This window comes from Pseudomonas sp. 8O (genome assembly GCF_902506495.1).
GTDB classification, from domain to species: Bacteria; Pseudomonadota; Gammaproteobacteria; order Pseudomonadales; family Pseudomonadaceae; genus Aquipseudomonas; species Aquipseudomonas chaetocerotis.
Genome location: NZ_LR733265.1, coordinates 863595 through 976508, shown reverse-complemented (window position 1 = coordinate 976508; position 112914 = coordinate 863595). Strand labels below are relative to the sequence as shown.

General features: G+C 60.8%; 106 protein-coding genes, 5 tRNA genes and 3 rRNA genes (3 of these 114 only partly in view). 79 read left to right on the top strand and 35 right to left on the bottom strand.

Going from position 1 to position 112914, the window contains the following annotated elements:
* From GV002_RS18000 to GV002_RS17985, 4 genes are all read left to right on the top strand, one after another.
* A protein-coding gene (locus tag GV002_RS18000; RefSeq protein WP_160019663.1) for an ABC transporter ATP-binding protein crosses the window boundary here: on the top strand, positions 1-103 show its end. The gene continues 821 nt to the left of window position 1, outside the view; 103 of the gene's 924 nt are visible here — the last part of the coding sequence; the start codon falls outside the window, past its left edge; it ends in the stop codon at positions 101-103.
* Positions 100-831 carry an ABC transporter permease subunit gene (locus GV002_RS17995; RefSeq protein ID WP_160019662.1) on the top strand — a complete coding sequence of 244 codons (732 nt, stop codon included), beginning with the start codon at positions 100-102 and terminating at the stop codon, positions 829-831. Before GV002_RS18000 ends, GV002_RS17995 begins: the two co-directional genes overlap by 4 nt.
* 12 nt (positions 832-843) lie before the next feature.
* Positions 844-2670, top strand: a complete 1827-nt coding sequence (locus tag GV002_RS17990; RefSeq protein ID WP_160019661.1) for a GldG family protein — start codon at positions 844-846, stop codon at positions 2668-2670.
* A gap of 575 nt (positions 2671-3245) precedes the next feature.
* Entirely contained in the window at positions 3246-3455 is a 210-nt protein-coding gene (locus tag GV002_RS17985) for a cold-shock protein (protein WP_004423973.1), read from the top strand.
* Between the two features lie 213 nt (positions 3456-3668).
* On the opposite strand, the gene GV002_RS17980 is transcribed toward GV002_RS17985, so the two are convergent.
* The 3 genes from GV002_RS17980 to dapE all read right to left on the bottom strand — a co-directional run bounded on the left by GV002_RS17980 (position 3669) and on the right by dapE (position 6149).
* A complete protein-coding gene (locus tag GV002_RS17980) occupies positions 3669-4040 on the bottom strand; it encodes a hypothetical protein (RefSeq protein WP_160019660.1) in 372 nt (123 codons plus the stop codon).
* A 26-nt stretch (positions 4041-4066) separates the two neighbouring features.
* Complete coding sequence (locus GV002_RS17975; protein ID WP_160019659.1) at positions 4067-4870, bottom strand: putative RNA methyltransferase; 804 nt, start codon at positions 4868-4870, stop codon at positions 4067-4069.
* Between the two features lie 136 nt (positions 4871-5006).
* Positions 5007-6149, bottom strand: a complete 1143-nt coding sequence (dapE, locus tag GV002_RS17970) for a succinyl-diaminopimelate desuccinylase (RefSeq protein ID WP_160019658.1) — start codon at positions 6147-6149, stop codon at positions 5007-5009.
* A 312-nt stretch (positions 6150-6461) separates the two neighbouring features.
* Between dapE and tcdA the strand changes: the two genes are divergently transcribed.
* The 3 genes from tcdA to GV002_RS17955 all read left to right on the top strand — a co-directional run bounded on the left by tcdA (position 6462) and on the right by GV002_RS17955 (position 8708).
* Positions 6462-7271, top strand: coding sequence for a tRNA cyclic N6-threonylcarbamoyladenosine(37) synthase TcdA (gene tcdA, locus GV002_RS17965; RefSeq protein WP_160019657.1), 810 nt, complete (start codon positions 6462-6464; stop codon positions 7269-7271).
* Positions 7272-7417: 146 nt separating this feature from the next.
* On the top strand, positions 7418-8212 hold the full coding sequence (locus tag GV002_RS17960; RefSeq protein WP_160019656.1) for a substrate-binding periplasmic protein: 795 nt from the start codon (positions 7418-7420) through the stop codon (positions 8210-8212).
* A 34-nt stretch (positions 8213-8246) separates the two neighbouring features.
* Positions 8247-8708 carry a DUF1456 family protein gene (locus GV002_RS17955; RefSeq protein ID WP_160019655.1) on the top strand — a complete coding sequence of 154 codons (462 nt, stop codon included), beginning with the start codon at positions 8247-8249 and terminating at the stop codon, positions 8706-8708.
* 131 nt (positions 8709-8839) lie between these two features.
* On the opposite strand, the gene GV002_RS17950 is transcribed toward GV002_RS17955, so the two are convergent.
* From GV002_RS17950 to map, 8 genes are all read right to left on the bottom strand, one after another.
* Positions 8840-9370 (bottom strand): hypothetical protein, encoded by a 531-nt coding sequence (locus tag GV002_RS17950; RefSeq protein WP_160019654.1) that lies wholly within the window; start codon positions 9368-9370, stop codon positions 8840-8842.
* A 68-nt stretch (positions 9371-9438) separates the two neighbouring features.
* Entirely contained in the window at positions 9439-9849 is a 411-nt protein-coding gene (locus GV002_RS17945) for a SufE family protein (protein ID WP_160019653.1), read from the bottom strand.
* A gap of 103 nt (positions 9850-9952) precedes the next feature.
* Positions 9953-11158, bottom strand: coding sequence for an aminotransferase class V-fold PLP-dependent enzyme (locus GV002_RS17940; RefSeq protein WP_160019652.1), 1206 nt, complete (start codon positions 11156-11158; stop codon positions 9953-9955).
* A gap of 79 nt (positions 11159-11237) precedes the next feature.
* A complete protein-coding gene (dapD, locus tag GV002_RS17935) occupies positions 11238-12272 on the bottom strand; it encodes a 2,3,4,5-tetrahydropyridine-2,6-dicarboxylate N-succinyltransferase (RefSeq protein WP_160019651.1) in 1035 nt (344 codons plus the stop codon).
* A 38-nt stretch (positions 12273-12310) separates the two neighbouring features.
* On the bottom strand, positions 12311-12658 hold the full coding sequence (locus GV002_RS17930; RefSeq protein WP_160019650.1) for an ArsC family reductase: 348 nt from the start codon (positions 12656-12658) through the stop codon (positions 12311-12313).
* A gap of 289 nt (positions 12659-12947) precedes the next feature.
* Positions 12948-14144, bottom strand: coding sequence for a succinyldiaminopimelate transaminase (dapC, locus tag GV002_RS17925; protein ID WP_160019649.1), 1197 nt, complete (start codon positions 14142-14144; stop codon positions 12948-12950).
* Between the two features lie 37 nt (positions 14145-14181).
* Complete coding sequence (locus tag GV002_RS17920; protein WP_160019648.1) at positions 14182-16881, bottom strand: [protein-PII] uridylyltransferase; 2700 nt, start codon at positions 16879-16881, stop codon at positions 14182-14184.
* Positions 16882-16966: 85 nt separating this feature from the next.
* Positions 16967-17749 (bottom strand): type I methionyl aminopeptidase, encoded by a 783-nt coding sequence (gene map, locus GV002_RS17915; protein ID WP_045735080.1) that lies wholly within the window; start codon positions 17747-17749, stop codon positions 16967-16969.
* 281 nt (positions 17750-18030) lie between these two features.
* Here map and rpsB point away from each other — a divergent pair, with 281 nt between their 5' ends.
* From rpsB to ispD, 23 genes are all read left to right on the top strand, one after another.
* Positions 18031-18774, top strand: a complete 744-nt coding sequence (gene rpsB / locus GV002_RS17910; RefSeq protein ID WP_017674791.1) for a 30S ribosomal protein S2 — start codon at positions 18031-18033, stop codon at positions 18772-18774.
* Between the two features lie 129 nt (positions 18775-18903).
* Entirely contained in the window at positions 18904-19767 is an 864-nt protein-coding gene (gene tsf, locus GV002_RS17905; RefSeq protein ID WP_160019647.1) for a translation elongation factor Ts, read from the top strand.
* A gap of 188 nt (positions 19768-19955) precedes the next feature.
* The gene (pyrH, locus tag GV002_RS17900; RefSeq protein WP_004424012.1) at positions 19956-20699 is read left to right on the top strand and encodes a UMP kinase; all 744 of its coding nucleotides are present in this window, start codon (positions 19956-19958) and stop codon (positions 20697-20699) included.
* Positions 20696-21253, top strand: a complete 558-nt coding sequence (gene frr, locus GV002_RS17895) for a ribosome recycling factor (RefSeq protein WP_160019646.1) — start codon at positions 20696-20698, stop codon at positions 21251-21253. Before pyrH ends, frr begins: the two co-directional genes overlap by 4 nt.
* Before the next feature lie 17 nt (positions 21254-21270).
* Positions 21271-22017, top strand: coding sequence for a polyprenyl diphosphate synthase (gene uppS, locus GV002_RS17890; protein WP_160019645.1), 747 nt, complete (start codon positions 21271-21273; stop codon positions 22015-22017).
* Positions 22017-22832, top strand: a complete 816-nt coding sequence (locus tag GV002_RS17885; RefSeq protein WP_160019644.1) for a phosphatidate cytidylyltransferase — start codon at positions 22017-22019, stop codon at positions 22830-22832. The genes uppS and GV002_RS17885 overlap by 1 nt, the downstream gene beginning before the upstream one ends.
* Positions 22829-24013, top strand: a complete 1185-nt coding sequence (gene ispC / locus GV002_RS17880; RefSeq protein ID WP_160019643.1) for a 1-deoxy-D-xylulose-5-phosphate reductoisomerase — start codon at positions 22829-22831, stop codon at positions 24011-24013. Before GV002_RS17885 ends, ispC begins: the two co-directional genes overlap by 4 nt.
* A 57-nt stretch (positions 24014-24070) precedes the next feature.
* Positions 24071-25423: a sigma E protease regulator RseP gene (gene rseP, locus GV002_RS17875; protein ID WP_160019642.1), complete on the top strand. Its 1353-nt coding sequence runs from the start codon at positions 24071-24073 to the stop codon at positions 25421-25423.
* Positions 25424-25508: 85 nt separating this feature from the next.
* Complete coding sequence (gene bamA, locus GV002_RS17870; protein ID WP_160019641.1) at positions 25509-27869, top strand: outer membrane protein assembly factor BamA; 2361 nt, start codon at positions 25509-25511, stop codon at positions 27867-27869.
* 44 nt (positions 27870-27913) lie between these two features.
* Complete coding sequence (locus GV002_RS17865; protein ID WP_160019640.1) at positions 27914-28417, top strand: OmpH family outer membrane protein; 504 nt, start codon at positions 27914-27916, stop codon at positions 28415-28417.
* Positions 28414-29475, top strand: a complete 1062-nt coding sequence (lpxD, locus tag GV002_RS17860) for a UDP-3-O-(3-hydroxymyristoyl)glucosamine N-acyltransferase (RefSeq protein WP_160019639.1) — start codon at positions 28414-28416, stop codon at positions 29473-29475. The genes GV002_RS17865 and lpxD overlap by 4 nt, the downstream gene beginning before the upstream one ends.
* A gap of 47 nt (positions 29476-29522) precedes the next feature.
* The gene (gene fabZ / locus GV002_RS17855; protein WP_003244215.1) at positions 29523-29963 is read left to right on the top strand and encodes a 3-hydroxyacyl-ACP dehydratase FabZ; all 441 of its coding nucleotides are present in this window, start codon (positions 29523-29525) and stop codon (positions 29961-29963) included.
* Complete coding sequence (lpxA, locus tag GV002_RS17850) at positions 29960-30736, top strand: acyl-ACP--UDP-N-acetylglucosamine O-acyltransferase (protein WP_160019638.1); 777 nt, start codon at positions 29960-29962, stop codon at positions 30734-30736. Before fabZ ends, lpxA begins: the two co-directional genes overlap by 4 nt.
* Before the next feature lie 5 nt (positions 30737-30741).
* Positions 30742-31875 (top strand): lipid-A-disaccharide synthase, encoded by a 1134-nt coding sequence (lpxB, locus tag GV002_RS17845; protein ID WP_160019637.1) that lies wholly within the window; start codon positions 30742-30744, stop codon positions 31873-31875.
* Entirely contained in the window at positions 31875-32474 is a 600-nt protein-coding gene (gene rnhB / locus GV002_RS17840) for a ribonuclease HII (protein WP_160019636.1), read from the top strand. The genes lpxB and rnhB overlap by 1 nt, the downstream gene beginning before the upstream one ends.
* 167 nt (positions 32475-32641) lie before the next feature.
* The gene (gene dnaE / locus GV002_RS17835) at positions 32642-36172 is read left to right on the top strand and encodes a DNA polymerase III subunit alpha (RefSeq protein ID WP_160019635.1); all 3531 of its coding nucleotides are present in this window, start codon (positions 32642-32644) and stop codon (positions 36170-36172) included.
* A 293-nt stretch (positions 36173-36465) separates the two neighbouring features.
* Positions 36466-37416 carry an acetyl-CoA carboxylase carboxyltransferase subunit alpha gene (locus GV002_RS17830; RefSeq protein ID WP_160019634.1) on the top strand — a complete coding sequence of 317 codons (951 nt, stop codon included), beginning with the start codon at positions 36466-36468 and terminating at the stop codon, positions 37414-37416.
* Positions 37417-37588: 172 nt separating this feature from the next.
* Positions 37589-38911: a tRNA lysidine(34) synthetase TilS gene (gene tilS / locus GV002_RS17825; protein ID WP_160019633.1), complete on the top strand. Its 1323-nt coding sequence runs from the start codon at positions 37589-37591 to the stop codon at positions 38909-38911.
* A 151-nt stretch (positions 38912-39062) separates the two neighbouring features.
* The gene (locus tag GV002_RS17820) at positions 39063-40694 is read left to right on the top strand and encodes a CTP synthase (protein WP_160019632.1); all 1632 of its coding nucleotides are present in this window, start codon (positions 39063-39065) and stop codon (positions 40692-40694) included.
* Positions 40695-40697: 3 nt separating this feature from the next.
* Positions 40698-41543: a 3-deoxy-8-phosphooctulonate synthase gene (gene kdsA, locus GV002_RS17815; RefSeq protein WP_017674773.1), complete on the top strand. Its 846-nt coding sequence runs from the start codon at positions 40698-40700 to the stop codon at positions 41541-41543.
* Between the two features lie 150 nt (positions 41544-41693).
* The gene (eno, locus tag GV002_RS17810; RefSeq protein WP_160019631.1) at positions 41694-42983 is read left to right on the top strand and encodes a phosphopyruvate hydratase; all 1290 of its coding nucleotides are present in this window, start codon (positions 41694-41696) and stop codon (positions 42981-42983) included.
* Positions 42984-43254: 271 nt separating this feature from the next.
* Positions 43255-43533, top strand: a complete 279-nt coding sequence (locus GV002_RS17805) for a septum formation initiator family protein (protein ID WP_074918152.1) — start codon at positions 43255-43257, stop codon at positions 43531-43533.
* Positions 43530-44228, top strand: a complete 699-nt coding sequence (gene ispD / locus GV002_RS17800) for a 2-C-methyl-D-erythritol 4-phosphate cytidylyltransferase (protein WP_160019630.1) — start codon at positions 43530-43532, stop codon at positions 44226-44228. Before GV002_RS17805 ends, ispD begins: the two co-directional genes overlap by 4 nt.
* Before the next feature lie 15 nt (positions 44229-44243).
* On the opposite strand, the gene GV002_RS17795 is transcribed toward ispD, so the two are convergent.
* Together GV002_RS17795 and GV002_RS17790 are read right to left on the bottom strand one after the other, a co-directional pair.
* Positions 44244-44567: an HPF/RaiA family ribosome-associated protein gene (locus tag GV002_RS17795; protein ID WP_160019629.1), complete on the bottom strand. Its 324-nt coding sequence runs from the start codon at positions 44565-44567 to the stop codon at positions 44244-44246.
* A 143-nt stretch (positions 44568-44710) separates the two neighbouring features.
* A complete protein-coding gene (locus GV002_RS17790) occupies positions 44711-45607 on the bottom strand; it encodes a LysR substrate-binding domain-containing protein (RefSeq protein ID WP_160019628.1) in 897 nt (298 codons plus the stop codon).
* 186 nt (positions 45608-45793) lie between these two features.
* Here GV002_RS17790 and GV002_RS17785 point away from each other — a divergent pair, with 186 nt between their 5' ends.
* The 9 genes from GV002_RS17785 to rpoS all read left to right on the top strand — a co-directional run bounded on the left by GV002_RS17785 (position 45794) and on the right by rpoS (position 53949).
* Positions 45794-46906 (top strand): S-(hydroxymethyl)glutathione dehydrogenase/class III alcohol dehydrogenase, encoded by a 1113-nt coding sequence (locus GV002_RS17785; RefSeq protein WP_160019627.1) that lies wholly within the window; start codon positions 45794-45796, stop codon positions 46904-46906.
* An 80-nt stretch (positions 46907-46986) separates the two neighbouring features.
* Positions 46987-47829, top strand: a complete 843-nt coding sequence (fghA, locus tag GV002_RS17780; protein WP_160019626.1) for an S-formylglutathione hydrolase — start codon at positions 46987-46989, stop codon at positions 47827-47829.
* A 177-nt stretch (positions 47830-48006) separates the two neighbouring features.
* Complete coding sequence (gene ispF / locus GV002_RS17775) at positions 48007-48480, top strand: 2-C-methyl-D-erythritol 2,4-cyclodiphosphate synthase (RefSeq protein WP_160019625.1); 474 nt, start codon at positions 48007-48009, stop codon at positions 48478-48480.
* Complete coding sequence (gene truD, locus GV002_RS17770) at positions 48480-49538, top strand: tRNA pseudouridine(13) synthase TruD (RefSeq protein WP_160020198.1); 1059 nt, start codon at positions 48480-48482, stop codon at positions 49536-49538. The genes ispF and truD overlap by 1 nt, the downstream gene beginning before the upstream one ends.
* The gene (gene surE, locus GV002_RS17765) at positions 49526-50275 is read left to right on the top strand and encodes a 5'/3'-nucleotidase SurE (RefSeq protein ID WP_160019624.1); all 750 of its coding nucleotides are present in this window, start codon (positions 49526-49528) and stop codon (positions 50273-50275) included. The genes truD and surE overlap by 13 nt, the downstream gene beginning before the upstream one ends.
* A gap of 38 nt (positions 50276-50313) precedes the next feature.
* Positions 50314-50949, top strand: a complete 636-nt coding sequence (locus tag GV002_RS17760; RefSeq protein WP_178094763.1) for a protein-L-isoaspartate(D-aspartate) O-methyltransferase — start codon at positions 50314-50316, stop codon at positions 50947-50949.
* Positions 50950-50974: 25 nt separating this feature from the next.
* Entirely contained in the window at positions 50975-51913 is a 939-nt protein-coding gene (locus GV002_RS17755; RefSeq protein WP_160019622.1) for a DUF368 domain-containing protein, read from the top strand.
* Between the two features lie 48 nt (positions 51914-51961).
* Positions 51962-52840, top strand: a complete 879-nt coding sequence (locus GV002_RS17750; protein ID WP_178094723.1) for a peptidoglycan DD-metalloendopeptidase family protein — start codon at positions 51962-51964, stop codon at positions 52838-52840.
* 101 nt (positions 52841-52941) lie between these two features.
* Positions 52942-53949: an RNA polymerase sigma factor RpoS gene (rpoS, locus tag GV002_RS17745; RefSeq protein ID WP_004424060.1), complete on the top strand. Its 1008-nt coding sequence runs from the start codon at positions 52942-52944 to the stop codon at positions 53947-53949.
* Between the two features lie 457 nt (positions 53950-54406).
* Here rpoS and fdxA read toward each other — a convergent pair whose 3' ends face one another.
* The 3 genes from fdxA to GV002_RS24475 all read right to left on the bottom strand — a co-directional run bounded on the left by fdxA (position 54407) and on the right by GV002_RS24475 (position 58833).
* Positions 54407-54730 (bottom strand): ferredoxin FdxA, encoded by a 324-nt coding sequence (fdxA, locus tag GV002_RS17740; protein ID WP_017678218.1) that lies wholly within the window; start codon positions 54728-54730, stop codon positions 54407-54409.
* A 139-nt stretch (positions 54731-54869) separates the two neighbouring features.
* Positions 54870-57437 (bottom strand): DNA mismatch repair protein MutS, encoded by a 2568-nt coding sequence (gene mutS / locus GV002_RS17735; RefSeq protein WP_160019621.1) that lies wholly within the window; start codon positions 57435-57437, stop codon positions 54870-54872.
* A gap of 91 nt (positions 57438-57528) precedes the next feature.
* Positions 57529-58833 (bottom strand): methyl-accepting chemotaxis protein, encoded by a 1305-nt coding sequence (locus GV002_RS24475; RefSeq protein ID WP_160019620.1) that lies wholly within the window; start codon positions 58831-58833, stop codon positions 57529-57531.
* Positions 58834-58943: 110 nt separating this feature from the next.
* Between GV002_RS24475 and GV002_RS17725 the strand changes: the two genes are divergently transcribed.
* The 3 genes from GV002_RS17725 to recX all read left to right on the top strand — a co-directional run bounded on the left by GV002_RS17725 (position 58944) and on the right by recX (position 61048).
* Positions 58944-59444, top strand: a complete 501-nt coding sequence (locus GV002_RS17725; RefSeq protein WP_160019619.1) for a CinA family protein — start codon at positions 58944-58946, stop codon at positions 59442-59444.
* An 87-nt stretch (positions 59445-59531) separates the two neighbouring features.
* Positions 59532-60575: a recombinase RecA gene (recA, locus tag GV002_RS17720; RefSeq protein ID WP_160019618.1), complete on the top strand. Its 1044-nt coding sequence runs from the start codon at positions 59532-59534 to the stop codon at positions 60573-60575.
* Between the two features lie 11 nt (positions 60576-60586).
* Complete coding sequence (gene recX, locus GV002_RS17715; protein ID WP_003462014.1) at positions 60587-61048, top strand: recombination regulator RecX; 462 nt, start codon at positions 60587-60589, stop codon at positions 61046-61048.
* A gap of 13 nt (positions 61049-61061) precedes the next feature.
* Here the strand turns inward: recX and GV002_RS17710 are convergent, their stop codons facing one another.
* Complete coding sequence (locus GV002_RS17710) at positions 61062-61943, bottom strand: DUF6685 family protein (RefSeq protein ID WP_160019617.1); 882 nt, start codon at positions 61941-61943, stop codon at positions 61062-61064.
* Between the two features lie 144 nt (positions 61944-62087).
* On the opposite strand from GV002_RS17710, the gene GV002_RS17705 reads away from it, so the two are divergent.
* Together GV002_RS17705 and GV002_RS17700 are read left to right on the top strand one after the other, a co-directional pair.
* Positions 62088-62309, top strand: a complete 222-nt coding sequence (locus GV002_RS17705) for a DUF2835 domain-containing protein (protein ID WP_072425434.1) — start codon at positions 62088-62090, stop codon at positions 62307-62309.
* An 86-nt stretch (positions 62310-62395) separates the two neighbouring features.
* Positions 62396-63418 carry a quinone-dependent dihydroorotate dehydrogenase gene (locus GV002_RS17700; protein WP_160019616.1) on the top strand — a complete coding sequence of 341 codons (1023 nt, stop codon included), beginning with the start codon at positions 62396-62398 and terminating at the stop codon, positions 63416-63418.
* A 93-nt stretch (positions 63419-63511) separates the two neighbouring features.
* On the opposite strand, the gene rmf is transcribed toward GV002_RS17700, so the two are convergent.
* Positions 63512-63727, bottom strand: a complete 216-nt coding sequence (rmf, locus tag GV002_RS17695) for a ribosome modulation factor (protein WP_003244273.1) — start codon at positions 63725-63727, stop codon at positions 63512-63514.
* A gap of 416 nt (positions 63728-64143) precedes the next feature.
* Here rmf and rlmKL point away from each other — a divergent pair, with 416 nt between their 5' ends.
* On the top strand, positions 64144-66324 hold the full coding sequence (gene rlmKL, locus GV002_RS17690; RefSeq protein WP_160019615.1) for a bifunctional 23S rRNA (guanine(2069)-N(7))-methyltransferase RlmK/23S rRNA (guanine(2445)-N(2))-methyltransferase RlmL: 2181 nt from the start codon (positions 64144-64146) through the stop codon (positions 66322-66324).
* Between the two features lie 71 nt (positions 66325-66395).
* Here the strand turns inward: rlmKL and dacB are convergent, their stop codons facing one another.
* Positions 66396-67832, bottom strand: a complete 1437-nt coding sequence (gene dacB, locus GV002_RS17685) for a D-alanyl-D-alanine carboxypeptidase/D-alanyl-D-alanine-endopeptidase (RefSeq protein ID WP_160019614.1) — start codon at positions 67830-67832, stop codon at positions 66396-66398.
* A 248-nt stretch (positions 67833-68080) separates the two neighbouring features.
* Between dacB and GV002_RS17680 the strand changes: the two genes are divergently transcribed.
* Entirely contained in the window at positions 68081-68422 is a 342-nt protein-coding gene (locus tag GV002_RS17680; protein ID WP_160019613.1) for a YggL family protein, read from the top strand.
* 103 nt (positions 68423-68525) lie between these two features.
* Here GV002_RS17680 and GV002_RS17675 read toward each other — a convergent pair whose 3' ends face one another.
* From GV002_RS17675 to GV002_RS17665, 3 genes are all read right to left on the bottom strand, one after another.
* The gene (locus GV002_RS17675) at positions 68526-71477 is read right to left on the bottom strand and encodes an HD domain-containing phosphohydrolase (RefSeq protein WP_160019612.1); all 2952 of its coding nucleotides are present in this window, start codon (positions 71475-71477) and stop codon (positions 68526-68528) included.
* A 70-nt stretch (positions 71478-71547) separates the two neighbouring features.
* Complete coding sequence (locus tag GV002_RS17670; protein ID WP_160019611.1) at positions 71548-72612, bottom strand: FUSC family protein; 1065 nt, start codon at positions 72610-72612, stop codon at positions 71548-71550.
* Between the two features lie 12 nt (positions 72613-72624).
* Positions 72625-73956, bottom strand: coding sequence for a deoxyguanosinetriphosphate triphosphohydrolase (locus GV002_RS17665; protein WP_160019610.1), 1332 nt, complete (start codon positions 73954-73956; stop codon positions 72625-72627).
* A 622-nt stretch (positions 73957-74578) separates the two neighbouring features.
* Here GV002_RS17665 and GV002_RS17660 point away from each other — a divergent pair.
* Positions 74579-76384, top strand: a complete 1806-nt coding sequence (locus GV002_RS17660; protein WP_160019609.1) for a multicopper oxidase domain-containing protein — start codon at positions 74579-74581, stop codon at positions 76382-76384.
* Positions 76385-76402: 18 nt separating this feature from the next.
* Complete coding sequence (locus tag GV002_RS17655) at positions 76403-77065, top strand: SCO family protein (protein ID WP_160019608.1); 663 nt, start codon at positions 76403-76405, stop codon at positions 77063-77065.
* Here GV002_RS17655 and GV002_RS17650 read toward each other — a convergent pair.
* The 5 genes from GV002_RS17650 to GV002_RS17630 form a co-directional block, all read right to left on the bottom strand.
* Positions 77051-77953, bottom strand: a complete 903-nt coding sequence (locus GV002_RS17650) for a c-type cytochrome domain-containing protein (protein ID WP_160019607.1) — start codon at positions 77951-77953, stop codon at positions 77051-77053. The genes GV002_RS17655 and GV002_RS17650 overlap by 15 nt on opposite strands.
* Positions 77954-78093: 140 nt before the next feature.
* On the bottom strand, positions 78094-79257 hold the full coding sequence (locus GV002_RS17645; RefSeq protein ID WP_160019606.1) for an EAL domain-containing protein: 1164 nt from the start codon (positions 79255-79257) through the stop codon (positions 78094-78096).
* Between the two features lie 101 nt (positions 79258-79358).
* On the bottom strand, positions 79359-79658 hold the full coding sequence (locus GV002_RS17640; RefSeq protein WP_160019605.1) for a hypothetical protein: 300 nt from the start codon (positions 79656-79658) through the stop codon (positions 79359-79361).
* A complete protein-coding gene (locus tag GV002_RS17635) occupies positions 79655-80014 on the bottom strand; it encodes a phage holin family protein (protein WP_160019604.1) in 360 nt (119 codons plus the stop codon). Before GV002_RS17635 ends, GV002_RS17640 begins: the two co-directional genes overlap by 4 nt.
* Before the next feature lie 8 nt (positions 80015-80022).
* Entirely contained in the window at positions 80023-80340 is a 318-nt protein-coding gene (locus tag GV002_RS17630) for a DUF883 family protein (protein WP_074918103.1), read from the bottom strand.
* A 372-nt stretch (positions 80341-80712) separates the two neighbouring features.
* Between GV002_RS17630 and GV002_RS17625 the strand changes: the two genes are divergently transcribed.
* The 6 genes from GV002_RS17625 to rrf all read left to right on the top strand — a co-directional run bounded on the left by GV002_RS17625 (position 80713) and on the right by rrf (position 87881).
* The gene (locus GV002_RS17625; protein ID WP_160019603.1) at positions 80713-81921 is read left to right on the top strand and encodes an ammonium transporter; all 1209 of its coding nucleotides are present in this window, start codon (positions 80713-80715) and stop codon (positions 81919-81921) included.
* Positions 81922-82665: 744 nt separating this feature from the next.
* Positions 82666-84202 (top strand): 16S ribosomal RNA (locus tag GV002_RS17620).
* 85 nt (positions 84203-84287) lie between these two features.
* A tRNA-Ile gene (locus GV002_RS17615) sits at positions 84288-84364 on the top strand.
* Positions 84365-84386: 22 nt separating this feature from the next.
* Positions 84387-84462 (top strand) — tRNA-Ala (locus GV002_RS17610).
* Positions 84463-84723: 261 nt separating this feature from the next.
* Positions 84724-87616 (top strand): 23S ribosomal RNA (locus tag GV002_RS17605).
* Between the two features lie 149 nt (positions 87617-87765).
* A 5S ribosomal RNA gene (gene rrf, locus GV002_RS17600) occupies positions 87766-87881 on the top strand.
* The 16S, 23S and 5S rRNA genes sit together here with 2 tRNA genes alongside, the layout of an rRNA operon.
* Before the next feature lie 42 nt (positions 87882-87923).
* Here rrf and GV002_RS17595 read toward each other — a convergent pair.
* The 3 genes from GV002_RS17595 to hemA all read right to left on the bottom strand — a co-directional run.
* Positions 87924-88807: zinc-dependent alcohol dehydrogenase family protein (locus GV002_RS17595; RefSeq protein WP_160020196.1), on the bottom strand; the 884-nt coding region annotated here is incomplete at its 3' end.
* Positions 88808-89071: 264 nt separating this feature from the next.
* Complete coding sequence (gene prfA / locus GV002_RS17590; RefSeq protein WP_160019602.1) at positions 89072-90154, bottom strand: peptide chain release factor 1; 1083 nt, start codon at positions 90152-90154, stop codon at positions 89072-89074.
* Positions 90151-91431, bottom strand: coding sequence for a glutamyl-tRNA reductase (gene hemA, locus GV002_RS17585; protein WP_160019601.1), 1281 nt, complete (start codon positions 91429-91431; stop codon positions 90151-90153). The genes prfA and hemA overlap by 4 nt, the downstream gene beginning before the upstream one ends.
* Positions 91432-91640: 209 nt before the next feature.
* Here hemA and GV002_RS17580 point away from each other — a divergent pair, with 209 nt between their 5' ends.
* The 11 genes from GV002_RS17580 (at position 91641) to GV002_RS17530 (ending at position 101163) form a co-directional block, all read left to right on the top strand.
* Entirely contained in the window at positions 91641-93368 is a 1728-nt protein-coding gene (locus GV002_RS17580; RefSeq protein WP_160019600.1) for a tetratricopeptide repeat protein, read from the top strand.
* Complete coding sequence (gene lolB, locus GV002_RS17575; RefSeq protein ID WP_160019599.1) at positions 93365-93982, top strand: lipoprotein insertase outer membrane protein LolB; 618 nt, start codon at positions 93365-93367, stop codon at positions 93980-93982. The genes GV002_RS17580 and lolB overlap by 4 nt, the downstream gene beginning before the upstream one ends.
* A 232-nt stretch (positions 93983-94214) precedes the next feature.
* Positions 94215-95057 carry a 4-(cytidine 5'-diphospho)-2-C-methyl-D-erythritol kinase gene (gene ispE, locus GV002_RS17570; protein ID WP_160020195.1) on the top strand — a complete coding sequence of 281 codons (843 nt, stop codon included), beginning with the start codon at positions 94215-94217 and terminating at the stop codon, positions 95055-95057.
* Positions 95058-95083: 26 nt separating this feature from the next.
* Positions 95084-95158, top strand: a tRNA-Gln gene (locus tag GV002_RS17565).
* Between the two features lie 56 nt (positions 95159-95214).
* Positions 95215-95289 (top strand) — tRNA-Gln (locus GV002_RS17560).
* A 46-nt stretch (positions 95290-95335) separates the two neighbouring features.
* Complete coding sequence (locus GV002_RS17555; RefSeq protein ID WP_003244667.1) at positions 95336-96277, top strand: ribose-phosphate pyrophosphokinase; 942 nt, start codon at positions 95336-95338, stop codon at positions 96275-96277.
* Positions 96278-96384: 107 nt separating this feature from the next.
* On the top strand, positions 96385-96996 hold the full coding sequence (locus tag GV002_RS17550) for a 50S ribosomal protein L25/general stress protein Ctc (RefSeq protein ID WP_160019598.1): 612 nt from the start codon (positions 96385-96387) through the stop codon (positions 96994-96996).
* Between the two features lie 63 nt (positions 96997-97059).
* Positions 97060-97650, top strand: a complete 591-nt coding sequence (gene pth, locus GV002_RS17545; protein ID WP_160019597.1) for an aminoacyl-tRNA hydrolase — start codon at positions 97060-97062, stop codon at positions 97648-97650.
* A gap of 25 nt (positions 97651-97675) precedes the next feature.
* Positions 97676-98776, top strand: a complete 1101-nt coding sequence (gene ychF / locus GV002_RS17540; protein ID WP_055983750.1) for a redox-regulated ATPase YchF — start codon at positions 97676-97678, stop codon at positions 98774-98776.
* Between the two features lie 514 nt (positions 98777-99290).
* Entirely contained in the window at positions 99291-100463 is a 1173-nt protein-coding gene (locus GV002_RS17535) for a reverse transcriptase family protein (protein WP_160019596.1), read from the top strand.
* Entirely contained in the window at positions 100453-101163 is a 711-nt protein-coding gene (locus GV002_RS17530; RefSeq protein ID WP_150608279.1) for a retron Ec48 family effector membrane protein, read from the top strand. The genes GV002_RS17535 and GV002_RS17530 overlap by 11 nt, the downstream gene beginning before the upstream one ends.
* 9 nt (positions 101164-101172) lie before the next feature.
* On the opposite strand, the gene GV002_RS17525 is transcribed toward GV002_RS17530, so the two are convergent.
* Positions 101173-101730: a hypothetical protein gene (locus GV002_RS17525; RefSeq protein ID WP_160019595.1), complete on the bottom strand. Its 558-nt coding sequence runs from the start codon at positions 101728-101730 to the stop codon at positions 101173-101175.
* Between the two features lie 58 nt (positions 101731-101788).
* Positions 101789-101962 carry a hypothetical protein gene (locus tag GV002_RS24470; protein ID WP_306109748.1) on the bottom strand — a complete coding sequence of 58 codons (174 nt, stop codon included), beginning with the start codon at positions 101960-101962 and terminating at the stop codon, positions 101789-101791.
* Positions 101963-102180: 218 nt separating this feature from the next.
* Between GV002_RS24470 and GV002_RS17515 the strand changes: the two genes are divergently transcribed.
* The 13 genes from GV002_RS17515 to GV002_RS17460 all read left to right on the top strand — a co-directional run bounded on the left by GV002_RS17515 (position 102181) and on the right by GV002_RS17460 (position 111646).
* Positions 102181-102453 (top strand): helix-turn-helix domain-containing protein, encoded by a 273-nt coding sequence (locus GV002_RS17515; protein WP_150608273.1) that lies wholly within the window; start codon positions 102181-102183, stop codon positions 102451-102453.
* Positions 102454-102467: 14 nt separating this feature from the next.
* Positions 102468-102839 carry a lysogeny maintenance protein PflM gene (locus GV002_RS17510; protein WP_160019594.1) on the top strand — a complete coding sequence of 124 codons (372 nt, stop codon included), beginning with the start codon at positions 102468-102470 and terminating at the stop codon, positions 102837-102839.
* 4 nt (positions 102840-102843) lie between these two features.
* Complete coding sequence (locus tag GV002_RS17505) at positions 102844-103116, top strand: hypothetical protein (RefSeq protein ID WP_160019593.1); 273 nt, start codon at positions 102844-102846, stop codon at positions 103114-103116.
* Between the two features lie 173 nt (positions 103117-103289).
* Positions 103290-103661 carry a hypothetical protein gene (locus GV002_RS17500; protein ID WP_160019592.1) on the top strand — a complete coding sequence of 124 codons (372 nt, stop codon included), beginning with the start codon at positions 103290-103292 and terminating at the stop codon, positions 103659-103661.
* Between the two features lie 341 nt (positions 103662-104002).
* On the top strand, positions 104003-104128 hold the full coding sequence (locus GV002_RS24370) for a hypothetical protein (protein WP_256667125.1): 126 nt from the start codon (positions 104003-104005) through the stop codon (positions 104126-104128).
* An 11-nt stretch (positions 104129-104139) separates the two neighbouring features.
* Positions 104140-104442 (top strand): hypothetical protein, encoded by a 303-nt coding sequence (locus GV002_RS17495; RefSeq protein WP_160019591.1) that lies wholly within the window; start codon positions 104140-104142, stop codon positions 104440-104442.
* A 52-nt stretch (positions 104443-104494) separates the two neighbouring features.
* Entirely contained in the window at positions 104495-106024 is a 1530-nt protein-coding gene (locus GV002_RS17490; protein WP_160019590.1) for a hypothetical protein, read from the top strand.
* A 2-nt stretch (positions 106025-106026) separates the two neighbouring features.
* Positions 106027-106398, top strand: a complete 372-nt coding sequence (locus GV002_RS17485; protein ID WP_160019589.1) for a hypothetical protein — start codon at positions 106027-106029, stop codon at positions 106396-106398.
* 9 nt (positions 106399-106407) lie between these two features.
* The gene (locus GV002_RS17480; protein WP_160019588.1) at positions 106408-107505 is read left to right on the top strand and encodes a zonular occludens toxin domain-containing protein; all 1098 of its coding nucleotides are present in this window, start codon (positions 106408-106410) and stop codon (positions 107503-107505) included.
* Between the two features lie 6 nt (positions 107506-107511).
* On the top strand, positions 107512-108861 hold the full coding sequence (locus tag GV002_RS17475) for a secretin N-terminal domain-containing protein (protein WP_256667124.1): 1350 nt from the start codon (positions 107512-107514) through the stop codon (positions 108859-108861).
* A 73-nt stretch (positions 108862-108934) separates the two neighbouring features.
* Positions 108935-110218, top strand: a complete 1284-nt coding sequence (locus GV002_RS17470; protein WP_160019587.1) for a hypothetical protein — start codon at positions 108935-108937, stop codon at positions 110216-110218.
* Positions 110215-111207, top strand: a complete 993-nt coding sequence (locus GV002_RS17465; RefSeq protein WP_160019586.1) for a tyrosine-type recombinase/integrase — start codon at positions 110215-110217, stop codon at positions 111205-111207. The genes GV002_RS17470 and GV002_RS17465 overlap by 4 nt, the downstream gene beginning before the upstream one ends.
* The gene (locus GV002_RS17460) at positions 111197-111646 is read left to right on the top strand and encodes a hypothetical protein (protein WP_160019585.1); all 450 of its coding nucleotides are present in this window, start codon (positions 111197-111199) and stop codon (positions 111644-111646) included. The genes GV002_RS17465 and GV002_RS17460 overlap by 11 nt, the downstream gene beginning before the upstream one ends.
* A gap of 75 nt (positions 111647-111721) precedes the next feature.
* Here GV002_RS17460 and GV002_RS17455 read toward each other — a convergent pair.
* Together GV002_RS17455 and GV002_RS17450 are read right to left on the bottom strand one after the other, a co-directional pair.
* A tRNA-Met gene (locus GV002_RS17455) sits at positions 111722-111798 on the bottom strand.
* Positions 111799-111934: 136 nt separating this feature from the next.
* The gene (locus GV002_RS17450) at positions 111935-112471 is read right to left on the bottom strand and encodes a CbrC family protein (RefSeq protein WP_160019584.1); all 537 of its coding nucleotides are present in this window, start codon (positions 112469-112471) and stop codon (positions 111935-111937) included.
* Between the two features lie 217 nt (positions 112472-112688).
* Between GV002_RS17450 and GV002_RS17445 the strand changes: the two genes are divergently transcribed.
* Positions 112689-112914 carry the 5' portion of a hypothetical protein gene (locus GV002_RS17445; RefSeq protein WP_160020193.1) on the top strand. It continues 2 nt past the right edge of the window, so 226 of the gene's 228 nt are visible here — the first part of the coding sequence; the start codon lies at positions 112689-112691; its stop codon straddles the right edge of the window (only 1 of its three bases is visible, at position 112914).
* On the bottom strand, positions 112913-112914 hold a 2-nt sliver of the coding sequence (locus tag GV002_RS17440) for an excalibur calcium-binding domain-containing protein (protein ID WP_160019583.1). It continues 355 nt past the right edge of the window; a 2-nt sliver of its 357-nt coding sequence is all that appears in the window; the start codon falls outside the window, past its right edge — the gene reads right to left on this strand; only part of the stop codon is in view: it crosses the right edge, with 2 bases visible at positions 112913-112914. The genes GV002_RS17445 and GV002_RS17440 overlap by 4 nt on opposite strands.

Below are 112914 nucleotides of genomic sequence, written 5' to 3'. Positions count from 1 at the left end.
TGCGCTGATTGCCGAGCGCGGTTGGAAGGTGCGCGAACTCAATGTGGAACGCGGTCGGCTCGATGAAGTGTTCCGCACGCTGACCCGGGGAGAGCAGCCATGACCCAGTTGCCCGTGATCTTCAAGCGCGAGCTGGCGAGCTATTTCGCCACGCCGCTGGCTTATGTGTTCATCGTCATCTTCCTAGTGCTGTCCGGGGTGTTCACTTTCTATCTGGGCGGTTTCTTCGAGGGCGGCCAGGCCAATCTTTCCGCCTTTTTCAACTTCCACCCCTGGCTCTATCTGTTCCTGGTGCCGGCCATTGCCATGCGCCTGTGGGCGGAGGAGCGCAAGTCCGGCTCCATCGAGCTGCTGATGACCCTGCCGATCACCCGCTTCGAGGCGGTAACCGGCAAGTTCCTGGCGGCCTGGGTGTTCGCCGGCATCGCGTTGCTGCTGACTTTTCCGATGATAATCACGGTCAACTACCTGGGTGAGCCGGACAACGGCGCCATCGTCACCGGCTACATCGGCAGCTGGCTGCTGGCCGGCGCCTATCTGGCCATCGGCTCGTGCATGTCGGCACTGAGCAAGAATCAGGTGATCGCCTTCATTCTCGCGGTCAGTGCCTGCTTCCTGTTCATCGTCAGCGGCTTTCCGATGGTGCTCGACGCCTTCGCCTGGGCGCCGCAGTGGCTGGTGGACGCCATCGCCTCGCTGAGCTTCCTGGTGCGCTTCGATGCCATCAGCAAGGGCGTGATCGATCTGCGCGACCTGCTGTATTTCCTCTCGCTGATCGCCGGCTGGCTGACTGCCACTGCCGTGGTCATCGACCTGAAGAAAGCCGACTGAAGGAATGCGCCCATGAAAAAGCTGATCTATTCCGGCGCCGGGTTGCTGCTGATCGCGGTGGCCTTTTTCGCCTTCAACCTGCTGGCCGGCCTGGGTCTGGGCGGTGCACGCCTGGACCTGACCGAGCAGAAGCTCTACACCATCTCAGGCGGCACCCAGCAGATCCTTGGTGAGCTGGACGAGCCGATCGACCTGTACTTCTTCTACTCGGACAAGGTGGCCAAGGACCTGCCGGCGCTGCGCACCTATGCCCAGCGCGTGGAGGAGATGCTCAAGGCCTACCAGGCCCAGGCGAATGGCAAGATCCGCCTGCACATCATCGACCCCGAGCCGTTCTCCGAGGACGAGGACAAGGCGGCCGAATTCGGCCTGCAGGGCATCCCCCTGCAGCAGGGCGGCGACTCGATCTACTTCGGCCTGGCCGGCAGCAACGGCCAGGACGACACCCAGGTGATCCCGTTCTTCGCCCTGGATCAGGAGGAGCACCTGGAATACGAGCTGAGCCGCCTGGTGCAGACCCTGGCCAAGTCGGAGCTGCCGGTGGTTGGCGTGCTCTCCGGGCTGCCGATGACCGGCGGTTTCGACATGATGGCGCGGCAGCCGACGCCACCGTGGATGGTGCTGGAGCAGGTGCGCCAGTTGTTCCAGATCGAGCAGCTCAAGAGTGACGTCGACCTGATCCCCGAGAATGTCTCGGTGCTGTGGCTGGTGCATCCGAAGAACCTGCCCGAGCAGACCCTGTATGCCATCGATCAGTTCGTGCTGCGCGGCGGCAAGTTGATGGTGTTCGTCGATCCTTACGCCGAGGCCGATACGGGTGATATGCCGGGCGAAATGGCACCGGACAGGGCCTCGAACATCGAGCCGCTGTTCAAGGCCTGGGGCTTGCGCATGGTGCCGGACAAGGTGCTCGGTGACGGTTCCTATGCCATGTCGGTCAACCGTGGTCAGGGTCAGCGTCCGGTTCGTCACGCTGCCTGGCTGAGCTTGCCGCGCAAGGCGCTGGATCAGACCGATATCGTCACGGCCGGGCTGGAGAGCGTCACTGTCGCCACCGCTGGCATCCTCGAGCCGCTGGAAGGGGCGAAGACGCGCTTTACCCCTCTGATGCAGAGCTCCGAGTACGCCATGCCCTTTGACGCGCAACGCTTCGCCATGCTCAGCAACCCCGAGGAGCTGATCCGTGAGCTGGAGCCGACCGGCGAGCGCTACGCTATCGCCGCCCGCATCGACGGCCCGGCGCAGAGCGCCTTCCCCGATGGCATCGAGGGGCGCAAGGACGGGCTCAAGCAGGCCGACAACATCAACGTCATCGCGGTGGCCGATACCGACATATTGAGCGACCGCATGTGGGTGCAGGTGCAGGACTTCTTCGGTCAGCGCATGCCGCAACCCTGGGCTGACAACGGCAGCTTCACCATCAACGCGCTGGACAACCTGAGCGGCTCCGAGGCGCTGATCAGCGTGCGTTCGCGTGGTCGCTTCAGCCGTCCGTTCGTGGTGGTCGAGGAGTTGCAGCGTGCCGCAGAACAGCGTTTCCGTGACAAGGAGCAGGCACTGCAGGCACGCCTGGCCGAGACCGAGCAGCAACTGGCGGCGCTGCAGCAAAGCGACGATCCAAACCTGGAGCTGACGCCGGAGCAGCAGGGCGCGTTGCAGCGCTTCATCCAGCAGAAGCTGGAGATTCGCAAGGAGCTGCGCGACGTGCGTTATCAGCTCAATGCCGATATCGAGGCGCTGGGCCGGGCGCTGAAGATCATCAACATCGCCCTGGTGCCCGCGCTGCTGACCCTTGGCGTGTTGGCGCTGTGGCTGTGGCGGCGCCGCCGCCGCGCTTGATGTTCACCTGTGAGAGTAGGGTGGATCACGCTTCACCGATCCACCGTTGTGGTGGATGTAAAGAGCGACATCCACCCTGCGGAGTCGTGCGTAGTCCGTAGGGTGCGCCATGCGCACCACCCTGGAAGCATCGGTGCGCACGGCGCACCCTACGTGGCTTCATCCTAGCAAGGTGCGCAGGGTGGCTCGCGCTTCATCTATCCACCGCTGTGGTGGATGCAAAGAGCGACATCCACCCTTGGGCATTCTCAACCGTGCGCGCAGTGAGCGGGCATATCGACTGGCGCCTGATCAGGTGCAGTGGCTGGCGAAGAAGTTGCGCGATCTGTTAGCCAAAAGCTCATAAAACAAGCTGTAACCCGCATATCTTCTGGGTTCGTGGCGGTTTTGAAAAAGTGCTTTTCAGTCACAATCCATGCTTTATACTCGGCCTTCGGCTGCAGCAAGAACGCGAATCGCTTGACCTGCTCCATGCTCGATTGCCGGGGGTGGCGAACGCTGAGAAGAACGTTTTTACCGAGCCGTCAAAGCGCCTTCGGGACAATAAAAACATAGCGAGTTTGGAGAAGTTGGTAATGGCAGATCGTGAGACGGGAACCGTCAAATGGTTCAATGATTCCAAGGGTTACGGGTTCATTCAGCGCGAAAGCGGCCCGGACGTATTCGTTCACTACCGCGCCATTCGCGGCGACGGCCACCGCACCCTGGTCGAAGGCCAGAAGGTCGAGTTCGGTGTGACCCAGGGCCAGAAGGGCCTGCAGGCGGAAGACGTCTCTGCGGTCTGAGCTCCAACTCGAAATACAACAAGGCCCGTCGATGACGGGCCTTGTTGTTTGTGGGCGCTGTACTTTTCAGGGCGGGGATGGCGCGGTGCGCACGGCGCACCCTACGACGATCTCGGTTTCGCCGTCGCGGTTCTGTAGTCAGATGCGGGGAAATGCCTCGGTCAGGCCCCGGATTGCATCCGGGCTACAGGCTGTCGATTCAAGGCGCCACTTTTATTCAGTACGCCAGACGATCTCGGTTTCACCATCGGCATCGACCTTGATCCAGCGGTCGGCTTCTTCATCGCTTTCATCTTCCACCCAGGTGCCGGGTGCGCAACGCACCTGCACGCCGAGTGCGGCATGGGCAGCACGGGCGCAGGCGAGGTCGTCGGCCCAGGGGGTGGCATCGCTTTCCAGGTACAGGCTGTGCCATTTGCCCACGGCTTTCGGCAGCCAGGTTACCGGCACGTCGCCGGCCTGGCACTTGAAGGTCTGGCCCTTTTGCTGCCAGTCGCTGCACGGGCCAAGGGCTTCACCCAGCCATTGCGCCACGGCATCGCGTTCGGCGTCTTTCAGGTAGATCTCGATATCGGGTTGGCGCATGGCTTCTGATCCTGAGGGCTGGTGCTCTAAGTTTTGATGATCCAATCGTAGCGGATGGCAACGGTAACTTCGAAGGACGCGGCGATCACCGCTTCACGGCGTTCGGCGCTGGCACGCCAGCCGTGTGGCGTCATGGCCAGCAGGTCGGCGCGAGCCTGGGCATCGCTCAGGTGCAGCGTAAACTCGAGGGTTTCGCTATGGGCCAGGTGCATGCCGGGCGGAATCAGCGCCAGGTGCTTCTCGTCGTCATAGTCACGCACTTCGTCGTAGAGCTTCTGCCGCAGTTCCATCAGGTGCACGCGGGTTGGGCCCATGCGCAGCAAGCCGCCGCCGGGTGCGAGCAGACGTTTGGCTTCGCTCCAGTCCAGCGGGCTGAAAACGCTGGCCAGCAGCTCGCAACTGGCATCGGCCAACGGTACGCGAGCCATGCTCGCCACCAGCCAGCTGAGGTGTGGAGTACGTTTGCACGCGCGCTTGACCGCCTCACGGGAGATGTCGAGGGCGTAGCCGTCGGCAGCGGGCAGGGCGCGGGCGATCTGTTCGGTGTAGTAACCCTCGCCGCAGCCGATATCCAGCCAGCGCGCCGGCTTGTACTCGGCTGCCAGTGCGGCCAGGCGTGCGGCCAGTGGCGCGTAGTGGCCACCGTCGAGAAAGCGCCGGCGGGCCTCGACCATGGCGGCGTTGTCGCCGGGGTCGCGGCTGTTCTTGTGCTGTACCGGCAGCAGGTTGTAGTAGCCCTGGCGCGCGCGGTCGAAGCTGTGCCGATTGCTGCAGATCAGGCCGCTGTCACTCGGCTCCAGCGACGTCTGGCAGATGGGGCAGATCAGCATGGGCGTGCAAGTCGCGTGGCGACTTCCTCCTTGAGTACCGCTCCCTCCGGGAGAAGGTGGCGCGCAGCGCCGGATGAGGGCAATGGGCGGATCAAGCTGGCTGAGGTGGCGCCTGGCATCGGACGTGACCCACCCATCATGCCAGCAACTTCACCATGGTCTGGTAGTAAACCTCGGTCAGCAGGTCCAGATCGCTGGCCAGCACGCGCTCGTTGATCTGATGGATGGTGGCGTTGACCGGGCCGAGTTCGACCACCTGGGTACCCAGGGTGGCGATGAAGCGGCCATCGGAGGTGCCGCCGCTGGTGGACGGCTTGGTGTCGCGACCGGTGATGCTCTTGATGCTGGCGGCCACGGCGTCCAGCAATTCGCCCGGCTGGGTGAGGAAGGGCAGGCCGGACAGCGCCCACTCCAGGTGGTAGTCCAGGCCGTGCTTGTCGAGGATGTTGGTGACGCGCTGCTGCAGTTCCTCGACGGTGGATTCGGTGGAGAAACGGAAGTTGAATACCGCCTTCAGCTCGCCGGGGATGACGTTGGTGGCACCAGTGCCGGCGTTGAGGTTGGACACCTGGAAGCTGGTCGGCGGGAAGTAGTCGTTGCCATGATCCCAGTGCTCGGCGGCCAGCTCGGCCAGCGCCGGAGCGGCCAGGTGGATCGGATTCTTCGCCAGGTGCGGGTAGGCGACATGGCCTTGCTTGCCGTACACGGTCAGGGTGCAGCCGAGCGAGCCGCGACGACCGTTCTTCACTACGTCACCGAGCAGGGTGGTGCTCGACGGCTCGCCAACGATGCACCAGTCCAGGCGCTCGTTGCGCTCGCGCAGGCGTTCGACCACCGCCTTGGTGCCGTGCTGGGCCGGGCCTTCTTCGTCGCTGGTGATGAGGAAGGTGATGGCGCCCTTGTGGTTCGGGTGGTCGGCGACGAAGCGCTCCACCGCGATGATCATGCTCGCCAGGCTGCCCTTCATGTCGGCCGCGCCACGGCCGCAGAGCATGCCGTCTTCATCGACACGCACGTCGAACGGTTGGTACTGCCAGGCATCCAGCGGGCCGGTGGGCACCACGTCGGTGTGGCCGGCGAAGCACAGTACCGGGCCGTCACCACCGCGCTTGGCCCAGAAATTCTCCACCTCTTCGATGCGCATGGGCTCCACCTCGAAGCCGCAGGCGGCCAGGCGGCGCATCATCAGCTCCTGGCAACCTTCGTCGACCGGGGTCACGGACGGGCGGCGGATCAGGTCGAAGGCGAGTTCCAGGGTCGGGGTGAGTGTGGCGGTCATTGCGGCTCCGGTGCGGCGGCTAGCGTGAAGGCCGGCCATATTACCGTGAAAGTCGCGCAGCGACGCCATCCTTGATGCCCTTCTCCCAGCGGGAGAAGGTGGCGCGAAGCGCCGGATGAGGGAGGGCCGTCGGGGGCCGGCGCGGCAAGCGCGTCAAAGCAAACGTCGTTACCGATCAGGTCATAAGGCGCGTCGCGCGGCGTATTCGCGATCAATGCAGCCGGCTATGACGGACCGACGGCTGACCTGTGCGGCGGGCTTGGGTGGGCAGGGTGCTATCCCTATAATGCCCGGCTTGGTTCGGAGGGTGTAATGGGTACTGACGATCAGCGATTCGGCGGCATAGCCCGGCTTTACGGCCAGGAGGGCTATCAACGACTGGCAGCGGCGCATGTGGCGGTAGTCGGCATTGGCGGCGTGGGCTCATGGGCGGCCGAGGCGCTGGCGCGTTCGGGGGTCGGCGAGATTTCCCTGTTCGACCTGGACGACGTCTGCATCACCAACACCAATCGCCAGGTGCACGCCATCGAAGGCGCGGTGGGCAAGGCCAAGGTCGACGAGATGGCGGCGCGCATCCGCGCCATCAATCCGGCCTGCGTGGTGCACGCGGTGGCGGATTTCGTCACCCGCGAAACCATGGCCGAGTACATCACCGAGCAGCTCGACGGGGTGATCGACTGCATCGACAGCGTGCCCGCCAAGGCGGCGCTGATCGCCTGGTGCAAGCGGCGCAAGATTCAGATCGTCACCACCGGCGGCGCGGGTGGGCAGGTCGACCCGACGCAGATTCAGGTCACCGACCTGAACAAGACCTTCAACGACCCGCTGGCGGCCAAGGTGCGCAGCATGTTGCGCCGCGACTATGGCTTTTCGCGTACGCCGGGGCGCACCTACAGCGTGCCCTGCGTGTTTTCCACCGAGCAATTGCGCTATCCCAAGCCGGACGGCACGGTTTGTCAGGCCAAGGGTTTCGTGGGTGAGGGTGTGAAGCTGGACTGCGCTGGCGGTTTCGGCGCGGTGATGATGGTCACCGCCAGCTTCGGCATGGCCGCTGCGGCCAAGCTGGTAGACAAACTGGTAGCCGGCGCCCGTCGTCCGGCAGAGCGCCAATCGACAACTTGAGAAACGCCCGGGCGCGGCGTTTGACTATGCTGGGCGAAGGGAGAGGTTGCAGTAGCCGACAGGGAGACGTCGAACATGACCCGTATCAGAGGTGATTTGTGTCGTACCTGTTTTGTAGCGTCGCACTGAGAAGACGCTGGGCACGGATGCTCGCCTCCCTGATGCTGCCTGTTTTGCTGGTAGCCCTGGAGCCCGTTCAGGCCGAGGCGCGAAAGCTGCGTATCGGTACCGGCGACTGGGCGCCTTATGTCGATCAGGAGCGCAGTGATGGTGGCGCTCTGGCGCGACTGATCAGCGCAGTGTTCGCTGAAGAGGGTTACCAGGTCGAGTTCATCTTCCATCCCTGGGACCGCAACGTACTGATGCTGCAGCAGGGCCAGTTGCACGCGATCATGCCCTATAGCTGCAGCCCCAGTCGGCTCAATTACGGCATTTGTAGCGACCCGCTGGTGCGTGGGGAGATCGTCCTGTTCTATCGTCGCGATCAGGCGTTCGACTGGACCTCGGTCGAGGACTTGCTGAAGTATCACATCGGCACGACCCTGGGTTACTCCTATGGCCCGGCGTTCGACGAGGCGTTGCAGGCCGGCCGCTTGAGCGTCGAGCAGAATGGCAAGGAGGACACCAGCTTTCGTCTTCTCGAATTGGGCCGTATCGACCTGCATCCTCAGGACCGTGCTGTCGGCTATGCAATGTTGAGTCGTTTGTTTCCGGAAGATGGCGGTAATATCGTGCATCATCCGCGTCAGTTGAATGTCGAGCCGCTGCGTTTGCTATTTCGCAAGGGCGATCCTGAGAGCGCCAAGCTGCTGCGCGTGTTCAATGCCAGGCTGCGTGACTTTGCCCGGCGTGGTGACCTGCAGCGTCTACAGCAGGCGCTTAATTCAGGTAACGCCGATGACTGGAAACCCAGTCCCTTGGCCCAGGCCGGGCGGGACTGAACCGCACCTACCTCCTCCTCCAAGAGTTTTCTGCATGCTCAATAACGATGTACTGCGCAGCCTGCGCTACCTGCTGGATGTCAGCGATGGCAAGCTGGAAGAGCTTTGCCGGTTGGCGGACTATCCCGTCGAGCCGGGTCTGATCCCGGCCTGTCTGCTGCATGAGGACGAGCCCGGTTATCGTTCCTGCAGCGATGTGCTGCTGGCTCACGTGCTCGAAGGTCTGGTGTTCCACAAACGTGGCAAGGACGATAGTCGGCCGCGCCTGGCGGTGGAAAAACGCCTGAGTAACAACCTGATCCTGAAGAAGCTGCGCGTGGCCTTCGAGCTGCGTGACGACGATATCCAGGTGATTCTGCAATTGGCTGACCTGCCGATGACCAAGACCGAGCTCAGCGCTCTGTTTCGCGCGCCGGGTCACAAGCATTTTCGCGAGTGCGGCGACCAGATCCTGCGCAATTTTCTGCGCGGGCTGACGCTACGCGAGCGGGGCTGACCCCCGCTGCACATTGCCTGGGGATGTTCTGAAAAAGCAGTGTTCGTCACTCCCGCGAATGCGGGATACCAGGAAATCCGCAGGTCCTGGATTCCCGCCAGCGCGGGGATGACGGCTTTTTCAGAGATTCCCTAGATGATTTCGGAGGTTGGCCGCTGCCGGCGGCGCGGGACCAGCAATATGCCCAGGGCCACTCCCAGAAAACTGGTCAGCAGATCCCCTGCGATGGCGCCTGCGCTTTCCCAACCAGTCTCAGGCAATAGGCAGTCGTAGCTGACGCTGGTGAGCGCAGCGGATTGCACGGGTTGCTGATCCAGCGGTTGTCCCAGGTTGTACTGGGGTATGGCAGCCCACTCGTCATGGATACGCTGCGTTTCTTCTGGGCTGCATAGATTGCTGTAAAAACTGATGCTGCCAAGAGCTATCAAGCCGAACGCGACCAAGCTGCTGCTGACGAGGCGCCGATTCGGAGCGATCAGCGCCAGGCAAATCCCGGCAAGCAGACCGGACAAGAGCAGGATCAAGATGAAGGGATGCATCGGCAGCACCTCGTAGAGGGCATCCGGCAGAAATGCCAGTATTCCTCCAAGCAACTGTGGGCCGAAGTAAACCAAGGCGATGCTGAGCAGGGCGGCTAGCCCTACGCGGATAAAGACAGGCATGACTCGCTCCATGAGTTCGGGGGGAGGCGAGCATACATCATCGACGCCGGGCGAGACGGAACCTGCTTCTAGCTTTCTTGCGCCAGCTCGCGCATACGCTGCAGCACCGCATTGAGACCATTGCTGCGTGACGGCGAGAGCTGCCGTTGCAGGCCCAACTGGTTGAACCAGTCGACCAGGTCGAGCGCTGCCAGTTTGTCACCGCTAAGCCCATCGACCCGGGCCAGCAGTACGGCAAGCAAGCCGCGCAGTAGACGAGCTTCGCTGCCAGCACGGAAATGCCAGATGCCATCCTGGTTTTCTGCCACCAGCCAGACCAGGCTCTCGCAGCCATGCACGCGGTGCTCATCGACGCGTTCGGCATCACTCAATGGCTCCAGACGCTCGCCCCATTGCATCAGCAGGCGCGCGCGCTGCTCCCAGCCTGAGCAGGCGCTGAAGGCGCCGAGCGCTTGTTGGGCGGCAGGCGGCAGGTTCATCGAGAAGCTCTCCAGATGCCCGTAGGAGCGGCTTCAGCCGCGATGCTCCGGTTGCCAATATTCGCGGCTGAAGCCGTTCCTACGACGAACCATTGGCCGCGCTTCATCGCAGCAGCTCCAGGGCGTTATCCAGGGCGCTGAAGAATCGCTGCAGATCCTCGCCGTCGTTGTACAGGCCGAGCGAGACGCGAATCGCACCACTCAGGCCGAGGCCTTTCATCAGTGGCATGGCGCAGTGATGCCCGGCGCGCACGGCGATACCCTGTTCGGTCAGCAAGTGGGCCAGGTCGGCGTTGTGCACGGTCTCGACGCAGAAACTGGCCAGGGCCAACTGCGGCACGCCCAGCAGGCGAACACCGTCACGCGCTTGCAGGCCGGCCAGCAGTTCGGCATGCAGAGCCGCTTCATGCTGACTCACGGCCAGGTGATCCTGGCTGCCCAACCAATCCAGTGCAGCGCCCAGGGCGATGACCGCAGAAACCGCTGGTGTGCCGGCCTCGAAACCCAGTGGCGCAGGGCGAAAGCGCGCCTCGTGGTAGTCGGCATCGAGCACCATCTCGCCACCGAATTGCCAGTGCTGCAATTTGCCCAACGCTTCGCGGCGCCCATAAAGCAGCCCGACGCCATCTGGGCCGTAGAGCTTGTGCGACGAACACACGTAGAAGTCGCAGCCCAGCGCCTGCATGTCATGACGACCATGCACCGCGCCCTGGGCGCCGTCGACCACGCTGAGTGCGCCTTGCGTGCGGGCCAGGCTCAGCAGCTCGCTCAGCGGTTGCCAGCACCCGAGTACGTTGGACAGCTGCGAAACCGCCAGCAAGCGGGTGCGCGGGCCGATCAGGCGAGCCGCTTGCTGCAGATCGATGCTGCCGGTGCTATCCAGCGGCAATACCAGCAACTCGAGATTGCGCCGCCTGGCCAGTTGCTGCCAGGGCAGCAGATTGGCGTGGTGCTCCAGCGCGCTGACGACGATTTGCTCGCCAGGCTGCAGCAGATGCTCCAGGCCATAGGCAAGCAGGTTCAGTGATTCGGTACTGCCACGGGTAAAGATGATCTCCTCGGCGCTGGCCGCGTTCAGCCACTGCGCGGTCTTGCTGCGTGTCGCCTCGAATGCGCGGGTGGCACGTTCGCCCGGCAGGTGCTGGGCACGGTGCACATTGGCCACGCCGCTGCTCAGATAGGCGAGCAGAGCGTCCAGCACCGCCTGCGGTTTCTGCGCAGTGGCGGCGCTGTCCAGATAGGTCTGGCCTTCGGCTTCGAGGGCGAGAATGCCGGGGAAGTCGGCACGCCAGGGGGAGATCAGTGACATGAGGAGCCTATCCCGTAGGGTGCGCCATGCGCACCGGATCGCATGGCTGAGCGGTGCGCACGGCGCACCCTACGTGGGATCAGTTGTGGGCGTGCAGGGCTTCGTTCAGCTCAATAGCCGACTTGTGGGTCTTGCACTCCACGGCGCCGGTCAGCGAGTTGCGACGGAACAGCAGATCCGGCTGACCCGCCAGGTCGCGCGCCTTGACCACCTTGACCAGGGCGTTGCCTTCGTCGAGCAGGTTCACCTTGGTGCCGGCGGTGATGTAGAGGCCGGCTTCGACGGTGTTGCGGTCGCCCAGCGGGATGCCGATACCGGCGTTGGCACCGATCAGGCAGCCTTCGCCGACGCTGATGATGATGTTGCCGCCGCCGGACAGAGTGCCCATGGTCGAGCAGCCGCCGCCCAGGTCCGAACCCTTGCCGACGAATACGCCAGCGGAAACGCGGCCTTCGATCATGCCCGGGCCTTCGGTGCCGCCGTTGAAGTTGACGAAACCTTCGTGCATCACGGTGGTGCCTTCACCGATATAGGCACCCAGGCGCACGCGGGCGCTGTCGGCGATACGCACGCCGGCCGGCACCACGTAGTCGGTCATTTTCGGGAACTTGTCCACCGAGAACACTTCCAGCAGCTCGCCCTTCAGGCGGGCTTCCAGCTGGCGCTCGGCCAGCTCAGCGAGGTCGACGGCGCCCTGGCTGGTCCAGGCGACGTTGGGCAGCAGCGGGAAGATGCCGGCCAGGCTCAGACCGTGCGGCTTGACCAGGCGATGCGACAGCAGGTGCAGCTTGAGGTAGGCCTCCGGGGTGCTGGTCAGCGCGGCATCTTCAGCCAGGAAGGTGGCGACCAGCGGGTTGTGGCTTTCGGCCAGGCGGGTCAGCAGCGCCGCTTGAGCAGCGTCCACGCCTTTCAGCGCTTCGGCCAGGTCAGCGGCCTGTGTGCTGGTGAAGGCGATGGCCTGGTTGCCGCCCTGGTAGCCGAGCTTCTCGGCGGCCTTGGCCACCAGCTCGCTGGCCGGGTTGAGCAGCGGCTGGGCGTAGAAGACTTCCAGCCAGTTGCCCTGGCGGTTCTGGGTGCCAACACCAAAGGCGATGCTGTAAAGGGAGGTGCTCATTAGATGGGGTTCCTTGCAACGAAATCGGGTGAGAGTGATCAGGCCAGCGCGGCTTGGTAGTTATCCGGCTTGAAGCCGACCAGGGTCTTGTCGCCCAGATCGAGTACCGGGCGCTTGATCATCGAGGGTTGGGCCAGCATCAGTTCGATGGCCTTGGCCTGGTCGAGATCGGCTTTTTGCGCGTCTTCCAGCTTGCGGAAGGTGGTACCGGCACGGTTCAGGACGGTCTGCCAGCCATGCTCGTTGCACCACTCTTCCAGGTTTGCACGGTCGATTCCGACGCTCTTGTAGTCGTGAAAGGCATAGTCGACCTGGTGTTCATCGAGCCAGGTTCTGGCCTTTTTCATGGTGTCGCAGGCCTTGATGCCATACAGGACGTAACTCATTGATCTTCCTCTGATGAGTGGCGTGCCGGAAGGTCCGGAAAATACGGCGGGCCATTATGCCACGTCGCGTCCTGACGTGGCGGCGGCAGTCGCTGCGATGTGTTACAGGGCCGGCACTCGCCAGCTAGCGGCGATAACAGATACGCGTAGCCCGGATGCAATCCGGGGATAGCCGGCATACGGCTTCCCGGATTGCATCCGGGCTACGGGGTCGAAAGCTCGCGGCTAAAGCCTCTCCTGCAAGCCAAGTAGCTGTGGGAGGGGCTTTAGCCGCGACAGTTGAAGTGGCTCAGGCGTTGCGAATGAAGCGGGCGATGCGCTCGGCGGCCTCGATGCACTCGGCCAGTGGCGCCACCAGCGCCATGCGCACGCGGCCGGCGCCCGGGTTGACGCCGTTCACTTCACGCGACAGGTACGAGCCAGGCACCACAGTGACGTGCTCGGTGGCGAACAGGTCGCGGGTGAACAAGGTGTCGTCACCCGGTGTGCGTGCCCACAGGTAGAAGCCGCCATCGGGGCGCTGCACGTCCATCACCGGGGCCAGGATGTCCAGCACGGCAGCGAACTTCTCGCGGTACAGGTCGCGGTTGCTGCGTACATGCGCTTCGTCATTCCAGGCGGCAACGCTGGCCAACTGGGTTTGTACCGGCATGGCGCAGCCGTGGTAGGTGCGGTACAGCAGAAAGTGCTTGAGGATGCTGGCGTCGCCGGCGACGAAGCCCGAGCGCAGACCCGGCAGGTTGGAGCGCTTGGACAGGCTATGGAACACCACGCAACGGGCGAAATCGCTACGGCCCAGTTCGGCGCAGGCGCTGAGCAGGCCGGGCGGTGGTGCGTCCTCATCGAAATACAGTTCGCTGTAGCACTCGTCGGCGGCGATGACGAAGTCATGCTCGTCGGCCAGGGCGATCAGCTTCTTCAGCGTCTGCACCGGGATCAGTGCGCCGGTGGGGTTGCCTGGCGAGCAGAGGAACAGAATCTGACAGCGCTTCCAGATCTCGGCCGGCACGGCATCGAAGTCCGGATTGAAGCCATGGGCTTCCAGACACGGCAGGTAGTGCGGCTCGGCGCCGGCGAGGAACGCTGCGCCTTCGTAGATCTGATAGAAGGGGTTGGGGCTGACCACCAGGCCCTTGGCGTTGCGGTCGACCACCGCCTGGGTGAAGGCGAACAGGGCTTCGCGCGTGCCATTGACCGGCAGCACATGGCGCGCGGCATCCAGCCAGCCAGTCGGCACGCCAAAGCGGCGTTCGCACCAGTTGGCGATGCTCTGGCGCAGCTCCGGCAAGCCCAGGGTGGTCGGGTAGACGGCGAGCTTGTCGAGATTGGCGGTCAGCGCCTGGCCGACGAACTCGGGCGAGCGATGCTTGGGTTCACCGATGGACAGGGCAATCGGGCGCTTGTCGGCGGCCGGCTGCACGCTGCCGAGCAGTTCGCGCAGTTTCTCGAAAGGGTAGGGCTGGAGCTGGTCGAGGGCTGGATTCATCGTTATCTCGCGTACTTCGGAAAACGGGGCGGCGCAATCATATGTTGATCTGCAGGGTTTGCGGCTGAGCGCTGGGCTCGGACAGGCGGCGGACGATGGTTTCCTGCAGGCGCGCGCAGAGTTCGGGGTCGGACAGTGGCTGGTTGTTGGCGTCGGTGACGAAGAATACGTCCTCGACGCGCTCGCCGAGGGTGGCGATCTTGGCGTTCTGCAGCGACAGGTCGTATTCGAGGAAGATTCGCCCGATCCGCGCCAGCAGGCCGGGCCGATCCGGTGCGGTCAGTTCGAGGATGGTCACCGGGCGCTGCGCGTCGTTGTGGATGGTCACCTGCGGCGCGAAGGCGAAGTGCTTGAGCTGGCGCGGTACACGGCGCTGGATGATGGTCGGGTAGTCGTCCGGGTTCTTCAGCGCTTCGATCAGGCCTTCGCGAATCTGCTGGATGCGTGCCGGGTTGTTGCCGATCGAGCCGCCGTCGGCATCCAGTACCACGTAGGTATCGAGGGTGAACTGGCTGGTGGAGGTGATGATCCGCGCGTCGTGAATGTTCAGGTTGAGCTGGCTCATCGCGGCCACGGTCACGGCGAAGAAGTCGTGCTGGTCCGGTGCGTAGATGAAGATCTGCGTGCCGCCCTCGAACTCGCGCTGGGTGGTTTCCTTCATCAGCACCAGCGGGCCGCCATCGTTGGGGTGCTGAAGAATGGCATCGGTATGCCAGGCCACGTCGGTGGCGGTGTGGCGAAGGAAGTAGTCGTCGCCGAGCTGGCTCCACAGTTGTTCGGCATCGTCCGGGTCGGTGCCGCCACGTACCAGGGTGTCCAGGGCCGCGCTCTGGGTCTGGCGAATCTGCTCTTCACGATCCAGCGGGTTTTCCAGGCCACGGCGCAGGGCGCGCTTGGTCTCGGTGTAGAGCTGGCGCAGCAGGCTGGCGCGCCAGGAGTTCCAAAGGCTGGGGTTGGTGGCGTTGATGTCGGCCACAGTCAGCACGTAGAGGTAGTCCAGGTGGGTCTGGTCGCCAACGAACTGGGCGAAATCGTGAATCACCTGTGGGTCGGAAAGGTCCTTGCGCTGGGCGGTGGTGGACATCACCAGGTGGTGTTGCACCAGCCAGACGATCAGTGCGCTGTCCCAGGCTGGCAGGTGATGACGGCGGGCGAAGGCTTCGGCGTCCACCGCGCCCAGTTCCGAGTGATCACCACCGCGGCCCTTGCCGATGTCGTGATACAGGCCGGCGAGGTAGATCAGCTCCGATTTGGGCAGTCTTTCGATCAGCTTGCTGGCCAGCGGGAATTTCTCCGCCAGCTCCGGCCAGCGGAACTTGCGCAGGTGCTTGATCAGGTTGAGCGTGTGCGCGTCGACCGTGTAGATGTGGAACAGGTCGTGCTGCATTTGCCCGACGATATGGCCGAACTCCGGCAGGTAACGGCCGAGAATGCCGTAGCGGTTCATCCGGCGCAGGTTGCGGTGAATGCCTTCCTTGCACTTGAACAGTTCGATGAACAGGCTGGTGTTGCGGATGTCCTTGCGGAACTCGTCATCGATCAGGTGGCGGCTGTCGCGCAACAGGCGGATGCTGTCGGCGCGTACACCTTTGATTTCCGGGTGCTGCGCCATCAGCACGAAAATCTCGATGATGGCGAAGGGCGTGCGCTTGAATACGTTCGGGTGGGTGACTTCGATGTAGCCGTCGCGCACCTGGAAACGGCTGTTCAGCGGCGTGGCCTGGCCGCTTTCGCCGGCGCGCAGGATGACTTCCTCGAAGTGCTGGTTGATCAGGTCCGACAGCTCGGAAATCCCCATCACCACGCGGTAGTACTTCTGCATGAAGTGTTCGATGCTGCGTTTGCCTTCGCCGTCCTGATAGCCGAACAGGGCGGCGATCTTCACCTGGTAATCGAACAGCAGGCGGTCCTCGGCGCGCCCGGCCAGCATGTGCAGGGCGTAGCGCACTTTCCACAGAAACTCCTGGCTGGAGGAGAGCAGGGCGTATTCGCTTTCCAGCAGGAAGCCGTGGCTGACCAGGGCCTGCAGATTGAGCGTGCCGAACTGTCGGCGCGCCACCCAGAGCACGGTCTGGATATCGCGCAGGCCGCCAGGTGAGCCCTTGACGTTGGGTTCGAGGTTGTACTCGGTGTCGTTGTACTTGCCGTGTCGCGCCTTGCGTTCCTCGCGCTTGGCCAGATAGAAGTGCTTGCTCGGCCACATGGCGTCGGTGCTGGTCACCTGCTGCATGCGCTGGCGCAGGTGCTCCGGGCCGGCGATGGTGCGGCTTTCCATCAGGTTGGTGATCACCGTCAGGTCGGCGCGCGCCTCTTCGGCGCATTCGTCGACCGAGCGCACGCTCTGGCCGACTTCCAGGCCTATGTCCCAGAGCAGGGTGAGAAAGCCTTCGATGGGCTCGCGAAAGATTTCGTGATCACTGCTGTCGAGCAGGATCAGCAGGTCGATATCGGAATAGGGATGCAGCTCACCGCGGCCGTAGCCGCCAACGGCGAGCAGGGCGATGTCGGCATCTTCACTCCAGGTGAAGCGTTTCCAGGCTTCCTGCAGGATCTGATCGACGAACCAGGCGCGGTCTTCGACCAGGCGGCGAATGTCGCGACCGGCTCGAAAGCGCGCATCCAGCACGTCATGCGCGCCGCGGATGGCCTTCTTGAATGCAGCGATGGGGCTGGATTTCAGGGCCAGCTCGGCCTGGAACTGACCACGGTCAAACAGTTCGGGGTCCATCTGCGGCATGCAGTTGCCTTCCTTATATAAGGTGGGGTGCGCTGTGCGCACCACAAGCTTCAATGGTGCGCACGGCGCACCCTACGGATCGCGGTCAGGCCGAGGTGCGCGGCAGGGTGTCATCGCTGCGCAGGGTCAGGATCTCATAGCCGTCAGCGGTGACCAGCACGGTGTGCTCCCATTGCGCCGACAGCTTGCGGTCCTTGGTGATGGCGGTCCAGCCGTCGCCGAGCAGGCGGGTTTCCGGGCGACCCTGGTTGATCATCGGCTCGATGGTGAAGGTCATGCCTTCCTTGAGCTCCATACCGGTGCCGGCCTTGCCGTAGTGCAACACCTGCGGCTCTTCATGGAATACCGCGCCGATGCCATGGCCGCAGTATTCGCGGACCACGGAGAAACCGTTCTTTTCCGCGTGCTTCTGGATGACTTCGCCGATATCGCCCAGGCGGGTGCCGGGTTTGACCAGCTCGATGCCTTTATACATGCATTCCTGGGTGACCTTGGCCAGGCGCTCGGCCCACTCGGCAACCTTGCCGACCATGAACATCTTGCTGGTATCGCCGTGGTAGCCGTCCTTGATCACGGTGACGTCGATGTTCAGCACGTCGCCGTCTTTCAGCGGCTTGTCATTGGGGATGCCGTGGCACACCACATGGTTGATCGAGGTGCAGATCGACTTGGGGAAGCCCTTGTAATTGAGCGGTGCGGGAATGGCCTGCTGCACGTTGACGATATAGTCGTGGCAGATGCGGTCGATTTCCTCGGTGGTGACGCCTGGCTTGACGTGTTCACCGATCATCTCCAGCACTTCGGCGGCCAGACGGCCGGCCACGCGCATTTTCTCGATTTCTTCGGCGGATTTGATGGTGACGGTCATATGAAGCTCTCGGGCACGAACGGAAAGGGCGATATATTAGCAGCTTCACCGTGCCAGCCCCAAAGGCGCTGCAACCGCTGCGAGGCGTTACTGCGTTGTTTGCCAGCTTTTGTAGCTTGAGCCGGCTTTGTGTGGTATAAAACGCGCCGCTTTACGGGCACTAAGCCCGAAAGCTCAAACCCACACACGTATCGACACGGTTTCCTGGGTGCCTTTCGACAAGTTCGAGGGTTGGAAGCTGGGATACGTGGAGGCCTAACCCGACTTATCAAGGAACTACCATGTCCCAAGTCAACATGCGCGATATGCTGAAGGCCGGTGTGCACTTCGGCCACCAGACCCGTTACTGGAACCCGAAAATGGGCAAGTACATTTTCGGCGCGCGTAACAAGATTCACATCATCAACCTCGAAAAAACCCTGCCGATGTTCAACGAAGCCCAGGCTTTCGTTGAGAAGCTGGCTGCTGGCAAGAACAAGATCCTGTTCGTCGGCACCAAGCGTTCCGCTGGCAAGATCGTTCGCGAAGAAGCTGCTCGTTGCGGCTCGCCGTTCGTCGATCACCGCTGGTTGGGCGGCATGCTGACCAACTACAAGACCATCCGCGCCTCGATCAAGCGTCTGCGTGAGCTGGAAGTTCAGTCCCAGGACGGTACTTTCGCCAAGCTGACCAAGAAAGAAGCCCTGATGCGTACCCGTGATCTGGAAAAACTGGATCGCAGCCTGGGTGGTATCAAGGACATGGGCGGTCTGCCGGACGCTCTGTTCGTGATCGACGTTGACCACGAGCGCATTGCTATCACCGAAGCCAACAAGCTGGGCATCCCGGTTATCGGCATCGTCGATACCAACAGCAGCCCGGAAGGCGTTGACTACATCATCCCGGGTAACGACGACGCCATCCGCGCCATCCAGCTGTACATGGGTGCCATGGCCGACGCCGTGATCCGTGGTCGCAGCAATGCTGGCGGCGGCACTGAAGAGTTCGTCGAAGAAGCCGCGGCTGCCGAGAGCGCCGAAGGCTAAGCGGTAACGCAAAGCATCTAGCGTTACGCGCTGTGCAAGAAGGGGGCTAAGCCCCCTTTTTGCCACTCACAGATTTGATCGCCCGCCATGCGGGTGAATGGTTGAAGACCTACCGAGAGGATTTTCAAGATGGCAGAGATTACTGCAGCCCTGGTTAAAGAACTGCGCGAGCGTACTGGCGAAGGCATGATGGATTGCAAAAAGGCCTTGACCAAGGCTGGCGGCGACATCGAAAAAGCCATCGATGACATGCGCGCCTCCGGCGCCATCAAGGCCGCCAAAAAGGCTGGCAACGTTGCAGCTGAAGGCGCTATTGCCGTCAAGGCCGACGGTCAGGCCGCGGTCCTTATCGAAGTCAACTCGCAGACCGACTTCCTGGCTCTGCAGGACGACTTCAAGAACTTCGTCACCAGCAGTGTGGACAAGGCATTCGCCGACAAGCTGACCGACGTCGCTCCGCTGATCGAGGCTCAGGAAGCCGAGCGTACCGCTCTGGTTGCCAAAGTAGGCGAAAACGTCAACATCCGTCGCCTTGTGCGCGTTGAGGGTGACGTTGTCGGTTCCTACCTGCACGGCAACAAGATTGGTGTTGCCGTTGTCCTGAAAGGCGGCGACGTCGAGCTGGCCAAAGACATCGCGATGCACGTTGCTGCAAGCAACCCGGAGTTCCTGTTGCCCAGCGACGTTTCGGCTGAAGCAATCGAGCGCGAGAAGGCTGTCTTCCTGCAATTGAACGAAGAGAAGCTCAAGGGCAAGCCTGCCGATATCGCCGAGAAGATGGTTGCCGGCCGTATCTCCAAGTTCCTGGCAGAAGCCAGCCTGGTTGAGCAGGCGTTCGTCAAGAACCCTGAGATCAAGGTCGGTGAGCTGGCCAAGAAAGCCGGCGCAGAAATCGTTTCCTTCACTTACTTCAAAGTAGGCGAAGGCATCGAGAAGCCGGTCGACAACTTTGCTGAAGAAGTTGCTGCCCAGCTGGCCGCCAGCAAGCAGTAATCGGTTTTTCGGCATGTGCCCCAAAGAGGCTGCCCGTTTACGCGGGCGGCCTCTTTGCCGAATAAGGGGTGACGAATAAAGTATCGGTCGTTTCAACGAACGGCCGTTGGCGCTGTCGAAGTGCCGGATAACTGCAGCCCTCAGAGGCGCTGCTGACGAATTTCATATCGCCGCAGGAGAGACTTGCAATGGCTCAGCAGACAACTGGTCGCCAACCTCGCTACAAACGCATTCTGCTCAAACTTAGCGGCGAAGCCCTGATGGGCTCGGAAGATTTCGGCATCGATCCCAAGGTGCTCGATCGCATGGCGCTGGAAGTCGGCCAACTGGTCGGTATCGGCGTGCAGGTTGGCCTGGTGATCGGTGGTGGCAACCTGTTCCGTGGCGCGGCGCTGTCCGCTGCCGGCATGGATCGCGTCACCGGCGACCACATGGGCATGCTGGCCACCGTGATGAACGCGCTGGCCATGCGTGATGCGCTGGAGCGCTCAAACATCCCGGCCATCGTCATGTCGGCGATCTCCATGGTCGGCGTGACCGATCACTATGACCGCCGCAAGGCCATGCGCCACCTGAAGACCGGTGAGGTGGTGATTTTCGCTGCTGGCACCGGCAACCCCTTCTTTACCACCGATTCGGCTGCCTGCCTGCGCGCCATCGAAATCGATGCGGACGTGGTACTGAAGGCGACCAAGGTCGATGGCGTGTACACTGCCGACCCGTTCAAGGACCCGCATGCCGAGAAGTTCGAGCGCCTGACCTATGACGAGGTGCTCGATCGCAAGCTGGGCGTGATGGATCTGACCGCCATCTGCCTGTGCCGCGATCACAACATGCCGCTGCGGGTTTTCAACATGAACAAGCCCGGCGCACTGCTTAACGTTGTAGTGGGTGGCGCCGAAGGAACTCTGATCGAGGAGGATGCACAATGATCAACGACATCAAGAAAGACGCTCAGGAACGCATGAGCAAGTCCCTGGAATCGCTGGGTCGTAACCTGGCCTCCATTCGAACCGGTCGTGCCCATCCGAGCATTCTCGACAGCATCAAGGTGCCGGCCTGGGGTAGCGACATGCCGCTCAATCAGGTGGCAGCGATCACCGTTGAGGATGCGCGCACCCTGAAGATCGTTGCGCATGACAAGACCCTCGGTGCAGCCATCGAGAAGGCCATCATGACCTCCGATCTGGGTCTGAATCCGAGCAGCGCCGGTACCACCATTCGCGTGCCGATGCCTGCGCTGACCGAGGAAACCCGAAAGGGCTATACCAAGCAGGCGCGTGGCGTCGCCGAAGATGCCAAGGTCGCTGTGCGCAACGTGCGTCGTGATGCCCTGGCCGAACTGAAGAAACTGTCCAAAGCCAAGGAAATCAGCGAGGACGAAGAGCGTCGCGCCGCTGACGAGCTGCAGAAGATCACCGACAAGTTCATCGGTGATGTCGACAAGGCGCTCGAGGTCAAAGAAGCGGACCTGATGGCCGTTTGACGGCTGGGCGCCCATACATGGACAAGAACAAGCAGGGGGCGGTGCCGCGGCATGTCGCCATCATCATGGATGGCAACAATCGTTGGGCGAAGAAGCGCCTGTTGCCGGGTGTGGCTGGGCACAAGGCCGGGGTCGATGCGGTTCGCGCAGTGATCGAGGTGTGTGCCGAGTCGGGCGTCGAGGTACTGACCCTGTTCGCCTTCTCCAGCGAGAACTGGCAGCGTCCGGCCGACGAGGTCGGTGCGCTGATGGAGTTGTTCCTGGGGGCGCTGCGTCGTGAGGCCAAGCGCCTGCTGGATAACGACATCAGCCTGCGCATCATTGGTGATCGCTCGCGTTTTCATCCCGAGTTGCAGGCTGCCATGCGCGAAGCCGAGCTGCTGACGGCTGGCAATCGTCGTTTCACCCTGCAGATCGCGGCCAACTACGGCGGTCAGTGGGATATCGCCCAGGCCGCTCAGCGCCTGGCGCGTGAAGTGCAGGCAGGTCATTTGCAGCCCGAGGACATCACCCCGCAGTTGCTCCAGGGCTGTCTGGCTACCGGTGACCTGCCTCTGCCCGACCTGTGCATCCGTACGGGCGGCGAGCGCCGCATCAGTAACTTCCTTCTGTGGCAGTTGGCTTACAGCGAGCTGTACTTCTCCGACCTTTATTGGCCGGACTTCAAGCACGAAGCCATGCGCAAGGCGCTGGCCGATTTCGCTACCCGCCAGCGTCGCTTCGGCAAGACCAGCGAGCAGGTGGAAGCTGAGGCGCGCTCTTAATGTTGAAACAACGAATCATCACGGCGCTGGTGCTGTTGCCCATCGCCCTGGGCGGTTTTTTTCTGCTTGACGGCGGTGCCTTCGCCCTGTTCATCGGTGCGGTGGTCACGCTGGGGGCCTGGGAATGGGCGCGCCTGGCGGGGTTCGAGGCGCAGCCCAAACGCGTAGCCTATGCCGCAGTGGTGGCCGTGTTGCTCGGTGCACTTTACCTGGTTCCGGTGTTCGCGCCAGTGCTGTTGGCGGTGGCTGTGCTGTGGTGGTTGGCAGCGACCTTCCTGGTGCTGACCTACCCCGATAGCAGTCGTTACTGGGGTGGTGTGCCGGGGCGTTTGCTGATCGGCTTGCTGATCCTGCTGCCGGCCTGGCAGGGGCTGGTCCTGCTCAAGCAGTGGCCGCAGGCTAATGCGCTGATCATCGCGGTGATGGTGCTGGTCTGGGGGGCGGACATCGGCGCCTATTTCTCCGGCAAGACCTTCGGCAAGCGCAAGCTGGCGCCCAAGGTCAGCCCGGGCAAGAGCTGGGAAGGGCTCTATGGTGGTCTGGCTGCCAGTCTGCTGATCACGCTTGTGGTCGGTCTGCAGCAGGGCTGGTCTGCTGGTGGGCTGCTGCTGGCTCTGGCAGGTGCTGCTGTGGTGGTGCTGATTTCCGTGGTTGGCGATCTGACCGAGAGCATGTTCAAGCGTCAGTCCGGGATCAAGGACAGCAGCAATCTGCTGCCGGGGCATGGTGGAGTGCTGGATCGTATCGACAGTCTGACGGCGGCCATTCCGCTGTTCGCTGCATTGCTCTGGCTGGCAGGCTGGGGTTCGCTGTGAGCGCAGTGCAGCAGGTCACCGTGCTGGGGGCGACCGGGTCCATCGGCCTCAGCACGCTGGATGTGATTGCGCGCCATCCCGGGCGCTACAGCGTTTTCGCGCTGACGGGCTTTTCGCGCCTGGCAGAGCTGCAGGTGCTGTGCGTGCAGCATCGGCCGCGTTACGCGGTGGTGCCTGATGACATTTCAGCGCTCGAGTTGCAGAACAATCTGCGTGCTGCCGGGCTGGCGACCGAGGTACTGGTCGGCGAAGCAGGGCTGTGCGCGGTATCTGCCGATGCCGCCGTCGATTGCGTGATGGCAGCCATCGTTGGCGCTGCAGGCCTCAAGCCAACGCTGGCGGCGGTGCAGGCCGGCAAGAAAGTGCTGCTGGCGAACAAGGAAGCGCTGGTGATGTCCGGCGCCTTGTTCATGCAGGCGGTCAAGCAGAGTGGGGCGGTGCTGTTGCCTATCGACAGTGAACACAACGCCATTTTCCAGTGCCTGCCCGGTGACTATTCGCGAGGGCTTCCGGCTGTCGGTGTGCGTCGCGTACTGCTGACGGCTTCTGGTGGACCTTTTCGTGAAACGCCGTTGGCCGATCTGGAGTGCGTCACTCCAGAGCAGGCCTGTGCGCATCCGAACTGGTCGATGGGGCGCAAGATATCGGTCGATTCGGCCAGCATGATGAACAAGGGGCTCGAGTCGATCGAGGCCTGCTGGTTGTTCGATGCCCGCCCCGAGCAGATCGAAGTGGTCATCCATCGGCAGAGCGTGATTCACTCGCTCGTCGATTATATCGACGGGTCGGTGCTGGCCCAGTTGGGTAATCCGGATATGCGCACGCCCATCGCTCATGCGTTGGCCTGGCCGGAGCGCATCGACTCGGGCGTGTCGCCTCTGGATCTGTTTGCCGTCGGCCGTCTGGATTTCGAGCGCCCCGATGAGCAGCGCTTCCCCTGTCTGCGCCTGGCGCGGGAGGCGGCGCAGGCCGGTGGCAGTGCGCCGGCGATGCTCAACGCCGTCAATGAGGTTGCGGTCGAGGCTTTCCTGCAGCGGCGCATCCGTTTCGTGGATATCGCGCGTATGATTGAGTCCGTGTTGAACGCCCAGCCTGTGCAGGCTGTCGAAGCGCTCGATGCGGTATTCGAGGCCGATGCCCGTGCGCGTGAACTGGCTGGGCAGTGGCTAGCTGGTCGTTGATGACGCCCGTATCGGCCTGGCCGGAACTTGAGCGGCTCGTAGAGCTGGAGAAGTGAAATGAGTGGGTTGTACATGCTGCTTGGCACCCTGATCGCACTGGGTGTCCTGGTGACCTTTCACGAGTACGGACACTTCTGGGTGGCTCGGCGCTGTGGCGTCAAGGTACTGCGCTTCTCCGTTGGCTTCGGCACACCGCTGTTGCGCTGGCATGACCGCCAGGGCACCGAATTCGTGGTGGCGGCCATTCCTCTGGGCGGTTACGTCAAGATGCTCGACGAGCGCGAGGGCGATGTACCGCCCGAGCTCGTCGAGCAGTCCTTCAATCGCAAGAGCGTGCGTCAGCGCATCGCTATCGTGGCTGCAGGTCCTCTGGCCAATTTCCTGCTGGCGTTGTTGTTCTTCTGGTTCGTCGCCATGCTCGGCAGTCAGCAGGTGCGGCCGGTTATCGGTGGTGTGCAGCCGGACAGCCTGGCGCAAGTGGCCGGGCTGCGTGCAGGGCAGGAGATCGTTGCGGTCAACGGCGAGGCCACCAGCGGCTGGGCGGCGGTCAATCTGCAACTGGTAAGTCGTCTGGGTGAGAGCGGTACGCTCGATCTGCGTGTGTTGGAGCCGGGCTCTACCGTCGAGACGTCCAAGCAGGTGCAGTTGGACAACTGGCTGCGCGGTGCCGACGAGCCGGACCCGATTGGCTCGCTGGGCATTCGTCCCTGGCGTCCGGTGCTGGAGCCGGTGCTGGCAGAGGTCGATTCCAAGGGGCCTGCCCATGCCGCGGGTCTGCAAGCCGGAGATCGACTGCTGGCGCTCGATGGTGAGCCGCTTGCCGATTGGCAGGACCTGGTCGACCGTGTGCGGGCATTGCCGGGCGAAGCGGTCACGTTGCGCTTCGAGCGCGCCGGGCAAACGCAGGACGTGCAGCTGACGCTGGCTTCGCGCGGAGAAGGGGAAGCCCGCAGTGGCTACCTGGGCGCGGGTGTGCAGGGCGTCGAATGGCCGCCGGAGATGCTGCGTGAGGTGCGCTTCGGTCCGCTCGAGGGGGTTGTCGAAGGCATGCGGCAAACCTGGTCCATGAGCCTGCTGACCCTCGATTCGCTGAAGAAAATGCTGTTCGGAGAGCTCTCGGTAAAAAACTTGAGTGGGCCGATAACCATTGCTAAAGTGGCGGGCGCTTCAGCTGAGTCAGGGCTGGGGGATTTCCTGAAATTCCTTGCATATCTGAGTATTAGCTTGGGGGTTCTCAATCTGCTGCCCATTCCCGTACTGGATGGTGGGCATCTGCTGTTTTATCTGGTCGAGTGGGTGCGTGGTCGCCCCTTGTCTGAGCGGGTTCAGGGTTGGGGGATGCAGATCGGCATCAGTCTGGTCATCGGGGTCATGTTGCTTGCCCTGGTCAACGACCTCAGCCGCCTGTGAGCATTGCTGAATACGTTCTTGAGATTTAAAAGAAGTGTCGCTTGAGCGGCAGTTTTTATCGTCAGTTGGAATAAGAAAGGACTTCATGAAACGTCTGCTGCTACCTGCGGTACTGTCCGCATTGATGATCGCCGAAGTTCACGCCGAGTCCTTCACCATCTCCGATATACGCGTCAACGGCCTGCAGCGGGTATCCGCCGGCAGCGTATTCGGCGCACTGCCCCTGAATGTGGGCGAACAGGTCGATGATCGCCAGTTGGTCGATGCCACTCGCTCCCTGTTCCGTACCGGCTTCTTCCAGGATATCCAGCTCGGTCGCGATGGCGACGTGCTGGTGGTTACCGTGGTCGAGCGTCCTTCCATCTCCGGTATCGAGATCGAGGGCAACAAGGCCATCACCACCGAAGACCTGCTCAAGGGCCTGAACCAGTCCGGTCTGGCCGAGGGCGAGATCTTCCAGCGTGCCACCCTCGAGGGCGTACGCAACGAGCTGCAGCGCCAGTATGTCGCTCAGGGCCGCTATTCGGCCGAGATCGAAGCCGAAGTGATTCCGCAGCCGCGTAACCGCGTGGCGCTGAAGATCACCATCAACGAAGGCACCGTTGCTGCCATCTCCCACATCAACGTGGTCGGCAACACCGTGTTTTCCGATGAAGATCTGGTCGACCTGTTCGAGCTGAAGACCACCAACTGGTTGTCGTTCTTCAAGAACGACGACAAGTATGCCCGCGAGAAACTGTCCGGTGACCTCGAGCGTCTGCGCTCCTACTACCTGGACCGCGGCTACATCAACATGGATATCAGCTCCACCCAGGTATCCATCACTCCGGACAAGAAGCACGTCTATGTCACTGTCAACGTCGAGGAGGGCGAGAAGTACAGCGTCCGTGACGTGAAACTGTCCGGTGACCTCAAGGTCCCGGAAGAAGACGTGCGTGCACTGCTGCTGGTCAAGGAAGGGCAGGTCTTCTCGCGCAAGATCATGACCACCACCAGTGAGCTGATCACCCGCCGCCTGGGTAACGAAGGCTATACCTTCGCCAACGTCAATGGCGTGCCGGAAGCGCACGACGAGGACAACACCGTTTCGATCACCTTCTTCGTCGATCCGGGCAAGCGCGCCTACGTCAATCGCATCAATTTCCGTGGCAACACCAAGTCCGAAGACCAGGTACTGCGCCGCGAAATGCGCCAGATGGAAGGTGGCTGGGCCTCGACCTACCTGATCGACCAGTCCAAGGTGCGTCTGGAACGTCTGGGCTTCTTCAAGGAAGTCAACGTCGAAACCCCGCAGGTGCCGGGTACCGACGATCAGATCGACGTCAACTACAGCGTCGAAGAGCAACCGTCCGGCTCCATCACCGCCAGCGTCGGTTTCGCCCAGAACGCCGGTCTGATCCTCGGTGGTTCGATCAGCCAGAACAACTTCCTCGGTACCGGTAACCGCGTCAGCATCGGCCTGACCCGTAGCGAATACCAGACCCGATACAACTTCGGCTTCGTTGACCCCTACTGGACCGTCGACGGTGTCAGCCTGGGTTACAACGCCTTCTACCGCACCACCGACTACGATGAGCTCGATGTCGACGTATCCAGCTACTCGGTCGACAGCCTGGGTGCAGGTATCAACATCGGCTATCCGATCAGCGAAACCGCGCGTCTGACCTATGGTCTGACCGTGCAGCAGGATAGCATCGACACCGGCCGTTACACCGTCGACGAGATTTTCGATTTCATCGACGCCGAGGGTGACAATTACCTGAACTTCAAGGGTTCCATCGGTTGGTCCGAGTCGACCCTTAACCGTGGTGTACTGGCCAACCGTGGTCATTCGCAGAGCCTGGTGCTGGAAACCACACTGCCAGGTAGCGATCTGTCGTTCTACAAGCTCGACTACCGTGGTCAGGTGTTCACCCCGATCAGCGACAACTACACCCTGCGCTTCCATACCCAGCTGGGTTACGGCGACAGCTATGGCTCTACTGCTGAGCTGCCGTTCTACGAACACTACTACGCGGGTGGCTTCAACTCGGTGCGTGGCTTCGAGGACAGCAGTCTGGGCCCGCGCAGCACGCCGAGCACTGGTACCAAGCCCGGCACACTGGCTGACCCGGATCAGGATCCGCTGCCGTTCGGTGGTAATGTTCTGGTGCAGGGCGGTGTGGAGATGCTGTTCCCGCTGCCGTTCGTCAAGGATCAGCGTTCGCTGCGTACCGCATTGTTCTGGGACGTGGGTAACGTCTTCGATACCAACTGCTCGTCGACTCAGAAGAGGCTCAGCGAGAGCTGCGACATCGATTTCAGTAACCTGGCCAGCTCCGTGGGTGTTGGCCTGACCTGGATCACTGCGCTGGGCCCGTTGAGCTTCAGTCTGGCCATGCCGATCAAGAAGCCGGATGATGCCGATACTCAGGTATTCCAGTTCTCTCTGGGTCAAACCTTCTAATCTCGTTTCACAGAAAGCCAACAGTTTTGTTGCAGGAGTGCATTGTGCGTAAGTTGACTCAACTGGTTCTGTTCACCGTCGCCCTGATCGCCACTCCGGCGTTCGCCGAGATGAAGGTGGCCGTGCTGAACTATCAGATGGCGCTGCTCGAGTCTGACGCGGCCAAGCGTTACGCAGTCGATGCCGAGAAAAAATTCGGCCCGCAGCTGAACAAGCTCAAGACGCTGGAAAGCGACGCCAAGCGCATCCAGGATCGTATGGTCAAGGACGGCGAGAAGATGCAGCAGGCCGAGCGCGAGCGCCTCGAACTCGAATTCAAGCAGAAGGCCCGTGACTTCCAGTTCCAGTCCAAGGAACTGAACGAAGCCAAGGCCATCGCTGACCGCGAGATGCTGGCCAAGCTCAAGCCGAACCTGGACAAGGCCGTCGAAGAAGTGATCAAGAACGGTAACTTCGACCTGGTGCTCGAGCGCGGCGCGGTGATCGATGTCAAACCTCAGTACGACATCACTCGCCAGGTCATCGAGCGCATGAATCAGATGCGTTGAGCATGACTGCGACATTTACCCTCGGCCAACTGGCCGAGAGCCTGGGCGCCACCTTGCGTGGCGCCGAAGCTAAGGTCATCACGGGCCTGGCCACCTTACAGGAGGCCGGGCCCGAACAATTGAGCTTCCTGGCCAATGCCCAGTACCGCAAGTTCCTGGTGCAGACCCAGGCTGGTGCCGTGCTGCTGACCGCAGCCGATGCCGAAGCGTACGCTGGCGATGCCTTGATCGTTGCCAACCCTTATCTGGCCTACGCCCAGCTCTCGCATCTGTTCGATCGCAAGCCCAAGGCCGCTCCCGGCATCCATGCTACTGCCCAGGTTGCAGGCGATGCTGAGGTCGATCCGACTGCCAGCATCGGCGCCTTTGCGGTGATCGAAAACGGTGCCCGCATCGGCGCTGATGTGAGCATCGGTGCTCATTGCGTGGTCGGTGCACGTAGCGTGGTGGGTGATGGCGGCTGGTTGGCTCCGCGCGTGACGCTGTACCACGATGTGCAGATCGGCAAGCGTGTGGTGATCCAGTCCGGCGCGGTGATCGGCGGTGAAGGCTTCGGCTTCGCCAACGAGAAGGGCGTCTGGCAGAAGATCGCTCAGATCGGTGGGGTGACCATCGGTGATGACGTCGAGATCGGCGCCAACACCACGGTGGATCGCGGTGCGCTGTCCGATACCTTGATCGGCAATGGCGTGAAGCTGGATAACCAGATCATGATCGCGCACAACGTACAGATTGGCGACAACACTGCCATGGCCGGCTGCTGTGGCATTTCCGGCAGCACCAAAATCGGCAAGAACTGCATGATTGCGGGTGGTGTTGGCATGGTGGGTCATATCGAGGTGTGCGACAACGTGTTCGTCACCGGCATGACCATGGTGACCCGTTCGATCACCGAACCGGGCGCTTATTCTTCAGGGACTGCCATGCAACCGGCGGGCGAGTGGAAGAAGAGTGCGGCCCGTATTCGTCAGTTGGATGATATGGCCAAGCGACTGCGTGAGCTGGAAAAAAAGCTGGCCGCCGTGACCCAGACGGCAAACGTCTCATCTGATGCCTGAGCACGGTGTGACCGTGCTCTTTTCTTTTCTTACAGGCTTAACCGGACATGATGGACATCAACGAAATTCGTGAATATTTGCCGCACCGCTATCCGTTCCTGCTGGTGGACCGCGTGGTGGACCTGGACGTCGAAGGCAAGCAGATTCGCGCCTATAAGAATGTCAGCATCAATGAGCCGTTCTTCAACGGCCACTTCCCCGAGCACCCGATCATGCCGGGCGTTCTGATCATCGAGGCCATGGCCCAGGCTGCCGGTATCCTCGGTTTCAAGATGATGGGCGTGAAGCCGGCCGATGGCACCCTGTATTACTTCGTCGGTTCCGACAAGCTGCGCTTCCGCTCGCCGGTGCTGCCGGGCGATCAACTGACGTTGGAAGCCAAGTACCTGAGCGACCGTCGCAGCATCTGGAAATTCGAGTGCCGCGCGACTGTCGATGGCAAGGAAGTCTGCTCCGCTGAAATCATCTGCGCGGAACGCAAGCTATGAGTTTGATTGACCCCCGCGCGATCATCGACCCCAGTGCCAGATTGGCCGACGACGTCGTCGTTGGCCCTTGGAGCATTGTCGGGGCCGATGTGGAAATCGGCGAGGGTACAGTCATCGGCCCGCACGTAGTGCTCAAAGGGCCGACCGTGATCGGCAAGCACAACCGCATCTACCAGTTTTCTTCGGTCGGTGAAGATACGCCAGACCTGAAATACAAGGGCGAAGCGACGCGCCTGGTGATCGGTGATCACAACACGATTCGTGAGGGGGTCACCATTCACCGTGGCACCGTGCAGGATCGAAGCGAAACCACCATTGGCGACCACAACCTGATCATGGCCTATGCCCATATCGGCCATGACAGTGTGATCGGCAATCATTGCATTCTGGTCAACAACACGGCACTGGCTGGACATGTCTGGGTCGATGACTGGGCGATTCTGTCCGGTTATACCCTGGTGCATCAGTTCTGCCGCATTGGTGCGCACAGCTTCTCGGGCATGGGCACTGCGATTGGCAAGGATGTGCCAGCTTTCGTTACCGTATTCGGTAACCCGGCCGAGGCGCGCAGCATGAACTTCGAGGGCATGCGTCGCCGTGGTTTCTCCAACGAGGCCATCGCCGCGTTGCGCAAAGGCTACAAGCTGGTTTATCGCCAGGGACTGACCGTCGAGCAGGCACTGGCCGAGCTGGCCGAGTCTGCTGCTCAGTTCCCTGAAGTGGCGATCTTCCGTGATTCGATCCAGGCCTCCACGCGCGGCATCACCCGCTGATTCCTATGAACAGACCTCTTCGCGTCGCACTGGTTGCCGGTGAGGCGTCCGGTGACATCCTCGGTTCCGGCCTGATGCAGGCCATCAAGCAGCGCTATCCAGATGCCGAGTTCATCGGTGTTGGTGGCGCGCGCATGGAGGCCGAAGGCCTTAAATCCTATTTCCCGATGGAGCGCCTGGCCGTGATGGGGCTGGTCGAGGTGCTGGGGCGTCTGTTCGAGTTGCTCGGCCGCCGTCGTCAACTGGCTCGCGACCTGATTGCTGCCAAACCGGACGTATTCATCGGCATCGATGCCCCCGATTTCAATCTGGGGCTGGAGCTCAAGCTGCGCCGTGCCGGCATCAAGACCGTGCACTACGTCAGCCCTTCGGTCTGGGCCTGGCGGCAGAAGCGTGTGCTGAAGATCCGTGAAGCCTGCGATTTGATGTTGACCCTGTTCCCGTTCGAGGCGCAGTTCTACGACGAGCATCAGGTGCCGGTGCGCTTCGTGGGTCATCCGCTGGCCGATGCCATTCCGCAGCAGGCTGATCGTGCTGCCGCGCGGGAGACATTGGACCTGCCGCAGGACGAGCCGGTAGTGGCCCTGATGCCCGGCAGTCGTGGCGGTGAAGTCGCGCGTCTCGGTGAGCTGTTTCTGGATGCAGCGATTCGTCTGCGCGCACTGCGCCCTGGTATTCGTTTCCTGCTGCCTTGCGCCACACCCGAGCGCCGCGAGCAGTTGGAACAGATGCTGGCCGGGCGTGATTTGCCGTTGACGCTGCTCAATGGTCGCTCCCACGAGGCGCTGGCTGCCTGCGACGCGGTACTGATCGCTTCGGGTACCGCGACCCTGGAAGCGCTGCTGTACAAACGGCCGATGGTGGTGGCGTACCGTGTAGCGCCGCTGACCTATCGCATCCTCAAGCGCCTGGTGAAGAGCCCCTATATCTCGCTGCCCAATCTGCTGGCCGAGCGCCTGCTGGTGCCTGAGCTGATTCAGGATGCGGCGACTCCAGAGGCTCTGGCGCAGGCCGTGGCGCCGTTGATCGACGGCGGGCAGGTTCAGACTGAAGGCTTCGACGTGATTCACCGAGCGCTGCGTCGCGATGCGTCGTTGTCGGCGGCCGATGCTGTGCTCAAACTGGCAGGGCGTGGCTGATGCAGCTGGGCCTCGATTTCACCCTGGTCGAAGAACTGGTGGCCGGTGTCGATGAAGTGGGCCGTGGCCCGCTTTGCGGTGCCGTGGTCACGGCTGCGGTTATCCTCGATCCGGCTCGCCCGATTATTGGCTTGAACGACTCGAAGAAACTCTCCGAGGCGCGCCGTGAAGCGCTGTTCGACGAGATTCGCGAGAAGGCTCTGGCCTGGTGCATCGCCCGCGCCGAGGTGGAGGAAATCGACCGCTTGAATATCCTGCATGCCACCATGCTGGCGATGCAGCGCGCCGTCGAAGGACTCAAAGTGACGCCGAAACTGGCGCTGATCGACGGCAATCGTTGCCCGCAGCTGGCGGTGCCCAGCGCCCCGGTCGTGAAGGGCGACAGCCGGGTACCGGCAATAGCCGCGGCTTCGATCCTGGCCAAGGTCAGTCGCGACCGCGAGATGCTCGAGATGGATCGTCTCTATCCCGGTTACGGCATCGCCGGTCACAAGGGCTACCCCACGCCCGTTCATCTCGAAGCGCTGATACGCCTGGGACCTACACCGATTCATCGGCGTTCCTTCGCCCCGGTGCGTGCACTGCTGGGGGCCGTGTAGGGCGTACTCGCGAAGCAGTACGCCACTGGTGTTTCGATGGTGCGTGCTGTGACGGATGGATTCGACATGGTTCGGCGGACTGTTCGCTGCGCTACGAGCGGACGGCGATCCGGGCCGCCCTACCTGCTACAATCCGCGCTTTGTCGTTTTCACCTGCAAGGCCGCCCATGACTCAAGCGTTCGTCCACCTGCGTCTGCACACCGAATACTCCCTGGTCGATGGTCTGGTGCGGGTCAAACCGCTGATCAAGGCCGTCGTCGGGGCCGGCATGCCGGCGGTGGCGGTTACCGACATGAGCAACATGTGCTCGCTGGTGAAGTTCTACAAGGCGGCCATGGGCGCCGGGATCAAGCCGATCTGCGGCGCCGACATCTGGATGGCCAGCGCCGAGGAAGACGGCCCGCTGACGCGCCTGACCCTGCTGGCGATGAACGCCAAGGGCTACCGCAATCTCACCGAACTGATTTCCCGTGGCTGGGCCGAAGGGCAGAGCAACGACCTGGTGATCATCCAGCGTGACTGGGTCAAGGGTGCCGCCGAAGGCCTCATCGCACTATCCGGCGCGCGTGAAGGCGAAGTCGGTCAGGCGCTGCTGGCCGGTGACGAAGCGCTGGCCGAAGTGCGCCTGCGTGAATGGATGGCCGCGTTCCCGGATCGTTTCTATCTGGAAGTGCAGCGTACTAGCCGAGTTGGCGATGAAGAGTACCTGCATGCGGCGGTGGCATTGGCCGATCGCGTCGAGGCGCCGCTGGTGGCGACCAACGATGTGCGCTTCATCAAGCAGGGCGACTTCGAGGCGCACGAAACACGCGTCTGCATCGGTGAAGGTCGTACTCTCGACGACCCGCGCCGGCCACGGCATTACTCCGATCAGCAGTACCTGAAAAGCGCCGCGGAAATGTGGGAGCTGTTCTCCGACCTGCCCGAGGCGCTGGAGAACACCGTCGAGGTCGCCAAGCGCTGCAATATCGATGTGCAGCTCGGCAAATACTTTCTGCCGGATTTCCCCACACCCAATGGCATGGGCATCGACGACTACCTGCGCCATGCCTCGTTCGAGGGCCTCGAGGAGCGTCTCGAAGTTCTGCTGCCCAAGGACACCCCGGACTATGAGGCCAAGAGGCAGGTCTACATCGATCGCCTCAACTTCGAACTCGATATCATCATCCAGATGGGTTTCCCCGGTTACTTCCTGATCGTGATGGACTTCATCAAGTGGGCCAAGAACAACGGCGTGCCGGTCGGTCCGGGCCGTGGTTCGGGCGCCGGTTCGCTGGTGGCCTACGTACTGAAGATCACCGACCTCGACCCGCTGGCCTATGACCTGCTGTTCGAGCGCTTCCTCAACCCCGAGCGGGTGTCCATGCCCGACTTCGACGTCGACTTCTGCATGGACGGCCGCGACCGGGTGATCGACTACGTGGCCGAGAAATACGGGCGCAACGCGGTGAGTCAGATCATCACCTTCGGCTCGATGGCGGCCAAGGCGGTGGTGCGTGACGTGGCCCGCGCCCAGGGCAAGTCCTATGGCCTGGCCGACCGTCTGTCGAAGATGATCCCCTTCGAAGTGGGCATGACCCTGGAGAAGGCTTACGAGATGGAGGAGCCGCTGCGCGACTTCCTCAAGAACGACGAAGAAGCCGCCGAAATCTGGGACATGTCCCTCAAGCTCGAAGGCGTGGTGCGTGGTACCGGTAAACATGCCGGCGGCGTGGTGATCGCGCCGACCAAGCTCACCGACTTCTCGCCGATCGCTTGCGACGAAGAGGGCGGCGGCCTGGTGACCCAGTTCGACAAGGACGACGTCGAGCAGGCTGGCCTGGTCAAGTTCGACTTCCTCGGTCTGCGTACCCTGACCATCATCAAGTGGGCGATGGAGACCATTCACCGCATCCAGAAGCGCGACGGAGCGCCGGACGAGGATCTGGTCGACATCGACTTCATCCCGCTGGATGACAAGAAAACCTACGACATGCTGCAGAAGGCGGAGACCACTGCGGTCTTCCAGCTTGAATCGCGCGGCATGAAGGAGCTGATCAAGAAGCTCAAGCCCGACTGTCTGGAAGACATGATCGCACTGGTGGCGCTGTTCCGCCCCGGCCCGCTGCAGTCCGGCATGGTGGACGACTTCATCAACCGCAAGCACGGTCGCGCCGAGCTGTCCTATCCGCACCCGGACTACCAGTACGCCGGCCTCGAGCCGGTGCTCAAGCCCACCTACGGCATCATCCTGTATCAGGAGCAGGTGATGCAGATTGCCCAGGTCATGGGTGGCTACACCCTGGGTCAGGCGGACATGCTGCGGCGTGCCATGGGCAAGAAGAAGCCCGAGGAAATGGCCAAGCAGCGCGGCGGCTTCATCGAGGGTTGTGCCAACAATGGCATCGACGCCAACCTGGCGGGCAACATCTTCGATCTGGTGGAGAAATTCGCCGGTTATGGCTTCAACAAGTCGCACTCGGCTGCCTACGGTCTGGTCTCCTACCAGACGGCCTGGCTCAAGGCGCATTACCCGGCGCCGTTCATGGCGGCGGTACTCTCGGCGGATATGCACAACACCGACAAGGTGGTGATCCTGGTCGAAGAGTGCCGCAACATGAAGTTGCGCATCGATCCGCCGGACGTCAACGTGTCCGAGTTCAAGTTCACCGTCAACGACGACGGTCGTATCGTCTACGGCCTGGGTGCGGTCAAGGGCGTGGGCGAGGGGCCGGTCGAGGCCATCGTCGAATGCCGCGCCGAAGGCGGACCGTTCAAGGATCTGTTCGACTTCTGCAATCGCGTTGACCTCAAGCGCATCAACAAGCGCACCCTTGAAGCGTTGATCCGCAGCGGCGCGCTGGATCGTCTCGGTCCTTACTATCAGGACGAACTCAAGGCCTACCAGGCCAGCGTGGACAAGAACCGCGCGGTGCTGCTGGCGTCGATGGAAGAGGCTGTGCAGTCCGCCGAGCAGACCGCGCGCAGCGCCGAGAGCGGCCATATGGATCTGTTCGGCGGCCTGTTCGCCGAACCCGAGGCGGACGTCTACGCCAATCATCGCAAGGCCCGCGAACTGCCGATCAAAGAGCGCCTGAAAGGCGAGAAGGACACCCTGGGCATCTACCTTTCCGGCCATCCCATCGACGAATACGAAGGCGAGATTCGCCGTTTCGCCCGCCAGCGCATCGTCGAGCTGAAGCCGGCGCGCGACACCCAGACCATCGCCGGGATGATCGTCAACCTGCGGGTGATGAAGAACAAGAAGGGCGACAAGATGGGCTTCATTACCCTCGACGACCGCTCCGGGCGTATCGAAGCCTCCTTGTTCGCCGATGCCTTCGCCAGCAATCAGGCGTTACTGCAGAACGATGCGTTGGTGGTGGTCGAGGGCGAGGTCAGTAATGACGACTTCTCCGGTGGCCTGCGTCTGCGTGCCAAGCGCGTGATGAGTCTGGAAGAAGCCCGTACCGGCCTGGCCGACAGCCTGCGGGTGAAGGTTGCCAGCGAGGCCTTGAAGGGTGATCGACTGCGCTGGCTGGCCGAACTGTGCAGCAAGCACAAGGGGGCCTGCCCGGTGACGCTGGACTACAGTGGCGAGGAGGCACGCGCCTTGCTTCAATTTGGTGACGCCTGGCGAATCGATCCGGCTGACACTTTGATTCAGGCATTGCGTGACCAGTTCGGGCGCGACAACGTCTTTTTGCACTACCGCTGATGCAAGAGGGGAAAATCCCCCTTTGTGTTGGCATCGACACCTGCGGGTGTCGACCCGCTGCGCCCTATCACTTAAGGTAGGACGCCTAGAAAACTGCTGAAAAACTACCTGCGTTGCCGCTGCTGCGTTAAAAACAGGCTCAGAATGCTCATTTACAGTAGTAAAGTCGCCCGCGACTCCGACCGTTCTTCGCCTGTTTTTGCCTTGCATCGGCTGCCTCGCCTACGTTTTTCAGCGGTTCCCTAATGGATCAGCTCCCCGGCCACTTGGCCGTCGACGCAAGACGGATGACTATGAACCCGAATTTCCTCGATTTCGAACAGCCGATCGCCGACCTGCAAGCCAAGATCGAAGAGCTACGCCTGGTTGGTAACGACAACTCGCTGAATATCGGCGATGAGATTGCCCGCCTGCAGGACAAGAGCAGCACCCTGACCGAAAGCATCTTCGGCAACCTGACCAGCTGGCAGATCGCTCAGTTGGCTCGCCATCCGCGCCGCCCGTATACCCTGGATTACATCCAGCACATCTTCACCGAGTTCGACGAACTGCACGGCGATCGTCACTTCTCCGACGACGCCGCCATCGTCGGTGGCATTGCCCGTCTGGGCGAACAGCCGGTGATGATCATCGGCCACCAGAAAGGCCGTGAAGTGCGCGAGAAGGTGCGCCGCAACTTCGGCATGCCGCGTCCGGAAGGCTACCGCAAGGCCTGCCGCCTGATGGAAATGGCCGAACGCTTCAAGATGCCGATCCTCACTTTCATCGACACCCCCGGTGCCTACCCAGGTATCGATGCCGAGGAGCGCGGCCAGAGCGAGGCCATCGCCTGGAACCTGCGCGTGATGGCGCGCCTGAAAACCCCGATCATCGCCACCGTCATCGGTGAAGGGGGTTCCGGTGGTGCACTGGCCATCGGTGTCTGCGACCAGCTCAACATGTTGCAGTACTCCACCTATTCGGTGATCTCGCCGGAAGGCTGCGCCTCGATTCTCTGGCGTACCGCCGAGAAGGCGCCGGATGCCGCTGAAGCCATGGGCATCACCGCCGAGCGCCTGAAGGATCTGGGTATCGTCGATCAGGTCATCGCCGAGCCTCTGGGTGGCGCGCACCGTGACCCAGCGGCGGCTTCCGAGTCGATTCGTCAGGAGCTGACCAAGCAACTGGCCAGCCTGCAGAAGCACGACACCGAGGCACTGCTCAAGCGTCGTTATGACCGTCTGATGAGCTACGGCATCGCCTGAGTTCGGGCTAATGTGCCTGGCGTAGATGGCTTTTGTAGGGTGTCGCGGGGCCGCCCAGGCTGTGCGCACCCATGACAGTAGCGCCGGTATTTGGGGGCGCATGGCGCACCCTACGTAATTTCATCGCACATCACCACGGGCCTTCGGGCCCGTTGTTGTTTAAGCTTGGCTGATGACTGCTCTCGAACTTCGCCTACGCCAGGCCCTGCAGCCCTGGCGTGCGGCCCCGGCGTGGCGCGTTGCCTATTCTGGTGGCCTGGACTCCAGCGTGCTGGTGCACCTGCTTGCCGACTGGGCTCGGCGCGAGAACCTGCCGCCGATTTTTGCCATTCATGTCCATCATGGCCTGCAGGCTGCCGCCGACGCCTGGCCCGAGCACTGCGCGCGTGTCTGCGAGCAGCTGGGCATCGCTCTCGAAGTCGTCAGGGTTCAGGTGGCGCCGGGTCCCAGTCTCGAACAGGCTGCGCGGAGCGCGCGCTACGCCGCTTTCGGTGAAAGTCTGCAGCAGGGCGAGGTGTTGCTCAGTGCCCAGCACCGCGATGATCAGGCCGAAACCCTGTTGTTTCGCCTGTTGCGCGGTGCTGGCGTGCGCGGGCTGGCGGCGATGCCGGCCAGTCGGCCGTTGGGGCAGGGCAGCCTGGTTCGGCCGCTGCTCGACTGTTCCCGGGCTGAGCTGCAGGCCTATGCGCAGGGGCATGGCATTGCCTGGATCGAAGACCCGAGCAATGCCGACGAACGGTTAAGTCGCAACTTCCTGCGGCGGCGGGTGATGCCAGTGCTGGCTGAGCGCTGGCCGCAGGCCTCGATCACTCTGGTGCGCAGCGCAAGCCATCTGTCGGAGGCTCAGCAGTTGCTGGAAGAGTTGGCCGAGATGGACCTGGCGGCTGCCCGCGGCGTTTCGGCATGTCCCTGGCTGCCATTACCATCTCTTGATTTGTCGGCGGTGAGCGCTCTGAGCGATGCACGTCAGCGCAATCTGCTGCGTCACTGGTTGGCGCCGCTGACGCGCATGCCCGACAGCGATCACTGGGCAGGTTGGTGCGATCTGCGTGATGCAGGTCTGGATGCGGCGCCGATCTGGAAGCTGGCCGATGGTGAGTTGCACCGTGCCGATGGTCGGCTCTGGTGGCTCAGTGGTCAGTGGCTGCGGCCACTCGGTCCTCTCGATCTGCCCTGCGACCGGTTTTGCGCGTCGGTCGAACTTCCCGGCAATGGTCATGTGCATCTGCAGGGTGAGTTGCCGCAAGGTCGCTGGCATTTGCGCTATCGCCAGGGTGGTGAGTCGTTGCGGGTGCCGGGGCGTGGCAGTCGTGATCTCAAGCGTCTGCTCAATGAGCTGCGCGTGCCGGCATTTGTACGTCCGCGTCTGCCGCTGCTGTTCGAAGGCAGCGAGTTGAAGGCGGTGGCGAATCTGTCGCACCCGGCAGGAATCGAGGCGAGCGGGGCGCATCTGCACTGGTCGCCGCCTATCTGTGCGCAAGGTTTGAGCTGGTAAGGCCTTTCGGGTAGACTACGCTCCCGTCTTACTACAGCTTTTGCCGACTCCCTCAGGGAGCTTGGCGAGCTTGCCATTGTTCGCATTGATGGCGCTCCTTCGCTTTCCCCGGCGGCACTGACCGCTTAAACGCAGACTTCTAGGGTTTTTCATGACGCGCTACATCTTCGTCACGGGTGGTGTTGTTTCTTCATTGGGGAAAGGCATCGCCTCGGCTTCACTGGCGGCCATCCTGGAGGCGCGGGGCCTGAAGGTCACCATGCTCAAGCTGGACCCTTATATCAACGTCGATCCGGGCACCATGAGCCCGTTCCAGCACGGTGAGGTGTTCGTCACCCACGACGGCGCCGAGACCGACCTCGATCTGGGCCACTACGAGCGCTTCATCCGCACCACGATGAGCAAGAGCAACAACTTCACCACCGGCCGCGTGTACGAAGATGTACTGCGCAAGGAGCGCCGTGGTGATTACCTGGGTGCGACCATTCAGGTCATCCCGCACATCACCGACGAAATCAAGCGTCGCATCATCAAGGGTGCCGGCGATGCCGACGTGGCCCTGGTGGAAATCGGCGGCACCGTCGGCGACATCGAGTCGCAGCCGTTCCTCGAAGCCATTCGCCAACTGCGCGTGGAAGTGGGCGCCAAGCGCGCGATGCTGATGCACCTGACTCTGGTGCCGTATATCGCCACTGCCGGCGAGACCAAGACCAAACCGACCCAGCATTCGGTCAAGGAGCTGCGCTCCATCGGCCTGCAGCCTGACGTGCTGGTGTGCCGCTCCGATCATCCGATCGACGTGTCCTCGCGGCGCAAGATTGCCCTGTTCACCAACGTCGAAGAGCGTGCGGTGATCAGCCTGGAAGACGTCGACACCATCTACAAGATTCCGGGCGTGCTGCATGCCCAGGGTCTGGACGATTTCGTCGTCGAGCGTTTCGGCCTGGAGTGCGGCGGCGCCGACCTGTCCGAGTGGGATCGCGTGGTCGATGCCAAGCTCAACCCGGAAAAAGAAGTCACCATCGCCATGGTCGGCAAGTACATGGAACTGCTGGACGCGTACAAGTCGCTGATCGAGGCGATGAGCCACGCTGGCATCCAGAACCGTACCAAGGTCAACCTGCGTTATATCGATTCCGAAGACATCGAGAACCAGGGCACTGCGCTGCTCGAAGGTGTCGATGCCATTCTGGTGCCGGGCGGCTTCGGTCTGCGCGGCGTTGAAGGCAAGATCAAGACCGTGCAGTACGCACGTGAGAACAAGATCCCTTACCTGGGCATCTGCCTCGGCATGCAGGTGGCCGTGATCGAGTATGCCCGCAATGTCGTGGGTTGGAGCGATGCCAACTCCTCCGAGTTCGACATGGCCAGCGCTCATCCTGTGGTGGGTCTGATTACCGAATGGCAGGATGCGACTGGCGCCACCGAGCAGCGCAGCGAAAGCTCCGATCTCGGCGGCACCATGCGCCTCGGTGCCCAGGACTGCCAGCTGCAGGATGGTTCGCTGGTACACGATTGTTACGGCAAGGATGTGATCGTCGAGCGTCACCGTCACCGTTACGAGGTGAACAACAACCTGCTGCCGAAGCTGACCGAGGCTGGCCTCAAGGTCACCGGTCGTTCCGGCGATGGCGCGCTGGTCGAAGTGGTCGAGGCACCGGATCATCCGTGGTTTGTCGCCTGCCAGTTCCACCCGGAATTCACCTCCACGCCGCGTGACGGTCACCCGCTGTTCAGCGGTTTCGTCAACGCTGCCCTGGCGCAGAAAGCGAAGAAGGTCTGATCAATGGCGCAGAAGATCATCAAGGTTCGCGACATCGAGATCGCCAACGACAAGCCGTTCGTGCTGTTCGGTGGCATCAACGTGCTCGAATCGCGTGACCTGGCCATGCAGGCCTGCGAGGAGTACGTGCGGGTGACCGAGAAACTCGGCATCCCCTACGTGTTCAAGGCCAGTTTCGACAAGGCCAACCGTTCCTCCGTCACTTCCTTCCGTGGCCCTGGCCTGGAAGAGGGCATGAAGATCTTCGAGGAAGTGAAGAAGACCTTCGGCGTACCGGTGATCACTGACGTTCACGAACCGCACCAGGCGGCTGCCGTGGCCGAGGTGTGCGACATCATCCAGCTGCCGGCCTTCCTCTCGCGGCAAACCGATCTGGTGGTGGCCATGGCCAAGACCGGCGCGGTAATCAACATCAAGAAGGCTCAGTTCCTCGCACCGCAGGAAATGAAGCACATCCTGGCCAAGTGCGAAGAGGCCGGTAACGACCAGTTGATCCTCTGCGAGCGTGGTTCCTCCTTCGGTTACAACAACCTGGTGGTGGACATGCTCGGCTTCGGCATCATGAAGCAGTTCGAGTACCCGGTGTTCTTCGATGTGACCCACGCCCTGCAGATGCCGGGTGGTCGCGCCGACTCTGCTGGCGGTCGCCGCGCCCAGGTTACCGACCTGGCCAAGGCCGGCATGAGCCAGGGCCTGGCCGGTCTGTTTCTCGAAGCACATCCGGACCCGGAAAACGCCAAGTGCGATGGCCCGTGCGCCTTGCGCCTGAACAAGCTGGAGCCGTTCCTCACCCAGCTCAAGCAGCTTGACGATCTGATCAAGAGTTTTCCGCCGATCGAGACTGCCTGAACCGCACGCAATCCGGTAAAGTGCCGCCCCAGAAAAGATCCCCCTGACCCGTGAGTCAGACTGTGTCGTCGACCGCCCCTCGAGGTGGTCGGCGGCCCCGCGCAGCCCGCTGCTGCAGTCTTATCGTCAAACCTTGGAGTGCAAACAACAATGGCAAAGATCGTCGACATCAAGGGTCGTGAGGTTCTCGACTCTCGCGGCAACCCCACCGTGGAAGCGGATGTAATTCTGGAAGGTGGCATTGTCGGCAGCGCGTGCGCTCCGTCCGGTGCTTCCACCGGCTCGCGCGAAGCGCTGGAGTTGCGTGATGGTGACAAGAGCCGTTACCTGGGCAAGGGCGTGCTGAAAGCCGTCGCCAACATCAACGGCCCGATCCGCGATCTGCTGCTCGGCAAAGACGCCGTCGATCAGAAGGCTCTGGACCGCGCGATGATCGAGCTCGACGGTACCGAGAACAAGGCGACTCTGGGCGCCAACGCGATCCTCGCCGTGTCCCTGGCTGCCGCCAAGGCCGCCGCCCAGGCCAAGGGCGTGCCGCTGTACGCGCACATCGCCGACTTGAACGGCACCCCGGGCGTCTACTCCATGCCGGTGCCGATGATGAACATCATCAACGGCGGCGAGCATGCCGATAACAACGTCGACATCCAGGAATTCATGGTGCAGCCGGTCGGCGCCAAGAATTTCGCCGATGCCCTGCGCATGGGCGCCGAAATCTTCCATCACCTCAAAGCCGTGCTCAAGGCTCGTGGCCTGAACACCGCCGTGGGTGACGAAGGTGGTTTCGCGCCGAACCTGGCCTCCAACGAAGACGCCCTGGCTGCCATTGCCGAGGCCGTGGCCAACGCCGGCTACACCCTGGGTGACGACGTGACCCTGGCGCTGGACTGCGCATCGAGCGAGTTCTACAAGGACGGTCAATACGACCTGGCCGGCGAAGGCAAGGTATTCAGCGGTGAAGGTTTCGCCGACTACCTGGCTGGCCTGACCGAGCGTTACCCGATCATCTCCATCGAAGACGGCATGGACGAGTCCGACTGGGCCAGCTGGAAAGTGCTGACCGACAAGATCGGCGCCAAAGTGCAGCTGGTAGGCGACGACCTGTTCGTCACCAACACCAAGATTCTCAAGCGCGGCATCGACGAGAAGATCGGCAACTCGATCCTGATCAAGTTCAACCAGATCGGCTCGCTGACCGAAACCCTGGAAGCCATCCAGATGGCCAAGGCCGCTGGCTTCACCGCCGTGATCTCGCACCGCAGCGGCGAAACCGAAGACAGCACCATCGCCGACCTGGCCGTTGGTACTGCCGCCGGTCAGATCAAGACCGGTTCGCTGTGCCGCTCCGACCGCGTTTCCAAGTACAACCAGTTGCTGCGTATTGAAGAGCAGCTGGGCGGTAAGGCCCCGTACAAGGGCCGTGCCGAGTTCCGCGGCTAACCGTCGTGTAGACTGAAAAGGGCGACGCAAGTCGCCCTTTTTTGTAGGCGATGGCTGCTTGGTAGGGTGCGCCGTGCGCACCAGCGTCGACGGCGGATTGCTGGTGCGCACGGCGCACCCTACCATTGCGAACCCGCAGTGCTTTTTACCGGCCTCTGGGAACCAAAGCACGGATGCAGGTACTGAAACTCCATGTCACTCATCAGACGGCTCCTTTTCAAGCATGAACGCAGCCCCTACCATGCCGATGACTCAATCTGCGAGCCGCTCCATGCGTAGTCCGTATTGGCTGTTCATCGTGCTGATCCTGTTGCTGGTCGGTCTGCAGTATCGACTGTGGATCGGCGACGGCAGCCTGGCTGCTGCCAGCCGTCTGCAACAGCAGATCGCTGAACAGCAGGGCGAGAACGAGCGGCTGCTGGAGCGCAACCGTATCCTCGAGGCCGAGGTGATGGAACTCAAGCGCGGTATGGAAACCGTGGAAGAGCGCGCGCGACAGGAGTTGGGCATGCTCAAAGAGGGTGAAACCCTCTATCTGCTGACCGAATGACCACGAAATTCTGGCTGGTGATCCCTGCCGCTGGCGTTGGTGCGCGCATGGCCGCCGACCGACCCAAGCAGTACCTGCAGATCGCCGGCCGCTGCATTCTCGAACATACCCTGCATTGTTTTCTCGACCATCCCGGCCTGTTGGGCGCGGTGGTTTGCGTTGCCGTGGATGACCCGTACTGGCCGCAGTTGCCACTGGCGCGTGATCCGCGTGTCCGCCGGGCACCTGGCGGACGCGAGCGGGCCGATTCGGTATTGGCGGGGCTGCAAGCGCTGCTTGCAGAGGGCGCACGCGCCGAGGATTGGGTGCTGGTGCATGACGCCGCACGACCCAACCTGGCGAGGGAAGACCTGGAGTGCCTGCTGGACAGTCTGGCCGATGATCCGGTCGGCGGCCTGCTGGCAGTGCCGGCGCGCGATACGCTCAAGCGTGCCGCAAGCGACGGCCGCGTGGCCGAGACCGTGGATCGCAGCGTGATCTGGCAGGCCTACACGCCGCAGATGTTCCGCCTGGGCGCGCTGCGCGAAGCGCTGGCGCAAGCGCTGAAAGAAGGCGTGGCAGTGACCGATGAAGCCTCGGCCATGGAATGGACGGGGCAAGCGCCACGTCTGATAGAAGGCCGGGCGGACAACCTCAAGGTCACCCGCCCGGAAGATCTGCACTATCTACAGTCCATATGGCCGCAAGACCGTTGAACTGGATTTACCGCATCAGTGCGTCCAGGGTTTGGCGTCTTTGCCAATAGTGCGATCCAGCGCGTTGGTCAGCTTGTTCATGGCGCCGTCGATCGCCTGCTGCAGTTCACTGGCATCGTGGGACACCGTCAGCGGATCGCGTCCTTTCATCCGCGCCTCGACCTTGCAGCGCTTGTCTTGTGGGCCACTCTTGAGCGCATTCTCGTCGGAGAGATGAATTTCGATCCGGGTAAGGTGATCCTCATAGCGCTGGAGCTTGTCCCGGATGCGACTGCCAATGCCGTCCCTGAAGTCCATCGAGGAGGTGACGTGCTTACCACTGTTGACCAGAACCTGCATAACCATGTCCTCATGTCGCTGAGTTCGTGAGGCCCCGCTTGGGCGGGGTGCATGGAGTGTGACGCGGTCGCCGCGCTCAAGTTTCGCGCCGGCTTGTGACATTCCGTGACCGTTCAGCTGGGTGACAAGGTTGTTGCAGAGCGTCAGACGGGGGCGCTGTACTCGGCGCGTTGGCTCAGCCCGTTGCGCAGCGAGTCGATCAACTGGCGAACCTTGGGCGATAGATGACGCTGCTGCGGATAGAGCGCCCAGACGGCTGTATTGGGTGGGCGATGCTGCTCCAGCAGAGAGATCAGTCTCCCGCTGCGCAGGTGTTCCAATACGTAATAATCCGGCAATTGACTCAGACCAAAACCGCGCAGCGCTGCGTCGAGCACGGCCTGGCCGCTGTTGCAGCGCCAGTTTCCCTGTATTCGCACCTGGGTTTCCCGGCCGTTCTCGGCAAAGCTCCAGTGGTCGCTGCTCCCCACCAGGCAGTTGTGTCGGGCCAACTCGGATAGCGAGTGCGGGCGCCCGTAGCGCTGCAGATAGTCGGGAGCAGCGCACAGATACATTTCGCGAGGTGCGAGACGCGCGGCCATCAGTCGCGAGTCCTGCAGGCGCCCCAGGCGGATGGCCAGGTCCAGGCCTTCGTGCAGCAGATCGAGCTGGCGGTTGGACAGTTCGATTTCCACGCGCAGCTGCGGATGCTGCGCCATGAAGTCGTTGACCAGTGGCACGATGAAGCGTTCGCCGTAAGCCACTGCACAGGTCATGCGCAGCAGTCCCTTGGGTTCCGCACCGAGGTCGCCGACCGCGCGCAGCGCTTCTTCGCGGGCATCCTGCAGGCGCTGGCAGTGTTGCAGGAACAACTGGCCGGCCTCGGTCAGCGCCACACGCCGGGTGCTGCGATAAAACAGGCGGCTCTGCAGGCGTTCCTCCAGGCGTGCCACTTGGCGGCTGACCTGCGACGTAGACAATCCCAGGCGCTCGGCCGCGGCACTGAACTGCCCGCATTCAGCCACGGCGACGAATTCGTCGAGTCCTTCCCAGCGATTCATCGATGCTTCTTCTCCTGTGCTCCCGATTGCATCCGGCTGCACCTGTAGGAGCCCGCTTGCGGGCGATGTAAGGAGGTTCAATATTATCCCTGTAGAGCAATAATGTTTTGCTCTGCTGCTGATTATCTCGTATTGGACATGAACTAGACTGCTGACCACTGTCCACGCTCCCCTGAGAGAACTGCCATGATCAAGTCTCGTGCTGCCGTCGCCTTCGCCCCGAATGAACCCCTGAAAATCGTCGAAGTCGATGTGGCGCCGCCCAAGGCCGGCGAGGTGCTGGTGCGTATCGTCGCGACCGGCGTCTGCCACACCGACGCCTACACCCTGTCCGGCCAGGACAGCGAGGGCGTGTTCCCCTGCATTCTCGGTCACGAAGGTGGCGGTATCGTCGAGGCAGTGGGTGAGGGCGTCACCTCACTGGCGGTCGGCGACCACGTGATTCCGCTGTACACCGCCGAATGCGGCGAGTGCAAATTCTGCAAATCCAACAAGACCAACCTGTGCAGCTCGGTGCGTGCCACCCAGGGCAAGGGCCTGATGCCCGATGGCACCAGCCGCTTCTCCTACAACGGCGAGCCGGTCTACCACTACATGGGCTGCTCGACTTTCTCCGAGTACACCGTGCTGCCGGAAGTCTCCCTGGCCAAGATTCCCAAGGACGCACCGCTGGAGAAGGTTTGCCTGCTCGGCTGCGGTGTAACCACCGGTATCGGCGCGGTGCTCAATACCGCCAAGGTTACCGAGGGCTCCACCGTGGCCATTTTCGGCCTGGGCGGCATCGGTCTGGCTGCCATCATCGGTGCCAAGATGGCCAAGGCTTCGCGCATCATCGGTATCGACATCAATCCGGCTAAAGAGGCGGTGGCGCGTGAACTGGGCATCACCGATTTCGTCAATCCGAAAGAGCACAGCAAGCCAATCCAGGAGGTCATCGTCGAGATGACCGACGGTGGCGTCGACTACAGCTTCGAGTGCATCGGCAGCGTGCAACTGATGCGCGCCGCGCTGGAGTGCTGCCACAAGGGCTGGGGCGAGTCGACCATCATCGGCGTGGCGCCGGCCGGTGCCGAGATCAGTACCCGTCCATTCCAACTGGTGACCGGCCGCGTCTGGCGTGGCAGCGCCTTCGGTGGCGTCAAGGGGCGTACCGAGCTGCCCAGCTATGTCGAGAAGTCGCAGAGCGGTGAAATCCCGCTGGATACCTTCATCACTCACAATCTGCCGCTGGAAGACATCAACGAGGCGTTCGAGCTGATGCATGAAGGCAAGAGCATCCGTACCGTCATTCATTTCTGACTTCAGGGTGACCTGACTGTAGGGTGCGCCATGCGCACCAGGATCAAGTGGTGCGCACCGCGCACCCTACGGAGATGCTCATGACCCTCGAAATCGTTTCCAGCAACAAGAGCTTCGGTGGCTGGCACAAGCGCTATCGCCATCGCTCCAGCAGCCTCAATTGCGACATGGTGTTCGCGGTCTACCTGCCGCCTCAGGCCGAGCAGGGCGCCAAGCTGCCGGTGTTGTACTGGCTCAGTGGCCTGACCTGCACGGACGAGAATTTCATGCAGAAAGCCGGCGCCCAGCGTATGGCCGCCGAGCTGGGGCTGATCATCGTTGCGCCGGATACCAGCCCGCGTGGCGAGGGCGTGGCCGATGACGCCAACGGCGCCTATGACTTCGGTCTGGGGGCCGGCTTCTATGTCAACGCGACCCAGGAGCCCTTCGCGCGCCACTACCGCATGTATGACTACGTGGTGCAGGAGTTGCCAGCGCTGCTCGAAGCCAACTTCCCGGTTTCGGACAAGCGCGGCATCGCCGGTCACTCCATGGGGGGGCACGGGGCGCTGATCTGCGCGCTGAAGAATCCGGGGCATTATCAGTCGGTGTCAGCGTTTTCGCCGATCAGCAATCCGATGAACTGCGCCTGGGGCGAGAAGGCCTTCTCGCTGTACCTGGGCGAGGAGCGTTCGCGTTGGCGTGAGTGGGATGCCAGTGTGCTGATCGCCGAGGCCAGCGAGAAGCTGCCGATTCTGATCGATCAGGGTGATCGTGACGATTTCCTCGAGGGTCAGCTCAAACCCCAGGCGTTGCAGGCGGCAGCCAAGGCTGTCGGTCATCCGCTGACGCTGCGCATGCAGCCTGGCTATGACCACAGCTATTACTTCATCGCCAGCTTTATCGACGACCACCTGCGTCATCACGCCGAGGCGTTGACGTAGGTCGTTCTGCGCTGCGCGCATCAGGGCAAACCCTGGCCCTCGGTGCGCACGGCGCACTCTGCAGCGGCAGCCGGCGTAGCCCGGATGAAATCCGGGGTGCGAATTTCCCGGATTTCATCCGGGCTACGGGCAATGCGGTTAGAATCACGCCCTGACTTTTTCAGGGCGTTGTTCTTTATGCGTATCGGTCATGGCTATGACGTACACCGCTTCGGCGAAGGCGATTTCATCACCCTCGGCGGCGTACGGATTCCCCATAAATTCGGTCTTGTCGCTCATTCCGACGGTGACGTGCTGCTGCACGCCTTGAGTGATGCGCTGCTTGGCGCCGTGGCGCTGGGCGATATCGGCAAGCACTTCCCCGATACCGATCCGACCTTCAAGGGCGCTGACAGCCGCGCGCTGCTGCGCCATGTGATGGGGCTGGTGCGTGCCAAGGGCTACGCGGTGGGTAACGTCGATGCCACCATCATCGCCCAGGCGCCGAAGATGGCGCCGCACATCCACAGCATGCGCGAGCGCATCGCCGAGGATCTGGGCATCGAGCTGGATCAGGTCAACGTCAAAGCCACCACCACCGAGAAGCTAGGTTTCACCGGGCGTGAGGAAGGTATCGCGGTGCACGCCGTGTCCTTGCTGGTCAAGGCATGATGAACGAGCTGCAACTGCTCGGGCCGCGTGCCCACGGCGAGGCCTGCGGGCGCGCGGTACTCAAGGCCACGGCCGAGGACTTTCAGGTCGACGAGGTACTCGACATCCCGCTCACTGGTCAGGGCGAGCACCTCTGGCTATGGGTGGAAAAGCGCGGCCTGAATACCGAAGAGGCCGCCCGGCGTATCGCCCGTGCTGCCGGCCTCCCGCTCAAGGCGGTCAGTTATGCGGGCCTCAAGGATCGTCAGGCGCTGACCCGCCAGTGGTTCAGCCTGCACCTGCCGGGCAAGGCCGATCCCGATCTGGCGGCCGCGCAGGGCGATGATCTGGTCATCCTGCGCAGCCAGCGGCACAACCGAAAATTGCAGCGTGGTGCCCATGCCGCCAATGGTTTCACCTTGCGCCTGACTGCTCTGGAGGCGAACCGCGATGCACTGGAGCAGCGCCTGCAGCGTATCGCTGCGCAAGGCGTGCCCAATTATTTCGGTTTGCAACGCTTCGGCTTCGATGGCGGCAATGTCGAACAGGCCCGTGATTTTGCCGCGCGCCTGGAGCTACCGGTGCAGCGCAACCTGCGTTCGCGCCTGCTGTCCTCGGTGCGCAGCTATCTGTTCAATCAGGTGCTGGCCAAGCGCGTCGCTGCTGGCACCTGGAACCAGGCACAGATTGGTGACTTGCTGGCCTTCACCGCCAGCCGCAGTTTCTTCATGGCCGGTGAGGCCGAGTGCGTTGACCCGCGCCTGGCCATTCTCGATCTGCATCCCACCGGTCCGCTTTGGGGCGATGGCGCTCTGCCGACCAGCGGCGCTACCCAGCAGCTCGAGCAAAGCGTGGCCGATGACGCTGCGCAACTGGTGCAATGGCTGATCAAGGCGGACATGGCGCACGAACGGCGAATTCTGCGCCTCCCCATTGGCGGCCTGTCATGGCATTATCCCGAACCCGATATTCTGCAACTTGCATTCGTCCTGCCGGCCGGGTGTTTCGCCACCGTGGTGGTGCGCGAATTGCTCGATCTGGTGCCAGCAGGGCAGACGGATACTCCATGCGAATTCTGATTTCCAACGACGACGGGGTGAACGCGCCCGGTATCGCTGCGTTGCACCAAGCGCTGGCTGACTATGCCGATTGCGTGGTGATCGCGCCTGCCGAAGACAAGAGCGGTGCCAGCAGTGCGCTGACGCTCGACCGTCCGCTGCATCCCATGGCCTTGGCCAATGGCTACATCAGTCTCAATGGCACGCCGACCGACTGTGTGCACCTGGGCCTCAATGGTCTGCTCGAGCAAACGCCGGATATGGTCGTCTCCGGCATCAACCTGGGTGCCAACCTGGGGGATGACGTACTCTATTCCGGCACCGTCGCCGCAGCGCTGGAAGGCCGCTTCCTGAACAAGCCGGCGTTCGCTTTCTCGCTGCTTTCGCGCCTGCCCGATAACCTGTCTACCGCTGCCTATTTCGCGCGCAAGCTGGTCGAGGCACATGCGACCCTGGATTTGCCACCGCGCACGGTGCTCAACGTCAATGTGCCCAATCTGCCACTGGAGCATATCCGTGGCGTGCAGCTGACCCGTCTCGGTCATCGTGCGCGCGCGGCTGCTCCGGTCAAGGTGGTCAATCCGCGTGGCAAGGAAGGTTACTGGATCGCTGCCGCCGGTGATGTCGAGGACGGCAGTCAGGGCACCGATTTTCATGCCGTGATGCAAGGTTATGTATCGATCACGCCGCTACGGCTCGATCGCACGTTCAATGAGGCCCTCGAATCTATGGATGGCTGGCTGGAGGGCATCTTCTGATGCGTGGACAGGACGAGATGCAGCGCAGCGGGATCGGCATGACCTCGCAGCGCACCCGCGAACGATTGATCCAGCGCCTCTACGAGGAGGGGTTGTCCAATGCGCAGGTACTGGAAGTGATCCGCCGTACGCCGCGCCATCTGTTCGTCGACGAGGCCCTGGCGCATCGCGCCTATGAAGACACTGCACTACCCATCGGTCATAACCAGACCATCTCCCAGCCCTATATGGTTGGGCGCATGACCGAGCTGTTGCTGGCTGCCGGCCCGCTGGACAAGGTGCTGGAGATTGGCACTGGTTCCGGTTACCAGACCGCCGTACTGGCGCAACTGGTCGAGCGGGTATTCTCGGTGGAACGCATTCAGGTGCTGCAGGACCGCGCCAAGGAGCGTCTGGCCGAACTCAAGCTGCGCAACGTGGTCTTTCGCTGGGGTGATGGCTGGGAAGGTTGGAACGCGCTCGGTCCGTACAACGGCATCATCGTCACCGCCGCCGCCGCGCAAGTGCCGCAGGCCTTGCTCGATCAAATGGCTCCAGGTGGACGCCTGGTCATTCCGGTCGGCAGTGGCGATGTGCAACAGCTGCTGTTGATCGTGCGTGAAGAGGATGGTTTTTCCCGTCACGTGCTTGATGCGGTGCGGTTTGTGCCGCTACTCAACGGGCCGCTGGCTTGATCGTTTTTTCGCAGCGGAAGGATCCATGAAGAAATATTTTCTGCTCTATGCCAAGGGCTTGGCGATGGGCGCTGCTGATGTCGTGCCCGGCGTTTCCGGCGGCACCATCGCTTTTATCAGTGGCATCTATGACGAGCTGCTGCGCTCCATCGCCAGTATTCCCGAAGCGTTCCTGCTGCTGCTGCGGGGCCGCATCAAGGACGCCTGGCAGATGGCCAACGCGACATTCCTGCTGGTGCTGCTGTGCGGCATCCTGACCAGCATCCTCACACTCGCGCGGCTGATCACCTATCTGCTTGAGCACCATCCGATTCCGGTATGGTCGTTCTTCTTCGGCCTGATTCTGGTATCCACCTATCTGGTCGGGCGAGAGATCCAGCGCTGGAACTGGAGCAGGGCAGTGAGCTTTATGCTTGGCCTGGCCTTCGCTTACTGGATCACCGTTGCCGCCCCGATGCAGTGGGGCAGTGATCTGCCAACCCTGTTCCTGGCCGGTTCCATCGCCATCTGCGCGATGATCCTGCCGGGTATCTCGGGTAGCTTCATCCTGCTTTTGCTCGGCCTCTATTCGGTGGTGCTGGGTGCGGTGAAGGACCTCGACATGCAGGTCCTGGCAGTATTCGCCAGCGGCTGCCTGATTGGCATCCTCAGTTTCGCTCGCTTGCTCAGCTGGCTGCTGTCACGCTGGCGTGATATGAGCCTGGCGTTTCTGGTCGGTCTGATGCTGGGTTCGCTGAACAAGGTCTGGCCCTGGAAAGAAACCTTGAGCTGGCGTATCGACAGCAAGGGCGAGCAGGTCCCGCTACTGGAGAACAATCTGCTGCCGGGACATTTTGCCGAAATCAGTGGTCAGGACCCCCAGCTGTTGCTCGCCGTGCTACTGGCAATCGGCGGTATCGTCCTGGTGCTGGGTCTGGAGTGGCTGGCAAGTCGTCGGCCGGTCGATGCTGGTCGCACAGAATAAATACGGCACAATAGGCGCCGTACTCGGAATCATTCAGGGAGCAGTTGGGTGAGTTGGACCGTCCTTCACGTGCTAGTCCGCGTAGCTGCAGCCGTTCGTCTGCCGCTCGCGATGCTTGCTGTCTCCGCGTTGGTCGGTTGCGTCAGCTCGCCTCCTGGCGGCGTGCAGGTGGTTGATCGTGGGCAGAACCAGGGGCGTGCTCCGGTGGTGCTGCGTCAGCCTGTGCGCAACGGTCACTATGTGGTGCAGCGTGGCGATACGCTCTATTCGATTGCCTTTCGTTTCGGCTGGGATTGGAAGGCACTCGCTGCTCATAACGGCTTGCGCGATCCTTATCTGATCCGCGTGGGTCAGACGATCCGTTTCGACAACCGCCCGTTAGGCAACAGTCAGCCAGTCGTTTCGAAACCGTCTCCAGCCACCTCGCCCGTTGTCACCCGGCCAGTGCCCAGTCGTCCACCGGTTGCCGTGACTGCGCCACCTGCCACTCAGCCTGCCCGCCCGCCTGTAGCCAACACGCCAGCGACTACGCCAGTTACCCCCGTGACTCGTTCTGCCAGTGGCTGGTCCTGGCCAACCGAGGGTGCAGTGATCAGTCGTTTTTCCTCAAACGGTAGTTTGAATAAAGGCATTGATATCGCAGGGCAATTAGGACAGCCTGTTTTAGCTGCGTCTGATGGGTCAGTGGTGTACGCCGGGAGTGGTTTGCGGGGCTACGGCGAGTTGATCATCATCAAGCACAGCGATACCTACGTAAGTGCTTACGGTCATAACCGCAGGTTGTTGGTACGGGAGGGGCAGCAGGTCAAAGCCGGGCAAAGTATTGCCGAAATGGGTTCCACAGGGGCCGACCGGGTGAAGCTGCACTTCGAGATTCGCCGCCAAGGTAAACCTGTCGATCCGCTGCAATATCTGCCACGTCGTTGATCCGTCGCTGACCCGTTCCATCACGTAGGAGGGACGGGCTCAGGTGTGGCCAGGACGGTTCCGCCAGAGTCTGTTGTCGAACTCAGCTAGGGACAACAACAATGGCTCTCATAAAAAAAGAAGCGCCGGAGTTTGACGTCGACGATGAACTGCTCCTCATGGAGCCAGGCATCGTTTTCGGCGAGGTTCAGGGCGATGAGGTGGAAGCACCGGTCGCACGTACCAAGGCCAAGAACGCCACCCCCTCCAAGCAGCACAAATACATCGACTACACCCGGGCGCTAGACGCCACTCAGCTCTATCTCAACGAAATTGGTTTCTCTCCCTTGCTCACTCCCGAAGAGGAAGTGCACTTCGCGCGTCTGGCGCAGAAGGGTGATCCTGCCGGGCGCAAGCGCATGATCGAGAGCAACCTGCGCCTGGTCGTGAAGATCGCCCGGCGTTACGTCAATCGTGGTCTCTCTCTGCTCGATCTGATCGAGGAGGGTAACCTCGGCTTGATTCGCGCCGTGGAAAAATTCGACCCGGAGCGGGGGTTCCGTTTTTCGACCTATGCAACCTGGTGGATCCGCCAGACCATCGAACGCGCCATCATGAACCAGACGCGAACCATCCGTTTGCCCATTCATGTGGTCAAGGAGCTCAACGTCTACCTGCGTGCGGCTCGTGAACTGACCCAGAAGCTCGACCATGAGCCTTCTGCGGAAGAAATTGCCAACCTGCTGGAAAAACCGGTGGGCGAGGTCAAGCGCATGCTCGGCCTCAACGAACGAGTGTCCTCGGTGGACGTCTCGCTCGGTCCGGACTCGGACAAGACCCTGCTCGATACCCTGACCGATGATCGCCCGACCGATCCTTGCGAGCTGTTGCAGGACGATGATCTGTCGCAAAGCATCGATCAGTGGCTTTCCGATCTGACCGACAAACAACGGGAAGTCGTGGTGCGCCGCTTCGGTCTGCGCGGCCATGAAAGCTGTACCCTGGAAGAAGTGGGACAGGAAATCGGTCTGACTCGCGAGCGGGTGCGGCAGATTCAGGTCGAGGCGCTCAAGCGTTTGCGGGAAATCCTGGAGAAGAACGGCTTGTCCAGCGACGCCTTGTTCCAGTGAGGCTTCGCTTCGATCACGAACCCGGCTCCGGCCGGGTTTTTTATTCGCGTCCATGTAAGTCATCGCTTACAGGTGCTGTCAGTGTTTGTGCTGAAAAGTCTGGATTAATACCGGATTAGCTTATAAGTAATTGTTTTTTAAGGATCTTATAAATTATTCGAGCAGACGGGATGAATGTTGGCCGGGTTGTGCAGGTGCCTGGAACGGCTAATATCACACTCGTGCACAGGGACAAGCACAGATCATCAGGATGACGATCAGGAACATCGCAAGAAGCGATTCATCAGGACGATGAGTTGGGAAACAAAGGGATAAGGGAATAAAAGTGGGCGGCGCAAGCCGCCCCTTTTTTTGCCCGCCATTTTTGGCGGCAACCCTGTTGGGCGTTGCCAGTCACGACATCGGCTCTGAAAGTAAAAGACCCGCACTTGGCGGGTCTTCGTGTTTCTGGGCGAACTCAGCGCTCCAGATGCTGCAGCTTGTCCTTTACACCATCCCACTCTTCGGCATCCGGCAGCGCCTCTTTCTTCTCGGTGATGTTCGGCCATACTTCGGCCAGATCGGCGTTCAGCTCGATGAACTCCTGCTGATCTTCCGGTACCTCGTCTTCCGAGAAGATCGCTTGCGCTGGGCACTCCGGCTCGCACAGGGCGCAATCAATGCACTCGTCCGGGTGAATGACCAGGAAGTTCGGGCCTTCGTAGAAGCAGTCCACCGGGCAGACTTCCACACAGTCGGTGTATTTGCACTTGATGCAGTTGTCGGTGACGACGAAGGTCATGTCTGATTCTCTCCTCGGGCGGCGGCCTGGGCCCTTTCTGTGAAGGGCTGCCAGGCGCTCTGTATGTGGCCGCGGCTCAGGCTGTAAACCGGGCGGTCGTAAAATTGCGCGCGATTCTAGCAGTTTGTTGTATTGAGCGTTAGATCTGCGTCTTCCATGTATATAACAGCTCTAGCGCCTTACGCGGAGTCAGATCATCCGGATTGATCTTGTGTAATTGTTCCAGTAGCGGGTGTGGCGCGCTGGCGAACAGGTCGCTCTGCATCGGCGCTTGCGGCTGGCCGGGTTCCTGGCGTGGCAGGTCGTGCGGCAGGCTGGTGGCTTCCAGGCGCGCCAGGTGCTCGCGCGCACGACTGATCACTGTGCCCGGTACGCCGGCCAGTTGCGCCACGGCCAGGCCGTAGCTCTGGCTCGCGGGGCCTGGCTGAACGTGGTGGAGGAAGACGATGCGCTCGTTGTGTTCGGTGGCCGAGAGGTGCACGTTGGCCACCACCGGCTCGCTTTCCGGCAGCACGGTCAGCTCGAAATAGTGGGTGGCGAACAGGGTGAAGGCGCGCAGGCTGGCCAGGTGCTCGGCTGCCGACCAGGCCAGCGACAGGCCGTCGAAGGTACTTGTGCCGCGTCCGACTTCGTCCATCAGCACCAGGCTGCGCTCGCTGGCGTTATGCAGGATGTTGGCGGTTTCGCTCATCTCTACCATGAAGGTCGAGCGGCCGCCGGCCAGGTCGTCCGAGGAGCCGATACGAGTGAAAATGCGGTCGACCAGCGACAGCTCGCAGGCCGCGGCCGGGACGAAGCTGCCGATATGGGCCAGCAGCACGATCAGTGCGGTCTGGCGCATGTAGGTGGATTTACCGCCCATGTTCGGCCCGGTGATGATCAGCATGCGCCGGTTGTCGTCGAGATCCAGGTCATTGGCCACGAAGGGCGTGGTCAGTACCTGCTCGACCACCGGGTGACGGCCCTGGTCGATGCGCATGCACGGCTCGTCGACGAAGCGTGGGCGGTTCAGGTCGAGATTCAGCGCGCGCTCTGCCAGGTTGCTCAGCACGTCCAGTTCGGCGAGGGCTGCGGCACTGTCCTGCAGCGGCGCCAGATGGCCGATCAGGTGCTCGAGCAGCTCGTCGTAAAGCATCTTTTCCCGTGCCAGGGCGCGGCTCTTGGCCGACAGCGCCTTGTCTTCGAACTCCTTCAGCTCCGGGGTGATGAAGCGCTCGGCACCTTTGAGCGTCTGGCGGCGGATATAGTCAGCCGGCGCCGACTCGGCCTGTTTGGTCGGCAGCTCGATGAAGTAGCCGTGCACGCGGTTGTAGCCGACCTTGAGGTTGGCCAGGCCGGTGCGTTCCTTCTCCCGAGCTTCCAGATCCATGAGGAACTGTCCGGCGTTCTCGCTCATAGCCTGCAGCTCGTCCAACTCTGCGTCATAGCCGGTCTTCAGTACACCACCGTCGCGGATCACCGCCGGCGGGTTGTCGATGATGGCGCGGGCCAGCAGGTCGGCCAGTTCCGGGTAGGTGGCGATACTGCTGGCCAGTTGTTGCAGATGTGGGGTGTCCAGTGTGGTCATCGCCAACTGCAGCTCGGGGAGCGCAGCCAGGGCGTCGCGCAGGCGGGCGAGGTCGCGTGGACGGGCGTTGCGCAGGCCGATACGGGCGAGGATGCGCTCCAGGTCGCCGATTTCCTTGAGCTGCGGCTGCAGCGTTTCGAAGCGATAGCCATCGAGCAGGCGGGCGATGGCGTCCTGGCGCGCCTCCAGCACCGCGCGATCACGCAGCGGACGGTTCAACCAACGGCCCAGCAGGCGGCTGGCCATGGCGGTCTGGCAGCGATCCATCACCGATTGCAGGGTGTTGTCGCGGCCGCCGGCGAGGTTGATGTCCAGCTCCAGGTTGCGGCGGCTGGCGCCATCGAGGATCACCGTGTCGTCCAGGCGCTCGTGACGCAGGCTGCGCAGGTGGGGCAGGGCGGTGCGCTGGGTTTCCTTGGCATAGCTGAGCAGGCAGCCGGCGGCGCCGATGGCCAGGGTCAGGTTCTCGCAGCCGAAGCCTTTCAGATCCTGGGTGCTGAATTGCTGGCACAGGCTCTTGAAGGCGCTGTCGCGGTCGAAATCCCAGGGGGCGCGGCGGCGCGAGCCCTTGCGCTTCTCGGCGGGCAGGCCCTGCGGCCAGTCGTCCGGGATCAGCAGTTCGGCGGGGCTGAGGCGCTCCAGTTCGGCCAGCAGGTTTTCCCAGCCCTTGATCTCCTGCACGCTGAAGCGACCGCTGGTGATATCCAGCACGGCCAGGCCGAACAGGCGCTCATCACCCAGGACTGCAGCAAGCAGGTTGTCGCGGTGCTCATCGAGCAGGGCTTCGTCGCTGATGGTGCCGGGGGTGATGATACGCACCACCTGACGCTCCACCGGACCCTTGCTGGTGGCCGGGTCGCCGATCTGTTCGCAGATCACCACCGATTCGCCGAGCTTGACCAGCTTGGCCAGGTAGCCTTCGAGCGAATGGAAAGGAATGCCGCACATGGGAATCGATTGGCCGGCCGACTGGCCGCGTGCGGTCAGGGTGATGTCGAGCAGCTTGGCTGCCTTCTTCGCGTCTTCGTAGAAAATCTCGTAGAAGTCGCCCATGCGATAGAACATCAACTGATCCGGGTGCTGGTTCTTCAGCTTCCAGTACTGCTGCATCATCGGGGTGTGAGCGGAGAGATCGGTCATGCCGGGCCTTACGTGCGATGGGTGTGACGAAGCCGGGAATTTTCCCATACTTCGTCCCTCACGTGGGCTGCGAATCTGACGCAATTCCCCTTCAGTCGGTGAAGGTCACCGAGAACTGGGCCACCGCCTCGACCACACGTTGCGACTCGCTGCGTATCTCGCGGATCACTTCGCCGGCCTGGTTGGCCAGTTCTACGCCAGTACGTGCACGCTCTCGCGTGGTTGCCATGCTGGCCACTGCGTTGCGTGTGAGGTTCTGGTTCTGCTGAACGACGCCGTTGATCTCCTGGGTGGCCTGGCTGGTTCGCGAGGCCAGTTGACGCACTTCATCGGCCACCACGGCGAAGCCGCGACCCTGTTCGCCGGCACGTGCCGCTTCGATGGCTGCATTGAGTGCCAGCAGATTGGTCTGGTCGGCGATACTGCGGATCACCTGGACGATGCTGGTTATCTGCTCGGATTGCTTGTTAAGGCCTTCTATCTGTTCGGCCGCATGAGCCAGTTCGCTGGCAATATCGGCGACCACCGCGACGGTCTGGGCCACTGTGCGCGTGCCGTGATCAGCGGAAACGTCGGTCTCCTTGGCGATGTCATGAGCCAACTGGGCAGCGGCAGCCTCCGAGTCGCGGCGCTCGACCTGGGCGGTGATGTCGCTGGCGAATTTCACTACGCCATAGACACGGCCGTTGGCGTCGTAAAGGGGGTTGTAGGTGGCACGCAGCCAGACCTGCTGGCCTTGTTTGGTCACACGGCGAAAACGATCGGACATGAACTCGCCTTTGTTCAAGCGAGCCCAGAACTGACGGTAGTCATCGCTGCGGCTGTCCTCAGCCAGGCAGAAGAGTCGGTGATGCTGGCCGATCACCTCGTCGCTTCGATAGCCCATCAGATCGAGGAAGTTCTGGTTGGCATTCACTACCTCACCCTCGAGGTTGAACTCTATCACCGCCATGGAGCGGTCGATCGCCTTGATGTAGCTCTCGTGCATATGTTCGGCCGCTACCTGGCGGGTGATGTCGGTGGCGATCTTCATTACCTTGGTCACCGAGCCCTGATCATCCCGGATTGGCATGTAGGTCGCTTCCAGCCAGACCTCCTTGCCGTCTTGCGTCAGCCTTGGAAAGCGATCACTGAAGTGTTCGCCTTGGCGCAGGCGCTGCCAGAACTGTTGATAGGCGAGGCTCTCGCTCAGGTTGCGGGAGCAGAACAGACGATGGTGCTTGCCGACGAGCTCTTCCAAGCGGTAATTCACTACACCGAGAAAGGCTGGGTTGGCGTCGAGGATGATGCCGTCCGGGGTGAACTCGATCATCGCCATCGATTGGCGAATGGCCTGTAGCTCTGCCGCTCCCTGATCCTGCGTGTCCTTGTGTTCCTTGTTCCGTGAAAGCCACATCGCAGTGCCTCCTATTGCACCCTAGCCCGTGATAACAGTAGACGAACTTTGCCGTTTCCACTGGCAGGCAAGCTGTGTAGGGTTTGCCGTTCGATGAGCGAGGAGTGGATATGGACAGAATCAGCCAACTGGCCGAACAACTGGGTGCAGCATTGCAGGCGCAAGCTGCCCAGGTCACCACTGCAGAGTCTTGTACAGGCGGCGGTATCGCCGAGGCGATCACTCGTATCCCCGGCAGTTCAGCCTGGTTCGAGGCTGGCTATGTGACGTACTCCAACGCCCAGAAAACCAAGCAGTTGGCCGTATGTTCCGACTTTTTCGCCAGTGTGGGCGCCGTTAGCCAGGAGGTGGTCGAAGCGATGGTGCGTGGCGCTCAGGCCAATAGCGGGGCGCGCTATGCCGTGGCTGTTAGTGGGGTGGCGGGGCCGGGCGGTGGCTCCGTGGAGAAACCGGTCGGTACCGTCTGGTTGGCCTGGGGCGATGGCGAGTGTCTTTTCAGTGTGCGCAAGCAGTTCGCTGGTAACCGCGATGAGGTGCGCCGACAAACGGTCGAGGCCGCTCTGGTGGGGCTTCTGCGCCTGTTGGCGGAGGAAAATCCGCTTGTGGGGTAGGCGGGCGACTTGCCCTGTGGAATAATACTGGCTACTTATACAGTTGTTGGCGGCCCTCGAGGCCCTTGTTAATACGTGAGGATGGTAATGGACGAGAACAAGAAGCGCGCTTTGGCGGCTGCCCTGGGTCAGATCGAGAAGCAGTTCGGCAAGGGTGCGGTCATGCGCATGGGCGACCATGAGCGTCAGGCCATTCCGGCCATATCCACCGGTTCGCTGGGGCTGGATATCGCGCTGGGCATCGGCGGTTTGCCAAAGGGCCGTATTGTTGAAATCTACGGCCCGGAATCCTCTGGTAAGACCACGCTGACCCTGTCGGTGATCGCCGAGGCGCAGAAGCTTGGCGCTACCTGTGCCTTCGTCGATGCCGAACATGCGCTGGATCCGGATTATGCCGGCAAGCTCGGCGTCAACGTCGATGACCTGCTGGTATCGCAGCCGGACACCGGTGAGCAGGCACTGGAAATCACCGACATGCTGGTGCGCTCCAATGCCATCGATGTGATCATCGTCGACTCCGTGGCGGCCTTGGTGCCCAAGGCGGAAATCGAAGGCGAGATGGGTGACATGCACGTTGGCCTGCAGGCGCGTCTGATGAGCCAGGCGCTGCGCAAGATCACCGGTAATATCAAGAATGCCAACTGCCTGGTGATCTTCATCAACCAGATTCGTATGAAGATCGGCGTGATGTTCGGTAGCCCGGAAACCACCACAGGTGGTAACGCACTGAAGTTCTATGCCTCGGTTCGTCTGGATATCCGTCGTACTGGCGCGGTGAAGGAAGGCGAAGAGGTCGTGGGTAGCGAAACCCGCGTGAAGGTCGTCAAGAACAAGGTCGCTCCACCGTTCCGTCAGGCCGAGTTCCAGATCCTCTATGGCAAGGGCATCTACCGTAATGGCGAGATCATCGATCTCGGCGTGCAGCAGGGCCTGGTCGAGAAATCGGGTGCCTGGTACAGCTACAAGGGCAACAAGATCGGTCAGGGCAAGGCCAATGCGGCTAAGTATCTCGAAGAGAACCAGGAAGTGGCGCGCGAGATCGAAGGCCTGATTCGCGAGAAACTGCTGGTCAGCAGCGCTCCTGCCAAGGCTCCGGCTGCCGATCTGGCTGATGCTGAAGTCGACTTCTAAGTCGTCAGAGCATGACCGTCGTACTGGATAATCCGCTCGCCGTCAGGCGGGCGGCCATGGATCTGCTGGCGCGACGTGAGCATGGGCGTGTCGAGCTTACGCGCAAGTTGCGCAAACGTGGCGCCCCCGAAGACATGATCGACACCGCCTTGCAGCGGCTGTCAGAGGAGGGCTTGTTGTCCGAGGCCCGCTATCTGGAAAGCTTCGTCGCTTATCGGGCGCGTGCTGGTTACGGTCCGCTGCGTATTCGCGAGGAGCTTGGCCAGCGTGGACTCGCGCGTGGCGATGTCGATCAGGCGTTGCGTGAGAGTGGGATCGACTGGTTCGAGCAGTTGCGTGAAACCTGGCAGCGCAAGTTTGCCGGTCGCCTTCCGGGGGACGCTCGTGAGCGTGCTCAACAAGGCCGGTTCCTGGCCTATCGTGGTTATTCGCTGGATATGATTGGGCGACTGTTGCGCGGTTGCGACGAATAGCTCGTCAGTCTGCTCAGGCTGGCTGGACGGCTAGCTGGCGTAGATGGCTCGGCACGTCTGGTGCGCCGGCCAGGCGCAATCCTTCGCCAAGCGCAGTTGCTTGCTGATGCTCTTTGGGCAGGAGAAGGAACTCTGGGGTGCCGGCTTTCTTCAGCAGCGACAGGCGTGCATAGGGGATGCCGTTGTCCAGCAGCAGCCCCATGAAGCTGGGATCGCTCCAGGCCGCTTCTGGCATGGCCAGTACGTGATAGCGCTTTTGCAGGTTATCCAGGCCCGCTTCATTCAAGCGATAGCGAACCAGATTGGCTGGTAGCAGCACTTCCAGTTCGCGCCTGCGCGCATAGGCGATGGCTCCAGCGAAGGCTTCGCCGTGCATCTCTCCTGACCAGAAGGTGCGCGAGCCGCGCCAGTTGGCCTGTCGTAGCTCGATTGGCTCACCGGCGAGAAAGCGCGGCAATGCTTGCCCGGTGGTTTTAACGAAATCCTTGTAGCTGATAATGCGCACCTGCTTGCAGTGTTCGCTCGCCGCGTAGTCTTCGAAGCTCGCGTAGCCTGGCGCCGGACAACGGCAGGCGAAGCCATCGATCAGGCGCAGATCGAACGACTGCAGTTGCTGCGTTTGGGCTTCTACTACTTGAGTCAGTGCTGAGTGTGCGTGGGCTTTGTCTTCTTGCACCGGGCCGGAAAGTGCGCCGCGAGGCAGGTTGAGTAGAAGCTGTAATTGCGGACCGTCGTGCCAGCCAATGCTTTCGACCGCTGCAGGCAACGGTTTGAATGGCAGGCGCAGGGCACTGGCCCTGGCGAATATCTGCCGTGAGCTGCGGCCGAGCAGGCCCATTCGCTGGGCCAGAGCGGCCAGGCGGCTACTGAGAGTTGAGGATTCGGACAGGCTCATGGCCGGCAGATCGCTCCTGAAGCGTCTGCTGCAGTGTGGCAGACGCGGATGGCTATTGCCCATATAGCGTAGCGCGGCGCGGGAGTGCCTGTCGCGTTGCAGGTCTGTGGCAAAATAGCCGCATTCATTTGCGAGGGTGCCTCCATGCCCAGCTTGGTGCTGGATATTGCGTTATCGGCCGAACGATTGCAGGCCATCTATCGTGGCCAGGCTAACCGGATTATGGCGCAAAGCCGGGACGGGCGCCGCGTCAGTTTGCCGGCCCACCATCTGCGGCCGTATCTGACTCACGCCGGTATCTTTGGTTCCTTCGTGCTGGAGTTCAGTAGCTCCGGCGAATTGCTGAGTTTACGCCCTTTGGACTGACCTGGCGCGCTTGCCTCGCGCCGAGGGTGCCGGCGCGGCTATAATCGTCGGCTGCCAATCCTCTACCTGTCGAGCTGAGCCTGACCATGTACTCCCTGGCCCGCGAGCTGCTGTTCAAACTGTCCCCGGAAACGTCCCATGAGCTGTCCATCGATCTGATCGGAGCAGGTGGTCGCCTGGGGCTCAATGGCCTGCTGACCAAGGCACCGACCAGCCTGCCAGTAAGCGTGATGGGATTGCAGTTCGCCAATCCGGTCGGTCTGGCGGCAGGGCTGGACAAGAACGGCGATGCTATCGACGGCTTCGCCCAGCTTGGCTTCGGTTTCGTTGAGATCGGCACCGTTACCCCGCGTCCGCAGCCGGGCAACCCCAAGCCGCGACTGTTTCGTTTGCCGGAGGCCGAGGCGGTAATCAACCGCATGGGTTTCAACAACCATGGCGTCGATCATCTGCTCGAACGGGTCAAGGCAGCGAAGTTCAAGGGTGTGCTGGGTATCAATATCGGCAAGAACTTCGATACGCCAGTCGAGCGGGCGGTGGACGATTACCTGGCTTGCCTGGACAAGGTGTATGCCCATGCCAGTTATGTCACGGTCAACGTCAGCTCGCCCAACACTCCGGGGCTCCGCAGTCTGCAGTTCGGCGACTCGCTGAAGGAGTTGCTCGAGGCGCTGCGTCGTCGTCAGGAAGACCTGACCCAGGAGCATGGCAAGCGCGTGCCGCTGGCGATCAAGATCGCCCCGGACATGAGTGATGAAGAGACCGCGCTGGTGGCATCAGCGCTGCTGGGGGCCGATATGGATGCGGTGATCGCCACTAATACCACGCTCAGCCGGGAAGGTGTCGAAGGGCTGGCCCATGGGGATGAAGCCGGCGGCTTGTCGGGCGCTCCGGTGCGCGACAAGAGTACGCATATCGTCAGGGTGCTTGCAGGTGAACTGTCGGGCCGTCTGCCGATCATTGCGGTCGGTGGTATTACCGAAGGCAAGCATGCAGCGGAGAAGATCGCCGCGGGTGCGAGCCTGGTACAGATCTATTCGGGTTTCATCTACAAGGGGCCGGCGCTGATTCGCGAGGCCGTGGATGCGATTGCCGCGCTGCGTAAATAAGCCGCATAAATAAATAGGGCTCCCGGAGGAGCCCTTGGGCTTGCGCCCGCCGCCCGGAGGGGGTCGGCATGGTGAAGTCGGGGGTGATCCTGATCAGCCGACAGCGTGAAGTTCGTTGAGTCGATGAATACCGGCGGTGCCGGTCAGCCCATCCCAGTTATCGCCACGGCCCTCACGCCAGCCATTGAGCCAGGCTTGACGAACCGAAGGTAGGGTAAAGGGGCAAAGTTCGCGGGATTTACCATTGATGCCGTACTGATAGCCGCGCAAAAAAGCTCTTTCTAACGGATCACGCTTAAGTCTTCTCATAGGGTGTTGCCCTCACTGTTGACTGTTATGTCCCGTTGGCCTTGTGGCAAGGCCGGGCAGAAATCTTCTGCCTGCGAAAGTCCGCTGCCGGCGTGGCGAACTTTCTGTGCCTGCGCCGTTGCGGCGAAAGCCTTAGGTAGTGTTCTAACGAATGCACTGAGGCCTGTGAATGATCGATTTGTCATAAGGGCGTAACCTAAATGCGGGTGAGGCCATAAGGGCGCTGGAGATACGTCCAGCATCTTTCAGCCAGACGCCGTCATATCTGGCTGTGCGCGCCGATGCCGTCATTTTGCTAGTGCAAATGAGAGTGCTTGCTTATTCCGACGAAGGGTCGCGCTGTGACCTTTTGTCACTTATTTTGAGTCGAGGTGCGCCGCTGCACCTCCCTGATTGCCATAGGCAGTGGAACATCCATGTCTGATCGTTACGAAATCGTGCTGACCTGCCCCAAGGGGCTCGAGGGCCTGTTGCTGGAAGAGGCCAAAGCGCTGGGGCTGGAAGATGCGCGTGAGCAAACGGCCGCGGTCCGTGGCCATGCCGAAATTGAGGTGGCCTATCGACTGTGCCTGTGGTCGCGCCTGGCCAACCGCGTGCTGCTGGTGCTGTCGCGCTTTGCCATGAACAACGCCGACGAGCTTTATGACGGCGTGCAGGCAGTGGACTGGCGCGACCATCTGGAGCCGTCCGGCAGCCTGGCGGTGGAGTTCAGTGGCAATGGTTCGGGGATCGACAACACTCACTTTGGCGCACTCAAGGTCAAGGATGCGATTGTCGATCGGTTGCGTACGGCCGGCGGCGAGCGCCCCAGCATCGACAAGCTCAACCCGGACCTGCGCGTGCATCTGCGTCTGGATCGCGGTGAGGCAGTGCTTTCCCTGGACCTTTCCGGCCACAGCCTGCACCAGCGTGGTTACCGTCTGCAGCAGGGTGCTGCGCCGCTGAAAGAGAACCTGGCTGCGGCAGTGCTGATCCGTGCCGGTTGGCCGCGCATTGCTGCCGAGGGTGGCGCATTGGCCGACCCGATGTGTGGCGTGGGTACCTTCCTGGTGGAGGCGGCTCTGATGGCTGCCGACATCGCGCCCAACCTCAAGCGCGAGCGCTGGGGTTTCTCCAATTGGCTGGGCCATGTGCCGGCAATCTGGAAGAAGCTGCATGCCGAGGCTGAGCAGCGCGCTGCGGCGGGATTGGCCAAGCCGCCGCTGTGGATTCGTGGTTATGAAGCCGACCCGCGCCTTATTCAGCCTGGGCGCAATAACGTCGAACGCGCCGGCCTGTCGGACTGGGTGAAGATCTATCAGGGCGAGCTGGGCAGTTTCGAGCCGCGCCCGGACCAGAATCAGAAGGGCCTGGTGATCAGCAACCCGCCCTACGGCGAACGCCTGGGTGACGAAGCCAGCCTGCTGTACCTCTACCAGAACCTCGGTGAGCGTCTGCGTCAGGCCTGCCTGGGCTGGGAGGCAGCGGTATTCACTGGCGCGCCCGAACTGGGCAAGCGCATGGGTTTGCGCAGCCACAAGCAGTATGCGTTCTGGAACGGCGCACTGCCTTGCAAGTTGTTGTTGATCAAGGTGCAGACCGAGCAGTTCGTTACCGGTGAGCGGCGTGCGCGCGAGGACGATCAACAGCCGGTGAGCGAAGCACCACAGCAGGCGCGTTTGTCCGAAGGCGGACAGATGTTCGCCAACCGCCTGCAGAAGAATCTCAAGCAACTGGGCAAGTGGGCTCGTCGCGAAGGTATCGAGTGCTACCGGTTGTACGACGCCGACATGCCCGAGTATGCCGTGGCGGTCGATCTGTACCGCGACTACGTACACGTCCAGGAATATGCCGCGCCGCGTTCGGTCGACCCGGACAAGGCCCAGGCGCGCCTGCTCGATGCCTTGGCCGCGATCCCACAGGCGCTGGGCGTGGCGCAGAGCCGCGTGGTGATCAAGCGTCGTGAGCGCCAGGCTGGCACCAAGCAGTATCAGCGTCAGGCTGCGCAGGGTGAGTTCATGGAGGTGAGCGAGGGCGGGGTCAAGCTGCTGGTCAACCTCACCGACTATCTGGATACCGGACTGTTCCTCGACCACCGTCCGTTGCGCCTGCGTCTGCAGCGCGAAGCAGCTGGCAAGCGTTTCCTCAACCTGTTCTGTTACACCGCCACGGCAACCGTGCATGCAGCCAAGGGCGGTGCGCGCAGCACCACTAGTGTGGATCTGTCGAAAACTTACCTGGACTGGGCGCGGCGTAATCTCGCGCTCAACGGTTTTTCCGACAAGCACCGTCTGGAACAGGGCGACGTGATGACCTGGTTGGCAGAGGATCGCGGTGAGTACGAGCTGATCTTCATCGACCCGCCGACCTTCTCCAACTCCAAGCGCATGGAAGGCGTGTTCGATGTGCAGCGTGATCACGTCGAACTGCTCGACCTGGCCATGGCGCGTCTGGCCCGTGGCGGTGTGCTGTATTTCTCCAACAACTTCCGCAAGTTCCAGCTGGATGAGAGCCTGGTGGCGCGCTATCAGGTCGAAGAAATCAGCGCGCAGACACTGGATCCGGACTTCGCCCGCAACCCGAAGATCCACCGCGCCTGGCGTTTCACTGCACGCTGACAGCGTAGCCCGGACGCAATCCGGGGCTTGGGTTCAACAGAGCCCCGGATTGCATCCGAGCTACAGCGTTGTCAGCGTTTGGGCTGTTTGTAGGTTTCCAGCAGCACCTGATCGAGGATCGAGGTGGCGCCCCAGGGTTTCGGGTCGTTGAGGATAGCCACCACGGCCCAGTCCTGGCCATTGCTGTCGCGGCTGAAGCCGGCAATGGCGCGCACGTTGTTCAGGGTGCCGGTCTTGATGTGCGCCTCGCCTACCAGCGGCGTGCGCTGCAGACGGCGACGCATGGTGCCATCCATCGCCACCAGCGGCATCGAGCTACGGAATTCGGCAGCGTAAGGGCTGCGCCAGGCTGCCTGGAGTATCAGCGCCATTTCCCGTGCGCTGATGCGTTCGGCACGTGACAGGCCGGAGCCATTCTCCATAACCAGATGCGGTGCAGTGATGCCCTTGCGGGCCAGCCAGCTGCGAATGACGCGCTGTGCAGCCATGGCATCGTCCTTGTCGGCTTCCGTGCGGTACTGTGCGCCGATGCTGAGAAAAAGCTGCCGAGCCATGGTGTTGTTGCTGTACTTGTTGATGTCGCGGACGATTTCCACCACATCCGGGGAGAAGGCGCGCACTAGCATGCGGGCGTCTTCCGGTACCGGCCCCAGGCGGTCCTTGCCAAGAATCTTGCCGCCCAACTCCTGCCAGATGCCGCGCACTGCGCCTGCTGCATAGCTAGGGTGGTCGAGCAACGACAGGTAGGTCTGCGCGCTGCAGCCTTCAGCCAGTTGGCCGCTGACGATCAGGGTCGTGCCGTCGTACTGCTCCACCGCGTTGTAGCGAATGTCAGGCCATGCCGGGCAGGTTGCAGCCTTGAGCACGCGAACCTGATTGTCGATACGGACTGTGGCGATTGGCGGGTCCATGGCGATATGCACCTTGCCGCCTTCGGCGCGGGTGATGAAACGCTGCGCCTTGAGGTTGACCAGCAGGGAGTCGGGTTTGACCAGGAAGGGTTTGTTGGCATCGCCACCGTCATCATTGAACGCCGGCAACTGCGGGGCCACGAAGAAGCTGCGATCGAGTACCAGGTCGCCCTGAACCTGGCGCACGCCGTTGATGCGCAGGTCGCGCAGCAGCAGCCAGAGCTTTTCCATGTTCAGTTTCGGGTCGCCGCCACCCTTGAGGTAGAGGTTGCCATGCAGTACACCATCTTTCAGCGGGCCATCGGCATAGAACTCGGTCTTCCATTGATGGTTGGGCCCCAGCAATTCCAGGGCGGCGTAGGTGGTCACCAGCTTCATGGTGGAGGCCGGGTTGACCGAGATATCGGCATTGAACTGCAGGCCGCCAGCCTGCCCGCCCAGAGGCACGGTCATCACCGACAGCGAGTTGTTGGAAATCTTGTTGGCCTTCAGCGCCTGCTCGACCTTGGCAGGGAGTGCGGCGCTGGCAGCGTGGCAGGACAGGGCGAGGGGGAGAAGCAGGGCGCTCAGCGCCAGTTGGCGAAACCGCTGAATCATCGACAAGAACCTTCCGCTGTCAGGCGGGAGTAAAGAGGGAGACAGATAAACGACAGTCCGACTCGGGGAAAAGTTGCCGGCATTATGCCGCAAGAATCTGCTTGCAGTCGGCTCGGCCGGGTTAAAAACAGTTACGACAAACAGCTGGCGTTCAACATGTTCGAGGGGGCGCCAGGGCGACACAAAGCGGGCGCTCTGCCGGCGAAACTGCTAGAGTGCCGCGCGTTATTACCTTTGAGGATTGTTTCATGGCGACCAACCGTTCCCGCCGTCTGCGCAAGAAGCTCTGTGTCGATGAATTCCAGGAGCTGGGCTTCGAGCTGACCCTGAACTTCAAGGCCGACTTGAGCGACCAGACCCTCGACGATTTCGTCGATCAGTTCCTCGATCAGGCCATCGCCGGCAATGGTCTGGATTACGTCGGTGGCGAAGACTTCGGTCTGGTCTGCCTGGCCAAGCGTGGCTCGGTCAACGAGGAGCAGCGTGCTGCCGTCGAGGCCTGGCTGAAAGGCCGTGGCGAACTGGAAAAGTTCGAGCTCAGCCCGTTGCAGGACGTCTGGTACCCGGAAAACCCGATCAACCAGGCTTGATCGCTACTCGGCGCCGGGTTCTCTGGCGCCAGTCATCAGGTAGGGTGCGCCGCGCGCACCCAGCGTTTGACCTGATGCAGAAGCTCGGTGCGTGGAGTGCACCCTACAGCACTCCCGCCTTTTCCAGCAGTATCTGCTCGTCTACCTGATCGATCTGTTCGGCCTGCATGAAACGCTCGGCGTAGCGCCGGTAGATGCCTGCGCGAATGAACAGAGCGAACAGCTGGGGGTCGATGTGCGCGCCCTTGCACATGCCGACCATGATGTTCAGTGCCTCCGACAGCGTCTTGCCCTTCTTGTAGGGGCGATCCACCGCCGTCAGGGCTTCGAAGATATCGGCGATCGCCATCATGCGTGCCGGCAGGCTCATCTGTTCGCGCGTCAGGCGTTTGGGATAGCCCGTGCCGTCCATTTTCTCGTGGTGCCCACCGGCGATCTCGGTGACATTCTGCAGATGCTTGGGGAAGGGCAGGCGGTCGAGCATCAGGATGGTCTGCACGATGTGGTGGTTGATGATGTAGCGCTCTTCGGCCGTCAGCGTGCCGCGGGCGATGCTCAGGTTGTGCAGTTCGCCACGGTTGAATTTGTATTGCGGCACTTCCAGCTTGAAGCCCCAGCGATTGTCTGGCGCGATCACCTCCTGGTCGGCGCGCTCGATCAGATGGTCGAGGCGATCAGCGAGCAGCGGCTCCTCCACCGGCAGGCTGCTGAGGGTCGAGTATTCCAAACGTTTGGCTTCCTCCCAGGAAACGCCCAGGCGATTGTCCAGTGTGCGTAGCCAACGTCGTTCGGCGATCTGCTTGAGGCGGGTCTGGTCGTCATCGGCCATGGCCTCGCCACCCAGATTGATGCGCGCGATGAAGGTGAACTCATCGTCCAGATCGCTCAGCAGCTGGTCGCGCAGAGCCGCCAGTGCGCTTTCTTCACCCCCTTCGGCACGACCACGCCAATAGACGACCCAGGCATCGCGCTTGAGTACCTCGAAGCGCATGCGTACCTCGTGGATTCGGTCGTACAGGGTTTCCAGCTTGGTCGCCTTGTCCACCACGTATTCGGGGGTGGTGACCTTGCCGCAATCGTGCAGCCAGGCGGCGATATGCAACGCCTCCCACTCCTCGTCGCTGGGGTTGTAGTCACGAAACTCGGGGGCGTCGCTCTCGGCCGCCGCACGGGCCAGCATCAGGGTAATTTCCGGTACGCGCTGACAGTGGCCGCCGGTGTAGGGACTCTTGGCGTCGATGGCGCCGGCGATCAGCTGGATGAAGGCATCGAGCAACTGCTTCTGCCTGGCCAGCAGACGCTGGCTCTCGATGCACAGGGCTGCACTGCCTGAGACGGCGTCGACGAAGGCGACGCGATCCGGGCTGAGCATGCTTTCGTTATCCTCGCCGGTATCGCGTTGCAACAGTACCAGCACGCCAACAGTGTCGCCCTGACGGTTATGCAGGCCGGCAGCGATCAGGTGCAGGCGCGGACTGTCCATGGCCGACAGGAGCCCTTGAAATTTACCCGCCTGATCGAAGCCGATGGAGGTGGCGACGCTGTCGCCGCCGCTTGCTGGACGTTGCAGCCAGCTGGGTAAGGTCGGATCGTCATGGGCCAGTCCTTGGATGCCCAGATCGGTAAGGCTGCGGCTCTGGCCGTCGATCACCAGGCCTTGTGGCTCCAGGCGGCCGCTGTCGTTGTCCAGTAGATAAAGCAAACCGCCCTGGGCTGCGCTGATGGAGACGGTGGCGTCCATCACGCGCTTGATCAGCGCGTCGAATTGGGTTTCCGCCGAGAGGCTGGCAGCGATGTCGAGAAAGCTCGACAAGGTGTCCTTCATGCTGCTCATCGATACCGCCAGCTGGTCGACCTCAAGAATTGGCGAGCGGCCGCTGGCCGGATGGGCGAAGTCGAAACGGCGAATGGCCTGCGCCTCCTGCACCAGGCTGCGCAGCGGTTTGACCACCAGGCGTGAAGTCAGCCAGCCCAGTGGCAGGCACAGCAGCAGGGTGGTGAGCGTGATCAGCGCGCCCTGCCAACGGATGCGATAAGCCTCGGCCAGCAGCTCTTGCTCGGGAACCAGCAGGGCCAGATGCAACCCCTGTGGGCCACCCTCCTGAATGTGCCGGTGAGCCATGGCCCAACGCTTTTTGGCCAGTTCGACGATGCCCTCGTCCCGTTCGTTCAACTGACCGGCCAGCAGTTCACCCAGGGCCGGATTGAGTTCGCGGACCTTGACCAGCGATACCTTGCCGTCGACCTCCTTGAGCAGGCGACTGCTCTCGGGGTAGGCCACCGCGTTGCCGTCGTTGTCCGCGAGCACCACTTGACTGTTGGGGGTGACGCGGTGGTTTGCCAATGTGGCGGAGAGGTCATCGAGCGTCAGGTCGGCGCCGATCACGGTGGTCAGGCCGCTGCGTCTGGCCAACGTGGTGCCGATTTCCTGGGTGGAGAAGAACAGATAGGGCGCGGTGGTGATCTGCCCGCCATCGCCGCGCGCGCGCTTGAACCAGTCGCGTTGCCGGGGATCGTAAGGCTCGCTGAGTTTCTGCCGGCGGCTGAGCTGGTTGAGTGAGCCGTCATAGAACAGGTAATCGCTGTCGGTCCCGGCGCTGCCCCGGTCGATGGCCCAGACCTGATAGGCCGCTTTGTCCGGTGCGTTGAAGCGCTGCTTGAGCACGTCACTGCGCAGCGGCCTGACCATGAAGAAGTCGCCATCCTCATAGCCGAGATAGATCGAGGCCAGTTTGGGGTTGTCGCGCAGGGCCTGCACGAACAGCGGCAGCATCTCCAGGCGTTCATCGAGCGTGTCTGCCGTGGTGGCCGGATGCAGCGCCAGCAGGCTGAGCAGGTGGCGTATGGGGCGGTAGGTATTGTCCAGATCTCTCTGAACGTCGTGCTGGATGCGCTCGAAGAGTGTCGAACTGCTGGAGAATATCAGCCGGCTGGTCTGCTGGTAATTGAACAACCCCAGCACGACACCGGTGACAAGCAGTAGAAGCGTGAACAAGACACTGATATGAACGTGCAGAGGGAAACGGCGTTCTCTGGGAACAGCGGTATTGGGCATCGCACTTCACTCCTTGCGGGCGCTGCAGGCTTGAACAGCATAGTGAAGAGTGGACGAATCTGCCTAAACGCTATAAAGGCTGCTGAGAACTGTCCTCGGCCTTGCTCGGTTTGTTCAGTTGCAGGCGCAGGCCATGTACCAGAAGAGCTACGGTCAGGCTCAAGGCCACGCCGATCAGTGCGTTGAGCAGGCGTACCTCCGCCAGGTGCCAGTCCTGTGCAAGGCTCTCGGCCAGGAGCACGAAGCACAGGCTGGTCTGCAGCACGAACAAGCCGTAGTGATTGGCCTGCAGCGCACGGCTGAGAATCACCAGCACCAGTAAGGTCATGACCATCGTGGGTGGGCTTTGCAGGCTGTGGCCGAAGAGGATCAGCAAGCCGGCGGCAGCGAGGCTGGCCAGGCTCGCCTGCAGCGCTCGCACCAGGCTGCCCTGGAATTCCAGCTGTAACGTGGTGATGACTGTCAGCGTCAGCCAGTAACCACGTGACAAACCGGCCAGATTGACGATCAGCCCTGACGCGGCAAAAGCCAGCATGCAGGCCAGGGCATGCAGGCGCCATTGCTGACGAGGCAGGCGCTGCGCGTGACGCTTGAGTACCTTGAGGATGGCCAGGAAACGCGGCATGTACGGCCACATGCGCAGGCCATGCAGGCCACGCAGCCCGAAGGCCAGCAGCATGACCCAGAGCCCACCGAGAACGAACAGCATGGCCACTGCATAAGGGTTGTGCAGATTCCCAATGCCGAATTGTCCCTGGCCGAGGCACAGGCAGATGCACAGACCGATACCCAACTTGCCGGCTTCGCTGCCGAAACGTTGTAGCCAGGCCAGCAGCAGGCCGAAAGCAGCGAAAATGCCCAGGCTGATAAGCGGGTGGCTGGCGGCCCAGAAACCCAGGCCGGCGCTGCAAGCACCCAGGCCGGTGAGCAGTAGCATGCGCAGCATGCCGAAACGGTGCAGTGGATTTGCCTGGGCGGCCTGAAAGGCGCCAGCCGAAGCCCAGAGAAAACCACTGTGAGCGGTGAACAGGCCCAGTACCAGCGGCAAGGCGCAGCCCAGCCCGGCGACCACGGCCGGGCCCCAGGCCGGCGGACCGGCATGCCAGGTGAAACTGTTGCGAATCAGGTTCTTCATGCGCTCTTTTCGTCAGATCGGGCTCGAACGGCCCGTCATCTCCCTCGCCATTTCCGTAGCGTAGCTGTCCGTCATGCCAGCGATGAAGTCGATCACTCGCATGAACGAGCGATACAGGGGCCAACCCGGCTCAGGTGCGTAGTAGCTGAGCAGGTCGAGAATGCGCCGGTGCTTGAACGACAGCGCACGCCCACTGTGTTGCTCCAGTGCCGCACCGCAGAAGGCGTTGAGGAGAATTTCCAGCGTGGTGTAGGCGCCGATCTCATGCAGCGTCTTGCGCTTGTCGTGGAAGATCTTCTCGCGCGCCAGTGACTTTGCGCTCTGCACGCAGTGCTTGGCGGCACCATGCATGTGTTCGACCAGATCGCCCTGCAGGCCGCCGCCAAGGAGGGCGTGCTGCTGCTCGACGAAAGCGCTGGCGGCCGCGTTGGTCAGGTGTTCGATGGCCTTGCCGCGCAGGATCGCCAGCTTGCGCCGGCGCGAGTCTCTGGGGCCGAGTTGGCGATAGGTTTCCGGCAGGTCATCGCCTACCAGATCGAGTAGCAGTGCCTCGACTTCGGTGTAGTCGAGCAGCTCCATTTCCACGCCGTCTTCCAGGTCGATCAGGCCGTAGCAGATGTCGTCCGCAGCCTCCATCAGATAGACCAGCGGGTGACGCGCCCAGCGCTGCGTTTCCAGTTGCGGCAGTTCGAGCTTGGCGGCGATCTGTTCGAGCAGCGGCAGCTCGCTCTGGTAGCAGCCGAATTTGTGCTTCTTGTAGCCCTGTGCGTCCGCGTGGCGGGCCGTCCAGGGGTATTTGAGGTAGGTGCCGAGGGTCGCGTAGGTCAGCCGTGTACCACCGTCGAACTGGTGATATTCCAGCTGGGTGAGTACACGAAAGCCCTGGGCATTGCCTTCGAAATTGAGAAAGTCGCCGCGTTCGGCATCGCTCATCGCATCCAGCCAGCCGCGCCCGGCGGCTTGCTGAAACCAGTGGCGAATGGCGTCTTCGCCGGAATGACCAAACGGCGGGTTGCCGATATCGTGGGCCAGGCAGGCGGACTGCACCACCATGCCCAGGTCGCTCGGCGTGCACCAGTGGGGCAGGTCGTCACGCAACATCTCACCGACGCGCATGGCCAGCGAACGGCCGACGCAGCTGACCTCCAGCGAGTGGGTCAGGCGGGTGTGGATATGGTCGTTACTCGAAACAGGATGCACCTGAGTCTTGCGCCCGAGGCGGCGGAACGCACCCGAGAAGATGATGCGGTCATGATCCTTGTGGAAGGGACTGCGTCCCAGCTCTGCAGAGCTGGGCGCAGGTTTACCGAGACGTTCGCGGGTGAGCAGGGTGTGCCAATCCAAGGCTGATCCTCGCCAAGTTGATCCAGGCTTCCTAGCTTCGGCGTTCGCGCAGCGCTGCGCAACCCGAGGTAGGGATGAGGTGCGTCGTGTTGGCATGACGCCTGGGTGGATTCTGCATTCGGAGAGCTTGAGAGGAGGTAATAATTATCCAATCGTCAATTTATTGGCTTTTTAACATATACTTATTGCTTATATTGAGGTTGTTTACGTGTTGTGACGGGTATTTGACTAATTGCTGTGAAGGGGTTTAAGTAATAGTTGTGATCGTTTGTTATTTGACGGTGTGCGGTGAAGGAGAGGACGCCGCGTACTGGTAGTAGAGATTGCTAGGGAGAACGTCATGGACAGCTTGCTGTTGCGCCGGACCATGCACCCCGTATCAGCGAGGCGCAGTTGCCACGCCTTCATTGTTCATCTGCCTATTTCCCGTGCACCGACCTTGCTGGAGCCGAGTCGACTCGCTCTGGCGTGCTGGCCCTGTGGGCCGTCTGGTCGTTGGTAGCTGTCTCGGCCTGGAGGCCTCAGTCGAGTCGACCGTTTGTCAGACGACGTGCGTATATCGCCGGTGTGCGGGTTAAGGCGTGCACACAGGAGCGACAGCCGGGCGTCGGGGAGATGCAGCATGAAACCTTTATCACCCAGCTCGGGTCCGACCGAGGCACAGAGCACTGTTTGCCCCGCTGATGGAGAGCTGGCGCCGCCTGGGCAGTTATCACGGCGCAGTTTTCTTCAAGGTAGTGCGGCAATGGCCGCGGCGCCGCTGATCCTGGCGCCCAGTCGTAGCGAGGCGGTGGTGCCGCCTAGCCCGCCGACCATTGCCTGGCAGGAGTTTCTGCCCAATGAGCCGGCGCTGCTTTACGGCAGCACGCTCAATCCGCCGCCTACCGAGCATGCCAACACCGTCGCCGGCGAGGCCGGGCGGCCGGCTCATCAGCGCTGGGCCGAGTTCGGCCCGCAGGCAGAGCACTACGAGCTGCATGCAGCGCAGCGCGAGGGTTGGGTGTTCAATCCGGCCTATCCGCCACAGCCGGTATGGACCTTCCAGGCCGCCGTTGCGGATCTGTCCGTGCTCAGCCCGGTGGTGCACTCGCACTACGGCCACCCGATGATCTGCCGCATCTACAATGACTTGCCGGCCAACCACACTGGTTTTGGTACGCCGGAGATCAGCACCCACCTGCACAATGCCCACGTCGGTTCGGAGAGTGACGGTTTTGCCGGCGACTACTACAGCGCCACCAAGGCCGGGCCCAATCTGACCGCGCCAGGCGGTTTCAAGGACCACCTTTACTCCAACATCTACGCCGGCTACGACGAACTGCAGAACGGCATCGGCGATTACCGCGAGGCCCTCGGCACGCTGTTCTACCACGACCATACCCTGGACTTCACAGCGCCTAACATCGTCCGCGGGCTGATGGGCTTCTTCCTGCTGTTCGATCATCTCGACTCGGGCAACGAGAAGGACCCGAACCCCGCGGCCTTGCGTCTGCCCAGCCACCCCTACGACTACCCGCTGAGCTTCTGCGATCGGCGTTTCGACCCCAACGGCATCCTTTATTACGACCAGGTCAGCCCCGAGGGCATCCTCGGCGACAAGACCATAGTCAATGGCAAGATCCAGCCAGTACTGCGGGTAGCACGGCGCAAGTACCGGCTGCGCCTGCTCAACGGTGGGCCGAGCCGCTTTTACCAGTTCTACCTGGTGCGGCCGAACAACGTCATCCAGCCTTTCACCTACATCGCCAACGACGGCAACCTGCTGGAAAAACCACTGCTCAACCAGACCAACGTGCGCCTGGGCGTGGCCGAACGAGCTGATATTGTGGTGGATTTCTCGCGCTACCCGGTGGGCACTGAGCTTTACCTGGCCAACCGCCTGACCCACCGCCCGGAAGACACTCGTCGGCCTTATCAGGTGGTTGCGCCCGGCGATCGGGTGTTGAAGATAGTGGTCGACCGTGAGCCGCCGGAGCAGGACCTGAGCCGGGTGCCCAGCACCCTGCGGCCGCTGCCGCCGTTGCCGACGACCGCCCAGCTGGCGGCACTGCCGGTGCGCAGGTTCCTCTTCGAGCGCCGACAGAACATGTGGGCGATCAATGGTCAGTTCATCAATCTCAACGTTCCGCGCGCTTTGGTGCCCATGGGGGCCATGGAGATCTGGGAGTTGTACAGCGTCGATGACGGCTGGGATCACCCTGTACATATCCATTTCGAGGAGGGCCGTCTGCTGAGCAAGACCACCGATGGCCGCAACGTGGTCATCCCGGTGCATGAGCGCGGCCGCAAGGATGTGTTCAACATTTCCGACCGTACGGTTCTGCGCGTGCTGATGCGTTTTCGCGATTACAAGGGCAAGTACGTGATGCACTGCCACAACCTGATCCACGAAGACCACGCCATGATGCTGCGTTGGGACATCGTCTGAGCCAGCAGGAGGTTTGCCATGAATACGCGAAGAAAGGTGCTGGCAGGGCTTGGCGTTGCCGCGTTCGGTTGGGCCGCCTGGCACTCGGGCAGTAGCCTGCAGCAGCCAGCCGCGCCGCTGGCCGGGGTGGGCGGTACGCGCTTTCCCAATGTCCCGCTGCTGACCCACGAGGGGCGTGAAGTGCGCTTCTACGACGACCTGGTGCGCGGCAAGGTGGTGGCGATCAACATGATGTACGCCCAGTGCAGCAACAGTTGCCCGGCTACCACCGCCAACCTGCGCCTGGTGCAGGAGATGCTCGGTGAACGTGCCGGACGCGATGTGCACCTGTATTCGCTGACGCTGCAACCGGAGCTGGACAGCCCCGAGCGTCTGCGCGAGTACGTCGAGCGCCACCATATCGGTCCGGGCTGGCAGTTCCTTACCGGCGCGCGCGCCGATATCGAGCAACTGCGTCGCGCCCTGGGTTTTTATGACGTCGACCCGGTGGTTGACCTCAACGACCTCAGCCATACCGGCATGCTGCGCATCGGCAACGACGCGCTGGACCGCTGGACCATGGCGCCGTCGCAGACCGATGCCGCGCAGATCTTGTCGACCATCAATCATGTCGACAGCAAGGTGGTGCACACCGCTTATCGTCCGCATGAGGCGCCTGCCGAGCAGCTAGCGCAGGCGTAGACGTTCTACTTGCACGCGGCCGCCAGCATCGAGGCGGCCGCGCACCTGCACGTAGGCGCCGGGGCGTGGTGCATCGTCGAGGCGCGTGCGGGCATCGATCAGCAGCGCCAGCCCGTCCAGCTTGCCGGCATCATCCAGGCGGCCATGCAGACGTACTCGGGCGCCCACCGGCACGGCTGCTGGCTGCCCGGTAGCATCGCGTGCGCCTTGTTCGATCCAGGCCACGATCAGGTCGATTTCCGCATCCGCGAGATAGGGAGGACCGTCGTAAGGCATGCGGGGTCGCGCCTGGCCACGAATGCGCCGCACCAGCTCGCTGGCTGCGGGGTTACCGGGCACCACGCGGGCGCGCTCGTTGCTGGCCAGGGTTGCTGCGTAACTCGACAGCAGATAACCCTCGGGAGCCGGACCCATCAGGCCGCTGGCGGAATGGCAGGTAGCGCAGCGGCGTAGCAGGATGGCTTCGACGTGGCGGTAGTCGATCGCCTCGTCAGGCGTTGGCAGGGTGACGGCAGGCCGGGTGGCGATTTCGCTGCCCGCTGGCAGGCCGGCGTTTATCCAGCGTTCGACCATGGTGATCTCGGCGGCATCGAGGAAGGGCGGGCCGCTCAGCGGCATGCGTGGTTGGCTGCTGCCTGTCAGGCGGCGCAGCAGCTCACTGCCGGCGGCATCGCCAGCGTGGACCACCGGCCCGCGCTGGCTGCCGCGCAACAGATTCTCCAGGCTGTCCAGGCGCAGACCCAATGGGGCCTGCGCGCCGCTGTGGCAGACCAGGCAGCGGTTGGCCAGAAGCGGAGCGATGTCGCCGTGATAGGTCGGGGACACGGCGGCCAGTACGCTGGCGCTGAGCAGTAGCGGGATGAACAGGCGCAGGGCTAGCCAGGGCATAAGCGCAGCCTCGGAGACTGGGGCAGATCATTCAGCCGTTCGGCGCGAAGCTTCTGTGGGCAGGGATGTATCCGAGAAACGCCTGGTTCGACTGTGCCGAGAGAAGTCCGACAACCTGTTGCTTTAGCCTAGCTGCCTCCTCAGAAACCGGCAGCGTCGATGTCTACCAGCAGCAGGCGACGACCATTGTCGATGAACTGGCCTGCCGTCAGGCAATACTGGTTGGTGGTGGCATCGCGGTAGGTGGTGGAGAGCGTCAGGCGCCGCTCTTCCCAGCCTTCGGCCAGCAGTTGATAGAAGTAGGGACGCCATGACCAGTTATGCCCAAGGTAGCGGTCATCGGCCTGCCAGATGTTCTGGCGCCACTGCAGGTTGGGTGTGAGTTGGGTGCCGTGGCGGTCGCACTGATAGATGCGCAACAGCCAGGGATAGTTGTCCGGCGCATTGAGGCTCGTTGCCGGGGCGCCACTTTCGGCCCAGAACCTGAGTTCGGACATCAATTCGGCCAGTTGCTGGCGCAGGCTGACCAGGCGCGCGCGCTCGGCGAGTTTCTGTTGTACGTAGCTGTCACGCAGGCGCGCGAAACGGCCGACGAAGGCGTCGCTGGCGAACAGTTCCTCCTCCGGCCTGGCGAACAGGAACCCCTGGACGTAACGGGCGCCGCACTCGAGGGCGAAGTTCAGCTCGGCTTCGGTTTCCACCCCTTCGGCGATGATCCAGCAACCGGTCTTTTCGGCCATCTGTGCCAGGGCCTTGACCACTTCGCCGCTAGGGCCGCCGCGAGCGGCCTCCTGGAACAGACGCATGTCCAGCTTGAGGATGTCCGGCTGCAGTGCCAGCACGCGGTCGAGCTGCGAATAGCCAGCGCCGAAATCGTCGATGGCGATGCGTGCTCCGGCCTCACGGTAGCGCGCTACCACGTCGGGTAAGCGCTGGCTGGCACCGCCCAGTTCGGTGATCTCGAAGACGATGCGTGCTGGGTCGATACCGCTGCGCTGCAGTTGAATCAGGCTGGGCAGTGGCTGCGCCGGGCGCAGGCGGCTGATCCAGCGTGGTGAAATGTTCAGGCTCAGGAACCAGTCCGCGGGGGCTTGGTGGAAGCGCTGCAGGGCATCTTCGCGCACTTGCCGGTCAAGGCGGCGCAGAGCGGCGGGCGGGGTTTTCGGATCAGCGAAAAGCGGCCCGGCCGAGTGTGCCTGGCCGTTGGCATCGCGCAGCCGAGCCAGCGCTTCGACGCCGGCGATACGGCCGGTGGCGGTGTCGATGAAGGGTTGGAAGACGGCAAAAGGCAGTCCGTCGATCACCTGGGGTGTCCTTAGCGCTGAGCGGTTGAGCCGCCTGGTGGCGGCTGGGTTGCTCAACCAAGCAAGATCGCGGCCAGCCCAGGTCTAGACCAGCTTCCGCTTCAGTCGATGCCGCTTTGCCGGCGCCGAAGTAGCGGTGCAATGATCAATGCCAGGCGTAACCAGCGACGCCAACCGCGTTTGCCTCCGAGCAGCCCGGCCAGTGCCAGTGCGCCGCCAGTGAGCAAAAAGGGTGCATTGCCCTGGCGCAGGCGCTGTCCGTACTCGCGTACCTGTTTGAGTGGTTGGCTGATCTGCAGCATTTCATGGCGCAATTCCTGGCGGTGCATCTCCAGACGCATGCGCAGCACGGCTTTACGAAGTTCACGGCGCGAGGCGCCTGGAGGCAAGTTCGGCGTCATGGCAGCAGTTGCTCGCGGTCACGTTGCAGTTCTTCAAGGCTGGCGCTGAACGGCGGCTCGGCGTTGCGCAGACTGGTCAGCAGCCAGGCGCCGCAAACGAGCAGGCCAAAACCGTAGAACAGGCACAGGCCGGTGGCGACTGCCAGACGGTGCGTATCCCAGTAGACGATCAGCAGCAGAGCGGACAGACCTATCAGCAGGAGCAGGGCGAAGGCCAGGCACAGACCGCCAAGGAGCAGCGCACGTAGTGCCTGGTTGCGTTGGTCTTCGAGTTCATGAGCGAGCAGCGCCACGTGGCCCTGGAGCAGGCCCAACAGGGCTGCACCCAGGCGCCGTGGCGAGGGGCCGTTGGACATGGGCGCTGTCAACGGCGGCTGATCAGTAGGCCGAGCACCAAGCCGATAGCGGCCGACAGGCCGAGCGCCTGCCACGGGTGCTTGTGCACGTAATCCTCAGTGGCGTCGACGGCGATCTTGCCCTGTTCGCGCAGGCTGGACTCGGCTTTGTGCAAGGTGTCACGGGCACGGTCAAGACTGCTGCGAATGTCATCGCGCAGCGCTTCGGCCTGTTCACCAGCGAGGCTGGCGGAATGTTGCAGGAGCTTCTCGGTGTCGCTGACCAGAGCCTGGAATTCATCCAGCAGGGCGTCCTTGGTGCTTGGAGTAGCGGCTTTGCGTGGCATGGTGAGCAGTCCTCTGCGTTGGGGATGTACTGTTTACGAGTGCTCTGCTGCGTGAGGGTTCCGCAAGAATAGTCGTGAAGTGACCGGTTTGGTGTTTGGTATAGCGATTGCATTTTGCTGGTGCGCGAAGGTCGCGAAATGCCCTGTGATGGGGCTTTCTCGATGCGGCTCAGGATGGTCAATTTCGCGCATAACCATTTGATTAACAAGAAATAAGCATCGATCAGTCAGTCTTTGGTGGCGCTATTTTGGGGCCGTCAGACAGCACTTTTCGAGGGCGCGCTGCATGTGTTGGCTGCATTGTGGTGCGCATTTTCGGTTTTGTGCCTTTGTTTGGTGCTTTTTCTTCTGCCTCCGGAGTTTTCTTTCTCGATGGAAAACATCAACAGTGCCGTGGCCACGCTGATCCACGGCTCCAATACCCTGTTCATCCTGCTGGGTGCAATCATGGTCCTGGCCATGCATGCCGGGTTTGCCTTCCTTGAAGTGGGAACGGTGCGGCAGAAAAACCAGGTCAACGCGCTATCGAAGATTCTCTCGGATTTCGCCATCTCCGCCCTGGCGTATTTCTTCATCGGCTACTGGATCGCCTACGGCATCAACTTCTTTGAGCCGGCGGCGGTGCTGACGGAGAACCACGGGTACGGTCTGGTGAAGTTCTTCTTCCTGCTGACCTTCGCGGCGGCGATTCCGGCAATCATCTCCGGTGGTATCGCCGAGCGCGCCAGATTCGGCCCGCAGCTATGCGCCACGGCGTTGATCGTGGCGTTCGTCTACCCCTTCTTCGAAGGCATGATCTGGAATGGCAACTACGGTTTCCAGGCTTGGCTCGAGACTCGCTTCGGCGCAGGCTTCCATGATTTTGCCGGTTCGGTGGTGGTGCATGCCATGGGCGGTTGGTTGGCCTTCGGCGCGGTGTTGTTGCTGGGGCGTCGCAATGGTCGCTATCGCGACGGCAAGCTGGTGGCCATGGCGCCGTCGAACATTCCATTCCTGGCGCTGGGCTCGTGGATTCTGATCATCGGCTGGTTCGGCTTCAACGTGATGAGTGCGCAGACGCTCGAAGGCGTCAGTGGCCTGGTGGCGGTCAACTCGCTGATGGCCATGGTCGGTGGTACCGTCGCCGCGCTGCTGGTAGGGCGCAATGACCCAGGCTTCCTGCACAACGGCCCGCTGGCTGGTCTGGTCGCCATCTGCGCCGGCTCGGACCTGATGCACCCGATTGGCGCCCTGGCCACTGGCGCGATTGCCGGTGCGCTGTTCGTCTGGGCATTCACCGCGACTCAGGTGAAGTGGAAGATCGACGACGTGCTCGGCGTCTGGCCGCTGCATGGCCTGTGCGGCATCTGGGGCGGCATCGCTTGCGGCATCTTCGGCCTCGAAGCATTCGGTGGCCTGGGAGGCGTCAGCCTGGCCAGCCAGGTGATCGGCACTGCGCTGGGCGTGGTGGTCGCGCTGGTCGGTGGCTTTGCGGTATACGGCCTGCTCAAGGTGTCTTTGGGCATTCGCCTGAGTCAGGAAGAGGAATACAACGGCGCCGACCTGTCGATCCACAAGATCGGTGCGGTGAGTCAGGATTGAGCCATTACCGGGTGCTGCCAGCCAGTGCCCGGAACAGGCAATAAAAAAGTTCTTCGCATAGTTTGTGGAAAGTGCGGGTTGAGACCGTACTGGCAAGTTTATGTGCGTATCGCTTACTGACTTAGCACTATCCGTTATCGCGTGCGCTGAGCGTTTGGGTTGCGCCCCTTACGGGCGCCACACCTTTCTTGCTTGCCCAAGAACGGTGTGGCAAAGAAGGGCACCCCGACATCCGGGTTTCGCTACGCGAAACTTGATTCGCTTTGCTCACCCTTCGGGCCAGCCTGCGGCTGTTACTTCGCTTCGCTGCGTTTCCTCATTCCGGCGCTGCTCCGGGGTGTTGATGCTTCGGTCGAATGGATCGAAAGCGGTTTGAAAGAGGTGGTTGACAGCGGTTTTGAACGCTGTAGAATGCGCCTCCCGCTGGAGAGAAGAAGTTCTGATTGAAGGCGCAAGTGGTTGAGTAGAAAGAAGTTTCTCCGGAAACAAATTCGAAAAACAGCTTGACAGATAGAGAGGCTGCTGTAGAATGCGCGCCTCGGTTGAGACGAAAGGCTTAACCAACTGTTCTTTAACAACTGAATCAAGCAATTCGTGTGGGTGCTTGTGAGGTAAGACTGATAGTCAACTGATTATCAGCATCACAAAGCAACACTCGTTAATTCGAGAGTTACCTTTCATTAATTTGAAAGTTTTGCGATTGCTGAGCCAAGTTTAGGGTTTTCTCAAAACCCAAGCAGTATTGAACTGAAGAGTTTGATCATGGCTCAGATTGAACGCTGGCGGCAGGCCTAACACATGCAAGTCGAGCGGATGAGAGGAGCTTGCTCCTTGATTTAGCGGCGGACGGGTGAGTAATGCCTAGGAATCTGCCTGGTAGTGGGGGATAACGTCCGGAAACGGGCGCTAATACCGCATACGTCCTACGGGAGAAAGCAGGGGACCTTCGGGCCTTGCGCTATCAGATGAGCCTAGGTCGGATTAGCTTGTTGGTGAGGTAATGGCTCACCAAGGCGACGATCCGTAACTGGTCTGAGAGGATGATCAGTCACACTGGAACTGAGACACGGTCCAGACTCCTACGGGAGGCAGCAGTGGGGAATATTGGACAATGGGCGAAAGCCTGATCCAGCCATGCCGCGTGTGTGAAGAAGGTCTTCGGATTGTAAAGCACTTTAAGTTGGGAGGAAGGGCATTAACCTAATACGTTAGTGTTTTGACGTTACCGACAGAATAAGCACCGGCTAACTTCGTGCCAGCAGCCGCGGTAATACGAAGGGTGCAAGCGTTAATCGGAATTACTGGGCGTAAAGCGCGCGTAGGTGGTTCGTTAAGTTGGATGTGAAAGCCCCGGGCTCAACCTGGGAACTGCATCCAAAACTGGCGAGCTAGAGTACGGTAGAGGGTGGTGGAATTTCCTGTGTAGCGGTGAAATGCGTAGATATAGGAAGGAACACCAGTGGCGAAGGCGACCACCTGGACTGATACTGACACTGAGGTGCGAAAGCGTGGGGAGCAAACAGGATTAGATACCCTGGTAGTCCACGCCGTAAACGATGTCAACTAGCCGTTGGGTTCCTTGAGAACTTAGTGGCGCAGCTAACGCATTAAGTTGACCGCCTGGGGAGTACGGCCGCAAGGTTAAAACTCAAATGAATTGACGGGGGCCCGCACAAGCGGTGGAGCATGTGGTTTAATTCGAAGCAACGCGAAGAACCTTACCTGGCCTTGACATGCTGAGAACTTTCCAGAGATGGATTGGTGCCTTCGGGAACTCAGACACAGGTGCTGCATGGCTGTCGTCAGCTCGTGTCGTGAGATGTTGGGTTAAGTCCCGTAACGAGCGCAACCCTTGTCCTTAGTTACCAGCACGTTATGGTGGGCACTCTAAGGAGACTGCCGGTGACAAACCGGAGGAAGGTGGGGATGACGTCAAGTCATCATGGCCCTTACGGCCAGGGCTACACACGTGCTACAATGGTCGGTACAAAGGGTTGCCAAGCCGCGAGGTGGAGCTAATCCCATAAAACCGATCGTAGTCCGGATCGCAGTCTGCAACTCGACTGCGTGAAGTCGGAATCGCTAGTAATCGTGAATCAGAATGTCACGGTGAATACGTTCCCGGGCCTTGTACACACCGCCCGTCACACCATGGGAGTGGGTTGCTCCAGAAGTAGCTAGTCTAACCTTCGGGGGGACGGTTACCACGGAGTGATTCATGACTGGGGTGAAGTCGTAACAAGGTAGCCGTAGGGGAACCTGCGGCTGGATCACCTCCTTAATCGAAGACATCAGCTTCTTCATGAGTATCCACACGAATTGCTTGATTCATAGTCGAAGACGATGCTGTAACGCGACCCTGTTATAGGTCTGTAGCTCAGTTGGTTAGAGCGCACCCCTGATAAGGGTGAGGTCGGCAGTTCAAATCTGCCCAGACCTACCAATTGCTTGGTGCAGAAGAATACGGGGCCATAGCTCAGCTGGGAGAGCGCCTGCCTTGCACGCAGGAGGTCAGCGGTTCGATCCCGCTTGGCTCCACCACTCTCTACGCGGTTGCGGTGTGAAGTGAAAGAGTTCAGAAATGAGCGCTTCAGGGTAAGCCTGATGAGTGCTGATTTCTGGTCTTTTGACCGGTACGAATATCGTTCTTTAAAAATTTGGATATGTGATAGAAGTGACTGATTAATTGCTTTCACTGGCAATTGATCTGGTCAAGGTAAAATTTGTAGTTCTCAAGACGCAAATTTTCGGCGAATGTCGTCTTCACGATTGAGACAGTAACCAGATTGCTTGGGGTTATATGGTCAAGTGAAGAAGCGCATACGGTGGATGCCTTGGCAGTCAGAGGCGATGAAAGACGTGGTAGCCTGCGAAAAGCTTTGGGGAGTCGGCAAACAGACTGTGATCCAGAGATCTCTGAATGGGGGAACCCACCCGGCATAAGCCGGGTATCTTGTACTGAATCCATAGGTGCAAGAGGCGAACCAGGGGAACTGAAACATCTAAGTACCCTGAGGAAAAGAAATCAACCGAGATTCCCTAAGTAGTGGCGAGCGAACGGGGACTAGCCCTTAAGTTGATTTGAGTGTAGTGGAAGGCTCTGGAAAGTGCCGCCGTAGTGGGTGATAGCCCCGTACACGAAACGCTCTTATCAATGAAATCGAGTAGGACGGGGCACGAGAAACCTTGTCTGAACATGGGGGGACCATCCTCCAAGGCTAAATACTACTGACTGACCGATAGTGAACTAGTACCGTGAGGGAAAGGCGAAAAGAACCCCGGAGAGGGGAGTGAAATAGATCCTGAAACCGTATGCGTACAAGCAGTGGGAGCCTACTTTGTTGGGTGACTGCGTACCTTTTGTATAATGGGTCAGCGACTTATATTCAGTGGCGAGCTTAACCGAATAGGGGAGGCGTAGCGAAAGCGAGTCTTAATAGGGCGCTTTAGTCGCTGGGTATAGACCCGAAACCGGGCGATCTATCCATGGGCAGGTTGAAGGTTAGGTAACACTGACTGGAGGACCGAACCGACTACCGTTGAAAAGTTAGCGGATGACCTGTGGATCGGAGTGAAAGGCTAATCAAGCTCGGAGATAGCTGGTTCTCCTCGAAAGCTATTTAGGTAGCGCCTCGTGTATCACTGCTGGGGGTAGAGCACTGTTTCGGCTAGGGGGTCATCCCGACTTACCAAACCGATGCAAACTCCGAATACCAGCAAGTGTCAGCACGGGAGACACACGGCGGGTGCTAACGTCCGTCGTGAAAAGGGAAACAACCCAGACCGTCAGCTAAGGTCCCAAAGTTATGGTTAAGTGGGAAACGATGTGGGAAGGCTTAGACAGCTAGGAGGTTGGCTTAGAAGCAGCCATCCTTTAAAGAAAGCGTAATAGCTCACTAGTCGAGTCGGCCTGCGCGGAAGATGTAACGGGGCTCAAACCATACACCGAAGCTACGGGTTCATCCTTTGGATGAGCGGTAGAGGAGCGTTCTGTAAGCCTGTGAAGGTGAGTTGAGAAGCTTGCTGGAGGTATCAGAAGTGCGAATGCTGACATGAGTAACGACAATGCGAGTGAAAAACTTGCACGCCGAAAGACCAAGGTTTCCTGCGCAACGTTAATCGACGCAGGGTTAGTCGGCCCCTAAGGCGAGGCAGAAATGCGTAGTCGATGGGAAACGGGTTAATATTCCCGTACTTCTAGTTACTGCGATGGAGGGACGGAGAAGGCTAGGCCAGCACGGCGTTGGTTGTCCGTGTTTAAGGTGGTAGGCTGAGATCTTAGGTAAATCCGGGATCTTAAGGCCGAGAGCTGATGACGAGCGTTCTTTTAGAATGCGAAGTGGTTGATGCCATGCTTCCAGGAAAAGCTTCTAAGCTTCAGGTAACTAGGAACCGTACCCCAAACCGACACAGGTGGTTAGGTAGAGAATACCAAGGCGCTTGAGAGAACTCGGGTGAAGGAACTAGGCAAAATGGCACCGTAACTTCGGGAGAAGGTGCGCCGGTGAGGGTGAAGTATTTACTACGTAAGCCCATGCCGGTCGAAGATACCAGGCCGCTGCGACTGTTTATTAAAAACACAGCACTCTGCAAACACGAAAGTGGACGTATAGGGTGTGACGCCTGCCCGGTGCCGGAAGGTTAATTGATGGGGTTAGCGCAAGCGAAGCTCTTGATCGAAGCCCCGGTAAACGGCGGCCGTAACTATAACGGTCCTAAGGTAGCGAAATTCCTTGTCGGGTAAGTTCCGACCTGCACGAATGGCGTAACGATGGCGGCGCTGTCTCCACCCGAGACTCAGTGAAATTGAAATCGCTGTGAAGATGCAGTGTATCCGCGGCTAGACGGAAAGACCCCGTGAACCTTTACTATAGCTTTGCACTGGACTTTGAGCTTGCTTGTGTAGGATAGGTGGGAGGCTTTGAAGTGGGGACGCCAGTTCTCATGGAGCCAACCTTGAAATACCACCCTGGCAACCTTGAGGTTCTAACTCTGGTCCGTTATCCGGATCGAGGACAGTGTATGGTGGGTAGTTTGACTGGGGCGGTCTCCTCCCAAAGAGTAACGGAGGAGTACGAAGGTGCGCTCAGACCGGTCGGAAATCGGTCGTAGAGTATAAAGGCAAAAGCGCGCTTGACTGCGAGACAGACACGTCGAGCAGGTACGAAAGTAGGTCTTAGTGATCCGGTGGTTCTGTATGGAAGGGCCATCGCTCAACGGATAAAAGGTACTCCGGGGATAACAGGCTGATACCGCCCAAGAGTTCATATCGACGGCGGTGTTTGGCACCTCGATGTCGGCTCATCACATCCTGGGGCTGAAGCCGGTCCCAAGGGTATGGCTGTTCGCCATTTAAAGTGGTACGCGAGCTGGGTTTAGAACGTCGTGAGACAGTTCGGTCCCTATCTGCCGTGGACGTTTGAGATTTGAGAGGGGCTGACCTTAGTACGAGAGGACCGGGTTGGACGAACCTCTGGTGTTCCGGTTGTCACGCCAGTGGCATTGCCGGGTAGCTATGTTCGGAAAAGATAACCGCTGAAAGCATCTAAGCGGGAAACTTGCCTCAAGATGAGATCTCACTGGAGCCTTGAGCTCCCTGAAGGGCCGTCGAAGACTACGACGTTGATAGGTGGGGTGTGTAAGCGCTGTGAGGCGTTGAGCTAACCCATACTAATTGCCCGTGAGGCTTGACCATATAACACCCAAACAATCTGCGAAGGCATAAGCCGGAGACAGAGGGTGTCGATGGTGAAGTCGACAGAAAGCCGAAAATTTGCAAGAACTACAAATTATCTATCACGTATCCAAGGGATAGCGCCTAACCGCGAGATCCCAACCGAATTGCTTGACGACCATAGAGCGTTGGAACCACCTGATCCCATCCCGAACTCAGTAGTGAAACGACGCATCGCCGATGGTAGTGTGGTGCTTCACCATGTGAGAGTAGGTCATCGTCAAGCTCCTATACGAAACCCCAGATCGCCAACGCGGTCTGGGGTTTNTCAGCGAGCGAATAGACCGCGCCAATATGGGGGCGCAGTTGGCCGCGCTCGACCAATGCCTTCAGTTCATCGAGCTTGCCGCGGTTCTGGCGGGTGAAGACGAAGTGGTAGCTGGCGTTCTTGCCCCAGGCCTGAATGAGGTTCTGCGGCTTGGCGATGTCCACGATCGAAACCACACGGCCGAGCTGGGCGAGCGCATCGGGGCTGCGGGTCAAGGTGTCGCCGCCGATGGTGTCGAAGATCACATCCACGCCTTGGCCATCGGTTTCCCGCAGGATAGCGTCAACGTAATCCTCTTGTTCGTAGTCGATGACCACGTCGGCACCCATACCCCGGGCGAACTCGAAGTTCGCTTCACGCACGGTGGTGAACACCCGGGCGCCAATGGCTTTGGCCACCTGGATCGCCACGTGGCCGACGCCACCGGCGCCGCCGTGGATCAGAATGCTTTCCCCGACCCTCAGCGATACACGGCCGACCAGTGCTTCCCAGACTGTCCCGCCTACCAGCGTCAGGCTTGCCGCCTCGAGATGGCTCAGCGATGCCGGCTTCTTGCCGATGATGCTTTCGGACGCCACGTGGTACTCGGCATAACTGCCGTCGCCTTCGAAAATCTGCGTGGTGTACCAGACTTCGTCACCTGGCACGAAGCTCGTCACACCCGGGCCGATGGCTTCGACGACGCCGGAGACGTCATGCCCGGTAATGGCGGGGAGAGGGACGTAATCAACGTAGTCGCCACGACGTACCTGGTAATCCAGCGGGTTGATGGAGGTTGCGTGAACCCGCACCAGTACTTGTCCTGCCTGCGGTGCGGGTTTGGCCACTTCGCTCAGTTCGAACGCGTTCGGGCCGCCAAAGGATTTGAGTACTTGCGCTTTCATTGTGGTTCCTCGCTTCTGGAAAAAGGGATATAGGGAATTTTCGATATATTGACACGTAAACGTGCTCGTTCACGTTGGGCATTAACGATGCCCGGTGTGCTCANGGGTGTGCCATTGCGCCCCCTCTCCCTAACCCTCTCCCCGAGGGGAGAGGGGACTGTCCGGCGCTACGTTGGCGCTTGCTGTCAGCTCATCCCGGATTGCATCCGGGCTACGGTGCGCACGGCGCACCCTACGCGGCGCCAGCCATACGCACCGCTGCAATCAATCGCCCAACGCCGCCAGCTGATCGGCCTGGTACTCGGCCAGCAGCGGCTCGATCACGGCCTCGACACCACCGGCTATCACTTCATTGAGCGAATACAGGGTCAGGTTGATGCGGTGGTCGGTCACCCGGCCCTGCGGAAAGTTGTAGGTACGGATGCGCTCGGAGCGGTCGCCGGAGCCCACCAGCAGCTTGCGCGTCTCGGATATTTCCTTGTGCGCCGCCGCTTCCTGCTGGTCCTGCAGCTTGGCTGCCAGCCAGGCCATGGCCTTGGCGCGGTTCTTGTGCTGCGAGCGCTCTTCCTGACACTCAACCACAGTGCCGGTGGGAATGTGGGTGATGCGGATCGCCGAGTCAGTGGTGTTGACGTGCTGACCACCGGCGCCGGAGCTGCGGTAGGTATCGACGCGCAAGTCAGCCGGATTGATCTCGATGGCAGCCTGCTCGTCCGGCTCCGGCAACACCGCCACGGTGCAGGCCGAGGTATGAATACGGCCCTGGGACTCGGTTTCCGGCACACGCTGCACACGATGAGCGCCGGACTCGAACTTGAGCTTGGCGTAGACGTTGTCGCCTTCGACACGGGCAATCACTTCCTTGAAACCGCCGTGCTCGCCCTCGTTGGCCGACAGCACCTCTACCCGCCAGCCCTGCTTCTCGGCATAGCGCGAATACATGCGGAACAGGTCGCCGGAGAAGATCGCTGCCTCGTCGCCGCCTGTGCCGGCACGCACTTCCAGGTAGACGTTACGGCCGTCGTTGGGGTCTTTCGGCAGCAGCATGCGCTGCAGCTTGTCCTCCAGGGTGACCAGCGCTTCCTTGGCCTGGGCCACCTCCTCTTCGGCCATCTCGCGCATATCCGCGTCGCTGTCCTTGAGTAGCGCCTGGGCACCTTCGAGGTCGCCCTGCACCTTGCGCAGCTCGCGGAAGGTGGCGATTACTGGCTCGATCTCGGCATATTCCTTGGAATAGGCGCGAAATTGCGTCTGTTTGGAAATCACCTCGGCGTCGCCGAGCAGCGCCGTCAGTTCCTCGAAACGGTCGCTGAGATTGTCCAGCTTGTTCAACAGTGAAGCTTTCATTGCAGACCTTTGTCCTGCGGCGCGCTCTCGTCGAGGGCGAACAATTCCTGGGCCAGGCTGAGCGCGTCGACGCGCCCCTCGGCAGTAAGTTTCTTCATGCGCACGCTGGGTGCGTGCAGCAGCTTGTTGGTCAGGCCACGGGCCAGCTGCGCCAGTACGTCTTCGGGGTTGCTGCCGTTGGCCAGCATGCGCTGGGCCTTGGCCAGCTCATCGTCGCGCAGGCGCTCGGCCTGCTGACGGTAGGCCTTGAGCACATCGACCGCAGCCAGCTCACGCAGGCGCTGCATGAAGTCGTCGGTGCCGGCGGCCACCAGTTCCTCGGCAGCCTGCGCCGCGCCCTGGCGGCTCTTGAGGTTTTCCTCGATGACTTCGTGCAGGTCATCGACGGTATAGAGGTAGACGTCATCCAGCTCGCCCACCTGCGACTCGATATCGCGCGGCACGGCGATGTCGACCATGAAGATCGGCTTGTGCCTGCGCTTTTTCAGCGCACTTTCCACCGCGCCCTTGCCGAGAATCGGCAACTGGCTGGCAGTGGAGCTGATGACGATATCGCTGTGCGCCAGCACGTCAGGGATGTCCGAGAGCAGCACGGCATGCGCACCGAACTGCTCGGCCAGCTGACTGGCGCGCTCCAGGGTGCGGTTGGCGACGACGATACGCTTGATGCCCTGGTCATGCAGGTGGCGCGCCACCAGGCTGATGGTCTCGCCGGCACCAATCAGCAACGCCTGGCTGCGGTGCAGGTCGGAGAAAATCTGCTTGGCCAGGCTGACTGCAGCGAAGGCCACCGATACCGGGTTCTCGCCAATGGCGGTATCGGTGCGTACGGTCTTGGCGGTGCTGAAGGTGGCCTGGAACAACCGCCCCAACAGCGGCCCGACGGTGCCGGCCTCGCGCGCCACGGCGTAGGCAGACTTGAGCTGGCCAAGAATCTGTGGCTCGCCCAGCACCATGGAGTCGAGCCCGCACGCCACGCGCATCATGTGCCGCACCGCATCGTCCTCGCTGTGCACATAGGCGCAGGCACGCAGTTCGTCGACGCTCAGGCGATGATAATCAGCCAGCCACTGCAACACTTCGTCGCTGCTCAGCTGATCCTGCTCCAGGTACAGCTCGCTGCGATTGCAGGTAGAGAGGATCGCCGCCTCACGGCTGGGCGTCAGCCGGCACAGCTGCTGCAGGGCTTCGACCAGTTGCTCCGGGGTGAAAGCAACGCGCTCGCGCACCTCTACCGAGGCGGTCTTGTGGTTGATACCGAGGGCGATAAAGGCCATGCAGGGTCGCTGAGGGGCAATACGGAAGCCGGCAATTGTCCTACTTCGCCCCCGAGAGAACAACTCCCGCGACCTATTGTCCCAATAGACAGTTCGCCGCATCGTCCTGGCCAGTGGGCTTGCCCCAAGGCTTGTGTCATGATGCCGCGAACGTCGCAGGGCACGAGCCGGCACGGCCGTCGCCCCGGAATAACGCACGACAAGGCACTATGAACAGACCCCTCGCGTTGCTCACTGCACTCGCCTTCCTCAGCGGCTGCCAAACCTTCGCCCCCAGTGAACCGGACGGTACGCCGCCGGTACAGGAAGCCGACCAGACCGCCCAGCTGGAACCGAGCGAATACGGCTCGTTCAGCCAGGAAACCCTGTTCGCCCTGCTCACCGCCGAGCTGGCCGGCCAACGCAATCGCTTCGACATCGCCCTCGGCAACTACGTGCAGCAGGCCAACGCCACCGGCGATGCCGGCGTCGCCGAACGCGCCTTCCGCATTGCCGAATACCTCGGCGCCGAACAGGCTGCGCTCGACAGTGCACTGATCTGGGCTAGGAACGCGCCAAGCAACATCGACGCCCAGCGCGCCGCCGCCGTGCAATTGGCCCGCGCCGGCCGTTACGACGAATCCATGACTTATATGGAGCAGGTGCTGCAGCGCCAGGGCGATACCCACTTCGATTTCCTCGCCCTGTCTGCCGCCGAGACCGACCCGGACACCCGCGCCGGCCTGCTGCAAGGCTTCGACCGCCTGCTGAGCAAGAACCCGAACAACAGCCAGCTGCTGTTCGGCAAGGCCATCCTTCTGCAACAGGACGGCCGCGCCGAAGAGGCCCTTCAACTGCTCGAAGACCATGCAGCGAGCAGCAACGAAGTGTCGCCGATCCTGCTGCGCGCCCGCCTGCTGCAGAGCCTCGGCCGTGGTGACGAAGCCCTGCCGCTGCTGCACAAAGGCATCCGCAACAACCCCGAAGACAAACGCCTGCGCCTGACCTACGCGCGCCTGCTGGTCGAGCAGGATCGCCTTGACGACGCCAAGGGCGAGTTCTCCAAGCTGGTGCAGGAAAACCCCAACGACGACGACCTGCGTTTCTCCCTGGCCCTGGTGTGCCTGGAAGCCGAAGCCTGGGAAGAGGCCATCGTCTATCTGGAAGAGCTGGTCGAACGCCGCAGCCATGTCGATGCCGCGCACTACAACCTCGGCCGCGCCTACGAGGCGCTGAACGACAACGACAGTGCCCTGCAGGAATACAACCTGGTCGGCCCGAGCAACGACTACCTGCCGGCCCAGCAACGCCAGGCCGAGCTGCTGTTCGCCCAACAGCGCAGCGAAGAAGCCAGCGCACGCCTGGCCCAGGCACGTGACGCACAGCCCGATTACGCCATCCAGCTGTACCTGATCGAAGCCGAAGGCCTGAGCAATGACCAGCAGGTCGAGCCGGCCTGGAAGGTGATCAACGAGGGCCTGAAGCAATTCCCCAACGACCTGAACCTGCTCTATACCCGCGCCATGCTCGCGGAAAAGCGCGATGACCTGGCGCAGCTGGAAACCGACCTGCGCTACATCATCGAGCGCGAGCCGGAGCACGCCATGGCGCTCAACGCCCTCGGCTACACCCTGGCTGACCGCACCACGCGCTACGAAGAAGCGCGTGACCTGATCGCCAAGGCGCACCTGCTCAACCCGGATGACCCGGCGATTCTCGACAGCCTCGGCTGGGTCAACTACCGCCTGGGCAACCTGGACGAGGCCGAGCGTCTGCTGCGCCAGGCCCTGGAGAAATTCCCCGATCACGAAGTGGCAGCCCACCTCGGCGAAGTGCTCTGGGCCCAGGGCAAGCAGCGCGAAGCTCGACGTATCTGGGGCGACGCCCTCGCCGAAACGCCCGACAGCCCCATTCTGCGTGACACGCTGTTGCGCCTGACCGGTTCCGAGACTCTTTGATGCTTCGTCACCTACTCGTATTCAGCCTCCTCGCCCTGCTCGCCGGCTGCGCCGGCCTCACCTCGCACGAAGCGCTGGAAGGCCAGGGCGACCCGGCCAAGTGGAAAGCCCACAAACAGCAGATCACCCAGCTCGACGGCTGGCAGATCAACGGCAAGATCGGCATCCGCGCCCCACGTGACTCCGGCAGTGCCACGCTGTTCTGGCTGCAGCGCCAGGATTACTACGACATTCGCCTGTCCGGCCCGCTGGGTGGCGGAGCCGCACGCCTAACCGGCCGCCCGGGTGACATCCTGCTGGAAGTGTCCAACCGTGGCCGCTTCCGCGCCGAATCGCCGGAAGCGCTGCTGCAAGAGCAACTGCGCCTGGACCTGCCGGTCTCCAACCTGCTCTGGTGGATTCGCGGCCTGCCCGCCCCGGACAGCCGCAGCCGCATCACCCTCGACGGCGAAAGCCACCTGGCGCGCCTGGAACAGGACGGCTGGCAGGTGGAATACCAGCGCTACACCGAGCAGAACGGCTACGCTCTGCCGGAGCGCCTGAAGCTCTATGGCCAGGACCTGGAAGTGACCCTGGTGATCAAGGACTGGCAACCGCGTCAGCTCGGTCAATAAGCTCACTGCAGATCCTGTGGGAGGGGCTTCAGCCGCGACATTGGCTTGCTCCGTCGCCGCTGAAGCGCCTCCCGCAGGAGCCGTAGCCCGGATGCAATCCGGGGACTCTCTCCACCCAGCCCCGGATTGCATCCGGGCTACGAACTCCCGCCAACGACATCGCCATGAGCCGCACAGCCATCCTCTACACTTCTAGCTTCGTCGGCAGCGTCAGATTGTATAAGAGACAGAACTGATCCTGCCCGCCCCCGCCAAACTCAACCTGATGCTGCATATCCTCGGTCGCCGCGCCGACGGCTATCACGAGCTGCAGACCTTGTTTCAGTTTCTCGACCACGGCGACGAACTCGGTTTCAGCGTCCGTCAGGATGGCGAAATCCGTCTGTACACGCCCATCGAAGGCGTACCGCACGACAGCAACCTGATCGTGCGTGCCGCCAGAAGACTTCAGGAAGCCAGCGGCACTCAGCTCGGTGCCGATATCTGGCTGGACAAGCGCCTGCCCATGGGCGGCGGCATTGGTGGTGGCAGCTCGGATGCCGCCACCACCCTGCTCGGTCTCGACCACCTGTGGCACACCCAACTGGGTGAAGATCGCCTGGCGGAACTGGGCCTGGCCCTGGGTGCCGACGTACCGGTATTCGTACGCGGCCGCGCAGCCTTCGCCGAGGGCGTTGGCGAGCACCTGAGCCCGGTCGAACTCGACGAACCCTGGTTCCTCGTCGCAGTACCGCAAGTCTTTGTCAGCACTGCAGAAGTTTTCGGCTCGCCCGAGTTGACACGGGATACGCCGCCCATTAAAGTTCGCAGCCTTCTTGCGGGGGGTGGTCGAAACGACTGCCAGCCGGTCGTAGAGAAGCGTTACCCTGAAGTTCGTAACGCTTTGATCTTGTTGAACAAATTTGTTTCAGCTAGATTGACCGGCACTGGAGCTTGCATATTTGGGAGCTTCCCAAATCGGGACGATGCTGATAAAGTCGCCCGCCAACTTCCAGGCACTCTGCCGAGCTTTGTCGCTCAAGGTCGCAACATTTCGATGCTGCACCGCAGGCTCCAAGCATTGGCCAAGAAGTGAATGCTCAGCATTCGGTTATACGATACAGGGGCGTCGCCAAGCGGTAAGGCACCAGGTTTTGATCCTGGCATGCGTTGGTTCGAATCCAGCCGCCCCTGCCATAACCTCCTTCGGGAGGCATCGGGAACCGAGTCAACAAGCGTTCAACACAGAATATAGGGGCGTCGCCAAGCGGTAAGGCACCAGGTTTTGATCCTGGCATGCGTTGGTTCGAATCCAGCCGCCCCTGCCATTTTCCATACCCATCCAGGTATACCCCCAGCCGGCAGGTACTGCGCGTGTCCAAGATGATGGTCTTCACGGGGAACGCAAACCCCGATCTGGCGCGACGGATCGTTCGTCAGCTGCACATTCCCCTCGGCGATGCTTCGGTCGGTAAGTTCTCCGACGGCGAAGTCATGATCGAAATCAACGAGAACGTCCGCGGCAAGGACGTCTTCCTGATTCAGCCGACCTGTGCACCCACCAACGACAACCTGATGGAACTGGTAGTGATGGCCGACGCCTTCCGCCGTTCCTCGGCGACTCGCATCACTGCGGTCATCCCCTACTTCGGTTATGCCCGCCAGGATCGCCGTCCGCGTTCCGCGCGCGTGGCAATCAGCGCCAAAGTGGTTGCCGACATGCTCACCGTGGTCGGTATCGACCGCGTGCTGACCGTCGACCTGCACGCTGACCAGATTCAGGGCTTCTTCGACATTCCGGTGGACAACATCTACGGTTCCCCGGTCCTGGTCGACGACATCGAAGACCAGCGCTTCGACAACCTGATGATCGTCTCCCCCGATATCGGCGGCGTCGTTCGCGCCCGCGCCGTGGCCAAGAGCCTGGGCGTCGACCTGGCGATCATCGACAAGCGTCGCGAGAAGGCCAACCAGTCCGAAGTGATGCACATCATCGGTGACGTCGAAGGCCGTACCTGCATCCTGGTCGACGACATGGTCGACACCGCCGGTACCCTGTGCCACGCCGCCAAAGCGCTGAAAGAGCGCGGCGCCGCCAAGGTCTACGCCTACTGCACTCACCCGGTGCTGTCCGGCCGCGCCATCGAGAACATCGAGAATTCCGTCCTGGACGAGCTGGTGGTCACCAACACCATCCCGCTGTCCGCTGCGGCGCAGTCCTGCTCGCGTATTCGCCAGCTCGACATCGCCCCGGTCGTCGCCGAAGCGGTTCGCCGCATCAGCAACGAAGAATCGATCAGCGCCATGTTCCGCTAAGCGGAACTGGCGAGATCACACTGCCCCGCCTCGTGCGGGGCTTTTTGCCCTACCGCCCGAGGCTGGTCGCAAGCCACAAGGCGGTTTGGTTATTTTGGAGAAGTGAAATGACTGTTGAATTTGCCCTGAATGCCGAAGTGCGTTCCGACCTGGGGAAAGGTGCGAGCCGCCGCCTGCGTCGTAACGTGTCCATGGTGCCTGCCGTGATCTACGGTGGCGACAAAGACCCGCAATCGATCAGCCTGCTGGCCAAAGACCTGGCCAAGCTGCTGGAAAACGAAGCGGCTTTCAGCCACGTCCTGACCCTGGACGTTGCCGGCACCAAAGAAAGCGTCCTGATCAAGGCCCTGCAGCGCCATCCGGCCAAAGGCTTCGTCCTGCACGCTGACTTCCAGCGCGTCGTTGCCGGCCAGAAGCTGACCGCTCACGTACCGCTGCACTTCCTCAACGAAGCAACCTCCGTTGGCGTGAAGCAGCAAGGTGGCGAGATCTCCCACACCATCAGCGAAGTCGAAGTTTCCTGCCTGCCGAAAGACCTGCCGGAATTCATCGAAGTCGACATGGCTGCCGTAGAAGTTGGCCAGACTGTCCACATGTCCGACCTGAAGCTGCCGAAAGGCGTTGAGCTGGTTGCTCTGGCCCACGGTAACGACCTGGCTGTCTCCAACATTCACGCTTCGCGCGTGAAGGCTGAAGACGAAGAAGGCGCCGCCGAGTAATCGCAGCGCGGAACCCGCCCGGCAGGCGATCACGCCGGGCGATTTCCTCAAAAGGGCTCCTGTATGACTGCCGTACAACTGATCGTTGGCCTGGGTAACCCCGGCCCCGAATACGACCAGACCCGGCACAATGCAGGGGCCCTTTTCGTTGAGCGCGTGGCAGCCAGCCAGCGCGTCAACCTCTCTGTCGATCGCAAATATTTCGGCCTGGTGGGCAAGTTCAACCACCAGGGGCGCGAAGTTCGTCTGCTCATCCCCACCACCTACATGAACCGCAGCGGCCAGTCCGTGGCGGCCTTGGCCAATTTCTTCAAGATCAAACCCGAAGAAATCCTGGTGGCCCACGACGAACTCGACATGCCACCCGGCGTCGCCAAGCTCAAACAGGGCGGCGGCCACGGCGGGCACAACGGCCTGCGCGACATCATCGCCCAGCTCGGCAACCAGAATAACTTCCATCGCCTGCGGCTCGGCATCGGCCATCCAGGGCACGCCAGCCTGGTTTCCGGCTTCGTGCTCGGACGCGCCCCACGCAGCGAACAGGAACTGCTCGACAAGAGCATCGACTTCGCCTTGGACGTCCTGCCGGAAATACTCGCCGGCGACTGGACCGTGGCCATGCGCAAACTGCACAGCCAGAAGGCCACCCAGTAACCACCTTTACCCCGAGGGACACACCATGGGATTCAACTGCGGCATCGTCGGCCTGCCCAACGTCGGCAAGTCCACCCTGTTCAACGCCCTCACCAAATCCGGCATCGCGGCGGAGAACTTCCCCTTCTGCACCATCGAGCCGAACAGCGGCATCGTGCCCATGCCTGACCCGCGCCTGGATGCCCTGGCCGAGATCGTCAAGCCCGAGAAGGTCATCCCCACCACCATGGAATTCGTCGACATCGCCGGCCTGGTCGCGGGCGCGTCGAAAGGTGAAGGCCTGGGCAACAAGTTCCTCGCCAACATCCGCGAGACCGACGCCATCGCCCACGTGGTGCGCTGCTTCGAAGACGACAACGTCATCCACGTTGCCAACAGCGTCGACCCCAAGCGCGATATCGAGATCATCGACCTCGAACTGATCATGGCCGACCTCGACAGCAGCGAGAAGCAACTGCAGCGCGTTGCCCGTACCGCCAAGGGTGGCGACAAGGAATCCGTGGCGCAGAAGGCCCTGCTGGAAAAGCTCATCCCCCACCTCACCGAAGGCAAGCCGGCGCGCAGCCTGCTCAAGGACCTGGGTGACGACGAGAAGCGCCTGGCCAAGACCTTCCACCTGCTCACCACCAAACCGGTGATGTACATCGCCAACGTCGCCGAAGACGGCTTCGAGAACAACCCGCACCTCGACGTGGTCAACGCCATCGCCGAAGCGGAAGGCGCCATCGTCGTGCCGGTGTGCAACAAGATCGAAGCCGAGATCGCCGAACTGGACGATCTCGAAGAAATGCAGATGTTCCTCGAAACCATGGGCATGGAAGAGCCGGGTCTGAACCGCGTGATCCGCGCCGGTTACTCGCTGCTCAACCTGCAGACATACTTCACCGCTGGCGTGAAGGAAGTACGCGCCTGGACCGTCAAGGTCGGCGCCACCGCCCCGCAGTCGGCTGCAGCGATCCACACCGACTTCGAAAAAGGCTTCATCCGCGCCGAAGTCATCGCCTACAACGACTTCATCCAGTACAAGGGCGAAGCTGGCGCCAAGGAAGCCGGCAAATGGCGTCTGGAAGGCAAGGACTACATCGTCAAGGACGGCGACGTGATGCACTTCCGCTTTAACGTTTGATCGTTAGGAGCAGTGCATAGACAGAACCCCGCCAAGGCGGGGTTTTGTTGTTTTTGGGGTGAGGAATTCTCTAGTGTGACTGTCGTGAGCTGGGGATTATGAATCCGCTACGCCCTGCCCCGCTGGGCCAGAAAGGTCCATAAAACGGGCCCTCTAGCCCTTCCCCACACTGGCTAAGCCAGTCCTTTCCAGAAAATTTGACCTATGTAGTCACCATGGGGTTGCCTTGTACCATAAAGGCATTTTAGTATCAGGGTGCACAGGCGTTCCGCCTTGTATGTGACATTCGAGCTGAAAAACCCGAGTTGTTTGGCTGTTGTGATTAACAGCGATCTGGAAGGGCAACCTGACAGGTCATGTGGGGAGGCGGCGGCATAACAAGCTCAGTTTGCCGACAGCACTATCTCGGTGATTGGCCGTGCTCGTAGAGTAGAGGCAGACCTTCTTCGGGGTGGCTCGGACTTAACATCTCTACTCTATATCCCTCGCAAGAGGGCAGCCGGCCAATGTACTTATGGAAGAGCTTAAAGCACGCACAAAGGATGGCATTGATCCAATTCAGAACTTGGATAACCTTTGTGATGCCTTAGGTATTTCTCGCGAAGAACTAGATACAGCACTCTCACTGACTGATGAAGATCGTTACGTCGAGATTAAACTTCGTAAGAAAAATGGTTCTACTCGTATAGTTTACAACCCCCATCCCAAATTAAGGCGTATTCAGCGCCGTATCAAGAACCGCATCCTATCTTCTCAAATTATTTACCCGCATTATCTTTATGGCTCCTTATCGGATAAAGAGAACCCTAGAGATTATATCCGCTGTGCTGCCGTACACTGCGGCGCCAAAACAGTATTGAAGGTAGATATACGCAATTTTTTTGACAACATCTCCCGCGATTTAGTTTTTGAAGTATTCAAAACCATACTTCACTATCCTCCAGAGGTTTCAGATACTCTCGCAAACCTTTGCACTCGCTGTGGAGTAGTTCCCCAAGGTGCCTCCACTTCAAGCTTCATTGCTAACCTTTGTCTTCTAGATGAGCATGATCTTGTTAGAAAGCTTAGCTATGACAGCTTACGGTACACACGACTCATAGACGATATAACCATATCATCAAAAACCCCAAACAAAGATTTAGAAAAGTGGATGCGCGTCCTTAAGCGCATGATTGAAGACTCTGACTTTGAGCTAAATGAGGAGAAGTCTGGCATTGAGCACGTCGCTCTCAATGCCTTCTCTGTCCATGGACTTCGAATTAATCGATCAACCCCCGGCCTAACCCGGGAAGAAGTAAGAAAAATTAGATCAGATGTTCATAATTTAAAAAATAAAGCCTCAGAACCCAATGCCAGAGTTAGCTTCGAATATCGCCGCCTCTTTGAAAGCGTTTCTGGCAAAGTTAACAAGCTCAAACGTGTAAACCACCCACGCTATAATATCTTAAGAAAACAAATGAGAGATATTCTTCCTCTGCCATCGAAGAAAGATATTAAAAGATGCCAGATAATGCTTGCAACTCTTGTCCGCGACCACGCAAATCACAATTCAAGCTACCTCTATAAGGTTCGTCATGCCAGGCTTCGACATAGACTTGGGATTTTACGTCGAATATATCACCACGAAGCGGCAGCAATGCGTCAAACATTACGTGGATTAGAGCCCAATTTCTCCGATGATACTTAACATAGCGGTCGGCGCTGTTTGCGCAATTCTTACCACGGGCTTTATCCTTGCCGCTTTCCCGGCATTCGATGTGCTATCAAAAGCAAACTTAGAGTTTTGCTTCACCTCCGGCTGTTTCAGTAATGCAGCTCTTATATTCTCAGAGTCGATTGATATTATAAAAAACTCATCCTTAATCGCAGCTTATACAGCCGCAATGTCCGGATCATATATAGGATTAAAAACATTTAACCAAACCATCAACCGCGACAACTACACACGACACTCCAGCAATCTGTCATCATTTAAGACTGCCATTGAAGAAATAGTAAAGTCCTCAAACATATCCAAAGAATGCTTAAACACCAATAAACTCTATAAACTAATTTACCCCAACTCTGAGCTTGGAGACATTTCCATATCCAAATCTTACGCACAGACCATTAGAAAAATACAGTCTTGTGTAGAACTAACCAGCTCCCTCTACGGCTCAGGAAACGCTTCTTCACAAGGTGTCAGGCCAGAACATGAAACGGAGATGCTACAGCTCTTTGAACTTCTTGGCGTAACAGTTCAAGAACCTGATCTACAGCGCATTGTAGAAATAGAGCTAAATGTATTCACTTTCCTAGACAAAGTGAATGCTACTCTTACGGGCATTCCTGAAAAGCTTTCTGATTCCCGAAGAGACTATACTGTAGCCTTTAGAACTCGAAGGTAGCCCCCAGAATTACCACCTCAATTCTAAATTTACTCTTACATCTGCATCTTTATTATTTTTTATTTCACTTCCATCCCAGTAAGAATTTTTATTCCATTCCTCACCAAATCTCTTCATAGCTCTTGCGCGAAAATTTGAGCACTCCATTTGAGTCCACTTCATATCATGTGGATTGCAAGAAGGATGCTGAATGAAAATACTATTGAATGTTCTGATATATGTCCCCCAATCGACTGGGGGCATTCCTTTCGGATGCACGTAGTACGCCGAAGACTCTTCATTCTTCGTTTGTGCATTTGTTCTTTGAGACACTGGAGTTTTTGGAGTTGCGATGACTTTAGGCTGCTCCCTTGCTGGCTCAGCGCTCCAGCTTTTGGGCTCAGCCTTGCCATTCACTACGAAGGCTTCCTTCAACTTCTGAAGGTCTATCGTCACTCCCCATCCCGTTGAATAGAGGTACATCATCCCGCTTGAGAGCAAAGCTGAAACGGCTATTGCTGCCGCATACGGTCGCCACCTTGCATGGCTGACTTTTCTTTGCGGCCGATCGTGGATATCTACCTTCACTCCCCCTCCTTGGCATCTCTTCGGGCGTACCAGCGCCTAGCTACTTCCTGTGTGATCGCTATCCCGCGTTTGGATTGGCCAAGTTTCGGTTGGCTTCGTCGAATTCGGGGCTGGTCTGGCCTATCTCCGGCGCGATCTCGCCGCTGACCATCCACCAGCGATAGCTCGGATACAGAGCACCTAGGGCTTCTATCTCATCCGTGCTGATCCGCACGTCCTTGTTATAGAGCACCGTCCTCCATCGATTCGAGCCTATCGGCGTTTCTCTTACGAGCCGATCCATGCCAGCCATAGAGGCAACCGTTCTAACGCGCTCGTTTATTGTGCCCATTTCGTATAAGTATTTTGATCAAATAGTTTGAATTTTGAGAAAGCAATTCATATGCTTTGTTCAAATATTTTGACTCAAGTATCTGAGTCGAACGTTTGGACGAGTATAGGGCAAAAGCTATGGAACAGTCTGGTGTAGTGGGGCTTTCGATTTCGGGAGACGCCCAACGCGTAACGGATTTCCGCGACGCACCGTTCTGCACGAAATACGTGCTGGCTCAGCTCCTGGGCATGGAGCAAATCACCGAAGACGTGGTGCGCGGCTGGATCGAAAGCCACGCCCTGCCGACTGTGAAAATCGGCCGTCACCGCGTCATCAACCTGCACCGCATCCGCCGCGACCTCGACCGAGGCAAAACCATCTTCTGCGCGGGGGATTACAGCGATGACTAATCAGGTGCCCGCCCATGAATCCCTCCCAGTACCTGCTATCGCACCACAAGGATTGCGGCTGCCAGAGCTGCTTTGCCCGCAATCCGCAGGGCAAGACGTTCGCCTTTCGCCGTCACCCGCACGCCGACAACTGCGACTGCTCTGTCTGCTGGTTAAACCGAAACTGGCAACCGCCCAAGCCCGCCGCCTCCCCGTCCACACCATGCACCGACTGCCGCCCCGCACAATGGCGCATGGTCGATGGGCGGAACTGTGTGACAGCTGCCTCGTACTGCGAGAAACACAAGCCGTCGCCCCGTCCGCCGAAGTATTGGTTCGTTGTGAGCGACACCGGCAAACCCACGCCCTTCGTGCCCCTGCGCGAACCGTTCGAACTGGTGGGGTGAGCGCATGATCACTGACTTGATCAACTTTATGCAGGCCACCCTAGAAACGCTGGCGGTGTTTCTATTTCAGGTTATCTACCTCGGCGTTCTGGTTTTCCTTTGCGTTGGCATCGTCGCTTTGCTCTGCCTGCCGCTGATCATCGCGTACTGCAAGTATCTGGATCGCAAAGAGGCCGCCAAGAAGTCGCCTCCGGCGTCCGTGACTGGCCACCCCGGTCTGCCAGACCGAACAGCGCAATCACCGCCAGTCGCGGGCGACGGTGGCGAAACGGGATGACAAGGGCACGGCCCTTGGTGTTAACGAACTAACAGGCTGCACAAGCGGCAACTGAAACCCCGGCAAGTCGAGAACCACCCTCGGGCAAAAACGAAAGTTTGCCCGTGCGGGATCGCTCGGCCTGCTGAAAGGCAAAACCGCGCAATAACGCGCAACTAAGCGAGGAAACACAAATGGCACGTTCGACTATGGAAGTTGCATTTCTCGGCACTCAGAAACTGGCGTTCAACCAAAACGGCACCGACGTAAAAATCGTCAAGGTGTTTTACGGCGATGAGCCAGACGGCATCACCGAAAACGGCCTGTCCATTGTGAGCATGGATGTGCCTGCCGACGTTGCAGATGAGGTGTTCGCCTCTGGCGCCCAATTTGCCCCGCTCGAAACGGTCCGCATCACCTTCGAAGTGGCGCGTGCTGGCAAGCAGAAGGGTAACAACCTGGCTGTGCATATCGAGGCGGTGAATCCGAAAGGCCAGGCCGCCAAGCCTGCCGCCCCGCAAGGCACCCAGCAACAGCCCAAACCGGCTGACGCTCCCAAGGCCTAACCCCAGGCCATCGCCATGCTGATTCACGGCCGCGTCCTCTGTGACCTGTGCTTGGCCAACATGGGCCAAGTCTATGGCCAGCCTGCTGACTCCAGCGGCTGGGCGGCTGACTTCGGCATGGCTCCCGACTACGCCGTCTGCCCTGACTGCAAGGCCCTGGCTGAGCAAGAAGAAGACGGCGCAGCGCTCACGGACACAACGCAATAGGTGCCGGTATGGGATCGCTCGAAAGCTACCTCGCCAACGTCACCCTGGGTGATCTGTGGGCCCTGCAATTCCTTCAAGGGATGGTCTATCTGGCCGCCCTTGGCCTCATTCACGGGCACCAGAGGTAATGGGCAATGGCATTCACCTGGGGGCAATACCTCGTTATCGCTGGGCTCTTCATCGGCTCTCTCGGGATCGGCGTCGCCTGGGGTGCTTTCCGGCTTGGCTGGAAAGAAATCATTGACGCATCAACCAACTGAGGAAACTCACCATGTACCAAAGCAAGAAAGAAGTCGCCATCCGTGGCGCACAGGCTGAGCAAGGCGATACCAGTGTCGGTAAAGCACTGGGCGCCAAAGCGGCTGCCACCTTCACCGTTGCCGCTGCTGGCATGACTGCCGGTGCTGCCAATGCGGCCATCACCGTTCCGCCGGAACTGCTCGGGGTCTTCACCGATCTGGCCACTGCCTTCGGCACCCTGGTTGCCGCTGGTGCGGTGCTGTTCGGTGTCATCCGCGGCACCCTGGCCCTGTTCAAGATTGCCAGCCGCGTGTTCAGCGCAGCGGGCGCCTAAGTCACCCACTACGGCCCCGCTTCGGCGGGGCTTTCCTTTTGGAGCCTGACAAATGTTCAACGCCGCGCTTTTCCGTTTGCTCGCGCTTCGCGGCGTCTGCGTGCTCCTGCTTTCCTCGCTGGCCTCCCTGGCTCAAGCGTATTGCTTCACCGCCTACCAAGGGCAACTCAGTTTCAGCGCTTCCGGCTCAAGCAATGCAACTGCTATGACTGTATGTAGGCAGCTTATTGATGCTGGAGGTCGTCCACATAGCGATAGCTATGGCGCTTTGGGCGGCGTGAATGCTGGTGGCGGGGGTTGCTATTACTATCCGGGCGGAACTTTCGACACCTTCGGCAACTGGGTCAGAGCCGGCACGCCTGAGACCATGTGCGAAGCCCCGCCTCCTGTTGATTGCTCCGACACTGCGGGCAACGTCATCACCCGCGCTCAGGTCTGCCAGTACGTTGCAGCCCTGAAAACCTACGTCTGCGATGACCAGATTCAAGAAGGTGGCTGCCTCTACACCGGCGCCGCCAACAAAAAGTGCTTTGCCGACCTGACCACGGGGCAAGGCATCTGCACCACTGACTTTTACGGCTCCGGTCAGCCTGCTGGTGAAGGTGTCGAAGAGTGCACCGAAGAATCCTGCACCCCACCCCGTGATCCAGAGGTGCCACCCGCTGAAGAACAATGCATCACCAATGGCAACGTCACCGTCTGCCATAACCCGCAAAAGCCCGGTTGTGGCTCGGTTAACGGTGTTGAGGGCTGCTTTCAGGAGGAACCCGGCTGCGGCTACTTCAACGGCGTCTACAACTGCTATGGCTCCGACAAACCGCAGAACAACTGCGGTTACTTCAACGGCAAATACACCTGCAGCGATCCGAACGACCCGACCAAGATCATCCCGGAAACCTCGCCTGATCACCCCAAGAACGGCGGCAACGCCGATGGCAACGAAAACAACGACCCGACCGCCCCAGGCCAGACTGGCAATGGCAGTCCGCAAGGCTCCGACCAAGGCGCAACCAACGAAGCCATTGGCAAGCTGGGCGATGAACTCGGCGGCAAGCTCGATGAAACCAACGGTCTGTTAGGCGCTATCAAGGGTGTGCTTGATGGCATTGCCGATGGCATCGAAGAACTGCTCGGCGGTGAATACGACGGCTCAGGCGATGGCGAAAACGGCGCTATTGGCGGTGAAGCAAGCGGCCAGGGCAGCGAGTTGGGTGACCAGATTAGCGACTTCACCGAACAGATGATCACCGAGCGTGAAGCCGAAGCTAAAAGCGACCTCGAAGACAAAATACCGGAGTTGGTATCAGGTAAAGGCGGCATGTTCGACCCTGACGGCGTCGCTATCCAAACCCTCGACTTCCTGAACCAAGTGCTGCCCTCTCACCTGGGCTGCGCTGACTACACCATCAGCTTTCGGCTCGGTAAATACGACGCCGATTTCATCATGCCTGTCTGCGAACTCAGCCGGGTAAAGCCCCTGCTTGAGTACGTCATTTGGCTGATCACTGTCATCGGTCTCTGGAAAATCCTCTACTCGGGCCTGCGCCTTGAGGACGCCAAAGCCAGCAAAGGAGGCTACTAAACATGGGTTGGATTCTCGGCTGGCTCAAGCGCTTCTTCCCCAACCTGTTCAGCCGTGCAGGCGCCTTCATTGTCGGCTTCGTCGGTCCACTGATCGCCCCGGTCATGACCTTCCTGGCCTCGTTCTTCAAGAAGACTCTTATCTTCTTCCTGATCGTGGCCGCCGTGCATCTGGCCGTCGAAGTGTTCGTCAAAGCCATCGCCTTGCTGCTGGAACAGATTGCCGGGAGCGCACCGGGGCAGTTCTTCGAAGTGGGCCGGATGCTGATGCCAAGCAACCTGTCCTACTGCGTCTCTCTGCTGGTGCTGGCCAAGCTCAAATCGCTGGTCTTCTACTGGGTGCACCGCTTCTCCGAACAGTTCATTCACACCTGAGTCCCTGCCATGGCCGTGTATATCGTCACCGGCAAGCTAGGGTCAGGCAAAACCCTGCTGCTGGTTCAAAAAATCCTCGACTACCTCAAGTCTGGCCGTCGCGTCGCCGTAAACATCGACGTGCGCATGAACCGCCTGTGCAAGCCCGGTAATCGTCATTCCCGCGTCGTGCGCCTGCCGGACCTGCCCAGCGCTGATGACCTGATCGGCCTGGGCTACGGTTGGGAAACCTACGATGAAGAGAAATTTGGCGGCATCTTCCTGGATGAAGCCGGTGTCTGGCTCAACTCCCGCGACTGGAACCAAGGCGGCCGCTCCGACCTGCTGAAATTCTTCCTGTTCCTGCGTAAACGCCGCTGGGACCTCTGGCTATGCGTCCAGAACGTCAACGTCATCGACAAGCAAGTCCGCGAATCCATCGCTGAACACGTCGTCTACCTGAACCGCTGGGACCGGATGAAAGCACCGGTCTTCATCCGCTGGCCGCTGCGCCTGCTCACCCTCGGTATCTGGAGTGGCCGCCTGCCGAAACTGCATCAGGCCATCGTCAAGTACGGCCCCAAGTTCAACTCGCCCAAGGTCGAAGACTGGTTCTATCGCGGCGAAGACTTCTACAGCTTCTACGACACCACCCAGGAATACGACAAAGGCTACGACAAAGGCTCGTATTCCATGCTCCCGCCCGGCTACTGGCGCCGCCCACTGCCTCCCGCCACGCGCGATATGGGGTTCTTCATGCGTACCACCAAAATCTTCTTCCGCCGTACTCGCGTGCTCAACGCCTTTGCCCTCGGCGCCCTTTTCGCCCTGGTGATCAGCGTGCCCGTGTTCGGTGCCCTGGCCTACGCCAATCGCGCACCGGCTCAGCCCAGCGCGCCCCTGCAAGCCTCAGCCAAGCCATCCAACACCCTGGCCGCTGAGTTCAAGGATTACCGCATCGCCACATACGGCCAACTGGCTGGGCGAACTCTCTACGTCTTCCGCTCGCCCGATGGCCAGCGCATCAACACCGATGACCTGAGTGTTCGCGACATCGTGGTGAAAGACCGTGGTCCCCGTGAAGCCCTGTTGGTTCGCGGTGACGAATACATTTCCCTCTACAGGTGATCCGCCATGATTGATCGTTCGGATAAGTCCTTTGCCCTGTTCTTCCTGCTGCCGATGCTGCTCTTCCTGGTACTCACGGCACCGGCCAAATCAGCCGAACGCATCGAGCTGTATGACGCCACCTTGCAAGACTTCGTTGAGTGGTCGTCACAGATGCTCAACAAGTCCGTGGTAGTCGGCTCGGATATCCGCAGTGCGCCTATCAGCATCTTCGCCACCTACAGCAACGATGCTGAGCTAGAAGCCCTGATTGGTAACGCCGTCGCGTCATCTGGCTTTCACCTCACGTCACGCGGCAATACGCTGCTGATCAGCGCGCAGCCCGTACCCGAACCGCTGGAACTCAAAACCCGCGTCTTCCAGCTCCAGCACCTGCAAGCCGACTTCGCCTATCAATCCATCCTCGACGTACTGCGGGCACAAACCGAGCGCAACGAAAGCGGTATGCCGTCGCTGATGGCTACACCCTCACCGACTTCAAACGCCGTCATCGTCACCGCCACACAGCAGCAGCTCGATACGGTCGAAAGCCTGCTCGGGGAAATCGACAAACCACGTCGCCAAGTCGTCATCACCGCCGTTGTGGCTGAGCTGGCCGACAACGACTTCGAAGCCCTCGGCCTCAATATCGGTGCCAAGAATGACCGAACCGACCTGGGTGGCATCAGCCTGCGCGGCTCCGACAAGTCCGACCTGGGATTCAGCCTCACCTTCAACGGGCCAACCCTGTCGGCCTTCCTGCAGGCGGTCAAAGTCAGCGGCAACAACCGCATCCTCTCAACGCCCCAGCTGCTCACCCTCAACCGGGAAGCTGCCTCCATCGTCGTCGGCCAGAACGTCCCGTTCATCACCGGGCAAACCACCAGTGGATCTACGCCGGCCTCTGATCCCTTTCAAACCATCGTCCGCCAGGATGTGGGTGTCTCACTCGATGTAACGCCCTTCATCACGCCATCAGGGGCTATCGAACTCAGCGTCAATCAATCCGCCTCGACCGTCTCTGATGATCGCAGTGCTGCCGACATCATCACCAACACCCGCCGCATCACCACCAAGGTCCAGTTGCCCGATGGCGGGGGCGTGCTCCTGGGTGGTCTCCGATCAGAGCAACGGGACAAATCCGTCTCCCGTGTGCCCTTCCTCTCCGATATCCCCGTGATCGGCCACGCCTTCCGCTCCACCTCCGTCCGCACCCGTGGAACGAACCTCGTTGTACTGCTCACCGCAGCCATACACACCGAGGAAAGAGGGGTAGCTGTTCCTGATGCAGTAAGTCCGCTGGTTCCGCACGCGGTCGAGCAGGCGCGCGGGCACTTCGGCGCAGCCGGTGGGACCGCGCGCCTAGCCGACCGCTAGGCGCGCTGACGTCCCTGTAGCACGTCAGATAAACCGATTTTAGTAACCACGTTACACCAGAGAGATACAGAGAATGAGCGCACCAAAGGACTACTACCGCATTGATATCGAAACCGGGAAAGAGAACCCGAATAGTCGTCTGTTCTGTGATCCTCGGGCGGGTGGTTTCGTGGATCTGTCCAACGTCCGAATCCTTGCCTGTAGCGTCGATACCGTCCGCCAGTTGTATCGCGGCCTGATCCGCCCGGAAATCATGAGCCTGTTCGAGAAGCCCGGCACCATCGTCGATTTCGCTGGCCAGCGCTGGCACTCGGGTCGCGTCAGCAAGGATTCTGGTTATCAGTACAAGCTTCAGAACGCAGACCTCGGCATCATCCTGCTGGTCAAAAACTTCAACGCCAAAATCGAGAACATCGGCCCCCACCTGAAAATCGAGGTATCTCCGCATGCTATCGACCAGTTCTGCCCCGAGCGCCTGCAGGAACGTCTGGATTACTACGCCAGCCACGTACTGACGAACGTCGAACGCAACCAATGCGCGGTCCACCTCGCGCTAGACCTGCAGGGCTGGCAACCGCCCGCCGATCTGGTCGCCCGCATGCACTGCCGTGCCCGCTCAGCCCGTGATATCTCCGGCATCAAGGAAATCCAGTGGACCCTGGAGTCTGCCACCTACGGCAAAGGCCAGTCGTACCTGTTCGGCTCTGCTGGTGGCGTCCAGCTCGGTATCTACAACAAAACCGAACAGGCCCGCTCCATCGACAAGCTCGACTATTGGGAAAACGTCTGGAAGCGTCGCGACAGCTTCGACGAAGGCGACCCGGACAACTACGACCCCGAGCAAGACGTGTGGCGCGTAGAGCTGCGTTATCACCACTCTGTCATCCAGCAATTCGCCTCTGGCTCGTTCGACCTGCAGAGCGGCGAAACCATCGAAACCAACAGCTACGCCGCCTTCGCACCGCACCTAGACGGCCTGTGGCGCTATGGCCTGCGCCAATTCAAGCTGCTGGCTCGCCCTGGCTACTTTGAGCCCATTTGGACGCTGATCCGTGACGATGTGCGCGTCGATCTGCCGGTGGATTCCCTGGTGGACGAAACCGAGTACAAGCGCCAATACAAGACCTCGCGGGGCTTCTCCGGCAAGAACGTGGAACTGTTCCTGGGAAACTTCGTAAGCCTGCTGGCACGGGAGCGAGTGGGCGCTAGAAAGGCTTTCTATCGGCTCAAGGATTGGGAGTGCTGGCCGGTGATCCGCGACCACTATGCCGCCAAGGGCATGGACGAAGACGGGCTGTATAAGCACATCAAAGGCATCCTGGAGGAACGCCATGTGCGTTGGGGGCGTGCTGTATGACGGCCAGGAAAGACGGCAACACCTGGACCGCTGACTTCTACGAAAACGGTCGCTCGGGTCGTCGTATTCGCAAGAAGGGTTTCAAGACCAAGGCCGCAGCCCAGCGCTATGAATCGGAGTTCTTCGCCAGTCTCAACGCTACCGGCCGGCCGCTCGATGATCGCCTGTCCGATCTGGTGACGCTCTGGCATGACCTGCACGGCTGCTCGCTCAAGGATGCCAAGCATCGTCTTGCTCGTACCCTCGCCACTGTCGAACGCCTCGGCAATCCGATGGCCTCCAACTTCGATGCCCTCGCCTGGGCACGCTATCGCCAGACACGCCTCAAGGACGTCAGCCCGCACACCGTCAACCATGAACAGCGTTACCTGTCGGCGGTCTTCTCCGAACTGATCCGCCTGGGTGCCTGGGTCGGCAACAACCCACTGGCCAAGGTTCGTCAGATCAAGACAGATCAGACCGAGCTGACGTTTCTGACCCTGCAACAGGTCGAACAACTGCTGGAAGAGTGCAAGCGCTCGACCAACAACCATACCTACCCGGTTGCGCTGATCTGCTTGGCCACAGGTGCCCGATGGGACGAAGCGGAATCCCTGTCACGGGGTGCCCTGTTCGGCGGTAAGGCCCACTTTCACCGGACCAAAAACCGTCAGTCCCGGTCGGTGCCGATCCCCAAAGAGGTCGAAGAGATTGCGTTAAAGGTGGGGATGCCGGGGAATGGTCGGCTGTTCATGCCCTGCCGGTCTGCATTCCGATCTGCTTACCAGCGTTGCGGCTTCCACACACCTGGCCAGATGACCCACATCCTCCGGCACACCTTCGCAAGCCATTACATGATGGGCGGTGGTGACATCCTGGGTCTGCAACGCATCCTCGGGCACTCGACCATAACGATGACCATGCGCTATGCACACCTGTCGCCTGATCATCTGGAGTCGGCGCTTAGGCTCTCCCCTCTCACACAGTCAGGCCATCTCCATGCGAATTAACCTTCTTTATCTGCTACTGTTTGCGCTTATTTCAGCATTAGCAGGGACGTTAATAGTGCTCAGCGCAATAGGGTTTACTCCCTTCGACTACTACCTACTATTGGCCTGCACAATAGGCTCTGTGGCTGGCAGCTTCGCCCAAGCAATTGCAGCCACTATTCATCCTGATAGCCCTCCTAACAAAGAAGGCATCATGAAAATAGCCTCGCCTGAGTTACGTGAGGTCAGAGGGGTATGGCTTACCCTTCGCCTATTTCTCGGCGCGATTCTGGGTTTTGTATTCGGGCTTTACTTTGTCGGCACTCTTCACCAAACCGGGGCTGTATTTGCCAAGATTTGGGGCCTTTCATTCATTGTGGGCTATGCAGCCCCCAAAATCTGGCAGGTTCAAGAGGCAGCTCTACTCGCTCGCTTGCGAGACGGCTCAGTTGACAAGTAGTCGTGGCGTAGTCACTTCGTAGTCACTACCCCAGAAACGACAAAGGGCTAGCCGAAGCTAACCCTTTGATAAATATGGTGGCTACACCGGGACTTGAACCTGGGACATCAGCATTATGAATGCTGCGCTCTAACCAACTGAGCTATGTAGCCAACGGCGCGCATTGTCCGCGTCTCGCCTACCGCTGTCAACCCCAGATCATCGATAAATTTACGTTTTATCAAGCGGTTAGGCTGTGGCGCCTGGGCAGGCTCCAGGCTGCTACCTGGACGACAGAACCGCCGGCCGTTAGCTGAGATCCCAGGCAAACATGACCAATTGGCAATGCTTGCAGACGAATTTGTAAAACGCCGAGTCGCCACCCGGTTGGTAGCCTCTGGTTGCCCACTCCCAGTCTTGCTCTGCCTGCTCGTAATCCTGCATCCATTGCTGCTTGGTCGCAGCGCTCGCCTGGCGCACGTCCTCCACGGTGGCATCGCCATGAAACTCGCAAGCATCATTGCAGTGCGCCAGCCAAGTCGCGCCCTGCCAGGAAAAGTAGCCTGGCGTGCGAAGGTCGATTTCTTCGATGACGGAGTCGGCCACTCCCGATTCGGCCAATGCGTGATGTTCGATGAAGGAGGCCTCGAAACGCTTGGCTGCACTGCCATCGGCAATGCACCACGGGCAAAGCCGGTCTCTCAGCTCCTCCCTGGAATAGACCGAGGCCGCGTAGATATAACCCCGCGCCAGCCCACAGCAACGACAAAGCGCATCGCTGGCCTTTATGGCGCCAGTAGCCAGAGGGTCCTTGTGATAGGGAAAGTGAGGCAGCTCGGTATCCATGTGAACTCCTTTTTTACGATCAAGCGTCATGTTGCGCGCATGACAGGACTGCTCCCGAGTGATCAACGATACCTGGTTCAACCAATCACTGGCAGCCAGGCAAGTCGGTTGCCGGAAGTTGCGCGCATTGCAGCAGCCCGAACGGTGCTTGCGGGGCTGTCGGGCGATGCCGGAAAATCCGCCTCCAGAAGGCTGCAGCGCCGCCGCGCGCTTGCCCATGAACCGGGAGAACACCTTGAGAGCGAGAGACGACTTCGACGATCTGCGGGCGGAGCGCGACATGCCGACGCATTACCGACACGAACCCAACCGCTACGCCGGGCTATGGAAGCAGATCGCGATTGGTATCGTCGTCGGCTACAGCGTGCTGGGCGTCATCAGTGCGGTTGCCTGGCTGCTTGTCGCCCAGCTTGCGCTGAGCAATCTGTCGATCACCCTGCCCT

Excerpts from the sequence above, each read along its gene's own strand:
- GV002_RS17755 (WP_160019622.1), top strand. The coding sequence starts at position 50,975 with ATGAAGAAATATTTTCTGCTCTATGCCAAGGGCTTGGCGATGGGCGCT.
- truD (WP_160020198.1), top strand. The coding sequence starts at position 48,480 with ATGAACGAGCTGCAACTGCTCGGGCCGCGTGCCCACGGCGAGGCCTGC.
- fabZ (WP_003244215.1), top strand. The coding sequence starts at position 29,523 with ATGATGGACATCAACGAAATTCGTGAATATTTGCCGCACCGCTATCCG.
- fghA (WP_160019626.1), top strand. The coding sequence starts at position 46,987 with ATGACCCTCGAAATCGTTTCCAGCAACAAGAGCTTCGGTGGCTGGCAC.
- pth (WP_160019597.1), top strand. The coding sequence starts at position 97,060 with ATGACTGCCGTACAACTGATCGTTGGCCTGGGTAACCCCGGCCCCGAA.
- GV002_RS17630 (WP_074918103.1), bottom strand. The coding sequence starts at position 80,340 with ATGCCACGCAAAGCCGCTACTCCAAGCACCAAGGACGCCCTGCTGGAT.
- lpxA (WP_160019638.1), top strand. The coding sequence starts at position 29,960 with ATGAGTTTGATTGACCCCCGCGCGATCATCGACCCCAGTGCCAGATTG.
- rnhB (WP_160019636.1), top strand. The coding sequence starts at position 31,875 with ATGCAGCTGGGCCTCGATTTCACCCTGGTCGAAGAACTGGTGGCCGGT.
- GV002_RS17795 (WP_160019629.1), bottom strand. The coding sequence starts at position 44,567 with ATGCAGGTTCTGGTCAACAGTGGTAAGCACGTCACCTCCTCGATGGAC.
- GV002_RS17805 (WP_074918152.1), top strand. The coding sequence starts at position 43,255 with ATGCGTAGTCCGTATTGGCTGTTCATCGTGCTGATCCTGTTGCTGGTC.
- GV002_RS17460 (WP_160019585.1), top strand. The coding sequence starts at position 111,197 with ATGCGAATTAACCTTCTTTATCTGCTACTGTTTGCGCTTATTTCAGCA.
- GV002_RS17675 (WP_160019612.1), bottom strand. The coding sequence starts at position 71,477 with ATGCCCAATACCGCTGTTCCCAGAGAACGCCGTTTCCCTCTGCACGTT.
- GV002_RS17920 (WP_160019648.1), bottom strand. The coding sequence starts at position 16,881 with ATGCCGCAGATGGACCCCGAACTGTTTGACCGTGGTCAGTTCCAGGCC.
- GV002_RS17535 (WP_160019596.1), top strand. The coding sequence starts at position 99,291 with ATGGAAGAGCTTAAAGCACGCACAAAGGATGGCATTGATCCAATTCAG.
- GV002_RS17670 (WP_160019611.1), bottom strand. The coding sequence starts at position 72,612 with ATGAAGAACCTGATTCGCAACAGTTTCACCTGGCATGCCGGTCCGCCG.
- GV002_RS24370 (WP_256667125.1), top strand. The coding sequence starts at position 104,003 with ATGGCATTCACCTGGGGGCAATACCTCGTTATCGCTGGGCTCTTCATC.
- surE (WP_160019624.1), top strand. The coding sequence starts at position 49,526 with ATGCGAATTCTGATTTCCAACGACGACGGGGTGAACGCGCCCGGTATC.
- GV002_RS17660 (WP_160019609.1), top strand. The coding sequence starts at position 74,579 with ATGAAACCTTTATCACCCAGCTCGGGTCCGACCGAGGCACAGAGCACT.
- pyrH (WP_004424012.1), top strand. The coding sequence starts at position 19,956 with ATGGCTCAGCAGACAACTGGTCGCCAACCTCGCTACAAACGCATTCTG.
- eno (WP_160019631.1), top strand. The coding sequence starts at position 41,694 with ATGGCAAAGATCGTCGACATCAAGGGTCGTGAGGTTCTCGACTCTCGC.
- GV002_RS17995 (WP_160019662.1), top strand. The coding sequence starts at position 100 with ATGACCCAGTTGCCCGTGATCTTCAAGCGCGAGCTGGCGAGCTATTTC.
- rpsB (WP_017674791.1), top strand. The coding sequence starts at position 18,031 with ATGTCCCAAGTCAACATGCGCGATATGCTGAAGGCCGGTGTGCACTTC.
- mutS (WP_160019621.1), bottom strand. The coding sequence starts at position 57,437 with ATGACCGATCTCTCCGCTCACACCCCGATGATGCAGCAGTACTGGAAG.
- lpxB (WP_160019637.1), top strand. The coding sequence starts at position 30,742 with ATGAACAGACCTCTTCGCGTCGCACTGGTTGCCGGTGAGGCGTCCGGT.
- GV002_RS17725 (WP_160019619.1), top strand. The coding sequence starts at position 58,944 with ATGGACAGAATCAGCCAACTGGCCGAACAACTGGGTGCAGCATTGCAG.
- prfA (WP_160019602.1), bottom strand. The coding sequence starts at position 90,154 with ATGAAAGCTTCACTGTTGAACAAGCTGGACAATCTCAGCGACCGTTTC.
- map (WP_045735080.1), bottom strand. The coding sequence starts at position 17,749 with ATGACCGTCACCATCAAATCCGCCGAAGAAATCGAGAAAATGCGCGTG.
- GV002_RS17465 (WP_160019586.1), top strand. The coding sequence starts at position 110,215 with ATGACGGCCAGGAAAGACGGCAACACCTGGACCGCTGACTTCTACGAA.
- GV002_RS24475 (WP_160019620.1), bottom strand. The coding sequence starts at position 58,833 with ATGTGGCTTTCACGGAACAAGGAACACAAGGACACGCAGGATCAGGGA.
- tilS (WP_160019633.1), top strand. The coding sequence starts at position 37,589 with ATGACTGCTCTCGAACTTCGCCTACGCCAGGCCCTGCAGCCCTGGCGT.
- GV002_RS17950 (WP_160019654.1), bottom strand. The coding sequence starts at position 9,370 with ATGCCTGTCTTTATCCGCGTAGGGCTAGCCGCCCTGCTCAGCATCGCC.
- GV002_RS17495 (WP_160019591.1), top strand. The coding sequence starts at position 104,140 with ATGTACCAAAGCAAGAAAGAAGTCGCCATCCGTGGCGCACAGGCTGAG.
- dapC (WP_160019649.1), bottom strand. The coding sequence starts at position 14,144 with ATGAATCCAGCCCTCGACCAGCTCCAGCCCTACCCTTTCGAGAAACTG.
- uppS (WP_160019645.1), top strand. The coding sequence starts at position 21,271 with ATGGACAAGAACAAGCAGGGGGCGGTGCCGCGGCATGTCGCCATCATC.
- GV002_RS17985 (WP_004423973.1), top strand. The coding sequence starts at position 3,246 with ATGGCAGATCGTGAGACGGGAACCGTCAAATGGTTCAATGATTCCAAG.
- GV002_RS17490 (WP_160019590.1), top strand. The coding sequence starts at position 104,495 with ATGTTCAACGCCGCGCTTTTCCGTTTGCTCGCGCTTCGCGGCGTCTGC.
- GV002_RS17980 (WP_160019660.1), bottom strand. The coding sequence starts at position 4,040 with ATGCGCCAACCCGATATCGAGATCTACCTGAAAGACGCCGAACGCGAT.
- GV002_RS17940 (WP_160019652.1), bottom strand. The coding sequence starts at position 11,158 with ATGTCACTGATCTCCCCCTGGCGTGCCGACTTCCCCGGCATTCTCGCC.
- rmf (WP_003244273.1), bottom strand. The coding sequence starts at position 63,727 with ATGAGAAGACTTAAGCGTGATCCGTTAGAAAGAGCTTTTTTGCGCGGC.
- hemA (WP_160019601.1), bottom strand. The coding sequence starts at position 91,431 with ATGGCCTTTATCGCCCTCGGTATCAACCACAAGACCGCCTCGGTAGAG.
- GV002_RS17505 (WP_160019593.1), top strand. The coding sequence starts at position 102,844 with ATGATCACTGACTTGATCAACTTTATGCAGGCCACCCTAGAAACGCTG.
- GV002_RS17580 (WP_160019600.1), top strand. The coding sequence starts at position 91,641 with ATGAACAGACCCCTCGCGTTGCTCACTGCACTCGCCTTCCTCAGCGGC.
- GV002_RS17635 (WP_160019604.1), bottom strand. The coding sequence starts at position 80,014 with ATGTCCAACGGCCCCTCGCCACGGCGCCTGGGTGCAGCCCTGTTGGGC.
- GV002_RS17530 (WP_150608279.1), top strand. The coding sequence starts at position 100,453 with ATGATACTTAACATAGCGGTCGGCGCTGTTTGCGCAATTCTTACCACG.
- GV002_RS17760 (WP_178094763.1), top strand. The coding sequence starts at position 50,314 with ATGACCTCGCAGCGCACCCGCGAACGATTGATCCAGCGCCTCTACGAG.
- GV002_RS17820 (WP_160019632.1), top strand. The coding sequence starts at position 39,063 with ATGACGCGCTACATCTTCGTCACGGGTGGTGTTGTTTCTTCATTGGGG.
- GV002_RS17975 (WP_160019659.1), bottom strand. The coding sequence starts at position 4,870 with ATGCTGATCTGCCCCATCTGCCAGACGTCGCTGGAGCCGAGTGACAGC.
- GV002_RS17450 (WP_160019584.1), bottom strand. The coding sequence starts at position 112,471 with ATGGATACCGAGCTGCCTCACTTTCCCTATCACAAGGACCCTCTGGCT.
- GV002_RS17515 (WP_150608273.1), top strand. The coding sequence starts at position 102,181 with ATGGAACAGTCTGGTGTAGTGGGGCTTTCGATTTCGGGAGACGCCCAA.
- GV002_RS17680 (WP_160019613.1), top strand. The coding sequence starts at position 68,081 with ATGGCGACCAACCGTTCCCGCCGTCTGCGCAAGAAGCTCTGTGTCGAT.
- GV002_RS17785 (WP_160019627.1), top strand. The coding sequence starts at position 45,794 with ATGATCAAGTCTCGTGCTGCCGTCGCCTTCGCCCCGAATGAACCCCTG.
- GV002_RS17470 (WP_160019587.1), top strand. The coding sequence starts at position 108,935 with ATGAGCGCACCAAAGGACTACTACCGCATTGATATCGAAACCGGGAAA.
- GV002_RS17955 (WP_160019655.1), top strand. The coding sequence starts at position 8,247 with ATGCTCAATAACGATGTACTGCGCAGCCTGCGCTACCTGCTGGATGTC.
- GV002_RS17960 (WP_160019656.1), top strand. The coding sequence starts at position 7,418 with ATGCTCGCCTCCCTGATGCTGCCTGTTTTGCTGGTAGCCCTGGAGCCC.
- GV002_RS17480 (WP_160019588.1), top strand. The coding sequence starts at position 106,408 with ATGGCCGTGTATATCGTCACCGGCAAGCTAGGGTCAGGCAAAACCCTG.
- GV002_RS17640 (WP_160019605.1), bottom strand. The coding sequence starts at position 79,658 with ATGACGCCGAACTTGCCTCCAGGCGCCTCGCGCCGTGAACTTCGTAAA.
- GV002_RS17705 (WP_072425434.1), top strand. The coding sequence starts at position 62,088 with ATGCCCAGCTTGGTGCTGGATATTGCGTTATCGGCCGAACGATTGCAG.
- GV002_RS17700 (WP_160019616.1), top strand. The coding sequence starts at position 62,396 with ATGTACTCCCTGGCCCGCGAGCTGCTGTTCAAACTGTCCCCGGAAACG.
- ychF (WP_055983750.1), top strand. The coding sequence starts at position 97,676 with ATGGGATTCAACTGCGGCATCGTCGGCCTGCCCAACGTCGGCAAGTCC.
- GV002_RS17475 (WP_256667124.1), top strand. The coding sequence starts at position 107,512 with ATGATTGATCGTTCGGATAAGTCCTTTGCCCTGTTCTTCCTGCTGCCG.
- recX (WP_003462014.1), top strand. The coding sequence starts at position 60,587 with ATGACCGTCGTACTGGATAATCCGCTCGCCGTCAGGCGGGCGGCCATG.
- GV002_RS17830 (WP_160019634.1), top strand. The coding sequence starts at position 36,466 with ATGAACCCGAATTTCCTCGATTTCGAACAGCCGATCGCCGACCTGCAA.
- GV002_RS17550 (WP_160019598.1), top strand. The coding sequence starts at position 96,385 with ATGACTGTTGAATTTGCCCTGAATGCCGAAGTGCGTTCCGACCTGGGG.
- rlmKL (WP_160019615.1), top strand. The coding sequence starts at position 64,144 with ATGTCTGATCGTTACGAAATCGTGCTGACCTGCCCCAAGGGGCTCGAG.
- GV002_RS17945 (WP_160019653.1), bottom strand. The coding sequence starts at position 9,849 with ATGAACCTGCCGCCTGCCGCCCAACAAGCGCTCGGCGCCTTCAGCGCC.
- GV002_RS17485 (WP_160019589.1), top strand. The coding sequence starts at position 106,027 with ATGGGTTGGATTCTCGGCTGGCTCAAGCGCTTCTTCCCCAACCTGTTC.
- GV002_RS17500 (WP_160019592.1), top strand. The coding sequence starts at position 103,290 with ATGGCACGTTCGACTATGGAAGTTGCATTTCTCGGCACTCAGAAACTG.
- rpoS (WP_004424060.1), top strand. The coding sequence starts at position 52,942 with ATGGCTCTCATAAAAAAAGAAGCGCCGGAGTTTGACGTCGACGATGAA.
- bamA (WP_160019641.1), top strand. The coding sequence starts at position 25,509 with ATGAAACGTCTGCTGCTACCTGCGGTACTGTCCGCATTGATGATCGCC.
- GV002_RS17510 (WP_160019594.1), top strand. The coding sequence starts at position 102,468 with ATGAATCCCTCCCAGTACCTGCTATCGCACCACAAGGATTGCGGCTGC.
- frr (WP_160019646.1), top strand. The coding sequence starts at position 20,696 with ATGATCAACGACATCAAGAAAGACGCTCAGGAACGCATGAGCAAGTCC.
- dapE (WP_160019658.1), bottom strand. The coding sequence starts at position 6,149 with ATGACCGCCACACTCACCCCGACCCTGGAACTCGCCTTCGACCTGATC.
- fdxA (WP_017678218.1), bottom strand. The coding sequence starts at position 54,730 with ATGACCTTCGTCGTCACCGACAACTGCATCAAGTGCAAATACACCGAC.
- GV002_RS17990 (WP_160019661.1), top strand. The coding sequence starts at position 844 with ATGAAAAAGCTGATCTATTCCGGCGCCGGGTTGCTGCTGATCGCGGTG.
- ispD (WP_160019630.1), top strand. The coding sequence starts at position 43,530 with ATGACCACGAAATTCTGGCTGGTGATCCCTGCCGCTGGCGTTGGTGCG.
- GV002_RS17650 (WP_160019607.1), bottom strand. The coding sequence starts at position 77,953 with ATGCCCTGGCTAGCCCTGCGCCTGTTCATCCCGCTACTGCTCAGCGCC.
- ispF (WP_160019625.1), top strand. The coding sequence starts at position 48,007 with ATGCGTATCGGTCATGGCTATGACGTACACCGCTTCGGCGAAGGCGAT.
- kdsA (WP_017674773.1), top strand. The coding sequence starts at position 40,698 with ATGGCGCAGAAGATCATCAAGGTTCGCGACATCGAGATCGCCAACGAC.
- GV002_RS17655 (WP_160019608.1), top strand. The coding sequence starts at position 76,403 with ATGAATACGCGAAGAAAGGTGCTGGCAGGGCTTGGCGTTGCCGCGTTC.
- dacB (WP_160019614.1), bottom strand. The coding sequence starts at position 67,832 with ATGATTCAGCGGTTTCGCCAACTGGCGCTGAGCGCCCTGCTTCTCCCC.
- recA (WP_160019618.1), top strand. The coding sequence starts at position 59,532 with ATGGACGAGAACAAGAAGCGCGCTTTGGCGGCTGCCCTGGGTCAGATC.
- dnaE (WP_160019635.1), top strand. The coding sequence starts at position 32,642 with ATGACTCAAGCGTTCGTCCACCTGCGTCTGCACACCGAATACTCCCTG.
- dapD (WP_160019651.1), bottom strand. The coding sequence starts at position 12,272 with ATGAGCACCTCCCTTTACAGCATCGCCTTTGGTGTTGGCACCCAGAAC.
- GV002_RS17885 (WP_160019644.1), top strand. The coding sequence starts at position 22,017 with ATGTTGAAACAACGAATCATCACGGCGCTGGTGCTGTTGCCCATCGCC.
- tsf (WP_160019647.1), top strand. The coding sequence starts at position 18,904 with ATGGCAGAGATTACTGCAGCCCTGGTTAAAGAACTGCGCGAGCGTACT.
- GV002_RS17790 (WP_160019628.1), bottom strand. The coding sequence starts at position 45,607 with ATGAATCGCTGGGAAGGACTCGACGAATTCGTCGCCGTGGCTGAATGC.
- tcdA (WP_160019657.1), top strand. The coding sequence starts at position 6,462 with ATGGGTACTGACGATCAGCGATTCGGCGGCATAGCCCGGCTTTACGGC.
- rseP (WP_160019642.1), top strand. The coding sequence starts at position 24,071 with ATGAGTGGGTTGTACATGCTGCTTGGCACCCTGATCGCACTGGGTGTC.
- GV002_RS17930 (WP_160019650.1), bottom strand. The coding sequence starts at position 12,658 with ATGAGTTACGTCCTGTATGGCATCAAGGCCTGCGACACCATGAAAAAG.
- GV002_RS17625 (WP_160019603.1), top strand. The coding sequence starts at position 80,713 with ATGGAAAACATCAACAGTGCCGTGGCCACGCTGATCCACGGCTCCAAT.
- GV002_RS17710 (WP_160019617.1), bottom strand. The coding sequence starts at position 61,943 with ATGAGCCTGTCCGAATCCTCAACTCTCAGTAGCCGCCTGGCCGCTCTG.